The organism is Phytoamicus setariae (assembly GCF_016722925.1).
GTDB classification, from domain to species: domain Bacteria; phylum Pseudomonadota; class Alphaproteobacteria; order Rhizobiales; family Rhizobiaceae; genus Rhizobium_E; species Rhizobium_E setariae.
In genome coordinates this window covers 57,672-170,899 of the sequence record NZ_JAEQNC010000007.1, presented here as the reverse complement: position 1 = coordinate 170,899, position 113,228 = coordinate 57,672, and the positions used below count along the sequence as shown (strand labels likewise).

Annotated in this window: 106 protein-coding genes and 1 riboswitch (2 of these 107 cut by a window edge); of the genes, 58 read left to right on the top strand and 48 right to left on the bottom strand. The window is 58.7% G+C overall.

Features of this window, described 5'->3' with window-relative positions:
* The 3 genes in view from JJB09_RS14415 to JJB09_RS14405 are tightly spaced (at most 15 nt apart) and all read left to right on the top strand, a layout consistent with a single transcriptional unit that may run on beyond the window.
* Positions 1–389, top strand: the 3' portion of a protein-coding gene (locus JJB09_RS14415) for an ABC transporter ATP-binding protein (RefSeq protein WP_201659332.1). The gene continues 328 nt to the left of window position 1, outside the view; 389 of the gene's 717 nt are visible here — the last part of the coding sequence; the start codon falls outside the window, past its left edge; the stop codon is at positions 387–389.
* On the top strand, positions 386–1,096 hold the full coding sequence (locus JJB09_RS14410; protein WP_201659328.1) for an ABC transporter ATP-binding protein: 711 nt from the start codon (positions 386–388) through the stop codon (positions 1,094–1,096). Before JJB09_RS14415 ends, JJB09_RS14410 begins: the two co-directional genes overlap by 4 nt.
* A gap of 15 nt (positions 1,097–1,111) precedes the next feature.
* Positions 1,112–2,038, top strand: a complete 927-nt coding sequence (locus JJB09_RS14405; RefSeq protein ID WP_343229034.1) for a helix-turn-helix domain-containing protein — start codon at positions 1,112–1,114, stop codon at positions 2,036–2,038.
* Positions 2,039–2,196: 158 nt separating this feature from the next.
* On the opposite strand, the gene JJB09_RS14400 is transcribed toward JJB09_RS14405, so the two are convergent.
* The 9 genes from JJB09_RS14400 to JJB09_RS14360 form a co-directional block, all read right to left on the bottom strand.
* A complete protein-coding gene (locus JJB09_RS14400; protein WP_201659322.1) occupies positions 2,197–2,586 on the bottom strand; it encodes a nuclear transport factor 2 family protein in 390 nt (129 codons plus the stop codon).
* 197 nt (positions 2,587–2,783) lie between these two features.
* Positions 2,784–3,560: a MoaF C-terminal domain-containing protein gene (locus JJB09_RS14395; RefSeq protein ID WP_201659319.1), complete on the bottom strand. Its 777-nt coding sequence runs from the start codon at positions 3,558–3,560 to the stop codon at positions 2,784–2,786.
* A gap of 17 nt (positions 3,561–3,577) precedes the next feature.
* On the bottom strand, positions 3,578–4,366 hold the full coding sequence (locus JJB09_RS14390) for an SDR family NAD(P)-dependent oxidoreductase (protein ID WP_201659316.1): 789 nt from the start codon (positions 4,364–4,366) through the stop codon (positions 3,578–3,580).
* 217 nt (positions 4,367–4,583) lie between these two features.
* Positions 4,584–4,739, bottom strand: coding sequence for a cbb3-type cytochrome oxidase assembly protein CcoS (ccoS, locus tag JJB09_RS14385; RefSeq protein WP_201659314.1), 156 nt, complete (start codon positions 4,737–4,739; stop codon positions 4,584–4,586).
* Positions 4,736–7,027, bottom strand: coding sequence for a cation-translocating P-type ATPase (locus JJB09_RS14380; protein ID WP_201659312.1), 2,292 nt, complete (start codon positions 7,025–7,027; stop codon positions 4,736–4,738). Before JJB09_RS14380 ends, ccoS begins: the two co-directional genes overlap by 4 nt.
* Entirely contained in the window at positions 7,024–7,518 is a 495-nt protein-coding gene (locus JJB09_RS14375) for a FixH family protein (RefSeq protein ID WP_201659310.1), read from the bottom strand. Before JJB09_RS14375 ends, JJB09_RS14380 begins: the two co-directional genes overlap by 4 nt.
* Positions 7,515–9,098 carry a cytochrome c oxidase accessory protein CcoG gene (ccoG, locus tag JJB09_RS14370; protein WP_201659307.1) on the bottom strand — a complete coding sequence of 528 codons (1,584 nt, stop codon included), beginning with the start codon at positions 9,096–9,098 and terminating at the stop codon, positions 7,515–7,517. The genes JJB09_RS14375 and ccoG overlap by 4 nt, the downstream gene beginning before the upstream one ends.
* 393 nt (positions 9,099–9,491) lie before the next feature.
* Positions 9,492–10,256, bottom strand: coding sequence for a sulfotransferase domain-containing protein (locus JJB09_RS14365; protein ID WP_201659306.1), 765 nt, complete (start codon positions 10,254–10,256; stop codon positions 9,492–9,494).
* 41 nt (positions 10,257–10,297) lie between these two features.
* Positions 10,298–11,338 carry a glycosyltransferase family 2 protein gene (locus JJB09_RS14360; protein ID WP_201659304.1) on the bottom strand — a complete coding sequence of 347 codons (1,041 nt, stop codon included), beginning with the start codon at positions 11,336–11,338 and terminating at the stop codon, positions 10,298–10,300.
* 265 nt (positions 11,339–11,603) lie between these two features.
* Between JJB09_RS14360 and JJB09_RS14355 the strand changes: the two genes are divergently transcribed.
* Positions 11,604–12,662, top strand: a complete 1,059-nt coding sequence (locus JJB09_RS14355; RefSeq protein WP_201659301.1) for a hypothetical protein — start codon at positions 11,604–11,606, stop codon at positions 12,660–12,662.
* 110 nt (positions 12,663–12,772) lie between these two features.
* Positions 12,773–13,975 carry a GSCFA domain-containing protein gene (locus JJB09_RS14350; protein WP_201659299.1) on the top strand — a complete coding sequence of 401 codons (1,203 nt, stop codon included), beginning with the start codon at positions 12,773–12,775 and terminating at the stop codon, positions 13,973–13,975.
* An 84-nt stretch (positions 13,976–14,059) separates the two neighbouring features.
* On the opposite strand, the gene JJB09_RS14345 is transcribed toward JJB09_RS14350, so the two are convergent.
* The 5 genes from JJB09_RS14345 to ccoN form a co-directional block, all read right to left on the bottom strand.
* Positions 14,060–14,920, bottom strand: coding sequence for a sulfotransferase (locus JJB09_RS14345; RefSeq protein ID WP_201659296.1), 861 nt, complete (start codon positions 14,918–14,920; stop codon positions 14,060–14,062).
* A gap of 474 nt (positions 14,921–15,394) precedes the next feature.
* Positions 15,395–16,255 carry a cytochrome-c oxidase, cbb3-type subunit III gene (gene ccoP / locus JJB09_RS14340; protein WP_201659293.1) on the bottom strand — a complete coding sequence of 287 codons (861 nt, stop codon included), beginning with the start codon at positions 16,253–16,255 and terminating at the stop codon, positions 15,395–15,397.
* A 2-nt stretch (positions 16,256–16,257) separates the two neighbouring features.
* Positions 16,258–16,410, bottom strand: coding sequence for a cbb3-type cytochrome c oxidase subunit 3 (locus tag JJB09_RS14335; protein ID WP_201659290.1), 153 nt, complete (start codon positions 16,408–16,410; stop codon positions 16,258–16,260).
* A gap of 10 nt (positions 16,411–16,420) precedes the next feature.
* Entirely contained in the window at positions 16,421–17,158 is a 738-nt protein-coding gene (gene ccoO, locus JJB09_RS14330) for a cytochrome-c oxidase, cbb3-type subunit II (protein ID WP_201659287.1), read from the bottom strand.
* An 11-nt stretch (positions 17,159–17,169) separates the two neighbouring features.
* The gene (gene ccoN / locus JJB09_RS14325; protein WP_201659284.1) at positions 17,170–18,789 is read right to left on the bottom strand and encodes a cytochrome-c oxidase, cbb3-type subunit I; all 1,620 of its coding nucleotides are present in this window, start codon (positions 18,787–18,789) and stop codon (positions 17,170–17,172) included.
* 188 nt (positions 18,790–18,977) lie between these two features.
* Here ccoN and JJB09_RS14320 point away from each other — a divergent pair, with 188 nt between their 5' ends.
* Positions 18,978–19,496 carry a hemerythrin domain-containing protein gene (locus tag JJB09_RS14320; RefSeq protein ID WP_201659281.1) on the top strand — a complete coding sequence of 173 codons (519 nt, stop codon included), beginning with the start codon at positions 18,978–18,980 and terminating at the stop codon, positions 19,494–19,496.
* Here the strand turns inward: JJB09_RS14320 and hemN are convergent.
* Positions 19,482–20,822 (bottom strand): oxygen-independent coproporphyrinogen III oxidase, encoded by a 1,341-nt coding sequence (gene hemN, locus JJB09_RS14315; RefSeq protein WP_201659278.1) that lies wholly within the window; start codon positions 20,820–20,822, stop codon positions 19,482–19,484. The two genes, JJB09_RS14320 and hemN, sit on opposite strands and share 15 nt — an antisense overlap.
* Positions 20,823–21,014: 192 nt before the next feature.
* On the opposite strand from hemN, the gene JJB09_RS14310 reads away from it, so the two are divergent.
* Entirely contained in the window at positions 21,015–21,740 is a 726-nt protein-coding gene (locus JJB09_RS14310; protein ID WP_201659275.1) for a Crp/Fnr family transcriptional regulator, read from the top strand.
* A 35-nt stretch (positions 21,741–21,775) separates the two neighbouring features.
* Here the strand turns inward: JJB09_RS14310 and JJB09_RS14305 are convergent, their stop codons facing one another.
* Entirely contained in the window at positions 21,776–22,273 is a 498-nt protein-coding gene (locus JJB09_RS14305; protein WP_201659272.1) for a BON domain-containing protein, read from the bottom strand.
* A gap of 169 nt (positions 22,274–22,442) precedes the next feature.
* Positions 22,443–22,691 (bottom strand): hypothetical protein, encoded by a 249-nt coding sequence (locus tag JJB09_RS14300; protein WP_201659269.1) that lies wholly within the window; start codon positions 22,689–22,691, stop codon positions 22,443–22,445.
* Between the two features lie 173 nt (positions 22,692–22,864).
* Between JJB09_RS14300 and JJB09_RS14295 the strand changes: the two genes are divergently transcribed.
* Positions 22,865–24,106 (top strand): SAM-dependent methyltransferase, encoded by a 1,242-nt coding sequence (locus JJB09_RS14295; RefSeq protein WP_201659266.1) that lies wholly within the window; start codon positions 22,865–22,867, stop codon positions 24,104–24,106.
* A gap of 25 nt (positions 24,107–24,131) precedes the next feature.
* Here JJB09_RS14295 and JJB09_RS14290 read toward each other — a convergent pair whose 3' ends face one another.
* Positions 24,132–24,392, bottom strand: a complete 261-nt coding sequence (locus JJB09_RS14290) for a DUF2171 domain-containing protein (RefSeq protein WP_201659263.1) — start codon at positions 24,390–24,392, stop codon at positions 24,132–24,134.
* An 83-nt stretch (positions 24,393–24,475) separates the two neighbouring features.
* Complete coding sequence (locus JJB09_RS14285) at positions 24,476–25,306, bottom strand: AraC family transcriptional regulator (RefSeq protein WP_201659260.1); 831 nt, start codon at positions 25,304–25,306, stop codon at positions 24,476–24,478.
* A 118-nt stretch (positions 25,307–25,424) separates the two neighbouring features.
* Between JJB09_RS14285 and JJB09_RS14280 the strand changes: the two genes are divergently transcribed.
* Positions 25,425–26,624, top strand: coding sequence for an MFS transporter (locus tag JJB09_RS14280; protein WP_201659668.1), 1,200 nt, complete (start codon positions 25,425–25,427; stop codon positions 26,622–26,624).
* A 4-nt stretch (positions 26,625–26,628) separates the two neighbouring features.
* On the opposite strand, the gene JJB09_RS14275 is transcribed toward JJB09_RS14280, so the two are convergent.
* The gene (locus tag JJB09_RS14275; protein WP_201659257.1) at positions 26,629–27,054 is read right to left on the bottom strand and encodes a cupin domain-containing protein; all 426 of its coding nucleotides are present in this window, start codon (positions 27,052–27,054) and stop codon (positions 26,629–26,631) included.
* Positions 27,055–27,081: 27 nt separating this feature from the next.
* Positions 27,082–28,413: a M10 family metallopeptidase C-terminal domain-containing protein gene (locus JJB09_RS26515; protein ID WP_210341741.1), complete on the bottom strand. Its 1,332-nt coding sequence runs from the start codon at positions 28,411–28,413 to the stop codon at positions 27,082–27,084.
* Between the two features lie 216 nt (positions 28,414–28,629).
* Here JJB09_RS26515 and JJB09_RS14265 point away from each other — a divergent pair, with 216 nt between their 5' ends.
* Entirely contained in the window at positions 28,630–31,227 is a 2,598-nt protein-coding gene (locus JJB09_RS14265) for a mechanosensitive ion channel domain-containing protein (RefSeq protein WP_201659254.1), read from the top strand.
* 21 nt (positions 31,228–31,248) lie between these two features.
* Here JJB09_RS14265 and JJB09_RS14260 read toward each other — a convergent pair whose 3' ends face one another.
* Positions 31,249–32,013, bottom strand: a complete 765-nt coding sequence (locus JJB09_RS14260) for a class I SAM-dependent methyltransferase (protein WP_201659251.1) — start codon at positions 32,011–32,013, stop codon at positions 31,249–31,251.
* Between the two features lie 121 nt (positions 32,014–32,134).
* Between JJB09_RS14260 and JJB09_RS14255 the strand changes: the two genes are divergently transcribed.
* The 4 genes from JJB09_RS14255 (at position 32,135) to JJB09_RS14240 (ending at position 38,276) form a co-directional block, all read left to right on the top strand.
* Positions 32,135–32,866, top strand: coding sequence for a helix-turn-helix transcriptional regulator (locus tag JJB09_RS14255; protein WP_343229029.1), 732 nt, complete (start codon positions 32,135–32,137; stop codon positions 32,864–32,866).
* Between the two features lie 203 nt (positions 32,867–33,069).
* Positions 33,070–35,631: a GcvT family protein gene (locus JJB09_RS14250; RefSeq protein WP_201659245.1), complete on the top strand. Its 2,562-nt coding sequence runs from the start codon at positions 33,070–33,072 to the stop codon at positions 35,629–35,631.
* Positions 35,632–35,838: 207 nt separating this feature from the next.
* A complete protein-coding gene (locus JJB09_RS14245; RefSeq protein WP_201659242.1) occupies positions 35,839–36,672 on the top strand; it encodes a response regulator in 834 nt (277 codons plus the stop codon).
* Positions 36,673–36,983: 311 nt separating this feature from the next.
* A complete protein-coding gene (locus JJB09_RS14240; protein WP_201659239.1) occupies positions 36,984–38,276 on the top strand; it encodes a GGDEF domain-containing response regulator in 1,293 nt (430 codons plus the stop codon).
* A 17-nt stretch (positions 38,277–38,293) separates the two neighbouring features.
* Here JJB09_RS14240 and JJB09_RS14235 read toward each other — a convergent pair whose 3' ends face one another.
* Together JJB09_RS14235 and JJB09_RS14230 are read right to left on the bottom strand one after the other, a co-directional pair.
* Complete coding sequence (locus JJB09_RS14235) at positions 38,294–39,256, bottom strand: GlxA family transcriptional regulator (RefSeq protein ID WP_425523732.1); 963 nt, start codon at positions 39,254–39,256, stop codon at positions 38,294–38,296.
* Between the two features lie 363 nt (positions 39,257–39,619).
* The gene (locus JJB09_RS14230; protein ID WP_201659235.1) at positions 39,620–39,805 is read right to left on the bottom strand and encodes a hypothetical protein; all 186 of its coding nucleotides are present in this window, start codon (positions 39,803–39,805) and stop codon (positions 39,620–39,622) included.
* Between the two features lie 402 nt (positions 39,806–40,207).
* On the opposite strand from JJB09_RS14230, the gene JJB09_RS14225 reads away from it, so the two are divergent.
* On the top strand, positions 40,208–41,119 hold the full coding sequence (locus JJB09_RS14225) for a LysR family transcriptional regulator (protein ID WP_201659233.1): 912 nt from the start codon (positions 40,208–40,210) through the stop codon (positions 41,117–41,119).
* Between the two features lie 72 nt (positions 41,120–41,191).
* Here the strand turns inward: JJB09_RS14225 and JJB09_RS14220 are convergent, their stop codons facing one another.
* The 7 genes from JJB09_RS14220 to JJB09_RS14190 form a co-directional block, all read right to left on the bottom strand.
* Complete coding sequence (locus tag JJB09_RS14220; RefSeq protein ID WP_425523731.1) at positions 41,192–43,234, bottom strand: ASKHA domain-containing protein; 2,043 nt, start codon at positions 43,232–43,234, stop codon at positions 41,192–41,194.
* A gap of 182 nt (positions 43,235–43,416) precedes the next feature.
* On the bottom strand, positions 43,417–44,382 hold the full coding sequence (locus JJB09_RS14215; RefSeq protein ID WP_201659229.1) for a methyltetrahydrofolate cobalamin methyltransferase: 966 nt from the start codon (positions 44,380–44,382) through the stop codon (positions 43,417–43,419).
* 104 nt (positions 44,383–44,486) lie between these two features.
* Positions 44,487–45,539 carry a methylenetetrahydrofolate reductase gene (locus JJB09_RS14210; RefSeq protein WP_425523730.1) on the bottom strand — a complete coding sequence of 351 codons (1,053 nt, stop codon included), beginning with the start codon at positions 45,537–45,539 and terminating at the stop codon, positions 44,487–44,489.
* Positions 45,540–45,547: 8 nt separating this feature from the next.
* The gene (locus tag JJB09_RS14205) at positions 45,548–46,102 is read right to left on the bottom strand and encodes a methylenetetrahydrofolate reductase C-terminal domain-containing protein (protein ID WP_201659227.1); all 555 of its coding nucleotides are present in this window, start codon (positions 46,100–46,102) and stop codon (positions 45,548–45,550) included.
* Positions 46,095–46,397, bottom strand: a complete 303-nt coding sequence (locus JJB09_RS14200; RefSeq protein WP_201659224.1) for a virulence factor — start codon at positions 46,395–46,397, stop codon at positions 46,095–46,097. Before JJB09_RS14200 ends, JJB09_RS14205 begins: the two co-directional genes overlap by 8 nt.
* A 119-nt stretch (positions 46,398–46,516) precedes the next feature.
* Positions 46,517–47,188, bottom strand: coding sequence for an exopolysaccharide biosynthesis protein (locus tag JJB09_RS14195; RefSeq protein ID WP_201659221.1), 672 nt, complete (start codon positions 47,186–47,188; stop codon positions 46,517–46,519).
* A gap of 192 nt (positions 47,189–47,380) precedes the next feature.
* Entirely contained in the window at positions 47,381–47,992 is a 612-nt protein-coding gene (locus JJB09_RS14190; RefSeq protein WP_201659219.1) for a DUF1638 domain-containing protein, read from the bottom strand.
* Between the two features lie 287 nt (positions 47,993–48,279).
* On the opposite strand from JJB09_RS14190, the gene JJB09_RS14185 reads away from it, so the two are divergent.
* Complete coding sequence (locus JJB09_RS14185; protein WP_201659216.1) at positions 48,280–48,426, top strand: entericidin domain-containing protein; 147 nt, start codon at positions 48,280–48,282, stop codon at positions 48,424–48,426.
* Positions 48,427–48,451: 25 nt separating this feature from the next.
* Positions 48,452–48,586: a hypothetical protein gene (locus JJB09_RS26930; protein ID WP_281431832.1), complete on the top strand. Its 135-nt coding sequence runs from the start codon at positions 48,452–48,454 to the stop codon at positions 48,584–48,586.
* A 60-nt stretch (positions 48,587–48,646) separates the two neighbouring features.
* Here JJB09_RS26930 and JJB09_RS14180 read toward each other — a convergent pair whose 3' ends face one another.
* On the bottom strand, positions 48,647–49,345 hold the full coding sequence (locus JJB09_RS14180) for a corrinoid protein (RefSeq protein WP_201659213.1): 699 nt from the start codon (positions 49,343–49,345) through the stop codon (positions 48,647–48,649).
* A 421-nt stretch (positions 49,346–49,766) separates the two neighbouring features.
* Here JJB09_RS14180 and JJB09_RS14175 point away from each other — a divergent pair, with 421 nt between their 5' ends.
* Both JJB09_RS14175 and JJB09_RS14170 read left to right on the top strand, forming a co-directional pair.
* Positions 49,767–51,323: a trimethylamine methyltransferase family protein gene (locus tag JJB09_RS14175; RefSeq protein WP_201659210.1), complete on the top strand. Its 1,557-nt coding sequence runs from the start codon at positions 49,767–49,769 to the stop codon at positions 51,321–51,323.
* Between the two features lie 101 nt (positions 51,324–51,424).
* Entirely contained in the window at positions 51,425–52,102 is a 678-nt protein-coding gene (locus tag JJB09_RS14170; RefSeq protein ID WP_201659208.1) for a 4Fe-4S dicluster domain-containing protein, read from the top strand.
* Here the strand turns inward: JJB09_RS14170 and JJB09_RS14165 are convergent.
* On the bottom strand, positions 52,081–52,953 hold the full coding sequence (locus tag JJB09_RS14165; RefSeq protein WP_201659206.1) for a DMT family transporter: 873 nt from the start codon (positions 52,951–52,953) through the stop codon (positions 52,081–52,083). The two genes, JJB09_RS14170 and JJB09_RS14165, sit on opposite strands and share 22 nt — an antisense overlap.
* A gap of 9 nt (positions 52,954–52,962) precedes the next feature.
* On the bottom strand, positions 52,963–53,841 hold the full coding sequence (locus tag JJB09_RS14160; protein ID WP_201659204.1) for a DMT family transporter: 879 nt from the start codon (positions 53,839–53,841) through the stop codon (positions 52,963–52,965).
* A gap of 182 nt (positions 53,842–54,023) precedes the next feature.
* On the opposite strand from JJB09_RS14160, the gene JJB09_RS14155 reads away from it, so the two are divergent.
* Positions 54,024–54,545 (top strand): RNA polymerase sigma factor, encoded by a 522-nt coding sequence (locus tag JJB09_RS14155; RefSeq protein ID WP_201659203.1) that lies wholly within the window; start codon positions 54,024–54,026, stop codon positions 54,543–54,545.
* Complete coding sequence (locus JJB09_RS14150; protein WP_246748724.1) at positions 54,542–56,686, top strand: vWA domain-containing protein; 2,145 nt, start codon at positions 54,542–54,544, stop codon at positions 56,684–56,686. Before JJB09_RS14155 ends, JJB09_RS14150 begins: the two co-directional genes overlap by 4 nt.
* Before the next feature lie 77 nt (positions 56,687–56,763).
* Here JJB09_RS14150 and JJB09_RS14145 read toward each other — a convergent pair whose 3' ends face one another.
* Both JJB09_RS14145 and bmt read right to left on the bottom strand, forming a co-directional pair.
* Entirely contained in the window at positions 56,764–57,105 is a 342-nt protein-coding gene (locus tag JJB09_RS14145) for a hypothetical protein (RefSeq protein WP_201659201.1), read from the bottom strand.
* A gap of 172 nt (positions 57,106–57,277) precedes the next feature.
* On the bottom strand, positions 57,278–58,288 hold the full coding sequence (gene bmt / locus JJB09_RS14140) for a betaine--homocysteine S-methyltransferase (RefSeq protein WP_201659199.1): 1,011 nt from the start codon (positions 58,286–58,288) through the stop codon (positions 57,278–57,280).
* A 166-nt stretch (positions 58,289–58,454) separates the two neighbouring features.
* Here bmt and JJB09_RS14135 point away from each other — a divergent pair, with 166 nt between their 5' ends.
* Positions 58,455–59,606: an Acg family FMN-binding oxidoreductase gene (locus JJB09_RS14135; protein ID WP_201659197.1), complete on the top strand. Its 1,152-nt coding sequence runs from the start codon at positions 58,455–58,457 to the stop codon at positions 59,604–59,606.
* Positions 59,603–60,055 carry a MarR family winged helix-turn-helix transcriptional regulator gene (locus JJB09_RS14130; RefSeq protein WP_201659195.1) on the top strand — a complete coding sequence of 151 codons (453 nt, stop codon included), beginning with the start codon at positions 59,603–59,605 and terminating at the stop codon, positions 60,053–60,055. Before JJB09_RS14135 ends, JJB09_RS14130 begins: the two co-directional genes overlap by 4 nt.
* 3 nt (positions 60,056–60,058) lie before the next feature.
* Here the strand turns inward: JJB09_RS14130 and JJB09_RS14125 are convergent, their stop codons facing one another.
* The 8 genes from JJB09_RS14125 to JJB09_RS14090 form a co-directional block, all read right to left on the bottom strand.
* Positions 60,059–61,045, bottom strand: a complete 987-nt coding sequence (locus tag JJB09_RS14125; RefSeq protein WP_201659192.1) for an aldo/keto reductase — start codon at positions 61,043–61,045, stop codon at positions 60,059–60,061.
* A 62-nt stretch (positions 61,046–61,107) separates the two neighbouring features.
* Positions 61,108–61,428: an MmcQ/YjbR family DNA-binding protein gene (locus JJB09_RS14120; RefSeq protein ID WP_201659189.1), complete on the bottom strand. Its 321-nt coding sequence runs from the start codon at positions 61,426–61,428 to the stop codon at positions 61,108–61,110.
* A gap of 72 nt (positions 61,429–61,500) precedes the next feature.
* The gene (locus JJB09_RS14115; protein ID WP_201659186.1) at positions 61,501–63,111 is read right to left on the bottom strand and encodes an ABC transporter ATP-binding protein; all 1,611 of its coding nucleotides are present in this window, start codon (positions 63,109–63,111) and stop codon (positions 61,501–61,503) included.
* Positions 63,112–63,115: 4 nt separating this feature from the next.
* On the bottom strand, positions 63,116–63,958 hold the full coding sequence (locus JJB09_RS14110) for an ABC transporter permease (protein WP_201659184.1): 843 nt from the start codon (positions 63,956–63,958) through the stop codon (positions 63,116–63,118).
* 13 nt (positions 63,959–63,971) lie between these two features.
* Positions 63,972–64,919 carry an ABC transporter permease gene (locus tag JJB09_RS14105; RefSeq protein WP_201659181.1) on the bottom strand — a complete coding sequence of 316 codons (948 nt, stop codon included), beginning with the start codon at positions 64,917–64,919 and terminating at the stop codon, positions 63,972–63,974.
* A 156-nt stretch (positions 64,920–65,075) separates the two neighbouring features.
* Entirely contained in the window at positions 65,076–66,674 is a 1,599-nt protein-coding gene (locus JJB09_RS14100; RefSeq protein WP_201659178.1) for an ABC transporter substrate-binding protein, read from the bottom strand.
* Between the two features lie 953 nt (positions 66,675–67,627).
* Positions 67,628–67,978 (bottom strand): ArsR/SmtB family transcription factor, encoded by a 351-nt coding sequence (locus JJB09_RS14095; protein ID WP_201659175.1) that lies wholly within the window; start codon positions 67,976–67,978, stop codon positions 67,628–67,630.
* Positions 67,965–68,411 carry an SRPBCC family protein gene (locus JJB09_RS14090; RefSeq protein WP_201659172.1) on the bottom strand — a complete coding sequence of 149 codons (447 nt, stop codon included), beginning with the start codon at positions 68,409–68,411 and terminating at the stop codon, positions 67,965–67,967. The genes JJB09_RS14095 and JJB09_RS14090 overlap by 14 nt, the downstream gene beginning before the upstream one ends.
* 163 nt (positions 68,412–68,574) lie before the next feature.
* Here JJB09_RS14090 and JJB09_RS14085 point away from each other — a divergent pair, with 163 nt between their 5' ends.
* From JJB09_RS14085 to JJB09_RS14045, 9 genes are all read left to right on the top strand, one after another.
* Positions 68,575–70,026 (top strand): cobyric acid synthase, encoded by a 1,452-nt coding sequence (locus JJB09_RS14085; protein ID WP_201659169.1) that lies wholly within the window; start codon positions 68,575–68,577, stop codon positions 70,024–70,026.
* Between the two features lie 197 nt (positions 70,027–70,223).
* Entirely contained in the window at positions 70,224–71,828 is a 1,605-nt protein-coding gene (locus JJB09_RS14080; RefSeq protein WP_201659166.1) for a peptidoglycan-binding protein, read from the top strand.
* Between the two features lie 99 nt (positions 71,829–71,927).
* Positions 71,928–72,299, top strand: a riboswitch (cobalamin riboswitch).
* Positions 72,300–72,340: 41 nt separating this feature from the next.
* The gene (locus JJB09_RS14075; RefSeq protein ID WP_201659163.1) at positions 72,341–72,520 is read left to right on the top strand and encodes a CbtB domain-containing protein; all 180 of its coding nucleotides are present in this window, start codon (positions 72,341–72,343) and stop codon (positions 72,518–72,520) included.
* A 12-nt stretch (positions 72,521–72,532) separates the two neighbouring features.
* Positions 72,533–73,261, top strand: a complete 729-nt coding sequence (locus JJB09_RS14070; RefSeq protein ID WP_201659160.1) for a CbtA family protein — start codon at positions 72,533–72,535, stop codon at positions 73,259–73,261.
* Complete coding sequence (gene cobU, locus JJB09_RS14065; RefSeq protein ID WP_201659157.1) at positions 73,261–73,779, top strand: bifunctional adenosylcobinamide kinase/adenosylcobinamide-phosphate guanylyltransferase; 519 nt, start codon at positions 73,261–73,263, stop codon at positions 73,777–73,779. Before JJB09_RS14070 ends, cobU begins: the two co-directional genes overlap by 1 nt.
* A gap of 3 nt (positions 73,780–73,782) precedes the next feature.
* Positions 73,783–74,832, top strand: a complete 1,050-nt coding sequence (gene cobW, locus JJB09_RS14060) for a cobalamin biosynthesis protein CobW (protein ID WP_201659154.1) — start codon at positions 73,783–73,785, stop codon at positions 74,830–74,832.
* A 92-nt stretch (positions 74,833–74,924) separates the two neighbouring features.
* On the top strand, positions 74,925–78,818 hold the full coding sequence (cobN, locus tag JJB09_RS14055; protein WP_201659152.1) for a cobaltochelatase subunit CobN: 3,894 nt from the start codon (positions 74,925–74,927) through the stop codon (positions 78,816–78,818).
* Positions 78,811–79,434 (top strand): cob(I)yrinic acid a,c-diamide adenosyltransferase, encoded by a 624-nt coding sequence (gene cobO / locus JJB09_RS14050; RefSeq protein ID WP_201659149.1) that lies wholly within the window; start codon positions 78,811–78,813, stop codon positions 79,432–79,434. The genes cobN and cobO overlap by 8 nt, the downstream gene beginning before the upstream one ends.
* Positions 79,435–79,610: 176 nt before the next feature.
* Positions 79,611–80,525 carry a class I SAM-dependent methyltransferase gene (locus tag JJB09_RS14045; RefSeq protein ID WP_201659146.1) on the top strand — a complete coding sequence of 305 codons (915 nt, stop codon included), beginning with the start codon at positions 79,611–79,613 and terminating at the stop codon, positions 80,523–80,525.
* Between the two features lie 54 nt (positions 80,526–80,579).
* Here JJB09_RS14045 and JJB09_RS14040 read toward each other — a convergent pair whose 3' ends face one another.
* Positions 80,580–81,365, bottom strand: coding sequence for a TSUP family transporter (locus JJB09_RS14040; protein ID WP_201659144.1), 786 nt, complete (start codon positions 81,363–81,365; stop codon positions 80,580–80,582).
* A 149-nt stretch (positions 81,366–81,514) separates the two neighbouring features.
* Here JJB09_RS14040 and JJB09_RS14035 point away from each other — a divergent pair, with 149 nt between their 5' ends.
* The 13 genes from JJB09_RS14035 to JJB09_RS13975 all read left to right on the top strand — a co-directional run bounded on the left by JJB09_RS14035 (position 81,515) and on the right by JJB09_RS13975 (position 94,211).
* Positions 81,515–82,423: a hypothetical protein gene (locus tag JJB09_RS14035; RefSeq protein ID WP_201659141.1), complete on the top strand. Its 909-nt coding sequence runs from the start codon at positions 81,515–81,517 to the stop codon at positions 82,421–82,423.
* A 10-nt stretch (positions 82,424–82,433) separates the two neighbouring features.
* On the top strand, positions 82,434–82,826 hold the full coding sequence (locus JJB09_RS14030; protein ID WP_201659139.1) for a cobalamin biosynthesis protein: 393 nt from the start codon (positions 82,434–82,436) through the stop codon (positions 82,824–82,826).
* A gap of 93 nt (positions 82,827–82,919) precedes the next feature.
* Positions 82,920–83,870 carry a nucleoside hydrolase gene (locus JJB09_RS14025; RefSeq protein ID WP_201659137.1) on the top strand — a complete coding sequence of 317 codons (951 nt, stop codon included), beginning with the start codon at positions 82,920–82,922 and terminating at the stop codon, positions 83,868–83,870.
* A 327-nt stretch (positions 83,871–84,197) separates the two neighbouring features.
* Positions 84,198–85,037, top strand: a complete 840-nt coding sequence (cobA, locus tag JJB09_RS14020; protein ID WP_201659135.1) for a uroporphyrinogen-III C-methyltransferase — start codon at positions 84,198–84,200, stop codon at positions 85,035–85,037.
* The gene (locus JJB09_RS14015) at positions 85,034–86,326 is read left to right on the top strand and encodes a cobyrinic acid a,c-diamide synthase CobB (RefSeq protein WP_201659133.1); all 1,293 of its coding nucleotides are present in this window, start codon (positions 85,034–85,036) and stop codon (positions 86,324–86,326) included. The genes cobA and JJB09_RS14015 overlap by 4 nt, the downstream gene beginning before the upstream one ends.
* Positions 86,323–87,369, top strand: coding sequence for a threonine-phosphate decarboxylase CobD (gene cobD, locus JJB09_RS14010; RefSeq protein WP_201659656.1), 1,047 nt, complete (start codon positions 86,323–86,325; stop codon positions 87,367–87,369). Before JJB09_RS14015 ends, cobD begins: the two co-directional genes overlap by 4 nt.
* Positions 87,354–88,334: an adenosylcobinamide-phosphate synthase CbiB gene (cbiB, locus tag JJB09_RS14005; protein WP_201659131.1), complete on the top strand. Its 981-nt coding sequence runs from the start codon at positions 87,354–87,356 to the stop codon at positions 88,332–88,334. The genes cobD and cbiB overlap by 16 nt, the downstream gene beginning before the upstream one ends.
* A gap of 367 nt (positions 88,335–88,701) precedes the next feature.
* Complete coding sequence (locus JJB09_RS14000; protein ID WP_201659129.1) at positions 88,702–89,400, top strand: PAS domain-containing protein; 699 nt, start codon at positions 88,702–88,704, stop codon at positions 89,398–89,400.
* Positions 89,401–89,506: 106 nt separating this feature from the next.
* Entirely contained in the window at positions 89,507–90,433 is a 927-nt protein-coding gene (locus JJB09_RS13995; protein WP_201659654.1) for a glutaminase, read from the top strand.
* Positions 90,434–90,616: 183 nt separating this feature from the next.
* The gene (locus JJB09_RS13990; protein WP_201659126.1) at positions 90,617–90,985 is read left to right on the top strand and encodes a hypothetical protein; all 369 of its coding nucleotides are present in this window, start codon (positions 90,617–90,619) and stop codon (positions 90,983–90,985) included.
* A 182-nt stretch (positions 90,986–91,167) separates the two neighbouring features.
* Positions 91,168–92,601 carry an NADP-dependent phosphogluconate dehydrogenase gene (gndA, locus tag JJB09_RS13985; RefSeq protein WP_201659123.1) on the top strand — a complete coding sequence of 478 codons (1,434 nt, stop codon included), beginning with the start codon at positions 91,168–91,170 and terminating at the stop codon, positions 92,599–92,601.
* Positions 92,602–92,777: 176 nt separating this feature from the next.
* Positions 92,778–93,317 carry a YbhB/YbcL family Raf kinase inhibitor-like protein gene (locus tag JJB09_RS13980; protein WP_201659122.1) on the top strand — a complete coding sequence of 180 codons (540 nt, stop codon included), beginning with the start codon at positions 92,778–92,780 and terminating at the stop codon, positions 93,315–93,317.
* Between the two features lie 66 nt (positions 93,318–93,383).
* On the top strand, positions 93,384–94,211 hold the full coding sequence (locus JJB09_RS13975; protein WP_246748734.1) for a helix-turn-helix transcriptional regulator: 828 nt from the start codon (positions 93,384–93,386) through the stop codon (positions 94,209–94,211).
* Here the strand turns inward: JJB09_RS13975 and JJB09_RS13970 are convergent.
* On the bottom strand, positions 94,174–95,214 hold the full coding sequence (locus tag JJB09_RS13970) for a LacI family transcriptional regulator (RefSeq protein WP_246748723.1): 1,041 nt from the start codon (positions 95,212–95,214) through the stop codon (positions 94,174–94,176). The genes JJB09_RS13975 and JJB09_RS13970 overlap by 38 nt on opposite strands.
* 431 nt (positions 95,215–95,645) lie before the next feature.
* On the opposite strand from JJB09_RS13970, the gene JJB09_RS13965 reads away from it, so the two are divergent.
* From JJB09_RS13965 to JJB09_RS13925, 9 genes are all read left to right on the top strand, one after another.
* Positions 95,646–96,881 (top strand): ABC transporter substrate-binding protein, encoded by a 1,236-nt coding sequence (locus JJB09_RS13965; RefSeq protein WP_201659112.1) that lies wholly within the window; start codon positions 95,646–95,648, stop codon positions 96,879–96,881.
* 109 nt (positions 96,882–96,990) lie between these two features.
* Positions 96,991–97,884 (top strand): carbohydrate ABC transporter permease, encoded by an 894-nt coding sequence (locus JJB09_RS13960; RefSeq protein WP_201659109.1) that lies wholly within the window; start codon positions 96,991–96,993, stop codon positions 97,882–97,884.
* Positions 97,885–97,886: 2 nt separating this feature from the next.
* A complete protein-coding gene (locus JJB09_RS13955) occupies positions 97,887–98,783 on the top strand; it encodes a carbohydrate ABC transporter permease (RefSeq protein WP_201659106.1) in 897 nt (298 codons plus the stop codon).
* Between the two features lie 5 nt (positions 98,784–98,788).
* On the top strand, positions 98,789–99,874 hold the full coding sequence (locus JJB09_RS13950; RefSeq protein ID WP_201659103.1) for an ABC transporter ATP-binding protein: 1,086 nt from the start codon (positions 98,789–98,791) through the stop codon (positions 99,872–99,874).
* Positions 99,875–99,887: 13 nt separating this feature from the next.
* Positions 99,888–102,338 carry a beta-mannosidase gene (locus JJB09_RS13945; protein WP_201659100.1) on the top strand — a complete coding sequence of 817 codons (2,451 nt, stop codon included), beginning with the start codon at positions 99,888–99,890 and terminating at the stop codon, positions 102,336–102,338.
* A 97-nt stretch (positions 102,339–102,435) separates the two neighbouring features.
* The gene (locus tag JJB09_RS13940; RefSeq protein WP_201659097.1) at positions 102,436–103,197 is read left to right on the top strand and encodes a sugar phosphate isomerase/epimerase family protein; all 762 of its coding nucleotides are present in this window, start codon (positions 102,436–102,438) and stop codon (positions 103,195–103,197) included.
* A gap of 10 nt (positions 103,198–103,207) precedes the next feature.
* A complete protein-coding gene (locus JJB09_RS13935; RefSeq protein WP_201659094.1) occupies positions 103,208–104,341 on the top strand; it encodes a Gfo/Idh/MocA family protein in 1,134 nt (377 codons plus the stop codon).
* A 181-nt stretch (positions 104,342–104,522) separates the two neighbouring features.
* On the top strand, positions 104,523–105,575 hold the full coding sequence (gene mgrA / locus JJB09_RS13930; protein WP_201659091.1) for an L-glyceraldehyde 3-phosphate reductase: 1,053 nt from the start codon (positions 104,523–104,525) through the stop codon (positions 105,573–105,575).
* A 211-nt stretch (positions 105,576–105,786) separates the two neighbouring features.
* Positions 105,787–107,397, top strand: coding sequence for a glycoside hydrolase family 43 protein (locus tag JJB09_RS13925; RefSeq protein ID WP_201659088.1), 1,611 nt, complete (start codon positions 105,787–105,789; stop codon positions 107,395–107,397).
* Between the two features lie 55 nt (positions 107,398–107,452).
* On the opposite strand, the gene JJB09_RS13920 is transcribed toward JJB09_RS13925, so the two are convergent.
* Both JJB09_RS13920 and JJB09_RS13915 read right to left on the bottom strand, forming a co-directional pair.
* Positions 107,453–107,692, bottom strand: a complete 240-nt coding sequence (locus tag JJB09_RS13920) for a hypothetical protein (protein ID WP_246748722.1) — start codon at positions 107,690–107,692, stop codon at positions 107,453–107,455.
* 144 nt (positions 107,693–107,836) lie between these two features.
* On the bottom strand, positions 107,837–108,790 hold the full coding sequence (locus JJB09_RS13915) for a zinc ABC transporter substrate-binding protein (protein WP_246748721.1): 954 nt from the start codon (positions 108,788–108,790) through the stop codon (positions 107,837–107,839).
* Positions 108,791–108,904: 114 nt separating this feature from the next.
* On the opposite strand from JJB09_RS13915, the gene JJB09_RS13910 reads away from it, so the two are divergent.
* From JJB09_RS13910 to JJB09_RS13895, 4 genes are all read left to right on the top strand, one after another.
* Positions 108,905–109,807, top strand: coding sequence for an ATP-binding cassette domain-containing protein (locus JJB09_RS13910; protein WP_201659085.1), 903 nt, complete (start codon positions 108,905–108,907; stop codon positions 109,805–109,807).
* Positions 109,800–110,612, top strand: coding sequence for an iron chelate uptake ABC transporter family permease subunit (locus JJB09_RS13905; RefSeq protein ID WP_201659081.1), 813 nt, complete (start codon positions 109,800–109,802; stop codon positions 110,610–110,612). Before JJB09_RS13910 ends, JJB09_RS13905 begins: the two co-directional genes overlap by 8 nt.
* A gap of 5 nt (positions 110,613–110,617) precedes the next feature.
* Positions 110,618–111,016, top strand: coding sequence for a Fur family transcriptional regulator (locus tag JJB09_RS13900; RefSeq protein ID WP_343229033.1), 399 nt, complete (start codon positions 110,618–110,620; stop codon positions 111,014–111,016).
* Positions 111,017–111,120: 104 nt separating this feature from the next.
* Positions 111,121–113,228: the 5' portion of a heavy metal translocating P-type ATPase gene (locus JJB09_RS13895; RefSeq protein ID WP_201659078.1), read on the top strand. It continues 253 nt past the right edge of the window; 2,108 of the gene's 2,361 nt are visible here — the first part of the coding sequence; it begins with the start codon at positions 111,121–111,123; the stop codon falls past the right edge of the window.

The window sequence follows — 113,228 nt, the reverse complement described above, 5'->3', positions numbered from 1 at the left end:
GGGAGCGGCATCTGTCCGCCGCGCTGGAATTCACCGGTCTGTCGGCAGTCAGGCGTGCCAAGGCAGCGGGTCTGAACGCTTTCCAGCGCCGCATGACCGAGATCGCCCGATGTTCTGCAGGGAAACCCAAGGTGCTGATGCTCGACGAGCCGGGCGCCGGCCTGTCACAGAATGAAGTTGAAATCCTGCGTCGGACCATCTCCGATATTCATGCCTTCAATGGTGCGATGACGCTGTTGATCGACCACGACGTCGACCTTATTCAGGCGGTCTGTTCGTCGACCATGGTGCTCGATTTCGGTTCGCTCGTCACATCGGGGCCGACGCGCGAGGTGCTCAGCGATCCGCGCGTCCGGGCCGTCTATCTCGGCGTGGAGGAACTGGCATGAGCCGTGTTGTCATCAACAATCTCTCCGTCCGTCGCGGCAACAAGCTGGCGGTCGACAATCTGTCGCTGACGCTGGAGGCCGGCAAGATCACGGCACTGCTCGGACCGAACGGCGCCGGCAAGAGTTCGCTGGTTCTGGCGCTGGCCGGGGTTTTGCCGGTCGAGGGCGGCACCGTCGAGATCGACGGCCAGTTGGTCAGCGCCAAGGCGCCCGAGGTGATCCGCGCCGCCGGCCTCGCCGCCGTGCCGGAGGGGCATAGGGTGCTGGCCGGGCTTTCCGTTCACGACAACCTGCTTGCCGCCGGTTTTGGTCACAAGGCTTCTGTTGCGGAAGAGGCGGTCGCAGATGTCTACGGCATCTTTCCGGAGCTTGCAGAACGCAAGGCGCAGAAGGCCGGTTCGATGTCCGGCGGCCAGCAACAGATGCTGGCGCTCGGCCAGGCGCTGGTGGCGCGGCCGAAATTCATCCTTGCCGACGAGATGTCGCTGGGCCTTTCGCCGCTGATCGTCAAGCGACTGATGGGTGTGGTGGTCAAACTTGCGGAGCAGGGCACGGGCATCCTGCTGATCGAGCAATTTACCCATATTGCGCTGAAGCTCGCTGATGAGGCCAACGTGATGTCGCGCGGACGCCTGACGTTTTCTGGCGCTCCCGGCAAGCTGATCGACGAGCCCGACATTCTGCATCGGGCCTATCTGGCACAGTAGGAGACGGTCTTGGGTGTGGCAGTGGAAATCGCCGATGGACCGGATTTTCCGGTTCTGGCCCAGAAGCTGTTCGGCAATGTGCGGCTGCATTTTCCGCAGGCGCCTGCTCATGCCCGGCGTCTGACCTCGGCTGTGCTGGGCGAAGCCCGGGTCTCGGAACTCGAAGCCGGGTCGCACGCTGTGTTCGGGGAGCGGGTGGTGCGCGCCAGTCACGACCCAGATTCGCTGAAACTGCTGATCCAGGCGGAGGGATCGTCGTTGATCACCCAGGGCGGCCGCACCGTCGACTTCGGTGACGGCATGCCCGTGCTCTACGACCCGACGCAAGCCTATACGCTGATCAATCGCACGCATGTGCGGCTGATGATGCTGCAGGTGCCACGCCATGCATTTTCTCGCGTCGCGTTGGCGTCGCTGCTGACGCCGAGGTTGCCGCACGGGGCGCTGGGTGGTCTCTGGCATGTCCTCCTGTCGACCATGCAATCGAGCCTGCGCGAAGCGGGCCGGCTGGATGAGGCGAGCCGCGTCAATCTCGGCCGGACATTGGTGGAAATGGTTCGCCCGATCGTCGAGGCTGAAACACCGGGACAGGTGCGGGCGAAGTCGCTGGACGTGCTGCTTACAAGGACAAAGGTGTTCATAGAAACGCATCTGGAACAGCCGGATCTTTCGGTGGAAAAGATTGCGGCGCGCATGGGCTGCACGCCGCGTTACATCTTCCGCGCCTTCGAGACGCAAGGTGTCACGCCATCGCAGTTCATCTGGGAAGCCCGGTTGAAGCGGGCGAGGGCCGATCTGGGCTCGGCGGGATGCGCGGCACGCTCGATTTCTGCCATCGCCTTTTCACTCGGCTTTTCCTCCAGCGCACATTTTTCCCGTGCCTTCCGGCAGCGCTTCGAGATATCGCCGCGCGATTTTCGCCGTAGCGCAGGGGTTGGCTAAGATTATCAATCCTGTCCTCTTGCCCTCACCCTGCCCCTCTCCCCGTAAGGACGGGGAGAGGGGACGCTGGGAGCACCAGCAGCGCCACAAGTCCCTTCTCCCCGCAGGCGGGGAGAAGGTGGCGGCAGCCGGATGAGGGGCGACCGCTGTAGACAGCGTTACTTCATGGCTTCAGCGACACGCAGCGTATCGGTAAAATGCTCGAAGCGACGGATCTTGCCGTCGGATGCGCCCCAGACGTGCACGACGCGGACATTCATCGCCTTGCCCGTCGCCTTATGGGTTGCGGTGTAATTGCCGACAGCAACGGCAGCATCGCCAGCATCCAGCAGGCGCTCCAGCGTGAAGGTGTAGTTGTCGAAGGCGGCCCCGAGCGGCATGAAGACATGCTCCACGATCGCTTCCGGACCGACATAGGTTCCGGCGCAAGGAAAACCGTCCATCTCCGTCCAGCGGCAATCCGGCGCGATATCGGCCAGCATGCCCTCGAGATCCTTGCGGTCATTGGCTGCGTAGTGATCGCGGACGAGTTCATAGGTTGTACGCACAAATAGATCCTTTCTTGTAACTTGGCTTTGAAGGGACGACCCTTCCCAAACCCTCCCCACAAGGGGGAGGGCTTAATCCGCAGCCCCTCAATGCCATGCACCGTTATCCCTGACCTTCACCGGGGCAGGTCGCGTCCGACAAGTTAAGCCCTCCCACTCGTGGGGAGGGTTTGGGAGGGGTTTTCAATAGCGTTGACTCAGACCGGTTCCTGACCCGGCAGGTAATAGGTCATCGACACCTTGCGGATATGTGCGCCGGCGGGATTGTTCTGGATCGAGCCGTCGCCGGCAATGCCAAGGAATTTTCCGGTCGAACGCATATCCCTGAAATTATAGAAGAAGGTCGAGGCGACCGGGATCTTGAACTCCCGGAACGTGAAGATGTACTGATCCTCATCGAACTTGTAGGTGGTGGCAAGGTCGACGTCGCCATGACCGCGCTGCACGCCCACCAGGCATTGCCAGGCATAGCGCTGCGTGGACAGGTAGGTGTGCTCGTAGGTGTGGTTGGGGCTGTAGGTGAAATGCGCCCTGAGCCCGATCAGGTCGCGGGTTTCGACCGGCTTGAAGCCTTCTGCCTGGCCTGTTGTGCCGGCCCGGAAGATCTGCGCCACCTGCGGCTCGCCGATCGACTGTTCCCTTTCACGCACGATGGAATAGATCGACAGCGCCCGACCGGTCTTGACGTTGAGGATCAGCGTTTCGGATTCCTTGGGGCGTGAGGTGAAGACGATCTCGATGAAATAGGTATCGGGTGCGACCTCGATCACTTCCGACTTGTCGACGCCGCCGCCTGCGCCATCCGACCACTTGACCTGGCCGGAGGAAAGAGCGAGGTCCAGCTTGCGGCCATCTTCGAAGGTTACCGCGTGTGACGTGCCGGTGAGCGCCTCGGTGGGCGGCAGGCGATTGGTGTCGATGCCGTAGGCAAACTGGTCGTAGGTCTTCCAGTCCTTGGGGTTCTGCTGGTTCATGAATTCCTCCTTATTGCTTATTCGACAAAGGCCAGCGTCGGCAGGTCGACCGTGCCTGCGCCGCCATCGACGGTCAGGACGGCGCCGTTGATCATCGAGGCTTCGTTGGACGCCAGGAAGCAGACAGCATTGGAAACATCCTCGGCTGTGGCAGGGCGACCGAGCGGTACATCCTTCGTTACCAGCGCATAGGCCTCTTCGATCGACTTCAGACCATGTTTTTCGACCAGCATTTCCATCTGCTCGTCGGCCATCGCCGTCGTCACCCAGCCGGGGCAGACCGTGTTGGTGCGAACGCCCTTGCGGCCATAGTCGCGGGCCAGCGATTTCGCCAGGCCGATGCAGGCATGCTTCATGGTCACATAGCCAGCCGCATCCGGACCTGCAAACAGGCCGGCGATTGAGGCGAGTACAACGATGTTGCCCTTGCGCTCGATGAGCTGCGGCAGGCATTCGCGCGCGCTGACGAAGGCTGTATTGAGGTTGAGGCGAACAGAAAGATCCCACGTCTCGTCCGACATGGAAATGGTCGGTCCCACGCCATGGCCGCCAGCATTGGCGATTAGGATGTCGACGCCGCCGAAACGTTCGGCAATGCCAGCAACCGCTGCCTTCATCGAAGGCGTATCGGCGGCATCCGCCTGAAAGATCGCCGCGCCAATCTCTTCCGCCACCGCCTGCAAGGGTTCCTTTCGGCGGCCAACGAGCGCGACATTGCCTCCCTCGCTTTTGATACGGCGCGCCACCGCAGCGCCGATACCCGTTCCGCCGCCGGTGATAACGGCTGTCTTTCCACTAAATCGCATGCTGATGTCCTCCAGTCAGGGCACCAGAATGAACCCGAACGTCTGATCTGTCGCGTCCCGGAGTGAAATCAGACTTGACTGAGAGCGAACAAAAGCGGGGAGGGATCGGGATGTTTCCTGAAACTCCGCGCTCTATATAGTGAGAGATTGTTGAATCTCTTGAATCGCTTGCCGCCGGATGTTGCCGGATTGGATCAGCTGCGGCTCGGAATCAGATTCAGGTACCAGGCGGCGTCTGGTCGTCTTCGAGAATGCGCCATGAGGCTCCCTCGAGGTCTTCGTACTGGCCTGACTTGAGCGACCAGAGAAAGGCGACGAGACCCAGCCCGCCTAGTCCCAGCGCGATTGGTATCAGAAAAACCAGGGCGTTCATGTTGCGAGCACTCCACCTGTTTCGGCCTGCGCCTGACGATCCGTGCGCGGCGCATCCCCGTGCGAAAGGCGATTGAGCCTGAGAGAATTGACGACGACGATGATCGATGAGGTCGACATGGCGATGGCTGCAATCAGCGGCGTTGCGTAGCCGAGGATCGCGATCGGTACGGCGATGACATTGTAGCCGATGGCAAGAGCGAAGTTTTCCCGGATCAATTTTCCGGCGCGTTTGGAGATGTCGATCGACAACGTCACGGCACTCAGGCCTTCGCGCATGAAGACGAAATCGGCGGCCTGCCGGCCGACATCGGCGGCAGTGGAGGGCGCCATCGAGACGTGGGCCGTCCGGAGCGCCGGCGCATCGTTGATGCCGTCGCCGACCATCAGCACCTTTGCGCCACCTTCGCTGGCCTTGCGGATCGCATCGACCTTGCCTTGCGGGTCGAGGCCAGCGGTCCAGTTGTTGATGCCGAGGCTGCGGGCAAGCCGGGCAACGACAGCTTCGCGGTCGCCGGACAGCACGGCCGTTTCGAACCGGTCGGCCTTGAGCTGCGTGATGGTATCTGCGCCTTCAGGTCTTGTCGCATCTTCGAGGTTAAAGGCGGCTACTGGCTGAAAGTCGCGGGACAGGATGACTTCCGAAAAAGCCCCGCCGTGCTCATCGGCCTGAGTATCGCCCAATGCAAAGCGGCGGTTTCCAAGCCTCCAGATGCCATCGACGGCAGTTGCCTGCAGCCCGCCGCCAGCGATTTCCTGAACATTGTCGAACGCCTGGGCATCAACCGGGCAGGCAGAGGCCAGCGCGCGCGACAGCGGATGACGCGAATGGGCAGCCAGCCCGGCTGCGATCGCAAAGCTTGCCGTATCGATTTCCGCGGCATTGCGCAGCCGGGGCCGGCCAAGCGTCAGCGTGCCAGTCTTGTCGAAGAAAATCGTGTTTGTCTCGGCAAGCCGCTCCATAGCAGAGCCATCCTTGACCATGATGCCGCTCTTGAACAGCCGGCCGGCGGCAATGACCTGGACAACCGGTACTGCAAGCCCCAGCGCGCAGGGGCAGGTGATGATGAGCACGGCCACAGCAACCAGCATTGCGTGCTTCCAGTCGCCGTTGGCCAAGCCCCAGCCAATGAAGGACAGAGCCGCTAACAAGTGCACGACCGGCGAGTAGAGTTGTGCGGCTCGATCGGCGATCCGGCGGTAACGTGCCTTGCCGCCTTCTGCGGCCTCCATCAGTGAAATAATCTCTGCGAGGAATGAGTTTCTGGCCTCGGCGGCAGCTTCGATGGTGAGCGAGCCTGTGAGGTTGAGTGTGCCGGCCAGCAGCTTGTCACCAGTTTTCGCCGCGACGGGCGTGCTTTCGCCGTTGACGATCGACCAGTCGATGTCGCTCGTACCTGATATTACAGTGCCATCGACGGCGATGCGCTCTCCGGCTGAGATAAGCAGGCGGACTCCGGGACGGATTTCATTGACGGGGCGATACTCGCGTGCGCCGTCGGTCGAGACGACCATCGCCCCGCGCGGCGACAGCCGCGCCAAGCCAACCACCGCCGAACGGGCGCGATCACGCATCAGGTGGTCGAGGGTGCGGCCGATCAGCAGGAAGAACAGCAGCGAGACGGTGGCATCGAACCAGGCGTGTTCGCCGTGGTTCATCGTCTCGTAGAGCGAGACACCATAGGAGAGGATAACCGCCAGCGAAATCGGCACGTCCATGTTGGTGTGGCCGTGCCTGAGTGCGGTCCAGGCGGAGCGGAAAAAGAACCGGCCGGAATAGACAAGGGCAGGGGCGGCGATCATCGCCGAAATCCAGTGAAAGAGATCGCGTGTCGCGGCATCCGCGCCAGACCAGACCGAGACGGAAAGCAGCATAATGTTGGTTGCGGCAAATCCCGCTACCGCCACGGCGCGCAGCAACTGGTTGCGCAATGCATCGCCCTGTTCGGCAAGATCCTGGAAAAGGTGGGCGCTATAGCCCGTCGATGCGATGGCGGTCGCGATGACGCTCGGGTCCGATGGCTGATCTCCCGTGACCTCCCGCCAGACGATTGAAACACGCTTGGTCGACAGGTTCACGCGGGCGCGGTCGACTTCGGGGAGCTTGCGCAACGCACTTTCAATCGTGGTGATGCAGGTGCCGCAATGGACCTCGGGGACGCCGAGATCCAGTTGGCGAAGGCCGTTGCCGAGGTCGCGCGAAGAAAGCCACAGTTCTTCGCCGCTCGGGAGATTTGCCGATCCGTCTCGTTGCAACGCACCTTCGGTGCCGGGCGCGCAGCAGCTCATGGCGATGTGTCCGAAATGGTGATCCGGGTTGCCTGGTGGTAAATCGTCTTGCCATGCTCGACAGAGGCCAGGTCGACGATCCACTGGCCGGACGCCAACGCGTGCTCGGCTGTAAAGATGCCGTTTGCATCTTTCTTCAGCTCAAGTTCGAAATCCTGCCGGTAGCCGACCGGGCGGTGAAACAGCGCGGTCACCGACTTGAGGGCGTCGATTTCCGCAGCCGGGCCTTCAAGCTGGTAGCGCACCGATTCGGCATCGACTTCGAGCCTGCCCTTGAAGCCACGGCTTGCCCACTCGCGGGCTTCCTCCGCCTTCAGGTTGAAGTCCTGGCTGGCGACGTATGTGTTCTTGGCCAGAAGGCCGCTCCAGCTGGCGCTGGCATAATAGGCCATGAGGCTGTTGACCGCGATGATCGTGCCGAAAAACGCAATCATGATGGCGAACATGTGCCAGCCGGTGAAGGTGCCCTTGGCGGCGGCTTTCTGGTTCATCTCTTTTTCTCCGGTACAATGAAGCTCGACTTGTATTTGTGAGACTCCCCTGTTTGCGGATATTCGACATGGAAGGTGAATTCGCGGTTTGCGGCGGGCAATTCAGCCTTCGGAACGGTAACATAGATCTTCATTGTTTTCACAGCATCGGCCTCGACATCGACGCCGAAAAAGCGGCCCTGGGACCAGGTCTCGCCGGCAATCGTCATGGTGGCGCCCGGCAGGTCACGTACAGACAGCACGAACCGGCGCGGCTCCGGCCGCATGTTGAGGATCTTGATCGTGTAACCATTGCGGATAGAGCCGTCCGACTCCATCACAAACTGGGGATTTCGATCGTGCAGGACGTCAAGCTGCAGGCGATCACGGATTCCGAGTGCGACCAGCAGGCCGATGCCGACCAGCGACCACAGAACCGTATAGAGGATGATGCGCGGCCGGAAAATGACCTGCCAACGGAAGTGTCTGACGTTCTTGTCGAATCCGCCATCGGTGCCGCGCACAAGTGCCGGATTGATCGGAACGGTATAGTCCGCCGTCGCAAGCAGCATGTTGTGGGTATAGTCGGACAGGGTCGAGTAGCCGATCAACCCCTTTTCGTGCCCCACTTTATCCATCACCCCGTCGCAGGCATCGATACAGAGCGCGCAGGTGATGCATTCCATCTGCAAGCCGTCGCGAATGTCGATGCCCATGGGACAAACGGCGACGCAGGCGTTGCAATCGACGCAATCGCCCACGGTTTCTCCTGCCGCAGCCACCTTCTTGGCGTGGCGCGAGCGTGGTTCGCCCCGCCAGTCGTTATAGGTAACGACAAGCGAATTTTCGTCGAGCATCGCTCCCTGAATGCGCGGCCAGGGGCACATGTAGGTACAGACCTGTTCACGCATCAGCCCACCGAACACATAGGTGGTGGCGGTCAGGATGGCGACAGTCAGGTAAGCGATCGCCGGTGCGTGGAAGGTTACCAGATCATGCAGAAGCGTCGGCGCGTCGGCAAAGTAGAAGATCCAGGCGCCGCCGGTGAGGACGCCGATCAATAGCCATATCGCGTGTTTGGATACCCGCTTGACGATCTTGTCCGGTGTCCATGGCGTGGAATCGAGTTTGATGCGGGCATTCCGGTCACCCTCGATTGCTCGTTCGACGACGAGGAACAGGTCCACCCAGACTGTCTGGGGACAGGTGTAGCCGCACCATGCTCGGCCGACCGCGGACGTGACGAGAAAGAGCCCGAGCCCAGCCATGATCAGTAAGCCGGCGACGAAATAGAATTCCTGCGGCCAGATTTCGATGAAGAAGAAATAGAAGCGCCGATCGGCAACATCGAGCAGGATGGCCTGGTTCGGGACATGATCGCCGCGGTCCCAGCGAATCCACGGGGCGAGATAGTAGATACCGAGTGTGATCGCCATCACGATCCATTTGAACTGGCGGAATTTGCCTTCTGCCCGTTTCGGATGGATTTTCTTGCGCGGCGCATAAAGCGGCTGGCGCACTTTGGCCGAGTTGACGGGAGAGGCATCCAGCCGCTCTATGTCAGAACCATCTGTTTTGGCGAGGTTTTCGTGGAGACCCATTACATCGACCCTTCTGCATTGGGCCTGTCTTAACGGTGGCAGGGCAATGTGCCTTGATCTAAGTCAACGTGCGGCACACCTTAAAGCATGCTGTCATTTTGTGAAACGAAATCGCTGAAACAAATGCCCTTCGGAACCGGACGAATGATCGATTGTATCTCTTCTGGCCCGGTTCGTGTACTCCGTCCCTCAGTGCAGGCCCGACCTGTTTTGGTCACCTGAGCGCATTCGAAACCCCGGGCGCTTGTCTGCGCGTGAAGGCCATATCAAGCGCTGATATTGTCTATGAGGTGCTATTACACCCGTGCAATTGCGTCAGCTCGAGAAAACCGAGCGAGCAAGATCATACGGACGCCACCCTCCATTTCCATGGGAGTGGCGTCTGAGCTTCAGTCAGCCAAGCTCTGCGAACTTGAGGCCGAATTCCCGTTCCGAATATTCCTTGTGGGGACGAAGAACGGTATTCAAATAGTCATAAACCTGAGGGGCGACGAAATATTTCTTCGTTTCCCAGACTTTCGTCACGAGTTTCTTTCCGAAGAGGTCTTCCTTTTCGTCATCAAGTTCTGCCCACTCAAGGCCGATCTTACCCCAAACGTCGAGGATGAACTTCTTGGGATCAGACAGTGTGTCCTCGTAGTTCAGAATATGCATATTCGGGTAGAACTCGCGCCATAGCGAAGCGGCTGCGACGTAGCCGGAAAAGTTCATGATCCTTGCTTCCTGAAATATTTTCAGGAACTTGTCATCGAATAGAATCTCGACGACGCTGTCTTCTGCCGACTCCTGCCAGAGATAGTGCATGCGCAGTGCACTTACAGCCCGGGCAACAGGATCGCGAAGGATATAGAAGACTTTTGCAGACGGGCTCAGGCTCCGGCAAAGCTTGATATGTCCGCGTGTCAGCAGGGAATATTCCGGCGTAAAGTCCATGCTCAACTTGTCCGGGCCGCCTGGCGTCAGCAGTTCACGATACCAGTCGACACCCTTGTATGGATTCCAGTCGAAGAAGTGGGCTTCCTTGTTCGTGCTCGTTATGGGACGACGATTTGGAAACGAGTAAGTCTTGGGGTGAATGTTGCACATCGTATGCAACCAGCTCGTTCCGGCTTTCTGTGTGCCGACACACAAGATATCGGCTACATTCTCTCGCGCCATTTCCATGCTCCAGTTGTTCTATTTTAGTGATTACCGCGGGTTCAGGAGTTGAAATACAGAACGAGAGCGGTACCGATTGCAGAATAGGTGATCATGGACAATACGAAAACAAGCCAGACGACGAAACTGGTTAGCTTGTTACGACGGATGAGTCTCCACAGGTTTTGCCACAGGGAATCGAATTCCTGTCGCCGCATTTTGGTGCTCGTGAGATCCCATTTCAGGTCGAGAAGCGCATCCCTTACAAAGGCAAATTGAAAAGTTTCGGCTTGCTGCTTGTCGTAATATCCGCTCGTATAGAACTCAGCGAACTTGCGCCCCCAATTGTAGCTCATGTTGTCGTGCATCGAATTGGAATGCGCGTCACCATTCTTGGACACCCGGGTGTGATGGTTAGCAAGAACCTCATCATGTACGGCGACCCTATGGGTCGAAAGGATCTTGTTATAAACCGGGCGATCCTCGAGAACATCGTTCTTTTCGGAGAAACCGCCAAATTCCATCAAGACAGACCGCCGAAACAAAGTCTGGACCGGCAGGAAATTTTCTCTCCCAACATAGTAGAAGTAGGGGGAAATGTAGGTGTTGGCACTGTTGTACTCGTGCAGGACCTCGGTTTTCACCTGCTTTATGCCGGTGTTTTCATGGAGATAGTTGCGCCCGCCCGAGTCCTGAAGCTCCTCGTAGACCTCCAAACAGCGGCAGATAAGGCCAGCAGTCGATCGGTCATGCCTAATCTCATGCTGAAGCCAGTAGGCCATATTTTCAATGAACTTGGGTTCGTATGTGTCATCGTCATCCAGGCATGCGACGAACTCACCCCTTGCCATGCGCAGCGCCTGGTTGAACGCTTTTGCTCGGCCGATGCTCTCGTCATTGCTGGTCAACAGATATTCCGGCAGGCGAACACCTGCGAGGATGTTCTCTACAACGGAGGCGTCGCCGCCGTCGTTGATGATGATAACCTCGAATTTTCGCGACGTTTGCGCCGCTAGAGATTTTAGCGCACGCCCCAGCAGAACCGGTCTATCCTTGGTCCTGACGATCACGCTTACATCAACTGGAGCTGTGTTTTCACTCATGTCCTGCTCGCTCTTAATCTATGCCCCTGGCAGGGTCGTGAGGAGCGGCTTTACAGGAGAGAAACGCTGAATTCAAGCTGGAACGCCTTTGTATACGGATTCGCTGGTGTAGCAGTTTCATTCGGGCCGAAGACTGTGGATTGGCGGCTTTGTGGCTACACTTGTGGTGGGTTCGCCTATGCGCTAATCCCCAAGATGAGGGCGTCCAGCTGGCGAAAATGCAGGGGCCGGAACTCAACTGTTGAAGCAATCGAGGGAAGCGTCGGTGAAGACCCTTTACATGCATATCGGATGGCGCAAGACGGGCAGCAGCGCAATTCAGTCGCTCGTTACGCAAACCATGCGTCAAGGCATATTCGGCAACATTGTTTTTCTGCCGGTTGGCCTTGAGCGCCAGAAGCTCGTTTCAGGCGATGCGCCGCTAGCGCATCATCCCCTTGCAAATTATAAACATTCCGAGCGCTGGGGACAGCTTTGGCAGGACGTTGCTCAGTTCGTGAAAAACTCTCATCACGAAAAGTTCCTCATCTCCTCGGAGCTCTTTAGTCTAAATTTTTCTCGCAGCCCCGAGATGCTCGATGAAATGTGCCCGGTGCTGGATCTGTTCGATGAGGTAAGGTTTCTGTCCTGGATACGCCGCCAGGACCAATATATGGCATCGATCAGGGTTCAGAATGTTAAGCATGGCGCCAAAGCCGTTCCCAAAAAAGAAATGGTTCGACGATACCCTCCGGACGCGAACTATCATCAGATGGCTTTGCTGCTGAATGAGAAGTTCCCGAGGGCAACATTCGTGCCGCACCTCTACGAGCGATCCAAAGGTGTGTTGAAGCAGTTTCTTCTGGCAACGGATCTCGATTCGCACCTTGCCGAAGACCTTCCCGGTCACTTCGTGAACAGCAGTGTATCTGCCGAGATGTACAAGTTTCAGACACGATTGAATGCGCTGGCGGAACCATCCAAGCTTCGTACGGATCCGCTTCACGCGATCTTGTTGAAAGCATGGGAAGCCCTTCCTGCCGATATGCGAGGGCAGCCCGCCATGCCGATGACCCGGGCAGAGCGGAGGATTATTCTTGAGCATTTCCAGGACTCGAACTTCAAGCTTGCCGAGCAGTTTGGGTTTGATCCGGCCTTTTTCAACCCTCGGTCTGATTTGATCGAAGCCGAGCCCGACTACAATATTCCCGCGGAGGTGACAGGCGCCTTTCGAAAGGCAATTGCAAATTCAGTTCTTTCAATCCGACCACAGGCCGAGCAGGGCGACTTCGAGATGCTTTGGCGTCTGATGCAAGATGAAGCGAAGGCTTCGGAAGGCGGTTAGCTCGGCAGAACACACGCAGTACTTCTTGTTTGGATGAAAAGTATTAGCAATTGTTGAGCCAATACCACTCTGGTATAGACGTCTTACAAGGGTCTATGGGGAATGGGATCATGCAAAAAAAGCTAGTACGACTTGATATGGATGGTCAGGGCGAGAAGCAGATCAAATTCGAAATTGACGGCCATAAGCAGGCGGGAAGCCATACGTGGTTCAGAGGCGAGAATAGCAACTTCAATCCCAAGCTTGCCAATTTGCGCGGCGCTGATTCTGCTTTGAAATTTGTCGTCAAGGGTTGGGAGCCGCAGGATGCTTTCATCAAGAAAGAGACCAAAGTGGTCGCCTTTGGCAGTTGTTTCGCCTCCAATATAACGCGTTGGCTCGCCAAACGAAATTACAGCGTGCTGACCGATAGGGAGGAGAGCAAATCCTCCTCCTACGTGGTGCGCTTTGGCGAAGGAATGGTGAACACCTTCGTAATTCGTCAGCAGTTCGAATGGGCCTTCGAAGGCAAGAGGTTCGAGGAGGCGCTGTGGCACGGATATGATGCGCAGGAGTTTGGATACAGCGAAGACGTGAGGCAGGAAACCGCCAATCTCTTCAACTCTGCCGACCTTTTTATAATTACGCTTGGTTTGTCCGAAATTTGGTATGACGAAGTTACCGGAGGCGTTTTCTGGCGCGCGGTCCCGTTAAGCAAATATGATGCGTCACGCCATAAATTTCGGGTCAGCTCGGTAGAAGAAAATAAGAATAATATTCGCGCAATTATAGATATAATAAAGAAATACAAGCCAAATGCAAAGGTAATATTCACACTTTCACCAATTCCGCTCGTGGCAACGTTTCGACCGAACTCGTGCATGACTGCGAATTCGGTCTCGAAGTCTATATTGCGCGCAGCACTCGATGAAGTTCTCCGCGAACGCAGCGAAGAGGAGTTTGCTTATTATTGGCCTTCTTATGAGATAGTCTTGGACCTGTTTGAAAATGTGTGGCTGGAGGACCGGCGTCATGTCAAGAAGGAGGTACTGGACTTCGTCATGACGTTGTTTGAAAGCGTTTGGTGCAAGAATTCAACTCTGCAAATGTCGTTGAACCGTGCTTGGTTCCTGGCCCTTTCGGCAACAGGTGCGTTGCCGAACAACCTTCTCCAGGCCCTCAAGCAAAACGACTTCGATAAAGCTGTCAGGATTATCGAACGACACAAGAAGAAGAGTGACGACGCAGACCTCGAACTAATTAAGGGCGTGATGGCCGAAATGGCTGAAGAGGCGCCTAACGGTATTGCCAACAAGGTGCTGGCAGCGATCTGATCAGGGCGTCAGGCTCTCCCGCCAAGTCAAATTTCCAGTTCTTGGACTTGGCGGGCTTGCTACCTGGATCATGCGCCGTCGGTACTATTTCGTTTTTTCGTAGAATTCATTGCCGAACGTATTAATCAGGAACCGCCGCTGGGGCTGAATGTCGGCTTCCACCTTTTTGGTCACCCACTCAGGAATTGCGATCTTTTTCGTAGTATGCACCTGTTCGTCGATTTCTTTATAGCCGTCGTAGTGCGACGCGCCGATAAAATCCTCGACGGCTCCCAGGAGTTCCTGGGGGCGATCCCGAACGTCGGAGAACGGCAGATAAAGTATTCTGTGCTTTCCGGCCTTGGTGTTCCACATGGGAATGCTTTTCATATAGTTCCCGCGCGTCACCTTCGTCAGATGATCGATGAAGACCTGCCAATCCTGTTCAGTTGCTGGAGTGACCTTCTTTGTTTCGGCCCACATCCGAATTTGAGACAGCGCTCTGGCGAGCGGTTCTCTAACAATCGCAATAAACTTCGTCTCCTTTGGAAGAAAGTCCATTGCGTAGGCTAACTTCTTTTTCCTCATGTCTAGATAAGCAGGCGTAATCTCACCTGTAATTTTCGACGATGCTCCGGGGTAATCAAAAATTCTTTTGTACCAGGTCTCCGTTAGCATGTCTTCGGCGGCGATAGAATCAAGATAGGTCCAATATGGCTTTGCTTGATCAAAACTTTGGTCAGCTCTGGAAAGGTACTTGCGCTTGGCCTTGGCTACCAACTTGCGGACCACCTCTTTCGAACTTTCGCTTGCCGCGTTTCGATCAAAAAAATGTAGTTCTTTCAGGGGGGGTAGCCAGAGATCGGGGTGTTGAATGAGCATCTGGTAGAGCCAGCTCGTCCCCGCTTTCTGGGCGCCAATGCAAATAAAGTTAGGCAATGCCATGCCATTCACCTCGCTCGTCATGGTCTGTGACCAGAATACCATCTGTATATTTCGATCCTCCCTTTAATGGGAGGCGTCAGCACAATCAAGTCGGAAAGCCCTGCAGCGCAGGCGTTTGACCCATAGGCCCAGCGTCGGGTAGGCCGACATTTGACTGCTGAGTTTTGCGTCACAGCTTTCCAACAAGCAAAAAAATGCCGGGCACTATCTGTCCGGCACTTCTGACTGCTGGCAAACTCCGTCATTTTTTAGGCGGGGTTTTACGTTTTTGGATGATGGGTGTTTTGTGTGAGTTTTTATGCTGGTGCTCAGGGGAAGCCGCCTAGGGGGCCCTTGGTGATGGCCTTGCTGCCATGACGATGGCGATCTTCTCGATAGTCTGGCGGCGTCGTACGCGCACTTAGGGGGGCTGTTGACCAAGCCAGGGGTTTGTCAGCAGCCTGAAGTGCCGGGCATTATCTGCCCGGCACTTCAATTCATCAATTCGTCGAGCACTCACTCGCCGCCGCCGAGTGAGTGAATGTAGACGGCTAGCTGCTTGATGGTGGCATCGTTAAGGCGATGTCCCCAGGCTGGCATGACGCCGTGACGCGGTGTGCTGACCTGACGGATGATGGCGTCCTCGCCTTCGCCCTTGAGCCAGATGGCGTCGGCCAGGCTGGGCGCGCCGAACTCGCGTTTGCCTTCGGCCTTGTCGCCGTGGCACGAGGCGCAATTGTCCGCGTAGATCTTCTTGCCGGGCTCGATCATGCTCGCATCCGCGGGCGTTCCGGTAAGGCTCACGACATAGGCCGCAACCTGCCTGGTCTGGGCCGGGTCGAGAATGTCGGCGAAAGCAGGCATTTCCGAGAACCGGGTATCCGGATCGTCGCTGCGAATCCCATGGACGATCGTCTTGTAGATATCGTCGATGCTACCGCCCCAAAGCCATTCGTTGTCGTTGAGGTTGGGATACCCCGCCATGCCAGCAGCGCCTGTGCCGTGACAGGTGCTGCAATTGACTTTGAAAGCCGCCTCACCACCGTTCACGGCGAATTCGGCAAGTTGCGGGTCCTTGGCGACGTCGCTGACCGGCATGGCGGCGATCTTGTCGACATAAACCTTCTGTGCGTCGATTGCCGCCTGCATGTCGGTTTTCAGTTCTTGGCGGCTGGTGAAGCCGAGCATGCCTTTGGTTGCTTCGCTGACCAGCGGCCACGCCGGGTAGGCGATCGTGTAGCCTATCGACCAGACGATCGTCGCATAAAGCGTCCACAGCCACCAGCGCGGCATCGGATTGTTGAGTTCCTTGATGCCGTCCCATTCATGACCGGTGGTTTCCACCCCAGAGAGTTCATCGATTTGTTTTTCTGACATTTTCAGTCCTCCCTGAACGGGATCTGTGCAGCCTCATCGGCCCGTTTCTTCGCACCCGGCACGAACATGAAGGCGACGCAGCCTGCAAAGAAGATCAGCATGGCCAGCATTCCCCAACTGTCGGCGAAATGGCGCATGGTTTCGTATGTGCTCATCGCGCCCTCCTTACCGGTAACCGGATGCGTCATTGTAGGTCGAGAAGTCGACCAAACTGCCGAGCATCTGCAGATAGGCGACCAGCGCATCCATCTCCGTCAACTTCTTCGGGTTGCCGTCGAAGTCGCCCACCTTGGCCTTGGGATAGCGCGCGAGCAGGCCTGCCGTGTCGGCATTCGGATCGGCCTGCGCCTTGAAGTCGGCTTCTGCGTTGGCCAGCATGTCGTCGGTGTAGGGTACGCCCACTGCCTTGTTGGCTTTGAGGTTGCCGGCGACGTTGAAGGTCGACAGATCAAGCTCCGTGTTCTTCAGGAACGAGTAGCTTGGCATGATGGATTCAGGCACGACATCGCGTGGCTCGACCAGATGCTGCACATGCCACTCATTCGAGTAACGGCCGCCGACGCGTGCCAGATCTGGCCCCGTGCGCTTGGAACCCCACTGGAACGGATGGTCGTACATCGATTCCGCCGCAAGCGAGTAGTGGCCGTAGCGTTCGACCTCGTCTCGGAACGGACGGATCATCTGGCTATGGCAGACATAACAGCCTTCGCGGATGTAGATGTTGCGACCCTCCAGCTCCAGAGGCGAGTATGGGCGCATCCCTTCCACCTTCTCGATGGTGTTCTGAAGGTAGAAGAGGGGTGCGATTTCCACGATGCCGCCGATGGTGACCACCAGAAGGGAGCCGACCAGCAGAAGCGTCGCATTGCGTTCGAAAACTACGTGTTTATCGAGTATGGACATGGTCCGCCTCCTTATTCGGCCGGCACGGCAGCGGGAGCAGCGCCCGTGAGGGGCGCCTCATCGCGCTGGTAACCGTAGATCGTCATCAGAATGTTGTAGGCCATCAGCAGTGCCCCACCGAGGAAGAGGACCCCAGCCAGAATGCGAAGCACGTAGTAGGGGAACATCGCGGCGACGGATTCGGCGAAGGAATAGACCAGGAAGCCCTGACTATTGTATTCGCGCCACATCAGGCCCTGCGTGATCCCGGCAACCCAGAAAGCAGCCGCGTAGATGACGATGGCGATCGTTGCCAGCCAGAAGTGCCAGTTGATCATGCGGATGCTGTAGAGGCGTTCGCGGTTCCACAGCTTTGGCACGAGATAGTAGAGTGCGCCGAATGTGATCAGGCCGTTCCAGCCGAGTGCACCGGAATGTACGTGACCGATGGTCCATTCCGTATAGTGGCTGAGCGAATTGACCGTCTTGATCGACATCATCGGGCCTTCGAACGTCGACATGCCATAGAAGGCGATCGCCATGACCATCATGCGGATGATCGGATCGGTGCGGACCTTGTCCCAGGCGCCGGAAAGCGTCATCAGACCGTTGATCATGCCACCCCAGGACGGCATCCAGAGCATCACCGAGAACACCATGCCGAGCGTCTGGGCCCAATCGGGCAGCGCCGTGTAGTGCAGATGGTGCGGACCGGCCCAGATGTACATGAAGATCAGCGACCAGAAGTGGATGATCGACAGGCGGTAGGAATAGACAGGGCGATTGGCCTGCTTGGGGACGAAATAGTACATCATTCCCAGGAAGCCGGCGGTCAGGAAGAAGCCCACCGCATTATGCCCATACCACCATTGCGTCAGAGCATCCTGTACGCCCGAAAACAGCGAATAGGATTTCACGCCCAGGAACGATACCGGCACCGCAAGATTGTTCACCACATGCAGCATCGCAATCGTGACGATGAACGAGAGGTAGAACCAGTTCGCCACATAGATATGTGGTTCCTTGCGGGTGATCAGCGTGCCCAAAAAGACGATGAGGTAGGCGACCCAGACGATGGTCAGGAACAGGTCGACATACCATTCCGGCTCGGCATATTCACGGCTCTGGGTAATGCCCAGCAGATAGCCGGTCGCCGCCATGATGATGAACAGCTGGTAGCCCCAGAAGACGAACCAGGCAAGGTCGCCGCCGAACAGCCGCACCCGGTTGGTGCGCTGTACCACATAGAAGGATGTGGCGATCAGGGCGTTGCCGCCGAAGGCAAAAATGACCGCAGACGTGTGCAGCGGGCGCAGACGCCCGAAGTTCAGCCACGGTTCGATATTGAGATCGGGAAATGCAAGCTGCAGCGCGGCGACCACGCCGACGAGAAAGCCGACAATTCCCCAGAATGTCGTGGCGATCACGCCGTAACGAACGACCTCATCCATGTAGCCGGATTTGGACTCTTCCTTTTTTGTCGCGCTTGCGGAGAAATCCACCCGGCGCAGCATCAGGATCGTGCCGATCGCGAGGCAGAGGAAAGCGATACCCATGTGGGCCCTGAAAAGGCTGTCCTGGGCGAAGCCGGCTGCCAGCAGCGCGAGGAATGTCCCCACAGCCAGCCCACCGGTCTTGAGCGTGTTATCCATTGTTGGCATCCCCCAACGTCAATGTTTGTCTGCCGGGACAATACCTCGCGCAACCGCCGGTTCGCGGGCATCGTCTTCCGGTGATGCAGCAATCCCAAGACGGGGTGCAGTCGGCCTTGATCCAGATCAACGCGCGTCCTCCTTTATTGCAAAACATAGGGAGAAATGATCCGACCGAGGAACGGCCCATGGATGCGCATGCCCTGAATAAGATCGACCGGCTGTCGAAGCCGGAAAATTCATCGTCGACCTGGTGGCGCGATGCCCATGGGCTGCAACTCAAGATGTGCGACGCCCTGGAGGAAATCGCCGATTCGCTGCCTGCCAACATCGATCGCCAGATGTGCATCGTCACAGCCAAATGCATGGCATCGCTGATGCGAGAGGCCCACAAGATGGAAGAGACGGTTCTGTTTTCCCAGCTGGAGGCGCTGCCTGATCGACCGGTTGAATTTTCAGCAACGGTGGAGCGGCTGAAATTCGAGCATTTCGCCGATGAATGCTATGCGGAGGAGATTGCCGAAAGGCTGCTTTATCTCGGTGCGGGCGGGACCGACGTCAATATGGAAGCGACCGGCTACATGCTGCGCGGGTTCTTCGAGGCGCTGAGGCGGCACATCGCCTTCGAGCAGGAACATCTGGTCAGGTTGCTGGCAGCAACCGAGGAGGCTGCTGCCAGCAATTCCGCGGCGTCAGACCGCCATTGAGTGGCGGCCGGCGCCCGACGCCAGGTAGGCGTCAAACTTCGCGGCGATGGAGCGAGCGAACGGGCGGGCTTCGGGCGCAATCTCGAAGCGGTCGCCCTTGATGCTGATCAACTGGTCATCAGTGCACAGGGCCTGGCACTCAGCCAGGATCGTTGATGCGCCGATTCCGAATTCGTGGCCAAGTTCCCGGAATGAAAAGGAAAAGTCGCACATGATGCGCTCGATGACCCATCGACGCATCCGGTCTGTGTCGTCGACCTCGATGCCCCGAACAGCTGCCAGTTCTCCAGACAGGACCTTCTTCTCGTATTGGCCCGTGGCGGGAATATTCTGGATGTAACCCTGTCGGAAGCTGCCGATAGAGGATGCTCCGAGCCCGATGATCGTTGTCGCTTCATCGTCGGTATAGCCCTGAAAGTTGCGCTTGAGATGACCGTTGTTGGCGGCAATGGCGAGACTGTCGCCAGGCAGGGCAAAGTGGTCGATGCCGATTGCCAGATAGCCGGTATCGACAAGCATGCGCGAGGCAACCGTCATTAGCTCGAAACGCATTGCTGCATCGGGCAGGGTGCTGTCATCGATCATCGTCTGGTGCTTTTTCATCCATGGCACATGCGCATAACCGAATAGTGCGATGCGATCGGGCGCGAGCGACACGATGTGCTCGACAGTCCGAACCAGGCTGTCCATGGTTTGGTGCGGCAGCCCGTAGACAATGTCGCAGTTGACCGATCGCACGCCTCGGAGCCGGACCTCATCCACCACAGACTTCGTCTGTTCGAATGTCTGGATGCGGTTGATCGTCTGCTGTACCCTGGGATCGAAGTCCTGCACGCCGAGACTGGCGCGGCTCATCCCGATTGCGGCCAGCGCGTCATAGCGGCTGGCATCCATATCGTTCGGGTCCATTTCGACGCTGATCTCGACTTCGTCGGCAAAATCAAAGTTCTGGGCCAGAGTTCTGTGAAGTTGAATCACATCATCGGCTTCGAGCAAGGTCGGTGAGCCGCCCCCGAGATGAATCGCCGTCACCTTCGCAGACCGGCTGACATGACGGCCAACTGTCCGGATTTCCGCCTCAAGTGCGGCCAAGTAGGCGCGAACCGGGGCGTATTGCCGGGTCTGCTTGGTGTGGCAGGCACAGAACCAACAGAGACGATCGCAGTAGGGGATGTGCAGATAAAGCGAGAGCCGGTCGGTCTCGTTCAGGTCGCCCAGCCATCTTATGTATTCGTTGTTGCCGATGCCGGCATGATAGTGGGGGGCTGTGGGATAGGACGTATAGCGCGGAACATTGCCGGCGTATTTCTCGATCAATTGGGTCATCGCGTGTTTCTCCGTGACGACCTATTTCCGTTGGTTGTTCGCTTTGGTCTTGATCGAGATCAAATCGCTACACGTTGTCGCACGCCCAAGATGGATAAATTGTCGCGATGCACGCCTTATTTGAACCCGGTAGTTTTATTGTCATGAAATTAGGGCTATTCATATATTGAATTTGTGTGTGGAAGGGCAGTGATGGATAAGCGGTTGAACGATGGTCAGGATCTCCGCGTTCCAGCGATCTGTCGCGCCTGCGATGCTCGCCATCGCGGTATCTGCGGGGCAATGACTGCAGAACAGCTTGCGGAGTTCAGCCGCTTCACGACGCGCAAGAAGATCGGCGCCGGCACGGAATTGCACGGGCAGGGCGAGCGCGTCATCTCCTATGCCAATGTGCTCAGGGGTGTCGTCAAGCTGACGAAGGTGATGCAGGATGGACGCCAGCAGATCGTCGGCCTGCAATTTGCCCCGGATTTCATCGGGCGGCCTTTTGCCAGCGAGAGCACGCTTACCGCAGAGGCGGCGACCGACGCGGAAATCTGCGCTGTCTCCAAGGGCGCACTGGATCGGATGGTGGCCACTGCGCCCGATCTGGAGCACAAGCTCTATCATCAGGCTCTTCTCGAGCTTGACGAGGCGCGCGACTGGATGCTGACGCTGGGGCGCAAGACGGCGCGCGAGAAGGTCGCAAGCTTCCTGCATCTGATTGCCGCTCATTACGATCCTGAATGCAACGAAACGGTTGCATTCGACCTGCCCCTGTCCCGTCAGGATATCGGCGATTTTCTCGGGCTGACCATCGAAACGGTCAGCCGCCAGATGACAAAGCTCAGGCAGGAGGAAGTCATCATTGTCGAAAACAATCGGCACGTGATCGTTTCCGACATGGAGCGACTGGCAAGGATCGCCGGGATCGATTGAAATCCGCACTTCAGGCGCAGCTTTGCGGGCGCTTGCTAATTCGTTGCGTCGGAAGGGATATTTCCGTCGAGGCCGATCAGCATGATGTTGTTGACGGTCCTGCGGATTCCATCCATTTCCATCACCAGCCGGGCGACATACTGCCGTTCGTGCTCGGTTTCCACGAAACCTGAAATGTGGGCGATGTCGCCATGCACCATCACGGTAACCTGGCTAACGTCGACATGGTTCTGTAGCGCGAGCTGATCTGCGATGCGCTCCTCCAGGCCGTCGTCCTCAATCGAATGGTGGGTGTTTTCCGGCCGGGCGGTTGGGCCGCCCCTGCTGCCGGGGGAGGTTCCGGAAAAGATCTCGACGCCGCTATTGCCGTCGCTTTCGAAGTTGGACGGCATTTGACCATAGCCGGCGTTGCGCTTTTTGGCGCTTGAATCGTCATCGGAATAGGGCCAGCCTTCATCGATGTCGCGAGCCTCGAAGTCGCGGTAGTCCTCCTCGCGCGGAGTTTCGGGCGGCTGCTTCTGGACTGGGCTCATGCGCATTCTCCTTCATGCAAACGTCAGGAGATGGGTCATGCCGTTGCGAATTGATCGCACCCATTTGCCGGCGATCATGGCCTCTATCGTGTTGTTTTGCAAGCGGTAAGCGCAGCCGGGCATTTGGTCGGAACGTCGCCCGTTGGGGTTGTTTTCGCGCCGTCGTGCACTAACGAAATCGCGCGCGCTCGCGGGCGGTGTCGACCAGCGATCGGATTTCGGCGGCGGCTGCCGCATCGACAGCAAATCCTTCGCTGGGCACGATACCGGGATCTTCTTCGCCGTCCATGAACATGCCATCAGCCTCCAGTTCATCAAACAGGGCAGTGTATCTTTCGTCTTTCACGAGCACCGAGAGCAGGCCGATAAGCACGCCACGATAGGCGTTGATCTTCGCTTCCATCATTTCTGGCGTCATCGGATCTCCTCCCGGCTGACCATATTTCATCCTCGCACTCGACGAACACAAAGGCGAGCGGTTTTGCGGGCGCGCGCGGTTTCCGAGCTTGATGAATTTGGAGTTGACGAGGTGGTTCCCACTTCCCTCATATCGATATATCAATGCTTGCGTGCTCAACCTCTGAGGTGCCCATGTTTCCACTCGCCCACATGATGAAGGCCTTCATCCGCAAAGGCTGCCTGACGGTCATCGACGCTTCCGGCAAGCGTCATGTTTTCCAGGGGGAACCCGGTCTTTCCGTAACGATGCGGCTGACAGATCCGAAGCTTTACAGAACGCTGGTTTTCAACTCGGAATTGGCGGCGGGCGAGGCCTACATGGACGGCACGATGCGGTTTGAGGAAGGCTCGACGCTGCGTGATTTCCTGCAACTGTTCTCCATCAACAGGCTGTCGCTCGGCTCGTATCCGATCCAGAAAATGCTTCGGGCCGTCAGGATGCGGTTTCGCAAGCGCCAGCAGTCGAACCGCAAGGGCCAGGCCCAACAGAATGTCGCCCACCACTACGATCTGGGCAACGATTTCTACAAGCTCTTCCTCGATCGCAACATGCTCTATTCCTGCGCCTATTTCCGTGAGCCCGAAGAAACGCTCGAGGATGCGCAACGCAACAAGCTCCGGCTTCTTGCCAGCAAGCTTGGCCTGAAGCCCGGCATGAAGGTGCTGGACATCGGCTGCGGCTGGGGAGATCTGGCGCTCTATCTCGCTGCGCTGGAAAATGTCGAGGTTCTGGGCGTGACTCTTTCGAAGGAGCAGCAGGCTCTCGCCTCTGAGCGTGCGCAGAAGATGGGTATGGCCGATCGGGTCAAGTTCGAGCTCAAGGACTATCGCGACGTGACCGGTCCGTTCGATCGGATCGTTTCGGTCGGCATGTTCGAGCATGTGGGCGTCCACCACTACGACGAGTTCTTCAAGAAGGTGAATTCCCTGATGCCGGACGATGGGGTGATGGTGCTCCATTCCATCGGTCATATGAGCCCGCCCGGAATGGCGAGCGCCTGGTTGAGGAAATATATTTTTCCCGGCGCCTATTCGCCGGCGCTTTCCGAAGTGTTTGACGTGGTCGAGCAGAACAAGCTTTGGGTGACCGATCTCGAGTTCCTTCGCGTGCATTACGCAACGACGCTCAAGCACTGGGGTGAGCGCTTCGATGCCAACCGCGACAAGGTCGTAGGGATGTATGACGAGCGGTTCGCGCGGATGTGGGAATTTTACCTGATCAGCGCCGAAATGATGTTCCGGACCGGCAGCCAGCTGGTCTTTCACATGCAACTGTCTCGAACACGCGATGCCGCGCCGATCGTCAGGGACTACATTACCGATACCCAGCGACGATACATGGAGAAGGAAAAGTCACTGCAGCTGCCGTTCTGACACTTCCTGTCCGTTCAAGGTCAGCTTACTCCTGCGCTGCGCCGCCATCCTGCTCCTGAACGAGCCGGAGGGCGTCGTGGATGCTGATCGACAGGCGTACGCGATTTCCGTGCGCGGACTCGACCAGGCTGAGGTCGATAAAATGGTGGTGGTCTGCATGACCCGGTAAACTGTCGTGCTTGGTCAGTTTGATGCGGTTGCCTTCCACACGGTCGACCATTCCAATATGCTGGCCATCGGCGGTGATGACTTCCGCGTGCTCTCGGATATGCGAAGCATCTATCATGGGATATCTCCTCTTGGTCGTTTTACCACGGTGAAACGCCAAGGAGAACGATTTGTGCCGCGAAAAATCTGCCGAGCGGCAGATCAATCCTGATCGAAGGCGTTGCGTTGGGCCATGTAGCCGCGGGGCGATCTGCCGAGCATGCGACGAAACATGGTGGTGAAGGCCGCTACGCTCTCATAGCCCGCTTCCAGTGCGACATGTGTGACGGGAACGCCTTCGGCAAGACGCGGAAGACAGGCGAACACGCTCGCCTGCTGGCGCCAGGTAACGAAGCTGATGCCGGTTTCCTTTCGGAAGAACCGTGTGAAGGTGCGGCGGCTCATCGCGAGCCGGGTCGCCCAATCGTCCAGCCTGGCATTGGGCGAGGGATTGTTCATATAGCCAAGGCACAGTTCAGCAAGCCTGCGGTCGGCCGGGAAGGGCAGGCTGAGTGGCCTTACCTCGAGCGTGGCGATCTCCTCGAGGAGCAGCTGTAAAACCAGATCGGCCTTACGGCCGTTGGCTTCCGCCTGGCTTAGCCGCACGGCTTCGAGAACGAGACTGCGCGCGAGCTCCGTCACCTCGAGAACTTCGGGTGCTGGAAGGGCTGCGTCTCCAGCCCTGGGAAACATATAGACCGATTTCATGCTGACTTCGCTGAGCATTTCGACCGAATGGGCGAGATAGGCGGGGATCAGCAGGGCGTGACCCGCCGGTATCATCCATCGACCTTTCTCGGTCGTTACCAGCACGACCCCGGCAAACACGCACAGCAGCTGGACGCGCCGGTGATGGTGAAACGGCACGGTATAGCCGCCAGGATCTTCGGAACTGTGAACGAGCACATCGGCATTCGAACGCTCGATCCAGTCGAGGTTGCGAATGTGCGTGTCGTGCAGAGCTTCAAGCAGTTGTGACGGCAGTTTCTTCATTTTGGCCCAGTCGCGAAAGATTTGGACCAAATCACAAAAGAAGGTCACGCACAATCGCTCTATAAAGCTTGCGAGTGCGTGGCGAAGAAGACCGCGCCCGGAGGAATTTCCTATGACGATGGCAATACCCGGTGCATCGGCCCGGTTCGAGAAGACGACGTTATCCATTCTGTTCGCGGTGAGCTTCTGTCACATGTTGAACGACATCATGCAGTCACTGCTTGCGTCGCTCTATCCGCTGTTCAAGACCAACTACAATCTGGATTTCGTGCAGATTGGCCTGTTGACCGCGACTTTCCAGATCACCGCGTCGCTTCTCCAGCCTGTCATAGGCATGGTCACGGATCGTTGGCCTTTGCCCTATTCGCTGCCTGTCGGCATGGCGAGCACCTTCTTCGGACTTATCCTGCTGGGCAATGCGCACAGCTATCCCATGTTGCTGGTCGCCTCCAGCCTGGTCGGTTTCGGCTCGGCCGTCTTCCATCCGGAATCCTCGCGCGTGGCGCGGCTCGCTTCCGGTGGCCGTCACGGCTTTGCACAGTCGCTGTTTCAGGTCGGCGGCAATTTCGGCTCGGCGTTAGGGCCTTTGCTTGCAGCTTTCATCGTGCTGCCATTCGGCCAGGGCAGCGTCGCATGGTTCGCTGTGATTGCCATGGTCGGGATGGTAATCCTGACCTGGGTTGGCCGCTGGTATCTGCATCACCGGATTCAGAACGCCGGCAAGGCTGCCCCCAGCCGCAAGCTGCCGCTGGCGCAGAACCGGGTCGCCATGGCCTTCCTGATCCTGGTGCTGCTGACAGCGACGAAAAATGTCTACATGGCCAGCATCTCCAGCTATTTCACCTTCTACGTCATCGACAACTTCCAGCTCGGTGTCCGCGATGCGCAGTTGATGCTGTTCCTGTTCCTGGGGTCGGTGGCCGTCGGCACCTTCCTTGGCGGGCCGATTGGCGACCGCTTCGGCGCGCGTTTCGTGATCTGGTTCTCGATCCTCGGGGTCATTCCGTTCGCGTTGATGCTGCCCTATGCCAACCTGTTCTGGACCTGTGTTCTCAGCGTCGTGATCGGTCTGATCTTCGCCTCGGCGTTTTCGGCAATCGTGGTCTTTGCCCAGGAACTGGTGCCCGGGCGGGTCGGCATGATTGCCGGCATCTTCTTCGGCTTTGCCTTTGGGGCAGGCGGGCTGGGGGCTGCGGTCCTCGGAGCCTTTGCCGATACGCACGGCATCAACTTCGTCTACCAGCTGTGCTCCTACCTCCCATTGCTGGGCCTGCTGACCGTCTTCCTGCCGCGCATCCCCAAACAGGCGCATGCCTGAGGGATTAGGCCCCCGGCTTCCAGGCCGGGGGCGCCATGACAAAGCCTGAAAAGTCGAAGCCCGGTGCGACCGTGCAGCCGACCAGCGTCCAGTCTCCCAGGCTCCTTGCGCATTGCCATTCGCCCTCACGCACGATTGCCTGTGGCGTTTGGCCGGCCAGGATGTCCGGACCGAGTGTGACGCTGCGGGCCTCGGTGCCATCGGCTGACAGGCTGAGTTCGAGCGCCGCCCCAGCATAGTGGTGCCAGATCTCCACCGCATCGACCTTGTGCCAGTGAGAGCGTTCTCCGGCTTCGAGCAGGTAGAAAATCGCTGTCGAGCGTGCCCGGCCATTGAACGTAGCCTCATCCTTGAATGTCTGGACATACCAGCCACCTTCGGGATGGCGATCGAGTTTGAGGGCGGCGATCAGGTCTGCTGCGGTGGTCATGATTTCTCCCGGATTGGCGACGCTGAACTATAGGAGAAAATCGCGATCGCTCAAGGTGAGCCGGCCATCGAGGGTAATGCCCAAATCGGCCACGCCGTCACCATTCATGTCGATTTCGATTTTTGTTTCTGTGCGCGTCTGGGTCCAGCGGATTTCTCCGGCGATGCTGTGGAATGCTTCGCCCTTGTCCAGCAGATCCGGAGCCAGCCCGTCCATCAGTTTGGAAAGTACAATCTTGTCGGTGCCCGGTCTGAAGTCGGCAATCCGGTCTTGCGCGCCCATGCGGCTGTCGCTGGCTTTGGAGAATACGAACCAGTCCGCGCCTGAGTCGCCCGTCAGGACGTCCCGGCCACCCTGACCGATGACAACATCGCGACCAGCGCCGCCCATAAGCGCGTCGGCGCCGGAGGAACCGAGAATGAGGTCATCATCGTTCCGGCTGTTGTCATTCGCGGTCCCATCGCCCTTGACCGTCGTCATGCCGCTGCCTGCTGCCAGCAGTTCCTCGACAGGCCTGCCAGCCGGCAGTCCGAACTTCACGAGCACTGCCCTGATTGCGGGCTGCAGCTCGGCGTGTATCGTGCCGATTGTCTCCACCCCCTTGATATCAGCCGCGTAATCTGGGTCGTAGCTGGCTTCATAGCCGAGCACCTTGTCATGATGCGCGGCGAGCATTTGGCCGGTCTGCACCGCCTGGGCATAGCTGGCCTTTCCGGCCGTGTCGTAAAGCCCGAACATATCCGCCTCGACATAACGCCGGTTGGCGATGCCCGGCTTGGCATCCTCGGGAAGGCTGCTCCAGAACGAATTGTAGCGGATTTCGTACCAGGCTTCAGCGCGATTGCCGCCATCAATGGCGGCTTTGAGTTTCGGTCCGAGCATCGCGGGACCATTCCAGCAGAGAGAAAACAGTGCCGCGCGCTCATTCGATTCCGGTATGGATGCGATCCAGCTGTTTATCCGGCCGTCGTAATAGTCGTCCATTGTCTCGAGCGCGCGGATGATCTGCGCATCGCTCTTGAAGCTGAATGTCGCGGGAACGGCGCTGTCGCGACTGTTGTGCCAGTTGGCCATGATCCGGTTGAGATTGGCCACAAGCAAGCTGTCCTGGCTGCTTGAGTAGCTCTTGTCGATTTCGGCGGCGAGCCGATTTTGCAGCGTCCCGTTCCAGTGATTGGCGCCGACCATTGCCTTCAGCACCGGCTCCAAATTGGCCCGCAGGTTAAAGCCAATGCCGATCGTCGGCACACCGACAGAATCGACATAGGGTGCACTTGTCGACCCCTCGAGCAGTACCAGCAGATCGAAGCGTTCCTGAGTGTAGGACTTGTGGTTTGTGGACAGATTCCACTTCAGCATGGGCGGCCTTTCATCGTTTGAAAGGCATTCTAGAACCCAAGGGTAAACAGGAATTGCCGCTTTCTGGCACAAATAGTTGCCGTCATCATGGTTTTGCCCATCTCATCGACCACATACGCCCAACTTGTCACTAAAGGACTTTTCGCTTGCCGGAAATCGGCTTTTCTTTCATGTACGGTTCGTTTTGCCGGCAATATATCGTTGAGGATAAGATACGTGCGCAGATTGATCGTCCGGTGTAGGGCAGCTGCCGTTTGCGGCGCCCTTGCAATTCTTCTGGCGCTTCCGTTCGTCGCCACGACGGCGCATGCGCAGGCGGACGCCACCAAGAGCGCAGTCGCCGCGACGGTAGAAGCCCTTCAGGAGCAGGTGAAGAGCGAACTTCAGAAGGCTGCGGCTGCTCTCGAGCAACTGAAGAAAAAGGCCGAGAATGTGGCGACAGACGACGCCCAGCTTGCGCACCTCAAGATCAATTCGGATGAGCTCTCCAAGCAGATTACATCGGCGATGGAGCCTCTTGAAAGCCGCTATAGTCTCGTCACCAAACGGCTGGAGGAAATCGGTGCGCCGCCGGCTGACGGCAAGGCCCCTGAAGACCCTGATCTGACGAGCGATCGCCAGCGCCTGCAGGGCGAAAAGACCGAGATGAACACGATCAGGTCTGATGCGGAGGTCCTAACCGAGGAGGCGGCGAAACTGGCGTCGCAAATTTCCGAGCAGCGTCGGAAACTGTTCGCCGAGACATTGCTTCGACGCACCGAGATTACGCCGGAAATTCTGGAGGAGACCGCCAAGGCGGCGCACAACGAAGGCGGGGAATTCCTGTCCAAGACCCGCTCTTCGCTCGAATTCATGTGGAATTTCAAGCGAACGGGGTTCTTTGCGGCGCTGTTTTTTTCGTTTGTTGCCGCAGCGTTCTTCATGTTCCTGGTGCGCTGGGCATTTGCTCCCATTATTCGCAGGGAAAACGGGGACGAGAATCCCGCCTACATAACAAGGCTGTCCCGGGCTTTCTGGTCTACCCTGGTCCCGACACTTGCGGTCGCCGCCTTTGCTGTGACGTGCATGTTTCTGCTGCACTATTTCAAGGTGCTGCGCGAGGATATCGCCCAGATATTCTATGCCTTCCTTTGGGTCCTGGCGGGTGTGTACTTCGTCTTCAGGCTTTCGCTATCGATCGTCACGCCTGGCAAGCCGGCATGGCGGCTGATCAATGTTTCCGATCGTGGTGCTCGCAGGTTGATCACATTTACGGTGCTGATGGCTGTCGTCAATGGCATCGGGTACCTCGTCGGCCAAGCGACGGCGGTGCTGGATTCGCCAATAGTGTTGTCTGTGGCGCGAGGCTTCTTTTCATCGGTCGTCATCGGCATGCTGGTATTCGTGCTGGCCTTCATCCATCCGATGAAGGCTCCGGACGGTGGACCCGATCGGCCCTGGCCACGGTTCATCCGCATGACCCTGATGCTGATGGGCATTGGACTGATCCTCATGTCGGTGATCGGCTATATCGGCCTGGCACAGTTTGCCGCCACGCAGATCGTCATTTCCGGCGCGATTCTGATCACGATGTATATCGGCTTTCTCACGGGGCACGCGATTTCAAGGACCCATGTCTTCGGCAAGACGTCCATCGGGATGTATCTGGGCGAACGTTTCAAGCTGAGTGAAATCCAACTCGACCAATTGGGTTTGGTGCTCGGACTGGCTGTCTACGTACTCGTGGCGATGATCGGCATTCCTTCCATCATGCTGCAGTGGGGCTTCAGGGGGGCGGACGTCTGGGCGATTTCCATCCGGCTGTTTACCGAGATCAAGATAGGCAACATCACGATCTCCCTGCTGGGGATTCTGGTTGGTGCGTTGCTGTTTGGGGCCGGCCTTTTTGTCACGAAATGGTTCCAGCGTTGGCTCGACCGAAACGTCATGGTTCGTTCGCAAGTCGATGTTGGTGTCAGGAATTCCGTCAACACCGCACTCGGTTACGCCGGTGTCGCGATTGCCGGCCTCATCGGCATCTCTGCGGCGGGTATCAATCTTTCGAGCCTGGCGCTGGTGGCCGGTGCTCTGTCTCTGGGTATCGGTTTCGGTCTGCAGACCATAGTGCAGAATTTCGTCTCCGGTCTGATCCTGCTTGCCGAGCGGCCGTTCAAGGTGGGCGACTGGGTGGTGGCTGGACCGACAGAGGGCTTCGTCCGGCGTATTTCGGTGCGTGCGACCGAAATCGAGACGTTCCAGAACCAGTCGATCATCGTGCCGAATTCGCAGCTCATCAATGCCGCGGTCGGAAACTGGACATTGCGCAATTCACTGGCTCGTAGCGAGGTTGCCGTTTCCGTCGGCTATGACAGCGACCCGCGCAAGGTGATGGACATACTTCTGGAAATTGCCAGGGCGCAGCCGACGATCCTGACCGTGCCGGAGCCGAATGTCAGTTTTCTGCGTTTCGGCGAATTCTCGCTCGATTTCGAATTGCGGTTCTATCTCGCCGATATCCTGAGCGGCGGCCCCGTGCGCAACGATGTCCGGATATCGATCCTCGAACGCTTCCGCGAGGAAGGAATCGAAATGCCGTTCCCGAAGCGGGATATCGACATTCACGTCAATCAACAGCCCACAGGCTTAATGGCAACGATCGACGGAGCGCAGCCCGAGGTCGACAAGCTGGCCCGGCAGCAGATCGATCGCCGCCGCAAGGCCGCAGAAGCGCGGGCTGATGAGCTGGACCGGACTGACGACAACTACGACGACGATGGCGACAACACGCCGGACAACGGTTCCAGAGACGATGCGGACGGGGAGGACGCCCGCTAGGGCGTCCTCGAACGCGCTGCATTATGCCGCGATCGCCTCGACCATCAGCATGTCGAGCATGAAAGAGCCGTCGGCCTCGATGCCGAAATGCTCGCGCACTTCCCCCGGGGCGGCATCCTGTAGTGCGCGGATAGCCGCGACATAAACGGGCTTGGTCGCCATCCTGGTGATCCAGGTGTCGAAATGCATTCGCACCTGGCGGGTTCTTGTCGCTTCGATCGTAAAGCCGGCATGGGCGAGCATGTCGGTCCATTCCGCCGCTGAATAGTTGCGGACATGCGAGGTGTCGCGCAGCAGCTCGATTGCCTGAAGGTGGGTGTCCAGCAACGGCCGGCCCGGCGAATAGACGTCGATGAAGATGGCAGGGGCGCCCTTTTTCAGGACGCGACGTGCCTCGCGCAGCCCTTGTTCGACATCGAACCAATGATGCGCTGAATAGCGACAGCCGAGGAAGTCGAAGGTGGAGTCGTTGAAAGGCAGGTTCAGGGCAGATGCCTCGACCGTCTCGATGTTCTCCAAACCTCTGGATCTGGCTGTTGTCGTCACCGCCGCCAGCATGTCGCCGGAAAGGTCAGTCGCCGTCACCTGTCGCGCATGGCGGGCCATCGTGTAGGCGACATGTCCGCCGCCGCAACCCAAGTCGATAGCGTGGTGGGGCGCCGCCTTCGCGACAATGATTTCGAGCGCGTCGAGATCCTCGCCCTGGGAATGGACCGCGCTTTCCACATAGGCGGTGGCACGGGGGCCGAATTGTTTCTGGACGTTCTTGTCGTGGGCTGGCTGCATGATGCTCTCCTTTGATGGATGGCAGAATGAACCAAAATTATTCTGTTACAAGATGAGAGTTTATCCTGTTATATCGTCTTCCATGCTGGATGACGATCAAAGAAGACTGCTGGGGGAGTTCGTGAGGGCGCATCGCGAACGCCTTGCGCCTGAGCAGCCTGCCGGACGCAGGCGAACGCCGGGCCTGCGGCGCGAGGAGCTTGCCGCAAGCGCCGGCATCAGCGCGACGTGGTGCGCCTGGATCGAGCAGGGGCGGGAAGTGCAGGCGTCACCCCATGCGCTCGCCCGCCTGTCGGTTGCTTTGCATCTGACACGGGCAGAACGCGCCTATCTGTTCGAGCTTGCCGGCCGCCGCGACCCCGATGTCGAGCTTCCGGCATCGGTCGCAGAGGCACCCCGGTCTTTGACCGCAATCGTCGATGCGCTGCCTCATCCCGCCTACGGGCTAGACCGCTTCTGGAATGCCTGCTGCTGGAATGACGCGGCAGAGCAACTGTTCTATGGTTGGCTGAGTGAAGGCTGCCAGCGCAATCTGCTCCGCTTCATCTTTCTCGACCCGCGCGGCAAGAACCTGATCCCGGGTTGGGAGGATAGGGCCCGGCGCGTGCTGGCCGAGTTTCGTGCCGACTTCAGCCATAGCCTGCACGACCCGGAGATGAACGTCTTGCTCGAAGCATTGCATCGCGGAAGCCCGTTTTTCGCCAAAACCTGGAAGGAACATGGTGTGCTGGAGCGGGAGGGCGGCTTGCGCACATTCTCGCATCCGGAGTGGGGCGTTCTGTCGTTCGAGCAGCACACCTTCCGGCCTTCGGACAGGCCGGATCACAAGCTCGTCATGCTGGTGCCCGCCTAGGGCCTGTGGACCGATATCGAAATTGCGGCAGGATTCCGTTTTTTTCAGGCAAGTCGTCGCAGTCAATGCCCATGTCGCAAACGAGCGGCAAGCCTGCTTGCGACTTCATCATAGTCCGGTACATTCGATTTTAGGGAATGCGGCCAACGTCAACGTCACCGCCGGCCGAAAAATCCGTTCAACATCAATCAGGGTTGCATGCAATGGCAGAGTTTCCACAAAAGGCGAAGGTTGTCATCATCGGGTTGGGTGGAATTGTGGGCGCGTCAATCGCCCATCACCTGATCGAGAGGGGATGGGACGATATCGTCGGCATCGACAAATCGGGCATCCCGACCGATATCGGCTCGACGGCGCATGCGTCAGACTTCTGCTACACGACCAGTCACGACTACCTCTCGGTCTGGACGACACAATATTCCATCGATTTCTATGAGAAGATGGGACACTACGCCCGCATCGGCGGCCTTGAAGTGGCCCGCACCGGCGACGATGCCTGGATGGAAGAGATCAAACGCAAACTGAGCTCGGCCAAGGCCTTCGGCACCCGCGCCCACTATGTCAGCCCGGCCGAAATCAAGGCGAAGTTCCCGCTGATCGAGGAAGATCAGGTCATGGGCGGAATGTTTGACCCGGATGCCGGCCTCGTCATCCCGCGCTCGCAGACTGTTGCAGGCAAGCTTGTCGATGCCGCCGAGAAGTCCGGTAAGCTGACAATGTTCGGCAATACGCCGGCCAAGTCGCTGATCGTCGAGAATGGCCGCATCAAGGGTGTCGTCACCCATCGCGGCACGATCATGGCGGACCACGTCATCGTCTGCGCCGGTATCTGGGGTCGCCTGATCGCCGAAATGGTTGGCGAAGACCTGCCCATCATGCCGGTCGATCATCCGCTGACCTTTTTCGGCCCCTACAACGAGTTCGAAGGCACGGGCAAGGAGATCGGCTTCCCGCTGCTGCGCGACCAGGGCAACTCCGCTTATATGCGCGATACGGGCGATCCCAAGACCACCGAAGGCGGCCAGCTCGAATGGGGGTATTATGAAACCACCAATCCGCGCCTCTGCCATCCGCGCGATATCCTCGAAAAGCAGGAAGCGCGACTTTCACCCTCGCAGCGCGACCTCGACATGGAACAGATCCTCGAGCCGCTCGAGAAGGCCATCGAACTGACGCCGATCCTCGGCGAAATCGGCTACAATGAAGGTCACTCCTTCAACGGTCTCCTGCAGGTTTCCGCCGCCGGCGGCCCATCCTGCGGCGAAAGCCAGAAGGTACGCGGCCTCTGGTATTGCGTCGCCATCTGGGTCAAGGACGGTCCGGGCTATGGCAAGCTGATCGCCGACTGGATGACCGACGGCCGCACCGAGATCGACCACAATTCGATCGATTACGCCCGTTTCTACCCGCATCAGCTGGAAGAGAAGTTCATCGAAGGCCGCTGCTACGAGGCTGCCCAGAAGATTTACTTCCCGGCCGTGCACACCCGCGAGCCCTACGCTTCGGGTCGCGGCGTCAAACGCTCGCCCTTCCATGAGCGCGAAAAGGAACTCGGCGGATATTTCATGGAGCTCGGCGGCTGGGAGCGCGCCCATGGCTACAAGGCCAACGAGCACCTGCTGGAAAAGTATGGCGACCGCGTTCCGGTACGTGAAAACGAGTGGGACAACCGCCATTTCTGGCGCGTTTCGAATGCCGAGCATCTCGCCATGAGCGAGGATTGCGGCATCGTCAATCTTTCGCATTTCCATATGGTGGATATCGAAGGACCTGACCATGTCGAACTGCTCGAATGGCTCTGCGCCGCCAAGATCGGCGGTGACGGCAATATCGGCAAGGGCATCTACACCCACTTCCTCGACGACGAGGGGATGGTGCGCGCCGACTTCACCGTCATTCGCATGGCCGACCGCTGCCGCCTGATCAACGGTGCCGATGCCGGCCCGCGCGACTTCCATTACATGAAGCGCGTGGCGGAAGATCGTGGCCTTGATGTCACCATTACCGATGTGACCGAAAAGTTCATCACCATCGGTATCTGGGGCCCGAATGCCCGTGCAACGCTGAAGACAGTCGTTGCCGATCCGACTGGCCTCGATCCGGAGAATTTCGCCTTTGCCGCGATCAAGCAGATCGAGATATCAGGCAAGCCAGTGACCGCTTTCCGTATTTCCTATGTCGGCGAGCAGGGCTGGGAGCTGCATATGAAGTACGAAGACGGCCTTGCCGTCTGGGATGCGCTGCGTGCCACCGGTGTCATGGCCTTCGGCGTCGAGACTTATGCAAACTCGCGCCGCATGGAAAAGAGCCTGCGCTTGCAGAACGCAGACCTTCTCACCCAGTACAACCTGATCGAAGCGGATCTCGCCCGTCCGAAGGTCAAGGAGTCCGATTTCCGCGGCAAGGCCAAGCATCTGGAATACAAGGCTCGCGAACACCAGCCAGCAATGCTTTGCACGCTGATCATGACCGAGAACACCGACAAGAACGGTGTCAAGCGCTATCCGGTCGGCTCGCTGCCGGTCATGGACCCTGAATCCGGCGAGGTGCTGATCGACGAACTTGGTCGCCGTTCGTACACGACTTCGATCGCCTTCGGCCCGACGGTCGGAAAGAACATCGCTCTTGCATATCTGCCCTGGTCGCATTGCCAGGTCGGCCGCAAGCTCAACGTCGAGTACTTTGCCGAGACCTATCCGGTCGAGGTGGTCGGCGTTGGCTACAAGCCGATCTACGACCCGGAGAACCTCAAGCCCAAGTCATAAGTCGGCTTTTTCGCCATTCGTTGAATGGCGAAGCACGCCGCATCCGAGCAGCGAGCGGCGCACGACCAGAAGAAAAACCCGCGGCCCCCAAAAGGGGCCGTTTTTCATTGCCTTATCTGCTTTTTTTCGCTGTCTGCCCTTAACCAATTCTCAAAGCCTGTCGCATAGCGTCCGGCTTTAGCAAAATCCGTTTTATGAAAGCAAATCATGGATTTCTTGGGAGTTTCCGGAATGCACTATTCCGGGGTGTCGTTGAAGGGCAACCGCATTATCGTTGCTGAGGATTCCAACGTCTTCACATCGATGATCAGTCAGCGGATCAAGGAGCTTCTCGAAATCGACGTCGAGATCTGCCGTGATTTCGAGGAATTGCAGAAGGCCAACGAAAAGTCCGACGAGCCGATCCGGCTTGCGATTTCCAACATCAATCTGCCGGGTGCGGAGCAGGGCGAAGCCCTGGACTACCTTGTCGATGTCGGAATTCCGACCATCGTGTTCACAGGTACATTGCAGGATACGACCCGCGACAAGCTGCTGTCGAACCAGATTGTCGATTACATCATCAAGGACAGCGTTTTTGCCGTCGATATGCTGGTGGAAGCAGTTTGTCGGTTCCTGACCAACCACAATCACCATGTGTTGATCGTCGACGACAGTCAGACCGCGCGCGCCCTGCTGACGACTCGACTGAAGCGTTACAACTTCAAGGTCAGCGCGGCGGAGAACGGCCACAAGGCTTTCGAGATCCTCAAGGCGAACCGCGACATTTCGTTGATGATCACCGACTACAACATGCCTGACATCGATGGCTTCGAACTGACGCGCCGAATTCGAGCGCATATCGGTTCGCACCAGTTGCGGATCATCGGGGTGTCATCGTCGACGGACCGTCTGCTCTCGGCACGATTCCTGAAGGCCGGCGGTAACGATTTCATGATGCGGCCATTTATCGATGAAGAGTTCTACTGTCGCGTCAATCAGAATCTGGACACTCTGTCCCAAATGAGAGTCTTGCTGGGGCGACAGAAAAAAGCCGGGTGAACGCCGAAGTTTATATTTCGGTTATACGCTTCAATAGATAGATTCGCTGAAAGTTATTTGGGTTTTCCAGCGAAGTTTTGTTTGTTGTCTCGAAGTAAATCACATTTGCTGCTGCCTTAACGAATTTGAAAGCTTGGCCGGAATAACCTCTGAACACGACGAAAAGCTGCTGTGCGCCACTCGAAAACGGGGATACTCCGGTTCCGAGTGCGCTTGGGCGCATGCTGTCTGAACGACGTCTGAGTTCGGGGTTTCTTGTTCAAAAGGAAGCGTACAACGTGGCTTTTCGCAACGCGTTCGGAAGACCGTCCATGCCTCGGAAGCACGAAGGGCGGCAGATTCTGCTGGTTGAGGACACACGCTTCTATTCGATCGCCATTCGCGAGCGGCTCGAGGCTCTCTTCGGACTGAAGGTAACGCATTGCGCCACGTTTTCCGGTCTTCGGCATGAACTCAACCAGTCGCCAGATGCCTATGGGCTTGCGATTGTCGATCTTTTCCAAACGGATGCACCCAACGGCGAGGCAGTAGATTTCATCCTGTCTCAAAACCTGCCGCTGATCGTATTTTCAGGGATCAGCAGCGATCAGATGCGCGAGCAGATCATCGCCAAGAAGGCGGTCGACTATGTCGCAAAGAGTTCGGAACATTCCATCGACCGGCTCGCAGCGGCGGTGGACCGCTGCCTGACGGCCAGCATGGCTGAAATCCTGGTCATTGACAGCGTCGGCAAGACGACAATGCCCGACAGCTTGCGCCGCTGCGGATTTTCCCCTGTCGTTGCATCGAACGATGCGGAAGCGCTGGCAGTGCTCGACAAGGCCCGGAACATCGAACTCGTTCTGGTGCGCGCCGATCTCGCCGCAAAGCGCAATTTTGCACTCGTGCAGACGCTACGCTCGCGCTATGGCGAGGACGCGATCCGCATCGTCGGTTATTCCGAAGTGACGGGGCACGACGATGTCGCCCGGTTCCTCGGCGGTGGAGGGGATGAGTTCATTCATCTTCCGGTCAGTGCCGAAGATCTGGCAGGGCGCCTCAGCCACGTGCTTGGCATCCATCGGCGGATCAGGGTTCTGCAGCGGATGGCATCGCGCGATTTTTTGACAGACCTGTTCAATCGTCGCTACTTTTTCGATCTTGGGCCGAAGCTGGTGGAGATGAGCTTGCGCCAATCCCAGCCGGTATCAATGGCGCTTCTGGATATCGATCACTTCAAGCGGCTCAACGACACCTATGGTCACGAGATCGGCGATCTCGTGCTGAAGGCGGTGTCGAAGAAACTGATCTCGCTAGTCGGAGAAAGCCAGCACCTGGTCGCGCGCCTCGGCGGCGAGGAGTTCGGCATCCTGTTTACGGGCCTCGACATAGAGGGTGCCTACGATTATTGCGAACTGGTTCGCAAGGAGATCTCGCGTGTGCGTGTCGTCGTCGACGAGGAAGACCTCTCCGTGACGATATCCATGGGGCTTGCGAATATCAGCGCGTCCGAAACGTTCGACAATTACCTCAACGCGGCTGACCAATATCTCTACATGGCCAAGCACTCCGGCCGAAACCGGGTTTTTTCCGATTACCAGGTGTCGCGGATAATGGCGTCCTGAGCGGACGCCATCGGTGCTTACATCACCGCGCCGTTGACGCTGGGCATGGTCGCCAGTTGCTTGCGGTCCGCGCGCTCCTGCTGAGGGGAACGACCATAGAGTTCGCGGTAGCACTTCGAAAAGTGCGACGCCGAGACGAAACCGCAGGCGACAGCCACTTCCACGACAGGCATGGAGGACTGGACCAGCAGGTGCCGTGCCCGATCGAGCCGGATTTCCAGATAATAGCGGGCAGGGGAACGACCCATTTCCTGGCGGAACAGGCGCTCGATCTGGCGACGCGAAAGCCCCGCCTTGTCGGCGATGTCGACCAGCGACAAGGGTTCAGCCAGGTTGTTCTCCATGATCTCGATGATCGACAGCACCTTGGAATTCTGGACGCCCAGCCGCGCGCGCAGCGGTAGCCGCTGGCGATCGTTGGCCGAGCGGACGCGATCGGTGAGGTGCTGCTCGCAGACGCGATTGACGAGGTTTTCGCCGAAATCCTGGCGGATAAAGTAGAGCACCATGTCGAGCGACGCCGTGCCGCCTGCACAGGTGTAAATGTTGCCGTCGATCTCGAAGAGGTCGGCATGCACATCGGCTTGCGGGAATGCTTCGGAGAAGCCCGGCAGGTTCTCCCAATGGATGGCGCAGCGCTTGCCATTCAACAGTCCCGCCTGTGCGAGAACATGGGCTCCGGTACAGAGGCTGCCGACGGCGATGCCGCGATTATAGACTTCGCGGAGGTAAGCGTTGACCGACTTGTTGCGGAATTCCTCCACATAGATGCCGGAACAGATCAGCACCATGTTGGGTCGCAATTCGCCAGTCAGGTTCTTGCGTTCGTCCATGAGCGACGTCTTGGCCTCAAGACCAATACCGGAAGACGAATAGACTTTCTGGCCGTCCGCCGAGGCTATCCGCCACTGATAGGCTTCGTATCCCAGCATGCGGTTGGCAATGCGCAAGGTCTCGATTGCGGCCGAAAACGGCAGCATGGTGAAGTTCGGGACAAGGAAGAAGACGATCGTACGCTTCACTTGGGGCTTTTTGGACACGGGGTAATTCTCAGGCCGCATATTAACACCTTACATGTCGCTCCAAGCAAAATCGCCTATGTCGCGCATGTACAAATTGGTCTGAATGCGCCACAAAAGAATTGCGTCATGGCGACGGATTCTGGCCTTTTTGCGACGTGATGCAAGAGCTGAAGCAATGTCGGAAAATTGAGCTCTGAGGGGAAATCTAATATAGGAGCAGGAATAATAGCTTAGCTGGAGTGTCGGAGAAAATATGGCTGACGTCGTTCCGGAATTTAGGGCAGGGAAAGCGAAAAATTCCGGAACGTCCGTCGTCTATGGTTACTTTTCATTCGTGGAATCCGGCGCGCGGAAGCCGACATCCTTCATGACGTCGAAGGGTACGGATTCAATTTCGCGCATCATGCGGTAATCGCTCCAGCGCTTGCGCAGCGAAGCAATGAAGCCCGGATGTTCGTTGCCGCGGGCGCTGTGGCCGTAGTGGGGGTCGTAAGCAAGTATTGACATGGTCGTGTTCCTTTTGGATGCGTGCTTGGGAGGCGGTTGCATTCATGTAGTATCTATTCGCTTGACTTATTAGACAAACGAATATGTTTTATCTCAATCATCAATATAATTGACGAAACGATCGTAGTTGGGGCCGGCGCCAATGTCTTTTGCGACATAGGATGGCAGGCGCGACAATTCACGGGCGAGCAAAGCTCTTCGCCGAGCAGCGCGTGCTGATCTCATTCTGCCTTCGACATGGTGCAGGATCGCGACGGAGGTATTCGTTAGAAAGTTTGTCATTGTCCTATCCCTTCATCATAGGGTCCGATCTGCTTGACGACTTGACTATGCGCGCGACCTGATGTTCAATCAAACGAATTGGAATGAAGCTATCTTTCAATAAAATTGAAGGCACTTGTCATGGCCAACACCGTTCCCTCAGCACTGCCGGTTCTCGAACTGGACATCATGAAGACGTTTATCGCGATCGCCGAAACCGGCAATTTCACGACGGCCGCGGAGGTCGTTTTCCGGACACCGTCGGCGGTGTCCATGCAAATCAAGAAACTCGAGGACATGCTTCGCGTCAGTCTGTTCCGACGCGATGCCCGCTCCGTTTGCCTGACGCACCACGGGGAACTCCTGCTGAGTTACGCCAAGCGTATGGTTGCGCTCAACAATGAGGCGGTCTCGCGGTTTGTCGTGCCTGAAATGAACGGCATCGTGCGGCTGGGTGCGCCAGACGACATCGGAGAGCTGATGTTGCCTGGGATTCTCAGGCACCTGTCGGAGACCTGGCCGAATCTGGCCATAGATGTGACGATAGAATCCTCCGTCAATCTGCACCGCGCCGTCGAGGATGGACGCCTCGATCTGACGCTCTACAACTTCCTCAATGCCGTCCGGGCCGATCCCGCCGAGAAGGTGATGACCGAGCAACTGGTATGGGTCGGAAAGAGGCACGGTCAGGCGCATCTCAAGACGCCGTTGCCGATATCGGTCTGGGACAGTGGATGCAGTTGGAGGACGCGCGCCCTTGAGGAATTGACGAAATCGCAGATCGAGTTCCGCATCGCCTATTATTGTGGAAGCCACATGGGACAGACGGCGGCAATTCGCGCAGACATCGCGATTGCGCCACTGGCGCGGTTCCTCGTGCGTGACGATATGGTCGAGTTGGACGACAGGGACGGGCTGCCCGATCTCGGAAGCTACGATATCGGTCTTGCAGTAAGGCAGGGCGCGTCTCAGCCTGCGCTGGCAGTGGCCGACTACATCCGCGCGGCGCTTGGCGACAGAAGCTTCAAGCAACTGACCGCAGTGGCTGCGTAACGCTCGGCACGCGCCTTACCGTTTCGGTTTGTTTTCAGCTCCGCAGTCATCGATTTGCGGAGCTGGTTTGTATCAGCCACGCTCGCGGCGTCTGCGACGACCACCGCCATCCTCGCCGCCAGCGGTGATCACCTTGCGCTCCGGCAGTGCAACGATCTTGGCGAGCTCGGGGAAGGGGTCGACCTTGTTGGGCAAAGCCATGGCGTCGATGAACAACTGCTGGAAGTTGCCTTCGAGCGCGGTCTCGATCTTCTCGATCTTCTTGACCATCTGCTCGATTTCGCGGCGGTGGCCGCGATTGAGCAGGGCCATCAGCGCGCCGGTACCGGCGGCATTGCCAACGGCCTTGACTTCGCTGAGATCGCAATCCGGGATCAGGCCCAGCACCATCGCATATTTCGGATCGATGAACGAACCGAAAGCGCCGGCAAAACGGATCGCATCGACCTTCTCGACGCCCTGCTTCTCCATCAGGAGCTTGATGCCGGCATAGAGCGCGGCCTTGGCGAGCTGAATGGCACGAACGTCGTTCTGGGTCACGGTGATGCGCTGTTCGCCATCGCCGCGCAGCAGATAGGAGAAGGTGCGGCCGTTCGGAATGATGCGGTGACTGCGTTCCGCCAGCGAGCCGTCAACGACGCCGTCTTCGGAAATGATGCCGGAGAGGTACATCTCGGCAACGACCTCGATGATCGCCGAACCGCAGATGCCGGTCACGCCGACAGATGCCGCCGCCTCCTCGAAGCCTTCCTCGTCTGACCACAAGTCGACGCCAATCACCCGGAACTTGGGCTCCAGCGTCACGGGATCGATGCGGATGCGTTCGATCGCGCCTGGTGCGGCACGCTGGCCGGAGGAAATCTCTGCACCCTCGAAAGCAGGTCCGGTCGGGGACGATGCTGCCACCACCCGTTCGCGGTTGCCGAGGATGATCTCGGCATTGGTGCCGACATCGACCAGCAACATCATCTTGTCCTGGCGATAAGGCCCTTCGGACAGCGTTGCACCCGCTGCATCGGCGCCGACATGTCCGGCGATGCAGGGCAGCATGTAGACGCGTGTGCCGCGGTTGACGTCGATATCGATCTCGTGGGCCCAATATTGCAACGCGCCGGAGACGGCGAGCGCAAACGGCGCCTGACCGAGTTCTGTCGGGTCGATGCCGAGGAACAGGTGGTGCATGATGGGGTTGGCAACGAACACCATGTCGAGGATGTCCTCGCGATGCACACCGCCTTCTTCGCAGACCTTGCCGATCAGGCCGTTGAGCGCTTCGCGCACGGCCTTGGTCATGGCTTCGCGGCCGTCCGGATTCATCATCACGTAGGAGACACGGCTCATCAGATCTTCGCCGAAGCGAATCTGCGGGTTGGAGGTGCCGGACGAGCCGACGATGCGGCCCGACAGCAGCGACACCAGATGCATGGCAATGGTGGTCGAACCGATGTCGCAGGCAATCCCGTAGGCCTCGTTCTTCAGGTCCGGCCACAGCCCGACGATGAACGGACGCGAAGAATCCATGTCGCGATGGATTGCGGCGGTGACGCCCCAGTTGCCCTTGCGCAGGATCGACTGCACCTGCGGAATGAGATGTGGGGCGATCAGCAGGTCCTTCCAGCCCCAGTCCTTTTCCAGCACGGCCTTCAGCCGGTCGAGATCGCCGAGCGGCTTGTGCATATCGGGTTCTTCTACTTCGACATAGCAAAGCTGGACGGCGGCGTTGCGCTCGATGACCCGGTCTGTCGCGGCCTTGCGGACGACCTGGGCGTTGACGACGGTATCCTGCGGGACGTCGATGACGAGGTCCCCGAGAATCTCGGCCGAACAGGAGAGGCGGCGTCCTTCCGGCAGGCCGCGAACGCGGTCATAGCGCTCTTCCTTGGGGCCACGAGCAGAAATATGGTCGTTGGAGGAGACGATCTTGTGCTTGGCGAAGTTGCCTTCCTGCACTTCGACCTGGCAGCGGCCGCAAGTGGCCCGGCCGCCACAGACGCTTTCGACATAGACACCCAGCTTGCGGGCCGCTTCGAGCACCGGCGTGCCGATAGGGAAGCGACCGCGCTTGCCCGAGGGCATGAAGAGTACGAGCGGATCCTTGCTTACGCCTTCGGCCATTGCGGACTCATTTCCCGACGTGTCGTCGTAACGCATTTCAATTCTCTCTCTACGATCAGACCCTTATCAGACTGCACCTTATGCATCCGAAATAGTATCCAGATCCCGACATGCAAAGATCACCCTGCAGCATTTCAGCAGGGTGATCTCAATTCAGGCGCTCACATATGAGCGAAATTGCTTCAAGCCGAAGCTGCGCCGTTGCCCGTCCGAGCCGCACGTCCGCCGCGGCGGCCGCCGGCCGGTGCGCCGGATGCTGCAGCCGGAGCAGCAATCGCGCCCTCGGCAGGCTTGTGGTCGCGGTAGGTCGTGATCCAGTTGGTGCAGTTGGGGTCGGTACCGTTGAGCACGTTGGCGGCGCGCACGGCTTCCATTTCCTGCGGGCGGCAGGGGTTCATGATCGCCGAGGTCATGCCGGCGCCGATGACCATCGGGATGAAGCCGGCATTGATACCGTGGCGGTGCGGCAGGCCGAAGGAGATGTTGGAAAGGCCGCAGGTGGTGTTGACCTTGAGCTCGTTGCGCAGGCGGTGTAGCAGCGCGAAAACCTGACGGCCGGCATCGCCGAGTGCGCCGATCGGCATGACCAGCGGATCGACGACAATGTCATGCGGCTTGATACCGTAGTCCATGGCGCGTTCCACGATCTTCTTGGCGACGGCAAAGCGCACGTCCGGATCCATGGAAATGCCTGTTTCGTCGTTGGAGATCGCCACTACCGGAACATCGTACTTCTTGCAGAGCGGCAGGATAGCTTCGAGCTTTTCTTCTTCGCCGGTGACCGAATTGACCAGCGGACGGCCCTTGGCGACCTTCAGCGCTGCCTCGATGGCAGCGGTTACCGAACTGTCGATGGACAGCGGTACATCCACGAGGCCCTGGACGATTTCCATGGTCTTGACGAGCAGGCCCGGCTCGGTCTCGTTCGGATTTACCGAGGTGACGCCCGCATTTACGTCAAGCATGGTGGCGCCGGCGGCGACCTGCTCGAGCGCATCCTTGATAACGGTATCGAAATTGCCTTCGATCATCTCGGCGGCCAGCTTCTTGCGGCCGGTCGGATTGATGCGCTCGCCGATGACGCAGAACGGCTGGTCGAAGCCGATGATGATTTCGCGGGTGGCGGATGCGACGATGGTGCGGGTCATGAACTCTTCCTTGAGGGCTCGAATGATATAAAGATTTCTTTATATGCGTATTGGTTGGGTGGCAAGCCGAGGCTATCGACCGTGCCGGATGCTGGCCTGGGTGTTCATCTCAGCGATTGGTCGACCAGGCCGTTTGCTGTTTCTTCCAGATATTCGTGCATCTCGGATCGAGGCGTGCGCTTCCACGGGGTGCGGCCCTTGAGGACGCCGGATTCGTGGACGATCTCGGAGACATATTCTTCCTGGCGGTAGGCCATGACATGGACGCCACTGACGCCCGGAATTTCCTTCACCTCGTTGATGATGTCGATGCAGAGTTGCTTGCCTTCCTTCTTCTGATCCTGTGCTCCTTCGAGCCGCTTGATGACGGCGTCCGGGATATGGATGCCCGGGACATTGGAGCGAATCCACTTGGCGGTCTTGGCAGACGCCATTGGGCCGACACCGGCGAGAATGAAGCACTGCTCGGCATAGCCGAGGTCAACAACCTTCTTCATGTATTCCTTGAACATCGGCACGTCGAAGCAATACTGGCTCTGGACGAACTGTGCACCGGCTTCGATCTTCTTGCCCAGGCGATAGGGGCGGAAATCGTAGGGCGGCGCAAAGGGATTGATCGCCGCGCCGAGGAAGACCTGCGGCGCTTTGGTGATCTTGCGGCCGGAAAGAAACTTCGACTGGTCGCGCATCGTGCGGACGGTTTCGAGCAGCGACATGCAGTCCAGGTCGAAGACCGGCTTGGCGCCCGGCTGGTCGCCGGCCTGCACGCCGTCGCCCGTCAGGCACATGATGTTGGCCACACCCATGGCCGCCGCGCCCAGCACGTCGCCCTGGATGGCGATGCGGTTCTTGTCACGGCAGGCGATCTGCATGATCGGCGCATAGCCCATGCGGGTCAGCAGCGCGCAGATGCCGACGGACGACATGTGGCAGTTGGCACCGGAGGCATCGACGGCATTGATGCCGTCGACCCAGCCTTCGAAGATCGCTGCGCGGTCGTAGACCTCCTGCGGGTCGGCGCTGTCGGGCGGGTTCAGTTCGGCTGTGACGGCGAATTCGCCGCGACGCAGCACGCGCTCCAACCGGCCGAGCGAGGAGTGGCCGGGCAGGGGATCCAGCGGCAGGTGCGGGCCGAGTGGATTTTCATCGATATGCACCATGCGGCTCACGCGTCCTTCTTCATTGGTTCTTTTTCGGCAGCCGATTGAGCAGTGACGCGCAGCCAGGCCGAGGTTTCGCGCAGCGACTGATCGACAGGCTTCTGCACGTTCATGATCTTGTCGCCGTGCACCATGTTGCGCGAGCCTTCCCAGGCCTTGACCCAGACGCAGGGCATATCTGGCTCGACCTCGCAATTGCCATTGGCGCGAACGCCGCCGCAGGGGCCGTTGCGAAGCTGCTTGGGACAGTTCATCGGGCAGCTCATGCCAGTCGACGAGAGCACGCACTGGCCGCACATGCGACAGTCGAACATCAGGCCCTTGACGTGCTTCTCGACGAATTTGACCGGTCTTTCGACGCGTGCGTAGCCGAGCTTGTTCCACACGGGGTGCAACAACAAAAAGAGCTTGGCGAACTTGTCGTAAACCCATTCAAGCTGCTTGGAATGGCGGATCGACCAGAGGCGGATCGTGTAGCTCCGCTTCTGACGTCCGACAGCGGATACGCCGGAAGGCACATAGGCCGTCGCCGGTTTCTTGTGGATCTTCAACTCAACCATTTTCGCGGCCGCCGCTTTTTACAAGCGCGACGAGCCTTTCGCGGTCGTAGGTCGCTTCAAGCTCTGCCGCCATCTTGTCGGCCTCGGCTTCGAGATCGTCGGACACAGGCACAGGATCGGCCTTGCGCCAGTCGGCCAGATAGTCGCCGCTTTCTGCCGCGCCGGTACGCATGGCACACATGTCGATCGCCTCGGTGAAGCGCAGCGACAGCTCGCGCTTGGCGTTCGTTCTACCCTTTTTGATGATTACCTGCGCTGGAATATCACGCCAGTAAACGATGATGCGGTCAGCCATCCCCAAACTCCTCTTTCGCCTAGAATGGAACAGGAGCAGGCTGCGCCGCCCGGCTAGGCACGACGTCGCATTGGCCTTATTGCGACAAGTGAAAAATCCCGGTCGCTTCCGGGCGGCCGTTACGAAAAGAACTGCAGGAAAGTGGTCCAGTAAAGGGGGATCTGGTGAAGGAAATGGGGGACAAGTTTGACAAGTTCGTAGCCGATGTAACCGATCACCACCGAGAAAACGATGCCGATGACAGCGCCGACAGCCAGAACCAGGCCGTCGCGTTCGGTCAGGCCAAGGCCCATCAGCGCCAGCGCGTAGGCTGGCCCCATGTTGCCGAGCGGTATCGGCAGGAAGATGACGAGTGCCAGCAAGAGGGAAAACAGGCCGATGATCCGTTCGTAGAACCGGCTGTTGGCTGGCCAGAAGCGCGGCTTGATCAGTTTTTCGGCTTTTTGCATCCAGGGCACGAACTTGTCGAGAACCGCAGAAAAACCCTTGTTGTCAAATGCATAGTAATGCAGCCGCTTGGGCAGCCAGATTGTGTCGAGGCGAGAAAATGCCATCTGAAAAGCGATGAATACCAGTGGCAGCCCGAGAACGAAGGTGGCGCCCGGCGGCAGAGGAATGAGATTGGGAAGACAGAAGACGACGAGAAAAGCGCCGAAGGAACGATCGGCCATCGCATCGGCGATTTCGCCCAGAGTGACCTTTTCACCGGCATTATCCGAAACATGACGAAGCAGCTCGGAAAGCTTCTCGGGCTTTTCCTTGATCTTCATTTCGTTGACGATCATTTCCATGCTGATATCCGACACGTGGCACCTATGCACTGCTTGGCGCGAAACACACGACAATGCTGGATAGTTCAGTCCAACACCATCCCGCCGTGGTAGCTTAGGGCCTGTTCCTTAAAGTGCGATTATCATGCAATTAAGACCACGGATCAGGCGCGAAAAATATTTTTCATTGCCTCTTTGTGCAGTACCGAAGACTTAAGCCGACATGATCGCTGCTTCAAGGTCGCCGTACCCGGTAAAGCGGTATTCATAATCCAGCTTCAGGTAGTCAGCCGCCCACCGAGCCTTTTTCTGCAGCTCAGGATCTTCTGTTTGTGCGAGATAGACGATCTTGGTGTAGTTGCCGAATACCATATCACGCAGTTCCGGGTGCTTGTCGAGTTTGAGCGGTTCGATGACGAATGCCTCGAACTGGCGGGCGATGAGATCTGTCAGGTAAAATGCTGAAATCTCATTGTCGCATTCGGCGAGGAATTTTTCCGTGCCGGTATAGAAGGCATAGCAATGCGGCCCCGCGATCCGTTCGATGCCTTCTTCTTCACAAATCTTGTCGATCTGTCCCTGGGTGCCGCATTCGGCGTAACCAATATAGATCCGGCGAAACCCTTCGGCGCGCGCCTCGGCAATCTTTTCTCGCAGGGCCGGCGCGATCTTTGTGGGATAGACGTGCCAGATCGCAGGAAGACACTGCAGGTCGATATGTTCGAGACCATTGGCTGCCTTGAGTGCGATGATCTCGCGCGCGATCGCGCCACAGGCGATAACGCGGACGGGTTCGGGTGCAGTATCGGAGGGTGAGGCGTTCATGGGTGGGTCCAGCAGCTATACTGTTATCAATATAGTCTAATTCAATCTTGATGAAATGCCGGCTGCGGCAAAAGCTGGCGCGCGCAAACTTCAATCGGGCCGCGGAACATTTGGCTGTGCTCCACCGGTTTTGTGGATTTCTCGCGAATTCTTGCGTGACGGTTGAACAAATCCGCGTTTCGCGCGTTAAAATGCCGAGCGGCTCGGCTGGCAAACAGAGGCAGGAGTCGCTTTGATGCGCATGAGGCGGGCCGCCTCGTCATTCCATTGCGATTTGGAGAGCCAAGATGTCGAACATTTCCGCGAAGATTGTCATTGCCCTAACCGCCGCAATTTTCCTCACCTCGTGCGCCAATACGATCCGTGGTGCCGGCCGCGATGTGTCGAACACCGCCAATGCGACCGAGCGCGCCGCCAAGGACATCGCAAACTAACCACATCAGACAAGGAGAAATTGAAATGTCCAGGCTAACGACTTCAATTGTCCTTGCCTTGATTGCGGCACTTGCGCTGTCGTCTTGCGCAAACACCATCCGGGGAGCCGGACGGGATGTGTCCAACACGAAGGATGCCGTCAAGGACGCCGCGAACTGATCTCAGGAACGCAACAGGCCGCGCATTGCTGCGCGGCCTGCCAAGTTCCGGAACTGTCTATCAACCAGCTGCGAGCATGTTGTGCTTGCGCTTGATATATTCCTTTGCGGTCTCTACGGCGACGGCGGCATCACGGCAATAGGCGTCGGCGCCCACAGCCTTGCCGAATTCCTCGTTGAGCGGGGCACCGCCGACGAGGACGATATAGTCGTCGCGAATGCCCTTTTCCTTCATCGTGTCGATGACGACCTTCATGTAGGGCATGGTGGTGGTCAAAAGCGCCGACATACCGAGAATGTCCGGCTGTTCGCGCTCGATCGCATCGAGGTAGTTCTCGACCGGGTTGTTGATGCCGAGGTCGATGACATCGAAACCGGCACCTTCCATCATCATGCCGACGAGGTTCTTGCCGATGTCGTGGATATCGCCCTTGACGGTGCCGATGACCATCTTGCCCTGCTTCGGAGCGCCTGTGGCGGCGAGCAGCGGGCGCAGGATGAACATGCCGGCCTTCATCGCGTTGGCCGACAACAGAACTTCCGGCACGAACAGGATGCCGTCGCGGAAGTCGATGCCGACGATACGCATGCCTTCGACGAGCGCTTGCGTCAGGACGTCGTAGGGTGCCCAGCCACGCCCGAGGAGGATGTTGGTGCCTTCCTCGATTTCTTCCTTCAGGCCATCATAGAGATCGTCGTGCATCTGCTGCACGAGTTCTTCGTCCGAGAGCTCGGAAAGAATGATTTCATCGTCTGCCATTGCGATCCTCGTGAATTGAATTTTAAAGCCGGTAGTTCGGCCAAATCGGCTGTATGCCACTATAGTTAGCGTTCGCCATTTGCAAAGCGTTTTCGAAAACGACGTGCTCGGGGACGAAAAACGACGAAGGCCATACAAGTTGGCGCAATGGAGGTGAGTTCTCTTCCCGCTGGGTGGCCGAAAATTGCACTGTATCCCGTATTATCCAAAAAAAGCAGCAATTTCCGGGGTAAACGCCTGCGGCTTGCTCGAGCAGATCCAGCGCATGCCTGAATTTTTCCGATCTGAATCGTGGCACATCTTCGTTACTTCGTTTCCAGCGCACACATTGGCGCTTTCTGGAATGTTCCTTTTGCGGCATTGTTTAGGATCGGTGGAAACATTGAGCCGTGCATAACGGATTTTCGCAGAGGAAACGACAATGGACCAGACAAACGAACAGGCAGAAGGCGGCGGGCGGCGCGGACGTGGAGCGGCCGCACGGCGTGCATCGCGTACGGGTGGCGGTCCGGGTGCGTCTCTTCCCTATATCACCCGCAAGATTCGCGAGTATGAGGTGCTTGACGAAGAAGGGCTGCAGCTGATCGAGCGCAATGCCGACTTGATCCTCGAGGAAATCGGCATCGAGTTCCGTGACGATGCCGAAGCGCTGGCGCTGTGGAAGGAAGCCGGCGCCGACGTGCGCGGCGAGCGGGTACATTTTCCCAAAGGGCTGTGCCGTGAACTGTTGAAAACGGCACCGTCGAACTTTACCTGGCATGCCCGCAATCCGGAGCGCAGCGTCCATATCGGCGGCAAAGCGACTGTGTTTGCCCCCGTCTACGGACCTCCCTTCGTGCGCGATCTCGAAGGCGTCCGCCGCTATGCGACGATCGAGGACTTCAACAATTTCGTCAAGCTCGCCTATATGGCACCGTCGATGCATTCGTCGGGCGGAACGGTGTGCGAACCGGTCGATATCCCGGTCAACAAGCGCCATCTCGACATGGTCTACAGCCATATCAAATATTCCGACAAGCCTTTCATGGGCTCGGTCACCGCTCCTGAGCGCGCCGAGGACACGATCGCCATGGCAAAGCTGGTGTTCGGTGACGATTTCGTCGAGAACAATTGCGTTACCCTCAACCTCATCAATGCAAACTCGCCGATGGTTTTCGACGAGACCATGGTGGGAGCGCTGAAGGTTTATGCCCGACACAATCAGGCAACGGTCATCTCGCCGTTCATCCTGTCCGGTGCCATGAGCCCGGTGACAGTCACCGGTACGCTGACCCAGATCCTTGCCGAAGTCCTGGCGGGTGCGGCGTTCACCCAGCTGATCCGCAAGGGCGCTCCGGTGCTGTTTGGTACGTTCGCTGCGTCGATCTCCATGCAGTCGGGTGCGCCGACCTTCGGCACGCCAGAGCCGTCGCTGGTATCGTATGGTGCGGCCCAGTTGGCGCGCCGTCTCGGATTGCCGTTCCGTACCGGTGGCTCGCTTTGCGGTTCGAAGGTTCCCGATGCCCAGGCAGCCCACGAGTCGGCCAACACGATCAATATGACGCTGCTTGCCGGCACCAATTTCGTGCTGCACGCGGCTGGCTGGCTCGAAGGCGGCCTGGTCTCGTCCTACGAGAAGTTCATGATCGACCAGGACCAGCTCGGCATGATGCAGAAGATGGCCGAAGGCGTGGATCTTTCCGAAAACGCGCAGGCGCTCGACGCTATCCGCGAAGTCGGCCCGGGCAGCCATTATCTGGGTTGCGCCCATACGCAGGCCAATTTCCAGACCGCTTTCTACCGCTCGGCACTCGCCGACAACAATTCCTACGAACAGTGGGAAGTGGAAGGCGCCAAGCGCATCGAACAGCGCGCCAATGCGCTTTGCCGCTCCTGGCTCGATCAGTATGAAGCGCCCGCGCTCGATCCGGCGATCGACGAAGCCCTTCTCGCCTATATCAAGCAGAAGAAGGATTCGATGCCCGACGCCTTTACCTGAAAGGGTCCCGAAGCCAGGGAGAGTGGCGGACGGTTTCAGGTTGCCGACTGGATACAGCGGGACGTTTGGCGTCCGCACTACAGACCGCCTGGCCGGACATAATGGGTAGCGATCAAGACATCATCGAAGACATCCGTGCGGGGCTTTCCCCGCACGGAATTTTTTTGCGCGGGATGATCCACTTTGATGACGATGGACCGGAACTGGCAACGGGTGGGACGGCGCGCACCGTCATTCTGTTGGGCAATATCGGCGGCTCGATCTGGCCGGCCTTCGAGGCCTGGTTCTCAACGCATCTCGACGTCGCCGATCCCCTGGATACCTGGTCCCAGGAGGTGATCCGGCCAACGGCTGAAGAAATCGGCGCAACGTCATGGTTTCCCTCGGAAAAACCCTGGCAGCCTTTCCAACAATGGGCGATGCGGGCGGAAGGGCTGAAGCCGTCACCGCTTGGAATTCTCGTCCACCCCGAATACGGACTATGGCACGGGTATCGCGGGGCGCTGGGATTTGGCGAGAAGATCGGAAAAGTCAGCCAGCCGCAGCGCATCCATCCATGCGACCATTGCACCGCCAAGCCTTGCCTCACATATTGTCCCGTCGATGCGATCAAACCGGCATCATTCGACGTCGCCGCCTGCCGGTTGCATCTACTTTCGCCGGCGGGCCGGCATGGCTGCCTGGCGTCCGGCTGCCTGGCGCGCAATGCCTGTCCTGTCGGTGCTGAATATCGCTATCCGGACGAACAGTTGCGGTTTCATATGGCGGCTCTCGCCTGACGTCGTTGGCTGATGACGACGTGCATGACCACTGCACCCAGCACGATGCCGCCGCCGACCAGCGTTTGCGGTCCGGCGGTTTCACCGAAGGCGAGCCACACCCAGAGTGGCGAAAGCGGCGTGTCGAGCGTCGAGATCAACGCGGTTTCAACCGCCGGCAGGCGGCGCGAACCGAGTGAGAACAGCGTCAGGCCGGCCGCCGAGTTCAGCAAGCCGAACAGCACGAGATAACCGAAATGCGTCGGCGTCACCGCCGAGAGGTCGGCAAATGGCAGGCAGACCAGGCCGCTGACGAGTGAGCCGACGCAGGCGCATGCGGTGATCGCGATCGTCGGGTTCAGGCGGATGATGATGATCGACAGCGCCATGCAGAGCGTGGCGACGAACGAGAGAATATCGCCGGACAGGCCGCCATCGAAACCGAAACCCATCATGATGGCAACGCCGAGAATCGCTACGGCCGAGGCCACGAGCACGGTTTGCGAAGGGATTTCGCGGAGGAAGAACCAGCCCAGGAACGCCGAAATCAGCGGAATTGTGGCAAAGATCACGGCATTGTGGGCGACCGAGGTCAGCCCCAGCGAGCCGATGAAGGCGATCATGCCAAGAACGACGAGGGCGATGTAAATCGCTTCGTTGCGTCCCATGGTGATGAAAAGGCGAGGCCATTTTCGCCCGTTCATGATGACAATGACGATGAACAGCCCCAACGCGCCAAAAATGCCGCGGCCGGCAATCATCGTCGGGTAGTCCAGGTCGATCAGGCGGGTGAAAAATCCGGCGGAACTCCAGGTTATGGCGGCCGCCATGACAAAGAAAAGACCGAGTTGGTAGTCGCGGCGAGGGTCCATGTATATTCCTTAGCCAGCTGCTTGCGGCAGCGGCGATGCCTTCTGGCTTACAATGATGTGGCCAATGACTGCGGCGAGGACGATGCCTCCGCCGATGATCGTGTTGATTCCGGGAGTCTCGCTGAAGGCGATCCAGACCCAAAGCGGCGCAAGCGGCGTATCGAGTGCGCCAATCAGCGCTGTCTCCACCGCCGGCAGTTTTTTCGATCCCAGGGCGAAGAATGCCAGGCCGATGGCTGAATTGACGACGCCGAGCAAGGCGAGATGGCAGAGTTGCAGGCTGGTGACGTCCAGCGGCGCACCAAGGGGCCAACAGATGAACACGCTGATGATCGCGCCGATGCAGGCCGATGGCAGGACCGACATCGTGGGGTTTTTCCGGATGACGATAATCGAGGCGGCCATACTCAGGGTCATGCCGAATGACAGGATGTCACCGAACAGACCACCATCTCCACCGAAGCCGACCATCAGCAGCACCCCGACCAACGCTACGCCACTCGAAACGATTGAGCTGCGGGTCGGATACTCGCGCAGGAAATACCAGCCCAGGAAGCCGGCGAGAAACGGAATCGTTGCGTAAATGACGGCGTTGTGGGCAACAGACGTGTGGCGGAGCGATGTGATGAACATCATCATGCCCGACACCGTCAATGCGATGTAGATCAGTTCCACCCTGCCGATGCGGGTAAACTCGCGGACCCATCCTTTGGGGTTGCTGAGGATGATCACCAGCAACACGCTGACGCTTCCGAAAATGCCTCGCCAAGCCAGCAGGGTAAAGCTGTCGAGCGGTATCAGTCGGGTAAAGAACCCAGTCGTGCTCCATGCAATCGCTGATATGGTCACAAAAAGCAGACCAAGCTGGTAGTCGCGGCGGGAAGACATTGCGTGCCTTTGGGAAACTGAGTTTTTTATACCGGAATCAATAATCGGCCAGCGTTAGAACAAGGTGCTTGCTGTGTACACCGGTTCCAACTGGCGGACGGACAAAATAATCCGGGCCTACCCAAGGAATTGGCAGTGGCAAACGTCTTACCCTCATATGGCAGTTGAGAGGGCGAACCGAATTGGAACCGGAACTAATCAGGCGTGCATCTCATGGGGATCGGTTGGCCTTCGGGCAACTCGTGGAGATGCACTATGATTTTATTCATGCGGCGGCCTGGAAATGGACGCGCAACAGAGCGGATGCAGAGGATGTCGCACAGGATGTCTGCGTGAGGCTGGCCAATGCGATCCGCGGCTTCCGGGGAGAGGGACGCTTCCGCACATGGCTCTACACGCTGGTGCTGAACGCGGTGCGCGATCTGGCGCGGAAATCGCAGCGGGATCGGCGCAATGCGGCGGAATGGAGCCTCGACCCCTCAATGCACTCGGAACCCATGCACGAGGAAGACATGCAGGAACTCTGGACAGCCGTGCAGACATTGTCGCCAAAACAGCGCGATGCCGTGATGCTTGTCTATGCCGAAGGGCTCGGCCATGGCGAGGCGGCCGATGTGCTGGGTTGTTCGGAAAGCACCGTCTCGTGGCATCTCCACGAGGCGCGCAAGCGGTTGAGGACTATCCTCGGCCGGGAAGTGGCATGAAGGAGCGTATGATGGAAAACGAACTCGACAAACTCGGCCGCATGACGTCTCCCCAGCCATCGGATGCAGCCCGTCAGCGTGCCCTTGCTGCCGCCATGTCGGCATTCGACGCTGAAGAAAAAGTTTCCCTCCATACCAAAGGAACGCAAGAGATCCGTCGTCAAAGCTCCATACTAACCCAGATGTGGAGCTCCATCATGAACAAGAGATTGCTGGCCGGATCGGCCCTCGCCACGCTTATCGTCCTGCCCGCTGCCGGCTACATCACCATCGGAATGCTCCATGACAGGAGCTTCCAACTCGGTGAAATGCCTGTTTTAGCCGACAAGGATGCCGGGCTGGAATCGGGCAATGTGGGAAAAAAGCCGGAACCTGCTACCCAAAAGATGGAAGAGCTGGCCGGGGCCGGTGACGCGAGCAAGGCAGTTCCCACTGCCGCCGGTCAAGGCCGGAGCGACGTGCAGCAACCGGTTGTCGACAGCACCCAGAACCAGGCTGTTGCTGAACTGCCGAAGCCGGCGCCCGCTGCAGACGCCAGCGACTTGACCGCCGAGACCGAGACTGCGCCGGTCGATGCCCTTTCGGTCGCCCGTCCAATGACGGTGCAGCCAACCGGTGCAATGCGCAAGAAAATGTCGATCGGCACGAGTATGGAAAGCCAGGGCGTCGTCGCGCCATCGCCGACAATCCTGCAGAAAGATGCCGGGGACCGGTTCACCTCCAAAGAAATCAACCCGGTACATTCCGTTGCCACCGACCCGGTCTCTACGTTCTCGATCGATGTCGATACGGCGTCCTATGCCTATACCAGGCAGGCGATCATGAGCGGCCATCTGCCGGAGCCGGACAGCGTACGCGTCGAGGAGATGATCAACTACTTCCCCTACGACTGGAAGCCGCCGCAAAGTGCCGATCAGGCTTTCAATGCCAACATCACCGTCATGCCGACGCCGTGGAACACCCACACCCAGCTGATGCACATCGGCATCAAGGGCTATGAGATCCAACAGCAGGAGCAGCGGCCGGCAAACCTCGTTTTCCTGATCGATGTTTCCGGTTCGATGGACGATCCCAATAAGCTGCCTTTGCTGAAAAGCGCGTTCCGCCTGCTGGTGGGCAAGCTCAAGCCCGATGATACCGTGTCGATCGTCGTCTATGCCGGCAATTCCGGCGTGGTGCTGGAGCCGACCAAGGCAGCCGACAAATCCAAGATCCTTGCTGCAATCGACAATCTTCAGCCTGGTGGTTCGACCGCCGGTGCCGAGGGCATCGAGGCAGCTTACCGGCTGGCGGAGAAGGCGTTTGTCAAGAATGGGGTCAACCGCATCTTCCTCGCCACTGATGGCGATTTCAATGTCGGTCCGTCCAGCGACGAAGACTTGAAGAAGATGATCGAGGCCAAGCGCAAAACGGGCATTTTTCTTTCCGTTCTCGGCTTCGGCACCGGCAACTATAACGATGGCCTGATGCAGACGCTGGCGCAGAACGGCAATGGCGTCGCCGCCTATATCGACACGTTGTCGGAAGCGCAGAAGACGCTGGTGCAGGAGGCAACGGCCTCGCTGTTTCCGATCGCCAAGGATGTGAAGATCCAGGTGGAGTTCAACCCGGAGAAAATCGCCGAGTACCGTCTCATCGGTTACGAGACCCGTGCGTTGAAGCGTGAGGATTTCAACAACGACAAGATCGATGCCGGCGAGATTGGCTCGGGCCACCGGGTGACGGCGATCTATGAGGTCACTCCGAAGGGCAGCCCGGCAGTCCTGAACGACGATCTGCGCTACGCGGAGAAGAAGCAGGACAGCACACTCGCCACCGATGTGAAGGTGGCGGCCTCCGATGAGCTCGCCTTCGTCAAGATCCGCTACAAGAAGCCTGATGAGGACAAAAGCAACCTGATCACCATGCCGGTCAGGGCCGGCGAGGCCAAGGCAGGGGTGGATGACGCAGCTGGCGATGTCCGCTTTTCGGTGGCGGTCGCCGCCTTCGGGCAGAAGCTGAAGGGCGAGAACCAGCTGTCCGACTACAGCTGGGACAGTATCCTCAAGCTCGGCACTGACTCCAGGGGGATGGACCCGTTCGGCTATCGGGCGGAATTCCTCAAGCTCGTGGAACTATCAAAGAGTTTGAAAGGCGAATAACCCGTTCACCATTCGCCTTTCAACGGAGCCTGCCCGGCTCCAAGCCCTCTCCCTGTGCCCTCGGGGGGAGGGCTAAATCATGCTTTGGGAAAGGCCTTCTCCAAGCCCTTCGACTGCGTCAATCCTTCGCGAAACGCTAGGTAAGCTGCGTGCTGGGAGGCGCGGGCGAGTTCCATCAACCGTATCTGCAAGCGCGCCGGTGCATTGCTGCCCAGCCACTCGCCGGCCTTCGACAGTCTCAGCGCATTGAGGAACCGCGCCTCAGTTGCGCGATTGAGCCAGAGCGTCAGGCCGTCGAGCAGATTGTCATCCTGGACCGGATTTTCCATCAGCAAGGTCAGGTAAGCCTGATCGGTTTCGGCGAAGGCGTTCAGGCGGTCGGCGACTGTATCGCGGTCGGGGAAGGGAGCTGCATTCATCTGTCATATCCTGGAATCGTTATGCTGATTGCACATTACAGTTCTGACCGTCGATTTCGTCAGCGGTGGGGCACGGCGACAAGGTGCTCCACAGGCAATTGCCGGCTGGAATGGAAAAGCCCGGTCTCGCAAGCGCGACCGGGCTTTCCGTCAAGCGGCGATATCTGGCTGATCAGCTGCGGCGGCTGCGGCGCTCGCGCGGAGCAGCTTGCTCTTCGGCAGTCTTGTTGCGCAGCGGCCCGATCTTTTCGACGATTACATCGAGCGTCGGGCGCGCTCCGGCAACATGATTGTCCACGGCCACGCGGATTGCCGCCAGATGCTCGCAGGAGGTGCCGCAGCAGCCGCCGATGATTTTTGCACCGGCATCCATTGCCAAACGCGCATATTCCGCCATCAGAGGCGGTGTGCCGGAATAGTAGATCTTCTCGCCGCGGAATTCCGGAATGCCGCAGTTGCCCTTGATGACAATGGTCGCATCAGGTGCCGCTTCAGACATGGAAAGCAACGTGGCCAGGATGTCGGATGCGCCGACGCCGCAATTGGCACCGACTGCGATGGGGCCGTCGCCAATATCGGGCGCGACGCCGTGGATGTCCTTGGGCGCAAGCCCCATCATTGTCTTGCCGGCGGTGTCGAAGGAGCCGGTGTAGACGTAGGGCATGCCAACCTTGACGGCAGCTTCGGCGGCAGCGCGGATTTCATCGGGCGCCGACATGGTTTCTATCCAGGCGACATCGGCGCCGCCAGCCTTCAGGCCTTCGATCTGCTCGGCAAAGGCCGAAACAGCGTCTTCATAGGTCATTGCGCCGAGCGGGATCAGCAGCTCGCCAGTGGGGCCGACGGAGCCAGCCACGATCACCTTCTTCGGAGCCTTGTCGGCCACCGCGCGGGCGATTTCAGCCGCGACCTTGTTCAACTCATGAACGCGGTCTTGAGCATGATGCAGCTTCAGCCGGTGGCGCGTGCCGCCGAAGGTATTGGTGAGGATGATATCGGCGCCGGCATCGACGAAATCCTGATGCAGCTTGGTGATGTTTTCCGGCTTCTGGGTGTTCCAGAGTTCCGGCGCTTCGCCGGCCTCGAGGCCCATGGCAAACAGCGATGTCCCGGTGGCGCCATCAGCGAGCAACACGCCCTTTTCGGCAAGGAGATCGGAAAGGGGATTGGAAGAGGCGGTCATATTTTGGTTTCCCGGGTTTACGATTTGAACAAAGATATAAAGATATCTTTATGTGAAGTCCAGAGACACGAGCGGCGCTCGACCCGAAAATCTGGTCGACCGACCTTGAATATAGTTTGATGTCATACTAAATAGTTTGAAGGCAAACCAGATAGGGTGATACGATATGACTGGCAGGCGCAAATTTCTGACGATTCTGGGCGGTGGTACCATTCTTGCGGCCGGCGCCTTCGGGGGGTGGGTGGTCACGCGCGATCCCTCGGCCGCCCGGCAGCCCTGGGTGCAGGCGGGCCGCGAGACGGACGATGTCAGGTACAAGCTACTGTCCTATGCTATCCTGGCACCCAATCCGCACAACCGCCAGCCGTGGCTGGTTGATCTGTCTGTCAAGGACGAGATCACGCTCTATTGCCAGGCCGACAGGCGGCTGCCGCACACCGATCCGCATGATCGGCAAATCACTATTGGCCTCGGATGCTTCATCGAGCTGTTCTCGCTTGCCGCCTCACATGCGGGGATTTCGACCGACATAGTGCTGTTTCCCGAGGGAGAGGCATTTCCGCGACTGGATGACCGGCCGGTGGCGCATATCCGTCTTTCCAGGGCCGCGGCGGCTGCTGCGCCTGATCCGCTTTTCGCACAGGTTCTGCATCGGCGAACCAACCGTGCGCCGTTCGATGAGGCACGCCCGGTCGACGCCGCCGTTTTGGCTGGCATAGCCGCAGCAGCGATTTCGAGCACCACGGGTTTGGCTTTCGAACGGGCAGAGGTTGAGCGCTTGAGGCAACTCGCCTGGCACGCGATGCTGACGGAAACAACGACCTATGAGGCCGCAAAGGAAAGTGTCGATCTGCTTCGGATCGGCCGTGCCGAGATCGAGGCAAATCCCGATGGTATTTCCCTGGCCGGGCCGCTTCTCGAGGGACTGTCGATGACCGGCCTGCTCGACCGGTATGAAATGCTCGACACGAAATCCAGCGTCTTCGAACAGCAACTTGCGGCCCTCAAGATACCCTTCGACACGGCCATGGCATTCCTATGGGTTACGACGAAAGGAAACAGCCGCGCCGACCAGATCCGCGCGGGGCGCGACTATATCCGCATCAATCTCGCCGCCACGGCGGCCGGGGTCGGCATGCAGCCCTTCAGTCAGGCGCTGCAGGAATTTCCGGAGATGAAGCCCCATTATGCCGCAATGCGTGAGGCCCTGTCGATCGGAGATGGCGAGACGCTGCAAATGTTTGTAAGGCTTGGCTATGGCGAACCCCCGCGGCCAAGCCCACGCTGGCCCTATGAGACACGGATTCGGAAAGCATGACGAAAAAGGCCGATGATGTCGAAACTCTCTTTCGGTACTTTACCGAAATCGCCATCACGGCCCAGCTTTCGGGGCGCCTCTTCGAAAAGGTCATGCCTGATGGCATGACCATGGCGCAGTTCGGCATTCTCAATCACCTCAGCCGCGTCGGCAATGGCCAGACCCCGGTCGAAATCGCCCGCGCCATGCAGGTTACCAAGGGTACGATGACCAGCACGCTCGGGACGCTGGAGCGTGCCGGCTTCATCGAAACGAGGCCCGACGCTAGGGATGGACGCTCCAAGCGCATCGAGATTTCAAGTGCTGGCCGAGAGGCGGTGCGGGCGGCAATCGCTGCCGTCGAGCCGGAAGTCGCGTTTCTGGCGCGACAGGTCAATATCGACGATGTCGATGCCAGCCTGCCAATCGTCGAGAAACTGCGGAAGCTTCTCGACGAACGTCGGAACTGAAGCCTACCACCGCTGGTGAACGTGCGGCTTGACCTTGGCTTCGTAGATTTTGCGGATTTCGGCCATGACGTCGGCAGACAGGGGTGCCAGTACGGATGCTGCGGCATTGTCCTCAGCTTGCGTCTTGTTCTTGGCGCCGGGGATCGTCACGGTTACGGCATCCTGCATCAGGATCCAGCGCAGCGCGAACTGCGCCATGGTCGCACCACCAGGTACCAGCGGACGCAGCAGTTCCACCGCTTCGAGGCCGACCTCGTAGGGTACGCCCGAAAAAGTCTCGCCCATGTCGAAGGCTTCGCCGTGGCGGTTGAAGGCCCTGTGGTCGTCGGCGGCGAACTGGCTTTTGGCACTCATCTTGCCGGTCAGCATGCCGGAGGAGAGGGGCACGCGGATGATCGTTGCGACATTCTTCGCCTTGGCTTCGCGAAAGAACAGGTCGGCCGGGCGCTGGCGGAAGATGTTGTAGATGATCTGCACCGAGACGACGCCGGGAAACTCGAGCGCCTTCAGGCCTTCCTCGACCTTCTCGACCGAAACGCCGTAATAGCGGATCTTGCCTTTGGCGGTCAGGTCATCGAGGATGCCGAACACGTCGGGCCTATAATAGACTTCCGTCGGAGGGCAATGGAGCTGGACCAGGTCGAGCGTCTCGACGCCGAGATTGGTCAGCGAGCGGTCGATCCAGCTCTCGAGATTTTCCCTGGTGTAACCCTCCACCACCTGCGCAGGCAGGCGGCGGCCGGCCTTGGTGGCAACCATCGGGCGCATGCCGCTGCGTTCCTTCAGCACGTCGCGGATAATCTTTTCAGAGCGGCCGTCGCCATAGACGTCAGCCGTGTCGATGAATGTCATGCCGGCATCGAGCGCCTGGTGCACCGCGTTCTTCGCATCCGTTTCGGAGACATCGCCCCATGCGCCGCCGATGGCCCATGCGCCGAAACCGATTTCGGAAACCGCCCAAGGGGTGCGGCTGAATTGACGTAATTTCATCGCGGAATCTCCTGAATTTGTCGTCGCGAGAAATCTCAGGCACGCGTGTGAGTGTCAACGCTTCATCTATGCTTTTTGGGGAGAATTTCCCGATAAGTGCGCTCGAGCATTGTCGTGATTGTTTCCTGATCTGCCAGCGACAAGCGGATCAGCACCATCGGATAATCGCGATAGTGGTCGGTGTAGTAGTAAAGCTCGGGGCAGGCTTGGCAGAGCATCTCGCGTTCTTCGGGCGGCACACTCTTGATCAACAGGGAATCGCCGTCTTCCCGGAGGCGCGTCAGCAGCTTGCCATTCACCTTGAAGGAAGGCGTGCCATAGGAGGTCGATGCCTCGACATGCGGCCAGGACAAAAGCAGCGCGGAGAGTTCATCGAAGGTCATAGGCGCTTATAGCAGGGATCTGCCTCTCACCCTAGCCCTCTCCCCGTTCTGCGGCGAGAGGGCCTCGATGCCTCACAGCACCTTGCGCTTATCGAGCACCTCATCCAACCAGTCCGTGCGCATTTCCGGCACGGAGGAAATGAGCTTTTCCGTGTAGGGATGGAAAGGAGGTGCAAAAATGCTGGCAGTCGGGCCGTCGGCCACGACCTCGCCACGCAGCATAACCGTTGTTCGGTGGGCGATACGGCGGACGATGCCGAGATCGTGGGTGATAAACAGATAGGCAATACCAAGCTCATCCTGCAGCTTCTTCAGGAGCTTCAGGATATCTTCTGCCACAAGCTGGTCGAGCGCGGAGGTCGGCTCGTCGCAGATGATCAGCTCCGGATTGGCGGCAAGCGCGCGCGCGATGCAGATTCTCTGTTTCTGTCCGCCCGAAAGCGCCGTCGACAGTCGTCCGGCATAATCGACCGGCAGCCCCACTTGGGTCAGGAGCTCGGCAACGCGGGCCTTCACCTCCGCACCAGTCTTGTTAAAATAGAAGGCGTAGGGCCGGCCGATGATTTCTCCTATCGTCTGGCGCGGATTGAGCGCCACGTCAGGGAGCTGGTAGATCAACTGGATCTTGCGCAGTTCCTCCTTCGACCGGCTCTTGTAGGCCGGGCTCATTTCCTTGCCGCCAAATTTGACCGAGCCAGATGTGCGAGGCAGCAAGCCGACGATCAACCGGGCCAGCGAGCTCTTGCCCGAGCCGGATTCGCCGACGACCGCTACGGTTTCGCCCTTGGAGACATCGATCGAGACGTTCTTGAGGACGGTGAAGTCGCCGTATTTTCCAACGACATCATCAACCTTGAGCACGGTTGGGCCGCGCACCGGCTCTTCCGTGTCCTCGTCGATTTTGTCGGCAGCCTTGCGCTCGGACACCAGCGCCTTGGTGTAGTCGTTGGCCGGACGGATCAGGATCTGTTCGGTTCCCCCGAGTTCGATCATCTTGCCGCCGCGCAGCACCATGATGCGGTCGGCGACCTGCGCCACCACGGCTAGGTCGTGAGTAATATAGAGTGCGGCGGTGTTCAGTTCCTGGATCAGCTTCTTGATCAACGCCAGCACTTCGATCTGGGTTGTGACGTCGAGCGCGGTGGTCGGCTCGTCGAACACAAGAATGTCCGGGCGGCAGGAAATTGCCATGGCGGCCATCGCCCGCTGCAACTGCCCACCGGAAACCTGGTGTGGATACCGCTTGCCGAAGGTTTCCGGATTCGGCAGGCCGAGCGAGCGGAAAAGCTCGACTGCGGCCTTTTCTGCCTCGTCCTTTTTCATCAGCCCATGCTGGATCGGCATTTCGCAAACCTGCTCCATGATCGTATGGGCCGGGTTGAACGACGCCGCCGCCGACTGGGCGATGTAGGCGATGCGCTGGCCACGCATGTCGCGCCGGCCATCGGGCGAAAGATCGCGGACGGAGACGCCGTCGATTTCCACCGTGCCGCCGGTGATCTTGCAGCCGGCGCGGGCATAGACCATGGAAGACAGGCCAATCGTCGATTTTCCGGCGCCGCTCTCGCCGATGAGGCCGAGGACCTCACCGCGCTTTAGTTCTAGCGAGACGTTGTCGACGAGGACCAGGCCGTTGATGGATTCAACGCGCAGGTTGGTGATTTTCAGAATCGGTTGCGTCATTGGATCACATCTCCGCCGAGGCGCCCGACGGACGGGCATTGATGGACAGAATCCAGTCGACGACGAGATTGACGCCGATGGTCATCAGGGCGATCATCGACGCCGGCCAGAGCGGTGTCAGCTTGGGATCGAACGGGCTCATGATCGGCCTTGCATTGTCGCGCACCATGCTGCCCCAGTCCGCTTCCGGCGGCTGGATGCCGAGGCCGAGGAAGGAGAGCCCCGCGAGGAAGAGGAAGTTGAAGCAGAAGCGCAGGCCGAACTCCGAGATCATCGGCGGCAGCACATTGGGCAAAATCTCCCGGCGCATGATCCACCAGTTGCCTTCGCCGCGCAAACGCGCAGCCTCGACATATTCGAGAACGGCAACGTTCATCGATACTGCGCGGGCAAGTCGGAAGACGCGTGTGGAGTCAAGGACGGCAATGGTGACGATGATGGTGAACATCGACGAGCCGAACATCGACAGGATAATCAGCGCGAAGACCAACATCGGTATCGACAGCATGATGTCGACGAAGCGCGACAGGATGGTATCGACGGCAGGCCCGCCGATCGAGGCGAAGAGGCCGGCGCATGTGCCGATCAGAAAGGAGAGGATTGTCGCCAATAGTGCAACGCTAATCGTCGTCCGAGCGCCGTATATAATGCGGGAGAGCAAGTCACGGCCGATGTTGTCGGTACCGAGCCAGAACTGCATCGAGGGCGAAGCCCAGGTGTCGCCGACAACCTCGGCTTCGCTATAGGGGGCGATCCAGGGTGCGAAGAGTGCCATGATGATGAAGACGGCGACGATGGTCATGCCGATCCAGGCGGAGATCGTGGGTTTGCGTCCAAAGATTTTCATCTCTTGATCATCCTCACTTCGGTTGGCGCAGGCGCGGATTGACGAGAATGCTCAGGACGTCCGCAAGTGTATTGAGAAGAATGAAGGCCGAGGCGAATACCAGGCCGCAGGCCTGCACGACGGGCAGGTCGCGCTTGGTCACGCCATCGACCATGTATTGGCCGACACCCGGATAGACGAACACGACTTCGATGACGACGACGCCGACAATGAGGTAGGCGAGGTTGAGCGCGATGACGGCGATGATCGGCGCCGCAGCGTTCGGCAACGCGTGGTGGACGATGACCCGCGAGCGCGGTAGTCCCTTGAGGAAGGCCATTTCTATATAGGGTTGCGACATGATCGAGAGGACCGACGAGCGGGTCATTCGCAACATGTGGGCCGCGACCAGCATGGTCAGCGTCACGGCGGGGAGGGCCGCAACGTAGAGCCGCTGACCGAAGCTCATTGTCTGATAGACTGTCGCAAGCGACGGGAACCACTGGAGTATCACGGCGAAAATCAGGATCAGGATATAGGCGACAAAGAATTCCGGCACCGAGATGAAGGCCAGCGACATGATGTTGGAGACCTTGTCGGACCATCTTCCTTCGTTGATCGCGGAGAGAATGCCGAGGCCTACCGAAAGCGGCACGGCGATCGCCGCGGCAAAGCCCGCGAGGAACAGCGTGTTCTGGAACTTCGGCACAATTGTCTTGAGAATATCACGCTTGTTGGTGAGCGAATGGCCCAGATCACCATGCAGGACACCCCAGGCCCAGTCGAGGTATCGCAGGTAGGCCGGCCTATCCAGGCCCAGCTCGAGACGGAAAGCGGCTAGCGTTTCCGGGGTGGCACCCTGGCCGAGCACCGCGCTTGCCACGTCGCCTGGCAGGATTTCCGTGGCGGCGAAGATCAGCACGCTCACGGCGACGAGTGTTAACAATCCCAGGATAATCCGGGACACCAGCAGACGAAGCATCGAGCCGCCCCCTATTGTTATTGTTGGGCCATACCGAGTTGCCCCGATCCCGTTTCATGCGGCACGAGTAAACATCTTCCCCCTCGATTGCCGTATGGATGCCGAATTGAGGCTGGAAGGGCCGGCTTCATGCCGGCCCTTCCTTCTTGACGTGGATCAGGCGAACCAGGCCTTTTCGGCGAGGCGGTTGTCGTCGAGGTCGTAGCGCGCATGCGGCTTGACGCCCTGAACCTTCGGCGAATAGCCGTCGAGATAGTCGGTGATCGCAAAGCAGATCTGACCGCCGTCATCGGCAATCATTTCCTGGCACTTGAAGTAGATTTCCTTGCGCTTGGAGTCATCGAGTTCGACGCGGGCTTCCTTGACCAGCGCATCGAATTCCGGAACCCTCCAGTCGGAGTCGTTCCAGGACGAATCCGAACCGAACACTTCGGTGAAGTAGACGTCGGCGGTCAGGCGGCGGCCCCAATAAACCGCGCAGAAAGGAACCTTGAGCCAGACATTGTCCCAGTAGCCGTCGGCCGACACCTTGTTGACCGTAAGGTCAACGCCGGCTGCCTTGATGGATTCCTGGTAGATCTGGGCGCAGTCGACGGCTGAACCCCAGGCGCCTTCCGATGTCTGCAGTTCGATCTTGGTGCCAGGGGCGAGGCCGGCCTTCTTGAAGTGGAAGGCTGCCTTGTCGGGATCATAGGTCCGCTGCGGCATTTGTGTATTGTAATATGGGTTCAGCGGATCGAGCGTGTGGTCGTTACCCGGCGTCGCATAGCCGTTATAGACCTGCTTGATGATCTTTTCGCGGTCGATGCCCCACTTGAGTGCAAGACGCAGATCCTTGTTTGTGAACGGATCCATCGTCACGCGGGAAACGAAGCAGAAGCGGTTGCCGGTGCCCTTGGTACGGACGACGGCGAGGTTCGGGTCCTTCATCAGGACATCGACCGTGCGGGCGTCGAGGCGATTGACGGCATCGACCTGGCCGGACTGCAGAGCAGCCGTACGGGCGGCCGGGTCCTGGATGTTGAGGATTTCGACGCTGTCGAAGTTACCGCGGCCTGGCTTCCAGTAGTCACCACGGTTCTTGAAGACCAGACGGACGCCCGGCTCGAAGCTTTCCAGCGTGTAGGCTCCGGTGCCGATCGGCATTTCCCAGTCGGTGAAGTCCTTCGGCACGATGACGATATGGTAATCGCCGAGGATCGCCGGGAAGTCGGCGTTGCCGGACTTGAGCACGATGCTCACCTGGGTCGGCGAAAGCGCCTTGAGCTCGGCGATCTGCTCGAGGTTGCCCTTGGCAGGAGATTTCGTCTTGTCGCCACGATGCAGATTGATGGAGTAGATGACGTCGTCGGCGTCGAGTGTCTTGCCGTTGGAGAACTTGATGCCCTGGCGGACGTTGAACACCCAATCCTGGGCACCCGGCTGTACATCCCAGGTTTCGAACAGTTCGCCGGTCGGGTTGCCGTCGGCGTCGAACTCGACGAGATTGTTCATGATGCAGAGCGATGAGGCGATCATGACTGAATCGGAATAGGTGGTCGGGTCAAGCGAATCCGAAGCCGAGCCGCCTTCCATGCCGATGCGAAGCGTGCCGCCCTTCTTGGGTTCCGCAGCCTGGGCTTTTGAGAACATCGAGGATGCTGCAGGAATTGCAATACCGGTCGCGATGGCCAACTGCATAAAGTCGCGTCGCGACAGGCTGCCCTTGCGGGCAAGCTGTTCAGCTGCCTTCAGTTTGCTTTCAAACTCACTCATTGTAGTCTCCCTTGTTTTATTGCTTTGTTCCGCATGCCCAAGTTTTATTGTTCCCCAGGGCGTTTATTGGAAGATTTCACTTTCCGGACTCAGCGTCAACACTGCGAACATTACAAATGACTGCGCGCTTCGACGGCTAAATGCCGGCACGAACTCAGGAAGTCTGGCTGTAGGGGATGACGTGGCGACAGTCTGCGAAAAGGACGGCAGTTGATTGCAAATCACGCACTTGCTCGTGTCTCCCAGCTTGCGGGCGCTGCTTGGGCGCCGCCAAAGTCCTGTGCGCTCGTTTACCGCCCAGGTACCGCATGACTGATGTCGCGGATCCAGGGTCTATTAAACGGAGGCACTCAACAATTACTTCCCCGTGCCAAGGTGTTTTTTGTAATGCCCCAATTGAGGAACCCTGTCTCCATCAGCGGCGTCGAACCTTGTACGGCGCAAATCTACGAGTTCCGTCAAAGAAATCAACAGCCCAAAATGAGCAATAGCTAAATCAATGGGCATTTGACGCGAATTTGCTGATTTGGATGCGCGATTGCTGCCTATCGAGGGTAGATTTAATCAAATTTATGTTATTCATGATTGCAAACATCCGGGCCGTTTCAAACATATTTGCCAAAGTCAGGCACGAGTTGAGACCTTTTCTATCGCACCTGCGTCTTTGCGCCGTTTCCGGGCCAGCCATAAAAATAATTTGGATTTGCGATAAAAAAATCGAAATTCACTTCTGCTTAAGCTCTCGCTAACGGTCCGGTAAGATTGTGACGCTAATGGTTGACCTGCGGCGGGTGTTGAACCTGCAACTCCGGATCAGGTAATGCGTACCGGGGTGTGCGCATCGTCAGCGTTTCGACGATGCGGCCAGGCGTATTTGGCGAACCGTGCTATGCCCGGAGAGGGGCGGCACGGTTTTCGTCGTTTTTGGCGTTGAAGCAGACTCCGAAATCCAGTTACTCCTCCACGAAGGCCAGCAAGCGCACCCGCGCATCGCCCCACAGTTGCGCTACCTCTTCGAGGTAGCAACGGGCTGCGGCAATCGCCTTTGGTTGCAGAGTATACTGGCTCTCCCTGCCGATGCGGCTAACTGCCACCAGACCGGCATCTTCCAGCACCTTCAGGTGCTTGGTCACCGCCTGCCGAGTCAGGTTGGAGTCGACTGAAAGCCGTGCAATCGACTGACTGTCGCCGCCACTCAGTTTCCTCAGGAGCGACAGGCGGGTGCGATCTCCCAGCGCCGAGAAAACAAGCGCCGGATTGGGGGAGGAAACGGAGGCAAATGAATTCGTCTCAGGATTCGACATGTTTCTTGATGTTCTCGACCTGTATCGCCCAGCCTCCTTCGTTCATCCGGAATGCTTCGGGCATGCGATGGGCAGGGATGGCGTCGAAACCGGTTTCGGTGACTGTCAGTTTTGTGCCGGATGGGATGGGCTGCAGACGGAATTCCACCAGGGTGGGGATCTCGGTTGAATAGTCCACATGCGGATCGATGGCGTAGGGATGCCAGGTGAAGGAAAACAGCGTCGGCTCTTGCATCTCCTTGATCAGGACGCTCATCATCACATGTTCATAACCGGGATGGAGGATATAGCCGCGGGCGGGCCTGCCTTCTTCGAACGGTGTGGCGATGGCGACGCGGAACCACTCGCCGAATTCGCGGTGATCAGTCAGTGCCCGCCAGACGCGCTCGACGGGCGCTTTCAGATCGATGCTCTTTTCGATGGAGTTGGGCATATCCGCAACCTCCTCGGTTCATTTTTTTGTCGCATATCTGGCCCAAATCGCCAACCAGAAAGTTGCGGATCTATTTTGCGTCAGTGAACGGCGGCGCCAATGCTTGCTTCCAGCCTTGGCTAATGGCATGGGCTTGAAAATGTTTCGATGCGGAGGCGTGCGAGTGGCCAGGGCGATTATGCTGCAGGGAACCGGTTCGGATGTCGGCAAAACGGTGCTGGTCGCCGGTTTGTGCCGGCTTGCGGCCAATCGCGGACTGAAAGTCCGGCCATTCAAGCCGCAGAACATGTCCAACAATGCTGCAGTCAGCGATGATGGAGGCGAAATTGGCCGCGCCCAATGGCTGCAGGCGCTTGCAGCCCGCGTGCCGTCTTCCGTGCACATGAACCCGGTGCTGCTGAAGCCGCAGACGGACAATGGCAGCCAGATCGTTGTGCAAGGCAAAGTCTATGGGCAGGCCAAGGCGCGGGATTACCAGCGCCTTAAGCCGGAACTGATGGATCGGGTGCTGGAGAGCTTTGCAATCGTCAGCGACGGAGCCGATCTGGTTATCGTGGAGGGGGCCGGATCCCCCGGTGAGATCAATCTGCGCAAGGGCGACATCGCCAATATGGGGTTTGCGCGGGCGGCCAATGTGCCGGTCGTACTGGTCGGCGATATCGACAGGGGAGGTGTCATCGCTTCAGTTGCCGGCACACATCTGATCCTGCCGCCCGAAGACCGGGCGATGGTGACCGGATATATCATCAACAAGTTCCGCGGCGACGTTTCGCTGTTCGATGACGGTATTGCTGCCATCGGTGGCTTTACCGGCTGGCCCTGTTTCGGGGTTGTTCCCTGGCTTCGGGATGTCGCGCGTTTGCCTGCTGAGGATTCGGTTACTCTAGAGAAGTTCGCAAAAGGCGTGGCCGGCGCCTTGAAGGTCGCCGTCCCAGTAACGCCGCGCATCGCAAATTTTGACGATTTTGATGCCCTCGGCGCCGAGCCCGCCGTCGAGTTGGTTTTCGTTCGACCAGGCGAGCGGCTGCCGGTTGATGCCGGGCTGATTGTACTTGCCGGTTCGAAAGCGACGATTTCGGACCTGATGGCATTCCGGGAGCAGGGATGGGACCGCGATATCGCTGCACATGTGCGCAGGGGTGGGCAGGTCATCGGTATCTGTGGAGGCTACCAGATGCTCGGCAGGAAGATTTACGATCCGGATGGTCTTGAGGGCAGTGTTCGGGAAGCCGACGGGCTCGGCTTGCTCGATGTATCAACCTCCATGGCGCCGGAAAAAAGGCTTGCCAACTGCCCGGCGCATTCCATTCTCTATGATGTGCCGCTTGCCGGCTACGAGATCCATCTCGGCGAGACGGTCGGCATCGATTGCGCGCGCCCATACCTGACCATCGATGGAAGAGCGGATGGTGCGGTGTCGCCGGATGGGAAAATTGCCGGCACGTATCTCCATCGTTTGTTCGACAGCGACGCGTTCCGGCGTGCCTTGCTCGCCTCCTTTGGGATCGCCGGCGGCGACTTCGATTACCTTGCTGCGGTGGATCAGGCACTGGACGGAGTGGCGCAGGAACTCGAAGGGGTGCTGGACCCTGCGTGGCTAAACGGCTGCATGTGAGCTGCCGCAGTTATTGCTGCGTAACGCGGACGCGAAAGTCGATCCGTCGTCGAATAAAAAAGAAATCATATCCGTATTCTTTGACGAAAGCAGTAGAGGCTCAATTCGTGGAGCTTCTTATTTCAGCTAAAGTATGCACATTTGAATTCACGACATCTGTTCTGAAATGAATATTTCAGGCCAAACAGGGGAAAGAAATGAAACTGTCCAGGCATTTTAATACCTTGATGGCGTCTGCCGTCAGCCTTTCACTCGCGGCCTCGCCACTTGGCGTTACTGCCTCCTACGCCCAGACCGTGCGGGCTGCCGAGGCCCCGGGCGACACCGGCTGGCAGAAGGAATTCCAGATGTGGCGCGCCGCCTCCAAGGCTGGCACGGCTGCTGACTACGAGGCCTATATCAAGGCCTATCCGTCGGGCAAATTCGCCAGCGTTGCCCAAAAGCGCATCGACGATCTCAATGGCGTGAAGAGTGCCGGCGTTGAACAGTCCGACGCGACGGCGACCCAGTCCGTTGAGGCCGGCGATGCGGAAGCCGAGAAAATTCGCGATCTTGAAATGTGGCGTCAGGTCTCCAAGACCGGAACCAAGGCCGACTATGAGAAGTACCTGAAGGCGTTCCCCAAAGGAAAATTCGCGAAGGTTGCGAAGACCCGCATCGATACGATGATCGCCAAAGCTGAAGCCCCTGAGGTCAAGCCGCAGGTGGCTGACGCCCAGCAGGATGTAGTTGAGGATGATGCCGCTGATCAGCAGGCAACCTCAGTGCAGCCTGACGACACCGATGCGCAAATGGCGGATCAGGCCGGTCCGTCTGACGACGCGGCTGCGCAGGCCGCAGATGCAGCCCAGGCTGGAAACGTGCAGCAGGCTGGCAAGGCACAGACGCCCGCAGCCGGCAACTGGGAACAGGAATATGCGCTGTGGAAAGCTGCCTCTGACGGCAACACCGTCAAGGAATACGAAGCCTATCTCGGCATGTATCCCAACGGCAAGTTTTCAGCCATCGCCCAGGCGCGCATCGTCCAGCTCGCTGCTGCAGAGCAGCCGGTGGCCGATGTGGCGGAAGGCGACGAACAGCCTGCCGATCAGAACCAGCGTCTCAACCAGGTCGCTGAACAGCCCGAAGACCAGAACCGCATGGATCAGGCCCAGAGCGAACCGGTGGACCAGAATCAGGCCGCGCAGGACCAGTCCGATCAGATGGATGAGCCCACGGAAGGCCAGCAAATGGCGGCCAACCAGAGCGATGCTCAGGGCCAGGACGATATGGGGCAAAATACTCAGGCCCGAGACAACATTCAGTTCACCGAGGGGACGCCCGAAGCCGAGGAACAGTTGCTCGATCGCGAGCAGCGCCATGAAATCCAGGGGCGGCTGACGTCGCTTGGTTACGACACATTCGGTAGCGACGGGTCGTTCGGCCCAAACACCCGCACGGCGATCAGCAACTGGCAGCAGGAGAACGGCGCGCCAGTGAGCGGTTACCTCTCCGATGATCAGGTCGCGCAGATCCGTAAATTGTCCGAGGTAGCCTATGCCGAGTGGCTGAGCGCCCAGCCGCGCGTTGTCGAGCAGCCGGTGGTCGTTCGTCCACGCCGCGAGAAAGTCGTCGTGGTGGAGGAGCGTGATCCAGCTCTCGATGCGGCCATAGCCGTCGGCGTGCTCGGCGCTGTGGTCGGTGCCCACAAGTTCGGCAAGTTCAAGGTCGGCAAGGTCCGTCCCGGCAAGGTCAAGGTCATCGGAAAGTTCAACTTCGGCAAGGTGAAGAACGTCAATTGCCGCAAGAAGCGCCGCTGCTGATTGCGCGAGCTGATACAGCACCAGAAAACGGACCGCGATGCGGTCCGTTTTCGCATGTGGAGTGTCGCAAACGAGATTGACTTGCCATAGGGGAAAAACTAGACTCATCACATGTTTGGTTCCCAGCGGGCGCAAAGCCCAAGGGATCAAAAGGGAACGGGACGAATGGACCCATCTAGGGCATTCTTATCCCGGCCGACCCCGCGACTGTAGAGCGGAAGAGGCGATTCCGGGGACTGCGAGAAGGGTTTGCGAGCAAAGAGCATGGTGCTTTCGGCGCAAAGACTTCAAACGGTTTCAAAGCCACTGGAACGGCATTGCGGCAACACGGGCGGGACGCCTCCTTCTACGAATCGTCCCTTCGCGCAAAGCCGGAAGTTCCGGGAAGGCGAGGGGTCGCCGTCGCGGCGTAGCGAAAGCTGCGCTGCGGGAACCGTGAGCCAGGAGATCTGCCAGACAAAACCCGACGCGATTTGCGTCACTTTTTGTATTTTGCCAGCACGGAGGTTGTCATGGCTCAGGCTTCTATTTCTTCTACCAAGATCGTTTCGGTATCCGATCGTTTCACCGCAGGCATTCTTGCTCTGCTCGTCGGCTCGTTCCTGATCTTCGGTGCCGGTTTTGCGCATTCGAACGTGCTGCACGACACCGCGCATGACGTTCGTCACGCAAATGGCTTCCCCTGCCACTAAGGGGGTATCTCCATGGTTGTCAAATATCTCTTGGCTGCTTTGGTAGCCGGGCTGATTTCTGGTGGACTGGTGACAGTCGCCCAGCAGGCAAGAGTCGTTCCGCTCATTCTCGAAGCCGAGAAATACGAGAACGCGCCGGCAGAGGTTCATGAACACACATCCGGCCTGAATATCTCCTTTGCAACGAAGGCGATGGCGCACGAGACCTCCGCAGAGGCGGGCGCCGAGGACGAGGGCGGAATGCTGTTCGGCGTCAACCGCCTGACCGGCACCATCATGGCCAATGTCGTGACAGGATGCGGTTTTGCGCTCATTCTGCTCGCTGCGAGCCTGTTTACCGGCACTGCAGTGACCGTGGCAAACGGCGCGCTCTGGGGCGCGGCCGCGTGGCTGGCATTCCAGTTGCTGCCGTCCGTCGGCCTGCCGCCGGAACTGCCGGGCTTTCCGGCCGCCGAATTGTTCGACCGTCAGGTCTGGTGGTTCGGAACGGTGATTGCAACGGCAATCGGGCTCTACCTCATGGTTCTTCGTCCAGAAATATGGGCCAAGATCGGAGGTCTTGTTCTGATGCTCGTGCCACATGCGATCGGCGCGCCGCAACCGGCTGACATCACCAGCAACGTGCCTGCGGTGCTTGCCGCGGAATATGCTGTGGCAGCTCTCGCCACCGGCCTGTTCTTCTGGGTGGCGCTGGGCCTGCTGCTCGGCACGTTCAACGCCCGGTTTGCGAAGATGGCCTGATGACATCGCTGGGCGCAGTGCTCGTCCTAGGCGGGGCGCGCTCGGGGAAGTCTGCTTTTGCCGAGAGGCTGGTCACGGAGACTGGCCTCTCGCGTCATTACATTGCCACCGGCCGCGCATGGGATGAGGAGATGCAGGAACGCATCGCACATCATCGCGAGGATCGGGGCGATAGCTGGGTTACGCACGAGGAACCGCTCGATCTCATCTCGTGTTTGCAGGCGCTGGACAGCGAGAGCAATGCCGTCCTTGTCGATTGCCTGACGCTCTGGGTTACGAACCTGATGATGGACGACCGGGATGTTGCCACGGAGGCAAACCGGCTGGTCGATTGCGTCGGTAGCCTGAAGGCGCGCGTCGTTTTCGTTTCCAATGAAGTGGGCCTCGGCATCGTGCCGGAAAACAGGATGGCCCGCGAGTTTCGCGATCATGCCGGCCGCCTTCACCAGAAGGTTGCTGCGGTCGCGAACGAAGTTTATTTCATAGCGGCCGGGTTGCCGCTGAAGATGAAGGGTTAAAAAATGCAGAAGATTCCGGCCACCGTGATCACCGGCTTTCTCGGCGCGGGCAAGACGACGATGATCCGCAACATGCTGATGAACGCCGACGGCCGCAAGATCGCGCTGATCATCAACGAGTTCGGCGATCTTGGCGTCGATGGCGACGTGCTCAAGGGGTGCGGTGCCGAAGCCTGCACCGAAGACGATATTATCGAGCTCAACAACGGCTGCATCTGCTGCACGGTGGCCGACGATTTCATTCCGACGATGGAAAAGCTGCTGGCGCGCAAGGACCGTCCGGATCACATCATCATCGAGACGTCAGGCCTTGCCCTGCCGCAGCCGCTGGTCGCCGCCTTCAACTGGCCGGGCATCAAGACTGCGGTGACCGTCGATGGCGTGGTGACGGTTGTCGATAGCGCCGCCGTCGCTGCTGGCCGCTTCGCCGACGACCACGACGCGCTGCATGCCCAGCGCGCCGAAGACGAAGGCCTCGATCACGAAAGCCCGATCGAGGAATTGTTCGAGGATCAGCTGACCGCTGCCGACCTGATCGTGCTCAACAAAGCTGATCTGATCGACGAAGCGGCGCTGAAGTCGGTTCGCGAAATCGTCGCTGCCGCGACGGCCCGCAAGCCGCGGATGATTGAGGCGCGCAACGGCGATATCCCTGCGTCCGTGCTGCTCGGCCTTGGCGTCGGCACCGAAAGCGATATCGAGAACCGCAAGTCTCACCACGAACTCGAGCATGAGGGCGCCCCCCACGATCACGACCATGACGAATTCGAGAGCTTCGTGGTCGAGCTCGGGGCGCTGGCTGACGGCGCGGCCTTCATGGAAAGCCTGAAGCCGGTGATCGACAAGCACGATATCCTGCGTCTGAAGGGCTTTGCCGAGGTCAAGGGCAAGCCGATGCGTCTGGTAATCCAGGCTGTCGGCTCGCGCATCGATAGCTACTACGATCGCCCGTGGGCGGCAGGCGAGGCGCGTGGTACAAAGCTTGTGGTCATCGGCCTGCATGACGAGATGGACGACCAGGCGATCACCAGCGAGATCAAGGCACTCGGCTGAGCGGCTTGAATTGTGGTGTGTCCGGGGTCGCCATGGCATATTTCCGCGTGAGCTACATGGCTGATCGAGAACTTTAGACCGGACACATCCTAATGCATCTTCTCCTCGCCCAGAAAGGCACGATTTCCGACGGTGACGAGGCATTCGACCTCGGCCAGACGCCCGGCGACATTCTGTTTCTGTCGGCGGCCGATACGGAAATCGCCAGCATTGCCGTAGCCGCAAACAAGGCTGCTGCGTCGTGGCGCCTCGTCAATCTGGCGAGCATCAAGCATCCGATGTCGGTCGATATGTGGATCGACAAAACGGCCCGGCACGCTAAACTGGTCGTGCTCAGGGCACTTGGTGGCTACAGCTATTTTTCCTATCTCGTCGAGGCATTGAAAGCCGCAAGCGCTGCGCATGGTTTCAAGCTAGCGGTGCTGCCCGGTGACGACCGTCCCGACGCCGGACTTGAGCCCTGGTCGACACTCCCGGCGGACGATTGCACGGCGCTCTGGTCCTATCTGGTCGAGGGCGGCAGTGACAACGCGGCGCGCTTCGTTTCCTGCGGTGAAGCCTTGCTTTCCGGTGGAGCGAGACCCGAACCGGCCCAGAAGCTCGCCAAGGCGGGAATCTGGTGGCCGGGCAGGGGTGTGATATCGGAAGAGCAGTGGTTGTCGATTGCACCCCCCTCTGTCCCGCCGGACATCTCCCCCTCAAGGGGGGAGATCGACATGCTGCATGCTCTCGGTCCCAATCAGGCGGTGCAGGATCCCCCTCTTGCAGGGATGTTGTCGACGGTAGTCCCACATCCGTTCTCCCCCCTTGAGGGGGAAATGTCCGGCAGGACAGAGGGGGGTAAGCAACATGCGCTGGCCGTCATCACCTTCTATCGCGCGCTGGTTCAAAGTGGCCAGACGGAGCCTGTCGAAGCGCTGGTTCGCGCTCTGGAGAAGCAGGGCCTTCGAGTACTGCCGATCTTCGTCTCCAGTCTGAAGGATACCTACTCCGCCGATCTCGTTCGGGGGCTGTTTGCGGCGCATGCGCCCGATGTCGTCCTCAACACCACCAGTTTCGCCGTGGTGTCGCCCGGTGCGGAAAAGACCGGCACCGTGCTCGATGAGACGGGCGCGCAGGTGCTGCAGGTGGTGCTGTCCAGCGCCACGCGCGAAAGCTGGCTGGGATCTTCCATGGGGCTGTCGTCCCGCGATCTCGCCATGAATGTCGCACTGCCAGAAGTGGATGGCCGGGTTCTGTCGCGCGCCATATCGTTCAAGCGCGCAGCGGTGTTCGACGAACGCGCAGAGGTCAATATCGTTGCACCCGTGGCCGAGCTGGACAGGATCGAGTTTGTCGCAGATCTTGCCGCCCGCTGGGCCCGGCTGCGGCATCTCGAAAACAAGGACAAGCACGTTGCGCTGATCCTCGCCAACTATCCGAACCGCGATGGACGGCTTGGAAACGGCGTCGGCCTCGATACGCCGGCGGGTTCGCTGGAAGTGTTGAAGGCAATGCGCGCGGCCGGTTATGTCACCGGCGATCTGCCCGCCGATGGCGACGGCCTGATCAACCACCTGATGGCAGGGCCGACCAACGCGGCAACGGATGGCCGCGTCATTCGCGAGCGACTTTCGCTCAATCATTACAAGGCTTTCTTCGCAAAGCTTCCCATTCAGATTCAGGAAGAGGTGACCGCGCGCTGGGGCCTTCCCGAAAGCGACCCGTTCTTTATCGATGATGCGTTTGCGTTGCCGCTTGCCCGTTTCGGCAATGTGCTGACCGGAATTCAGCCGGCGCGCGGCTACAATATCGATCCCAAGGAAACCTATCATTCGCCGGATCTGGTGCCGCCGCATGGCTATTTCGCCTTCTACGCGTTCATCCGCGAGGCCTTCGGCGCCGATGCGGTGATCCACATGGGCAAGCACGGCAATATGGAATGGCTGCCGGGCAAGGCCATGGCGCTGTCAGCCGAATGCTACCCCGAGGCCGTGTTCGGGCCAATGCCGCATCTCTATCCGTTCATCGTCAACGATCCGGGTGAGGGCACTCAGGCCAAGCGCCGGTCGTCCGCCGTCATTATCGATCACCTGACGCCACCGCTGACGCGTGCCGAAAGCTACGGCTATCTCAGGGATCTGGAAACACTGGTGGACGAATACTATCAGGCCCAGGGCACCGATCCACGGCGGCTGGTGCTGCTCAAGAAGCAGATCCTCGAACTTGCCGGTGATTCCGGCCTGCGCCATGATGCAGGGCTTGAAGGTCTCGACGAAGACATGGCGCTGCAGAAGCTCGATGCCTGGCTTTGCGACCTCAAGGAAATGCAGATCCGCGACGGGCTGCATGTCTTCGGTGTCTCTCCCGAAGGCCGGCTGCTGACCGACCTGACGGTTGCGCTGGCGCGTGTTCCGCGCGGCACCGGCGAGGGCGGCGGGCAGAGCTTGCAGCGGGCGATTGCCAAGGATCTGCTACTCGCTCAGGATTTCGACCCGCTCGATTGCGACATGGCTGCGGCGTGGCAGGGATTGAAACCGGAGATCCTCTCCCGAGTCTCCGATGCTGCCTGGCGTACGAACGGCGATGCGGTCGAGCGCATAGAACTGCTGGCGTCGATGCTGGTGTCCGACGAGACCGCCTGTTCAGAGGATTGGCTTGAAACGCGCGCCGTCATGCATGCGGTCGAAACCCGGCTGAAACCCTCCATCACGGCCTGCGGAAATGCTGAAATCTCGGCATTGCTCACCGGTCTGTCTGGGCGGTTCGTAGCACCGGCTCCTTCGGGGGCGCCGACGCGAGGGCGGCCTGACGTGCTGCCCACAGGCAAGAATTTCTACTCGGTCGATACGCGCTCGGTGCCGACGCCGACGGCCTGGGAACTGGGTAAAAAGTCCGCGGAGTTGCTGGTCACGCGCTATGTACAGGATCACGGTGACTGGCCGACCTCTTTCGGCATCACCGCTTGGGGCACATCGAACATGCGCACCGGCGGCGACGACATCGCCCAGGCGCTGGCGCTGATTGGTGCCAAGCCGGTCTGGGACATGAGCTCTGCCCGCGTCACCGGTTACGAAATCATACCGATGGCGACGCTCGGAAGGCCAAGGGTCGATGTGACGCTGAGGATTTCCGGCTTTTTCCGAGATGCCTTTCCCGAACAGATTGCCCTGTTCGACCGGGCGGCAAGAGCTATCGGCGCGCTTGAAGAAGACGAGGCCGACAATCCGATTGCAGCGCGGATGAAGCGCGAAGCGATGTTGCTGGCGGCCGAAGGCGCTGCGGACGGGAAGGCAGCCCAGCGTGCGGGGCACCGCGTTTTCGGCTCGAAGCCTGGTTCCTATGGCGCAGGCCTGCAGGCGCTGATGGATGAAGGCGGTTGGGAAGACAAAGCTGCTCTCGCGGAGAGCTTTATGGAGTGGGGCAGCTACGCCTATGGAGCGGATGCGGACGGCGAGGAAGACAAGGAACTGTTCGCCAAGCGTTTGAAGTCGCTGCAGGCCGTCATTCAGAACCAGGACAACCGCGAGCACGACCTGCTCGATTCCGATGACTACTATCAGTTCGAGGGCGGCATGGCCGCAGCCGTGAGCCATCTCAAGGGTAGCCAGCCCTCGATCTATCACAATGATCATTCCCGGCCGGAAAAGCCGGTCATCCGTTCGCTTGAAGAGGAAATCTCGCGCGTCGTGCGCGGCCGGGTGGTCAACCCGAAGTGGATAGAGGGTGCCATGCGCCATGGCTACAAGGGAGCGGCCGAGATTGCCGCCACGGTCGATTTCATGTTCGCCTTTGCCGCGACGACCGGAACGGTGAAGGACCATCATTTCGAAGCGGCCTATCAGGCCTACCTCGTCGATGCGCGTGTCCGCGACTTTCTCGCGGAAAAGAACCCGGCTGCATTGAAAGAGCTTTCGGCGAAGCTGCTGGACGCGATCGACAGGACATTATGGGCGCCGAAGTCCAATTCGGCGCGGTATGAATTGGAGGAAATACGAAATGGCTGAAGAACAGACCGTTGCTCACGATGACGCTCGCCATGCCGAAAAGATGGCCAAGAAAAAGGCGGCGCGTGACAAGATCATGGCCACCAAAACAGGGGAAAAAGGCCTGATCATCATCCATACCGGCAAGGGCAAGGGCAAGTCGACGGCTGGCTTCGGGATGATTTTCCGCCACATCGCCCATGGAATGCCTTGCGCGGTCGTACAGTTCATCAAGGGTGCCATGGTGACCGGCGAACGGGAGCTGATCGAGAAGCATTTCTCCGATATCTGCGAATTCCACACGATGGGTGAGGGCTTCACCTGGGAAACCCAGGATCGTGCCCGGGATGTAGCAACCGCGCAGGCGGCCTGGGAAAAGGCCAAGGAACTGATTGTTTCGGGCAGGTCAATGGTTCTGCTCGACGAGATAAACATTGCACTGCGCTACGATTACCTGGACGTCAACGAAGTGATCGCGTTTCTCCAGGAGGAGAAGCCGCCAATGACGCATGTCGTCATGACAGGCAGGAACGCCAAGGACGAACTGATCGAGATCGCCGATCTTGTGACGGAGATGGAACTGATCAAGCACCCGTTTCGTTCCGGTATCAAAGGCCAGCAGGGCGTCGAGTTCTAGCATCTAGCAGAGTGAGCAAACAGGCTCGCCCGACCGTACACTTTATTGTAAGCTCCCTAAGCGCCTACCAGCAGTAGCTGAATCGTGGCGTCGGGGAGCGACATGCGTTTTCCGCATTTTGCACCCTGAAACGAATTAACCGGGTACGGGTTGCACCGAGCAAAGTGGATGGCGGAATGCAAAAAGTGCAATTCAATTTCCATACCGAGATGTTTCGACAGACAGAGCAGTTGGCAGTTGCTCGGGTGCGCCTTCAACAGACCATGCCCGATCGTCGGCTCAAGATCCTGTCGTTCGGAAGCTCGATTGGCGAGGAAATTGCAACACTTCGATTCATGTTCCCGGACCATGATGTCTACGGTTGCGAAATAGACGATCGGCTTCTGGATATCTGCCGCCGGTCGGTCGGAGCGCTTGCCACCATATTCAAGTCTTCCGTGGAGAACATTGCAGCACACGGCCCCTTCGATCTGATTGTCGCATCGGCGGTCTTGTGCCTCAACCCTACGCCATTGAATGCGGTGGAGCTCTTTCCGGTTTCCAGATTCGATGAACTGGTGGCAATGCTCGACGAAAGCCTGGTTCCCGGCGGCATATTTGTGATTACCAACGCTGCCTATCGCTTCACCGAAAGCCCGGTAGGCAAGAACTACGATACGGTTCGTGCCGATATTGTCAGCACGGCCGGCCATGTCGATGTGTTCACCCGGGCGGCGACACCATACCTGACGCAGATCACCTCGACAGGCAGCGTCGTCTATCAGAGGCATGGTGACTTCGTTCCGCGAGATGATGAGGATCTTGCCGACAGCGTCTTTGAAAAGCGGCTACCAAACGCGAAACCAGCCATTCGTGAACTGCGCCTGAGGCCGCCGCCGCAGGGATTGACTGTAATTACGCATCACAAGCGGCTGAATATCGACTGGGCCAAACGAAGAGTTCCCGACCGGTGTGTGGTCATCGAGTTCGACTACCAATTCTGCCGACTCGATAGAACGGGAGAATTCGGCTACGTGCAAACGATCAGCTGGACGTCGTTGGTCGGGGAGGGCGTTCACCGCCGCTTACCGACATGGCACCTGGTTCCATAAACGATGTGCCGCACCACGCGTCAGGCAGTCAACGTCCCGGCGATGCAGTCTGCTCTATAGACCGAACCACACACGGACCGGATTGGCGGGGTCCGAAAGCAGTTTTATCGCCAGAACGATACAACTGATCACGAGCAGCGGGCGGATCAGTCTCGCGCCTTTCTTCATGGCGAAGAGCGATCCGGCCTGCGCGCCGAGAAACTGGCCAGCGCCCATGATCAGGCCGATTTTCCAGTAGATTGCGCCGGAAAACGCAAAGACAGCGAAGGCGCCGATATTGGATGCGAAATTCAGCATTTTGGTGTGGGCCGTGGCCTTGAGCATGCCGTAGCCAGCCAGCGTGACAAAGGCGAGCATGAAGAAGGAGCCGGTTCCAGGACCGAACATTCCGTCATAAAAGCCGATGGCCGGCACCAGGGTCAGTCCGAACAGGAAGGGCGTCATTCTACGGTGCCGGTCGCTGTCGCTGAAGCTGGGTTTGAAGCCGAAATAGAGGGCAATGGCGATCAGCAGCAGGGGGAGCATGCCCTTGAGCACGTCGCCCGGAAGCCACGTCGTCATAGCCGCGCCTAAGGCGGCGCCGATCGCTGATGTGGCTGCCATCGGCAATTGGCTTTTGAGCGACACATGACCGCCGCGCGCATAGGCCAATGTCGCCGAGCCCGATCCGAACAGCGCCTGCAATTTGTTGGTCCCCAGGGTCTCTATCGGCGAAAAACCAGCCAGAAGCATTGCCGGCACTGTGATCATGCCGCCTCCGCCCGCAATCGAGTCGATGAAGCCGGCGGCGAATGCAGCAAAAAACAGAAGGGCGACAAGCTGGAAGGTGATGTCTGGCAAGGAGGGCTCGATTCAGTCTTGGTGCGATTATTGCAGACACTTGGTTGCCCTTCAAGGGTACGCAGGCGCCTTTGCTGACGCCGATCACCGCTTGACCCTTTTGAGCCCGAATGCGAAAGGTCGCCAACCAACGTAGAGTTCACGAACGCATGACGCGGAAAATCATTCTCCATTGCGGCGCGCCGAAAACCGGTTCGACCAGTTTCCAGCATCTCCTGTATGGCAATCACGACGCATTGATTGCGGCCGGCTTTTACTGCCCGGCCGTGTCGCGCAAGAAGCGGCCGGAGGACGACATTCGCTTGCTGCTTGGCGAGATCCTGCGGTCGGGCAACAGTAGCCCGGCCTTTATCGACCGGATCAGGACGGTGATCGAACGCCTCTACGCTGAAAGCGGGGCTCACACGCTGATCATTTCCAATGAGGGAATGCTCGGAAAGCCGTTCGCCAAAAAGTATCCGAAATTCTACCAGCGCGCCGAGGCACATGCCGAACGGATCTCCCATGCCTTGCGGGGTTACGATGTGGAGGCCCGTTTTGTCATTCGCGATTATTCCGGTTTTCTTCCGTCCTGGTTCGTTCAGCAGATCCGGATGGGCGCGAAATTTACAATGGAAGAGTTCCTTGAGGAGTATGATTTCTCAAGCATGACCTGGACGACTGCGGCCGATGCATTGCGTCGCAATTTCGATCCTGAAAAAGTCGGCATATACGATCATGCCGATCTGGTGAAGGATCCCTATGGCTTCCTTTGCGCGGTCTTTCCGGATGTTATGCAGGCGCTTGGTGAGAATGGACGCAAGCTGCCGAACAAGAACACATCCATAGGCGAAGGCATGGTGGATATGTACCGCCGCTGGAACCGTCTCGCGCATAAGATTACCTGGAATTATCGGTCCTGGCGGACGGTGCAGCACATCGGGCGCCGGTATGGGCTGTTGCCGTTCGAGAGGTTTTCAAATTCAGAGAAAGTACGATTGCCGAAGGACGTGGCCGCCGAATTGAAAGCGCGGTACGCAGCCGATCTCGAGGTCATACAGCCGCGCAGGGTCGGGTAGGACGACGCCCATGGCGCAGGGCCGTGCAACGTTCCATCTGGGTGTCGGGCTTTCCGAACGGGCGGATGCGGACGGCCTGATAGCCGGCGTCGAGCAGATGCTCGAAGCGGCCGGCATCACTGCGGCAGGACTGAAACTCGCGACCATCGAAACCCGCAAGGGGCACCCGGCGCTTGAAGCGCTTGCGGACCACTTCGGCACCTCGCCAGCCTACTTTTCTCCACAGGCGTTGGACGCCCAAACGTCACGACTTTTGAACCCGTCGGAAGAACTGTTCCTGCGTATCGGGTGCCATGGCGTGGCGGAAGCGGCCGCACTTGCATCCGCAGGGCGCCATGGTGTGCTTGTCGTCGGCAAGACGAAATGCGGCGGCGCAACGATTGCGCTGGCAAAATCCGAATGATTTTTTGACTGTCTGGTAAAAAGAGGTGGATATTTTTCTGCGGCTTTGCCAAACCTCGCCCTCGACCATCAGGGTCAGGTGAGGGAGCAAGGAATGCACAAGGTAATTTTTGACACCGATCCAGGCGTTGACGATGCCATGGCACTGCTGTTTCTGGTGCGCCATCCGGAGATCGATCTCGTTGGCATCACCACGACATTCGGCAATGCCTCCATCGAAACCACGACCCGCAATGCGCTTTACCTGAAGCAGCAGTGGGAGATCGATGCACCCGTCTCCAAGGGCTCGGGCGACAAGTATGCGGCCGGCGAAGAGATCCATCCATTTCCGAATCATATCCACGGGGATGACGGGCTGGGCAATATCGGCGTTCCCGACGTCGTCGACGTGCCGCTCGATCCGCGCACGGCACAGCAGTTCATCATCGAGACGGTCAAGGCCCATCCGGGTGAGATCACTCTCGTTGCCGTGGGGCGGATGACCAATCTCGCCAACGCCTTGAAGGAGGCGCCGGAGATTGCCGGTCTGGTCAAGGAAGTCGTCATCATGGGAGGGGCTTTCGACGTGCCGGGCAATGTGACGCCTGCCGCGGAAGCCAACATACACGGCGATGCGGCCGCAGCCGATGCGGTGATGACTGCGCCGTGGAAGGTGGTTGTCGTCGGTCTTGATGTCACGCTCAAGACGGCGATGTCTCGCGCCACGCTGGCAGCCCTCGCCGCAAAGGGCGGAGCGGCAATGCAGCTGCTCGACCGCGTTTCGCAATTCTATATCGACTTTTATGACGATGAGGTGACCGACAGCATGGTCGTCCACGACACATGCGCGTGTGTTTATGTGGTCGCGCGCGAGCTCTTCACCACCCGTTCCGGCTCGATCCGGGTGATGACCGACAGCGTCGGCGAGGGTAAGACCCTGCAGAAGCCGGACGGTATGCGCTTCGGCCCCAGCGTCTGGGACGGATTGCCGAGCCAGTTGGCTTGCGTCGATGTCGATGCGGAAAATGTCATGAAGCTGGTCGAGGAGACCTTGATCCGTCACTGACGGGATTGCCAACCTCGCTATTTGCATGTCGGCCGACCTGAAAAGGGTCGGCCGAAGCCGTTTTATGGTGGAGGAAATAACCTTCTGTCTTTCAATTGTTTAGCTTGATATCCTTTGGAAATGAATCCGCATGTTCGCGTTGTGGTTAACTGCGCCGGGCGCTCGGCTTTCGTCAGTGGATCAGTCAATGCCGTTTTGAGGCGATTTCGCCGGCAGCGCGCGGTTTAGCCTCTTTGGGAAACATGAAGCATGGCGATTGCGCCAGCTGGCCAGAATGCAGTGACGGGCATGATTGCTTTTCCGTTTTTGGCGGCATAGGAAACTGGAATGGATGACATTTTTTCCGATCTGCCGGATTTAGAGCCGGGAACCGTTTGGCTGACCGGCGCAGGCCCGGGCGATCCCGGACTTCTGACTCTGCTGGCGCTCAAGGGGCTCCGGCAGGCCGATGTCATCGTCTATGATGCGCTCGTCGACGAAACCTGCCTGAAGCGGGCGCGGCCCGGCGTTGTGCTGGAATATGCAGGCAAGCGCGGCGGCAAGCCGTCTTCCAGGCAGCGGGATATTTCTCTGCGGTTGGTCGAACTGGCCCGCGCGGGCAAGCGCGTGCTGCGACTGAAGGGCGGCGACCCGCTGGTTTTCGGGCGCGGCGGCGAAGAAGCGCTGACGCTTGTCGATCACGACATTCCGTTCCGCATCGTCCCCGGCATTACCGCCGGCATCGGTGGCCTGGCCTATGCTGGTATTCCCGTAACGCACAGGGAGATCAATCATACCGTCACGTTCCTGACCGGCCATGATTCTTCCGGTCTGATCCCGGATCGGATCGATTGGCAGGCCGTGTCACGCGGCTCTCCGGTCATCGTGATGTACATGGCCATGAAGCATATGGGCGAAATCACCCGTCAGCTGATCGATGCCGGGCGTGCGCCTGCCGAGCCAGTGGCATTCGTCTGCAACGCCGCAACCGCTTCCCAGGCGGTGGTCGTGACGACACTCCAACATGCCGAGCGGGATGTTGCACAGGCCGGCCTCGAGCCGCCAGCGATCGTTGTCGTGGGTGAGGTCGTCAGGCTGCGCGAAGGGCTCGATTGGCTCGGCGCTCTGTCGGGCAAGGTGCTTGTCGCCGATCCGATCGGTTCGCGCTCCCTGAAGGATCCGGCATGAGCGGCCTGCTGATTGCTGCGCCGAATTCCGGCTCGGGCAAGACGACGATCACGCTCGGGCTGCTGCGCGCCCTGAGAAATCGTGGCATTGCGGTCAAGCCCGGCAAGGCGGGGCCGGACTACATCGACCCGGCGTTCCATCAGATCGCGTGTGGTGTCGAATGCGTCAATTTCGATCCCTGGGCCATGCGGCCGGAATTGCTGCTCCGTCAGGCTGCCAACGACAAGCCGCTGATCATCGAGGCGATGATGGGACTGCACGATGCGGCAGCCGACCATACCGGCTCACCGGCAAGCCTTGCGAGGTTGCTGGATCTTACGGTCGTTCTGGTGGTCGATTGCGCACGCATGTCGCATTCGGTGGGTGCTGTCGTGGCTGGATATGCGGCCTACGATCCCGAGGTGCGGATTGCCGGTCTGATCCTCAATCGTGTCGGCAGTGCTCGCCATGAGGCGATGCTGCGCGCGGGGCTGGCGAGAACCAATGTTCCGATCCTCGGCGTGATCATGCAGGATAAGCAGCTAGCATTGCCGGAGCGGCATCTTGGTCTGGTCCAGGCTGGAGAAATCCACGGCATTGATGCTTTCATAGAGCATGCGGCCGAGACGGTTGCCACGTGTTGCGACATGGATGTTCTGGTGTCGCTTGCACAGCGAAGTGCTACCGGCACTCCCGCGCAGATAGAGCGCATACCGGCGCCGGGGGCGCGTATTGCGATCGCCCGTGACGAAGCGTTTGCCTTCATCTATCCGCATCTGATGGATGGCTGGCGGGAGCAGGGTGCTGAGATTTCCCATTTCTCGCCGCTGGCGGACGAAGGGCCGGAAGAAGCTGCCGATGCTGTGTTCCTGCCGGGCGGCTACCCCGAACTGCATGCCGGACGGCTGGCTGCTGCAGGTAATTTCAAGCGCGCGATGCAGGCACATGCCGAGCGGGGCAGCGAGATCTACGGCGAATGTGGTGGCTACATGACGCTCGGCGAAACCTTGGTAGATGCGTCTGGCGTGGAACACCCGATGCTTGGCTTGCTGCCGCTGGCGACTTCGTTTGCGGCACGCAGGCGACATCTCGGATATCGGCGCGTCAGGGCGCTCTCGGGCTGCTTTGCGGGGCGGGATTTTACTGCCCATGAATTTCACTATTCGACCGTCGTTCGCGAGGGGCAGGCAGAACGATTGTTCGAGGCGATCGATGCCGCAGGAGAGGTCGTTGGTCCGGCGGGGCTGAGCCGTGGCAACGTGTCCGGTTCCTACATGCACCTGATCGATCTTGCCGGGACCAGGGGCTGATGGCCGGCATTCATCATGGTGGCGGGCTAACAGCCGCGGTCGCGCGCTATGGCGGACGCGCCGAGGATTGGCTCGATCTTTCCACCGGCATCAATCCCAATGCGGTGGCGCTTCCCGATATTCCCATTTCTATCTGGAACCGGTTACCAGACCGGGAACTGATCGACGATGCGCGCCGCGCGGCGGCAGACTGGTACCTCGCAGGTTCGTCGACGGCTGCAGGTCCTGCGGGCTCAATCGCGCATCCGCTTCCGGTTCCTGGCACACAGGCCTTCATTCAAATTTTGCCGAAGCTTGTGCCGCAGGACAGGCCCGTCGCTATCCTGTCGCCGACCTATGGCGAGTATGCCCATTGCCTCGGCAAAGCCGGCCTTGCGGTCGAGCAGATTGCCGGGATTGGCGCGTTGCGAGAGGATCATGGCGCGCTGATTGTCGTCAATCCCAACAACCCGGATGGACGAATCCTGCAACCTTCCGAGTTGGTGGAGCTGGCTGCCACCATGCGGGCGCGGGGTGGCCATCTGCATGTCGACGAGGCATTCGGCGATGGCCGTCCGGAACTCAGCGTCGCCGCGATCGCGACAGAAGCACGGGGCGTAACGGTCAGCCGCTCGTTCGGCAAGTTCTTCGGGCTCGCCGGTGTCCGTCTCGGATTCGTCTTTGCTGATCCCGAGACGCTGGATTTCATCGAGTTCGAGCTTGGGCCCTGGGCGGTCTCGGGACCGGCTCTACATATCGCCCGCGTGCTGTTGCGCCGCGACCGATCTGCGCTTGTGCGCGTGATCGGCGAACGCCGAGCGGGCCTGCAAGGTGCGTTGCAGGCTGCGGGAATGAAGGTTGCTGGCGGGACAGATCTGTTTGCGCTTGTCGATCACGAAAATGCTGCAGGCCTCTTTGAACATCTTGCGGCCTCTCATATACTCGTGCGCAAATTCGACTATGCACCCCACTGGTTGAGAATAGGGCTTGCAGCGGATCAGCGCGGCGACCGGCGACTGACCGATGTGCTCGCATCATTTGAGAGTTCATGCTTACGCTCCTGATCCTTACGATCGCTCTGCTGATCGACCGCGTTGTAGGCGACCCTGAAAAGCTGTGGGCGAAGGTGCCGCATCCGGTGGTGCTGTTCGGCAAGGCTATTTCGTTCTTCGAAAAGCAATTTAATGGCAAGGGGCTCGGGGATCGGGATCGCCGGGCCTATGGCATCATGTCGATAATTGCCCTGTTGATCGCCAGTATCATTGTGGGGGTGCTTGTGAACCGGTTGCTGCTGCAAATCGGTTTGCTGGGCATTTTCATCGAGATCCTGATCGTTGCTGTGCTTCTGGCGCAGAAAAGCCTGGCGGATCATGTCGTCGCCGTCGCGTCAGGCTTTCGTGATGGTGGCCTGCAGGGTGGGCGACGGGCTGTATCGATGGTGGTTGGCCGCGACCCCGATACTCTCGATGGACCAGGAGTTTGCCGAGCGGCTATCGAAACGCTGGCCGAGAACTTCTCCGATGGCGTGGTGGCGCCGGCGCTTTATTATGCTCTGTTCGGTTTGCCCGGCTTGTTTGCCTACAAGATGCTGAACACGGCAGACTCGATGATTGGCCACAAATCGTCACGCTATCTGCATTTCGGCTGGGCTTCGGCGCGACTTGACGATCTTGCCAACTGGCCGGCTGCAAGGCTGTCGGCGCTGGTCATAGCGGCCGGCGCGCTCGCCCAAAGCGGCAAGATTGCCGCCCGGCGTTCACTTGAAACTGCATTGACCGATCATGGGCTGCACCGGTCGCCGAATTCCGGTTGGCCGGAATCGGCAATGGCTGGGGCGCTGGATATTGCCCTTGCGGGACCGCGGATCTATGCCGGGGAACGGGTGCAGGAACCGATGCAGAATGCTGCTGGTCGGCGCGCCATTGGGCCGTCGGATGTCGACGCCGCGATTGCGGTGTTCTGGAGGGCTTGCACGGTATTCAACCTGCTGGTCCCAATTACACTGGTCGTTTCCGTCATGATATGCTGATCCCAGCGTTCAGTGGCCGTTCCGAGGCGTGCAGGTGCTGATCATCAACGATGCTGAATATATGCAAATCTCTTTTTTCTTATATATCGCCAAGTAGTGTGTACGTTAGCGTACGTAAAGTGTGTGCGAATATTGGTTTTCTACGAAGTAGACTGGTCAAGTATGTGATGTTTGCGTTGTTTTAATCATGAAATATATGTCTCGACTAGGGATTTACTGAGTTTCTTTGGATAAAGTCCAGAAATTACGAATTCTCTCCTTGGGGTGAACTTTACATCATCCGGCGCGGAAACTAATCCTGCTGTTGTGCGCGGTGATTTGGCACCGCGAACGCGGGTTGATCTCGATTCGCCGAAAGCAGGCTGATTTGAATACGTTGATCGAAAGCTTAAGAGCCAAGTTCTCGCAACTGAAATTTGCAGTGGCGGATGGCGAAGACCAGCTTGTCCGTATCATAGATCGCGAGATCGAACCACTCGTGGCTCGTCTTTACGATGCGCAGCCGGTTACGCCACGCGAACTCTATCTTCAGGTTCGATACTTCTGCGAATTGACACGCGACAACGCCAGGGACCCCGCAATGGTCCGACGCAACATGTCGGCAATGATAGATCTTCTGGACCGCAGTTTCCGCAAACCGGGGTCGCAATTCGTGCGGCGACTGATGCCGGTGCTCAGGAAACCGGTACAGCGCGAACAGGAAGACGACATCCACCTTTACCAAGGGATGCTCGACGTCTTGCCGGACCAGGTTTTGCTGGTCGGGCGGGAAAGGCGCGTGCTATTTGCGAATCGGACATTCTGCGAGCAGCATCGATGCCGACCGCATGACTGCATCGGCCGGCAACTCGACGAATACGAATTCGGCAATGCTGTTCCTGATGATTTTGACATCAAGCTGGAGGCATGCCTGGCGGACCGGGACCCTGTCACGCCAGCGACAACAGCGGCCCTGCCGCCGACCCCACTGCTTGAACGCATCATCTTGCGGCCATTTCGAGTCGGCACAGGTCTTCCCATAGCCGTTGTTGTGATTATCAGAAGCGGCACGTTGCTGTTGCTCTGAAATCTTGCGGCTTTTTGTCGAAACGATTTTCGTTTACGGAGTATTCGGAGCTGCCGAGGCTCTGTCCCCGGGCAGCCGCGTCGGGGAGATGGCAACGCGGAGACTGATATTGGAGTGGGAACAACTGCTTGCATCCGTTTATTCGGATGTCGCGCCGTATATCGGCGAAGGCAAGGTCGCAAACTATATTCCGGCTCTCGCCAAGGTCGATCCTGAAAAGTTCGGGATGGCGATTGTTACGCTGGACGGAAGCGTCCACCAGATCGGTGATGCCAACGAATCCTTTTCGATCCAGAGTGTCTCCAAGGTATTCACCCTGACGTTGGCGCTCGGCCGCGTCGGCGAGAGCCTGTGGAAACGGGTGGGACGCGAGCCTTCCGGCACCCCGTTCAATTCCATCGTCCAGCTCGAGTCGGAGCATGGCATTCCAAGAAATCCATTCATCAATGCGGGTGCCATCGTCGTGGCCGATACGCTTTTGTCCGGGCACCAGCCGAAGGAAACGCTGGGCGAAATCCTCAGTTTTGTTCGTTACCTGGCTGACGATGACGGGATTCTGATCGATGCGGAAGTAGCCCGCTCCGAACAGCATACCGGCTTTCGCAACGCTGCATTGGCCAACTACATGCACGCCTTCGGCAATATCCACAACCCGGTCGAAAAGACGCTTGGTGTCTATTATCACCAGTGCGCATTGTCGATGAACTGCGTCCAACTGGCCAAGGCGGGGCTTTTCCTGGCGAACAATGGCCGGCTGGCGAATGAGGGGCACCACGCGATCTCGGCGGAACGCGCTCGCCGGATCAATGCGTTGATGCTGACCTGCGGCCACTACGACGCGTCGGGGGACTTTGCATTTCGTGTTGGGTTGCCGGGCAAAAGCGGCGTGGGTGGTGGAATTCTCTGCATCGCGCCGCGCAAGGCGGCGATCGCGGTGTGGTCGCCCGGTCTGAATGCCAACGGCAATTCCGCCGCCGGCACGCGCGCGCTCGAAATCCTGGCCAAGAGGACGGGCTGGTCGATTTTCGGTTGACACAACCTGAGAATACTCCCGCGACGTGGTGGCGACCCAGGGTGCTGTGGTCAATGCGATGCGTGCAACAAGCGGCTTCTCAAAATTGTGAATTGAAGCCGGCCGGCCAGAGCGCTACTTATCGGCTGGGTGAACGGTGAATGCTCTCGATTGTCAAAGCCTTGCAAACAACTGGAGTTCATCATGAGCCGCATCTTTGTCGGGCTTTCGGTAATCGCGTTTGTCGGGCTTGCAACCGGTCAGTCCTTCGCTGGCGATCACAAGCTCTCCTCAGCAGCACAAGCAAACGCGTTCCGCTTCGAGCGCACCGCTACCTATGGATATGATCGCAAGAAAAGCGCGAGCGGCATCAAGATCATCTATGTCAGTTCGCTGAGCGATGGGAACCGCGCGCGGATCGAAAACGCGTTGACGCCGCAGAAGCTCGCAACTATTCGCGCATCCATAGATGGTGGCGTTGCCGCTCAACTTCGTGCGAAAGGCGTCAATCCCAACAATGTGGTGGAGATTTCCAGGCCTTTCAGCGGTCGCACTATTTACTATGTCAGGTGAAAAGAGCCGATGGCCAGATTGGCCGTGGCGCGGCGCATAAGGCGGCCCGACGTCGCGTCTCTTCGCGTGCGGGCGGTGCAGCATTGATACGACAAAATGCCGCGGTCAGCCTTGCCTGTCTACACTCGCCGCGCCTATAGTCCCGCAAAAATCATCCTAATGAAATCTCACGGGAGACCGGCATGGAAAAGGCTGAAATCGGACTGATCGGACTGGCGGTGATGGGCTCGAATCTCGCACTCAACATCGCGGAGAAAGGCAACAGGATCGCCGTTTTCAACCGCACACCGGAGAAAACCGATACATTCGTCGTCGAAGCCGGGGCGCTCCGGGAACACATCGTTCCGACGAAAAGCCTTGAAGAGTTCGTTGCTGCAATCCGCCCGCCGCGCCCGGTTATCATCATGGTCAAGGCGGGCGAGCCAGTCGACGAACTGATCGCCACGCTGCGCAATCATCTCTCGGCTGGCGATATCATCATTGATGCCGGCAACGCCAATTTTCGCGACACGATCCGCCGCTTTGAAGGCCTCAAGGATTCTGGTCTGACCTTTATCGGCATGGGCGTTTCCGGTGGCGAAGAGGGTGCTCGCCACGGCCCTTCGATCATGGTCGGCGGCACCGAGGCTTCCTACAAGCGCGTCGAAAAGGTGCTGACGTCGATTTCGGCCAAGTTCAAGGGCGAGGATTGCTGTGCCTGGCTCGGTGAAAATGGTGCAGGCCATTTCGTCAAGACCATCCATAACGGCATCGAATATGCCGACATGCAGATGATTGCCGAAATCTACGGCATCCTGCGCGATGGCCTCGGCCTGTCGGCCAAGGAATGCAGCGATATCTTCGGCAAGTGGAACAAGAGCCGGCTGGAATCCTATCTCATCGAGATTTCTGCAGCTGTGCTCAAGGCGAGTGATCCCATCACGGGCAAGCCGATGGTCGACTTGATCGTCGATCGCGCCGGCCAGAAGGGGACCGGCAAGTGGTCCGCCATCGAGGCGCAGAACATGGGTGTTCCGGCGACTGCGATTGAAGCGGCCGTTGCCGCGCGCAGCCTGTCGTCCTTCAAGATCCAGCGCGAAGCCGCCGAGAAAATTCTTGGCCTTCCGGGTGAGGGTGCGATCAAGCCGGCTTCCCGCGATGCCTTCATCGCCGATCTCGAGATGGCATTGCTTGCCGGCAAGATCGGCGCCTATGCTCAGGGCTTTGCTGTCATGGCCGAGGCATCGAAAGAATTCGGCTGGTCGTTGCCGATGCCTGATATCGCCAAGATCTGGCGGGCGGGCTGCATCATCCGTTCGCAGTTCCTCGACGATATCACCTCTGCGTTTCGGGCAATGCCGGATGCGAGCAACCTGATCATCACGCCGGCCTTTTCCGCCATGGTCAAGGAAACCGACGGAGCGCTCCGGCGCGTGGTCGCCGCAGCGGTCACGGCCGGCCTTCCGGTTCCCGCTCTGGCATCGGCGCTCGGCTACTTCGATTCCTATCGTCGTGGTCGCGGCACCGCCAATCTTATCCAGGCGCAGCGCGATTTCTTTGGCGCGCATGGTTTTGATCGTATCGATGGCGTCGACAAGCATCACGGCCCCTGGGGCAGCGGTCTGGCGGATTTCTGAGTTCGGGACCAGACGTGCCTTTCATGCTATCGGGGGTTGATTGCGCCTGCTCGCACAAGGCAAACATCTAGGCAGCAGGTGAGCGTTTCGGCACCAAAATTGACTTGAGCGGGCGTATCTGTCCGCTCCGGGTCTTTGTAGTTTCCTTGCATCGGGACAGATGAAAGGACGACAGCATGAAACGGTATCTTATCGCGGCTGCGATGATCGCGCTGGCCGGAGCCGCTGAAGCCGGCGATTTCCAGGTTACAAGTCCGGAGTTTGCTTCCGGTACTCTGCCACAGGCTCAGTTCGCTGATAAAATGGGATGCACGGGCGGTAATGTTTCGCCAGAAATACGCTGGTCTGGCGCGCCCGAAGGAACGAAGAGCTTTGTTGTAACCATGTACGACAAGGACGCGCCGACCGGGTCGGGCTGGTGGCATTGGGTGGTGGTCGACATTCCCGCGGATGCGACATCCATTCCGGCCGGTGCTGGTACCGATGCTGCAAAACTGCCGAAGGGAGCGCATATGACGGAGACCGACATGCGTGAGGTTGCGTATCTTGGTGCCTGTCCGCCGGCTGGGCCAGCGCACGAATATAAGATCACGGTCAAGGCGCTGAAGGTTGAAAAGCTAGAGATCCCCGAGAACGCTTCACCTGCGCTGGTCGGCTTCATGTCCAACATGAACAAGCTCGCCGAGGCGACGATTGTCGCCAAAGGCGGTCGTTGATAAAATTGCGGCCACGCCGGGATGTTTCCCGGTGTGGCTATTCCGGTGGAGATACGCTTGAGACTTATGATCGCCGAAAAACCCGGCATCGGCGCTACGGGGCTTGTCACCCAGGCGACGCGGTTGAACTTTACGTCGCTTACCACGATAGTGCCAATGATCATCGTCGTGCGACGTGGCCGCAAGGTGATCCAGTCACCGGGCCACGAATTCGTGATGGAGAGCGGTGAGGCGATTGCCATCGCCCAAGGGCAAGTGTTCGATTTCGAAAATATTCCGGCCGATGATGGCGATTACGAAGCCCGGTGGCTCACCATTGAGCCCTCCGTCATCGAGGCTTTTGGCGATCCTGGTGACACATTGCCCGTGATGCACGCGCGCCAACTCGGCACGATGGGCGAGGGCTTGACCCACGCCTTCGAACAGGCGGTGGAAGCGTTGCTGGATGACGGTTCGTTGCCCGATGTGGTGATACGCCATCGCGTGATGGAACTGCTTGCCTGGCTGAGTTCGGAAGGTTTGCGCTTCTCGCTTCATCAGCCGACGAGCTTTACCGCGCGCATCCGGCGTCTTGTTGGCCACCGGCCGGAGCATCCCTGGTCGAGCGGCGAGATTTCTCGAGCGCTTGGCGTCAGCGATGCGACGTTGCGGCGGCGGCTGCACGACGAGAGCAGCAATCTGCGTGGCGTGCTGACCGACATCCGCATGACGCATGCGATGAGCTTGCTGCAATCATCTGAAATGCCGGTATCGCTGATCGCCGCAAGCGCAGGTTTCGAATCCCAAAGTCGCTTCGCAATTCGCTTCAGGCACCGCTTCGGCTTTTCGCCGAGCGCGATTCGGGGACACAATCGCCTTAGCCCGGATAGACAAGGCGCCCGTCCGGCAGGCTGACGCTACGCAACTGATCTGCTGGAACGCCTTCGATGCGCGCCAGCACGGCCTTGGCGAGTTCTCGGCCGGCAAGCCGGATGTCCTCATCGACTGTCATGATTTCCGGCCGCATGAAGTGAAGCAGGTTGGCCGGTTGCTTGGATACCATATCGATATCGCCGCCGAGCCGCCGCCCGCTCTTTTCGATGGCCGAGGCGATGGCCACAGCTCCGGCGCTCGATCCCGCGACGATGCCATCGAGTTCGTTGGCTTCCTTCAGCAGATGCATTGTCGCCTGATGGATGTCGTTCATCGTGTCATGGATAGTGGATTCGCCGAAGGGAATTTCGATGGCGCCGAAGTCCCGCAGGCCACGATGAAAGCCCGCATTCATGTGCTGGTAGAAGGTGTATTGGGGAGAGGGCTCCAGGATTGCCAGCCGACGCCGGCCCTTTTCCACCAAACGGCGGACCGCTTCGTAGGCATAGGCCTCGTTGTCGAAATCGTGATACGGGTGGATCAGCCCCAGATTGGTACGTCCGTGGGTCGAGAATGGCAGGTTGCGCTCGAGCAGCAGCCTGACACGTGGATCGTCAGGTTGTGTCGAAGACAGGATGACGCCATCGGCTGAGCCAGTGTCGAGGATGTAGCGCACCGGATCCATCGGATCCTTGAGCCTCGAATATGGCGTGACGATCAGGTGATAATTGGTGGCCGAAAGCACTTCGGAAATGCCATAGACGATATGCGAAGTCAGCCCCATAAGCTCTTCGTCGATGTTCAGGATGAGGCTGATGACGTTTGTCTTGCCGGTTCTGAGGCGTACACCTGCTCGATTCGGATGGTAACCAATCTGGGTGGCGACGAGACGAACGCGCTCCTTGGTTTCCTGTCCGATATCCGGAGCATCCTTCAGCGCCCTCGAGACGGTGGTGACGCCGAGCCCAGTCATGAACGCGATTGTCTTGAGCGTCGGGCGCTCGCCCGCCGCAAGTCCTTGACCCACTTGTATTATGCCCTTCATCGATTCCATCCCAAATGCAGCGTGACGATCTAGTCCATATCGGGAAGGAGCGCCATGTCTCACTCGCTGCGCGTCTAAATCTGTAACGTTACAGTAAATTTGTCGAGCGTTCTTTTCTGTTTGACCCCGGAGGAACAATTCCTGAGTGAATCAAGCCTGTTTGTGAAGAAATATTGCACGCGCGAAGGGCAGGGTAATTCACGCGTTCTGAAGAAAGTCGTTAAAAAGTAACATTTACATCAATTTATGGATGGATTTCGTGACTGCAGTATCGGGTGACATCCAAACAGGGTGGTGTGAAAAATGTCGAATATATCTATTAAAGGTTGTATTTATTCGAGCTTCGAAAAATTTTTCCTGCTGCCCTGTTGCGGCCTTTCGGCAATTCGCATAGGTTTTTACGGTAACGTTTCAGTGAGGGAGGAAAACTCATGAGGGTTCGTTTATTTGCTGCTGCGCTTGCGGCTTCCGCAGCGCTGTCTTGTGGCGCGGCCAACGCGACAGACCTTGAAGTCACCCATTGGTGGACGTCCGGCGGGGAGGCCGCGGCGGTCGCCGAATTCGCCAAGGCATTCGATGCGACGGGCAATCATTGGGTTGACGGCGCCATTGCCGGCGCCGGCGATACTGCGCGTCCGATCATGATCAGCCGCATTACCGGCGGCGATCCCATGGGCGCGACGCAGTTCAACCACGGCCGTCAGGCTGAGGAGCTTGTCGAATCCGGATTGATGCGTGACCTGACCGACGTCGCCACGAAGGAAAAGTGGAAAGATGTCATCCGTCCGGCGAGCCTGCTCGATGAATGCACGGTGGATGGCAAGGTCTATTGCATCCCCGTCAACATTCATTCCTGGCAGTGGCTGTGGCTTTCCAACAAGGCTTTCGAAAAGGCCGGCGTTGCGGTTCCGACGAACTGGGATGAATTCGTGGCTGCAGCACCGGCGCTTGAAAAGGCCGGGATCATTCCGCTGGCGGTTGGCAAGGAATCCTGGCAGACCTCGGGCGCATTCAACGTCCTGATCCCCGCGATTGCAGGCAAGGACATCTATCTTAAAGTTTACAAGGACAAGGACGCAACCGTTGCGGCCGGCCCGGAGATCGCCAAAGTATTCAAGGCCGCCGATGACGCCCGCAAAATGTCGGCCAAGTCGAACGTGCAGAGTTGGAACCAGGCGACCAATCTCGTGATCACGGGCGCCGCTGGCGGCCAGATCATGGGTGACTGGGCGCAGGGTGAGTTTCAGGTTGCTGGCCAGGTGGCGGGCAAGGACTACACCTGCCTTCCGGGTCTCGGCGTCAATGCTTTGATCTCGACCGGCGGCGACTCGTTCTACTTCCCCAAGCTCAAGGATCCGGAAAAGAGCAAGGCGCAGGAAGTGCTGGCCTCGGTCATGCTGTCGCCGGCGACCCAGGTTGCCTTCAACCTGAAGAAAGGCTCGGTGCCCGTGCGCGGCGATGTCGATCTCGCGGCTGCCAATGACTGCATGAAGAAGGGTCTCGAAATCCTCGACAAGGGCAATACCATCCCTGAGACCAACCAGTTGATGACCGAAGACTCCAATACGCAGATTAATGACCTGTTTGCGGAGTTCTTCGCGACGCCGTCCATGACGCCGGAAGACGCGCAGAAGCGCTACGTCGACATCATCGCTTCGGCTCAGTAACCGATCGTCGAACCAGTCCCGGTGGCGGCTCTGCAGCCGCCGGGAGCTTTGGACGCGAGATGGTTTCCGTCTCGACTATCACCGGACATGCCCTCCGGAGGCAAAGATCATGGCCGAACTATCGACCGGACGCCCCAACCAGTTCTTGCGCAACATCAGCGCCAAGATAGCAGCAATCCCGCTCATCCTGACCGCGCTCGTGGTCTTCGTCGGTGGTACTGGCTGGACCGTTCTTTATTCCTTCACCGATTCCAAGCTGCTTCCGAGACTGCGTTTCGTCGGGCTTGACCAGTATTATCGCCTTTGGAACACGCCGCGCTGGCTGGTAGCGGTTGAGAACCTGTTCATCTATGGCATCTGCATGCTGGTGTTTTCACTGGTTATCGGCTTCCTGCTGGCAACGCTGCTCGACCAGAAAATCCGCTTCGAGAACACGTTTCGTTCCATCCTGCTCTATCCCTTTGCGCTGTCCTTCATTGTCACCGGGTTGGTCTGGCAGTGGATACTCAATCCGGATCTGGGCGTTCAGCATGTTGTCCGTTCGCTGGGCTGGACGAGCTTTTCGTTCGACCCGCTCTACACCTCCAGCATCGTCATCTATGGTGTGCTCGTGGCAGCGCTCTGGCAGGGGACGGGGTTGGTCATGTGCCTGATGCTCGCGGGATTGCGCGGCATCGACGAGGATATCTGGAAGGCATCCCGCGTCGATGGCATCCCGGCATGGCGCACCTACATTTCCATCATCCTTCCGATGATGCGGCCTGTACTGGTCACCACGCTGGTGATCATCGCCGCCGGCATCGTCAAGGTCTACGACCTGGTTGTCGCCCAGACTTCGGGCGGGCCGGGGATCTCGTCGGAAGTGCCGGCAAAATATGTCTATGAATACATGTTCCGGGCACAGAACCTCGGTCAGGGGTTTGCGGCGTCGACCATGATGCTCCTGTCGGTCGCTATCATCATCGTCCCGTGGGCCTACTTCGAATTCGGAAGGCGGAAATAGACATGGCGAATGCAAGACTTTCCGGCCCAAGTGGCGCCAAGCCGCGTCCGATTTTCTCGGCGGCCAACATTTTCGTCTATGGCACGCTGATCCTGGTGTCGCTCTACTACCTGCTGCCGCTCTATGTCATGCTCGTGACGTCGTTCAAGACAATGCCGGAGATCAGGCTCGGCAGCATCTTCTCGCCTCCGGTGGAATTCACCTTCGAGCCGTGGGTTAAGGCTTGGTCGAGCGCATGCACCGGCCTCGATTGCACCGGCTTGAGCAAAGGCTTCTGGAACTCCGTTCGCATCACGGTTCCGTCGGTGATCCTGTCGATCGCAATTGCCTCGGTCAATGGCTATATGCTGGCCAACTGGCGCTTCAAGGGTGCTGACATCTTCTTCACAATCCTGCTTGTCGGGGCCTTCATTCCCTACCAGGTGATGCTCTATCCGATCGTCATCATCCTGCGCGAACTCGGGCTCTACGGCTCGCTGGCAGGCCTGATCCTCGTGCATACGATATTCGGCATGCCGATCAATACCCTGCTATTCCGCAACTATTTCTCCGGTCTGCCACCAGAACTGTTCAAGGCAGCCCGCGTCGACGGGGCCGGGTTCTGGGGGATCTATTTCCGGATCATGTTGCCGATGTCGATCCCGATCTTCGTCGTTTCGATGATCATCCAGATCACCGGCATCTGGAACGACTTCTTGTTCGGCGTTGTCTATACGCGCCCCGACACCTATCCGATGACCGTCCAGCTCAACAACATCGTCAACTCGGTGCAGGGCGTCAAGGAATACAACGTCAACATGGCCGCCACGCTCCTCACGGGCGCGGTGCCGCTTGTCATTTACTTCTTGTCCGGACGGCTTTTCGTTCGCGGCATCGCCGCTGGCGCAGTGAAAGGTTGATCCGCATGGCCACCAGTGTTTCCATCAAGGACCTCTCGTTGAATTTCGGTGCGGTCAGCGTTCTCAAGGACCTCGATCTCGACATCGATGATGGCGAGTTCCTGGTGTTGCTCGGCTCTTCCGGCTGCGGCAAGTCCACGCTTCTCAATTGCATTGCGGGCCTTCTGGACGTCTCGGAGGGGCAGATCTTCATCAAGGGCAAGAACGTCACCTGGGAGGAGCCCAAGGACCGTGGTATCGGCATGGTGTTTCAGTCCTACGCGCTCTATCCGCAGATGACTGTACGCAAGAACCTTGCCTTTGGGCTCAAGATTGCCGGTCTGCCACAACCGGAGATCGACAAGCGTATCGCGCGTGCGGCAGAAATCCTGCAGATCCAGCCACTGCTTAACCGCAAGCCGGCGGAGCTTTCCGGCGGGCAGCGCCAGCGCGTGGCAATCGGCCGGGCGCTGGTGCGCGATGTCGATGTTTTCCTGTTTGATGAACCGCTGTCGAACCTCGATGCCAAATTGCGGTCAGAACTGCGTGTCGAGATCAAGCGTTTGCACCAGTCGCTGAAGAACACGATGATCTATGTCACGCATGACCAGATCGAGGCGTTGACGCTGGCTGACCGTATCGCCATCATGAAGAGCGGCCTGATCCAGCAGCTCGACGATCCGATGACCATCTACAACAGGCCGAAGAACCTGTTCGTCGCTGGCTTCATAGGTTCACCCGCGATGAATTTCCTCAAGGGGGAGATTGTCGCCGATGGCGATGGGCTCTCGGTTGCAACAGACGGCCTGCGGATTCCTCTCGATGGCTATGTGTCGGACGGCGGCCTTGCAACTGGCGGCAAAGTGGTGCTGGGTCTGCGGCCGGAGCACATCCATGTCGACGATCCCTCGGCGAGCCGGAGTTACGATGCCGTCGTGGATATCGAGGAACCGATGGGCGCGGACAATCTCCTGTGGTTGAAATTCGCCGGCCAGAGCACATCCGTGCGGATTGCCGGAGCGCGACGCTATGCGCCGGGCTCGCATCTCAAGCTTTCATTCAATATGGCTCTGGCTTCGGTGTTCGACGCTGAAACCGAGCTCAGGATCTGACGGGAACAAGGCCATGAGTGGCATGAATGCCCATATCGATCTGGCTGGCGTCTGGGCGTTGGCATCCGAAGACCAGAAGGCAGATCTGACGATATCTCTGCCCGGTGACGTGCATTCGGCGCTGCAGGCGCAGGCGGTCATTCCCGATCCCTATTTCGGCAGCAACGAAGCCGATGTGCAGTGGGTTGCCGATCAGGACTGGGTGGTTTCGCGCGCCTTCACCATCGGGGCGGACGAACTGGCGGGGCACTGGTATCTCGATCTCGATTTCGTCGACACTGTTGCGACAATCCGGATCAACGGTACCGTGGTACTAGAGGCTGACAATTGCTTCCGACGCTATCGTCCGGATGTTTCCAGAGCCGTGCAGGCGGGCGAGAACCGCATCGAGATCACGCTGCATTCGCCGGTCGCCGAGGGTAAGAAGGTCTATGACCGGCTACCTTTCGAGGTGCCATGGCTGGCGATGAACTGCCCGATCCCCTACGGCAACATGCTGCGCAAGCCCCAGTGCCATTTCGGCTGGGACTGGAACATTGCGCTGGCGCCGCTCGGGCTCTACGGCACACTCTCGCTGCGGAAACTCGAACCGGCGCGTATCGAGCATCTGACGACGCGACAGGTCCACCGAGGCGATGGATCGATCGAGTTGCATGTCGCGCTGGCAATCCACGCGGCAGAGCAGGCAATTATGCCGATCCATCTCGACTTCGAGGGCGACCAGGTACGCCTGGAGCAGGCAGTCTATCCCGGCGACAATGTCGTGCGACATGTCTTCGTGGTCGAGAAGCCCCATCTTTGGTGGCCGGCAGGCAGCGGCGAGCAACATCTCTACAGCCTGAAGGCCGGGATTCCCGGCGAGACGGCGGAACGACGCATCGGACTCCGGTCCATCGAGCTCCTGACCGACAAGGACGAGGCGGGGAGCCGGTTTGCCTTCCGGGTGAACGGGCAGGAGATCTTCTGCCGCGGCGCCAACTGGATTCCGGCGGACGCGCTGTTCTCGCGCACGAGCCCGGCAAAGACCGAGGCGCTGCTGCAGTCGGCCGTCGATGCCAACATGAACATGATCCGCATCTGGGGCGGCGGGTTCTACGAACACGACTGGTTCTACGATATCTGCGACCGGCTGGGGCTCCTGGTGTGGCAGGACTTCATGTTTGCCTGCAACCTCTATCCGTCGACACCGGAATTCCTCGACAATGTCGCCCACGAAGTTGATTATCAGGTCAAGCGCCTCTCGCACCATGCCTGCCTGGCGCTGTGGTGCGGGGACAACGAGCTGGTGGGCGCACTCAACTGGTTCGAAGTGTCGCGCAAGGATCGCGACCGTTACCTCGTCTCCTACGACCGCCTGAACAGGACGATCGAGAGCGGCTTGAAGCGCGCCGATCCTAACGCGATCTGGTGGCCGTCGAGCCCATCTGTCGGGCCGCTGGATTTCGGCGATGCCTGGCACAAGGACGGTTCGGGCGACATGCATTTCTGGTCGGTCTGGCATGAGAACAAGTCGTTCGACCACTATCGGACGGTAAAGCCGCGCTTCTGTTCAGAATTCGGATTCCAGTCTTATACTTCTAACCTGCTGATCGGCCAGTTCGCGGACAAGAAGGACATCAACATCGCGTCCCCCGTGATGGAGGTCCACCAGAAGAATCCCGGCGGCAACGAGCGGATCGCGGGCACGATGTTCCGCTATTTCCGCTTTCCCAAGGATTTTTCCAATTTCGTCTATCTCAGCCAGATCCAGCAGGGGTTGGCGATCAAGACGGCGGTAGAATACTGGCGCTCGCTCAAACCGCATTGCATGGGCACGATCATCTGGCAGCTGAACGACACCTGGCCGGTGGCCTCGTGGGCAAGCCTCGACTACGGCGGCAACTGGAAAGCCATGCACTACCAGGCGCGTCGCTTCTTTGCGCCGGTTGCGCTGTTTGCCATTCCGACAGCGGACGGCAAGGCTATCGAGATGACCATGGTCAATGACCTCGCCGACAACATCGAGGTTTCCGCAGACATCTACATGGTCGGGCTCGACGATCACAGGACGCTGCTGAAGTCTGCGCGGGCAACCTGCCGACCCGACAAGGCAATGGTGCTTGCGACAATCGGGGCGACCGAAATTGCGGCTGATAGCATCCTGTTCTGGGACTTCCATACATCGGCCGGTACGTCCGGCAGGGGTCACCATGTAGCGACAACCTACAAGGCGCTGGATCTGGAGCCTGCCGGGCTTGGTCACACGGTATCTGCGGAGCCGGATGGCACCTTCGTGATCACACTCTCGGCGAAAGCCCTTGCGCTCTTCGTTGTCATCGAGGCGGATTGTCCCGGCCGTTTTTCGGACAACGCCTTCGACATGCTCGCCGGCGAAAGCCGGACGATCACGTTTACGCCCGAAGAGAAGGAGGCCACATCCGCCTTCGTCGTGCGCGATCTTCATTCCTGTCAGGCGACGGAATAGGAGCAGGCGCCGGGTGGTTTAGGAGTGCCCCTCAGACGAGGGGCAGATTAAGACGAACAAGGCCGAGGATGGCCAAAACTCGAGAAGGACTAGGTTAATGACAGCTGTCTCTTTCCAGCTTTACAGCGCCCGCAACTATCCCCCGCTTTCCGATGTTCTGAGGATGCTTGGCACGCTCGGCTACAGGGAAGTCGAAGGTTTCGGCGGCATCTATGGTCCGATGGATGACAATGCCGTGAAACAGCTGAAAGCTGATCTCGACGCCAATGGACTTCGAATGGCAACCGGACATTTCGGTATCGACCAACTCGAGGACGAGCCAACCCGGATGTTGTCGATTGCCCGCACGCTGGGCATGGATTCGATCTATTGCCCATTCCTGATGCCGGATGACCGGCCGAAGGACGCCGAGGGTTGGAAGGCGTTCGGCGCGCGCCTGGAGAAGGCATCCAAGCCCTTCAAGGATGCCGGGTTGGAATTCGGCTGGCATAACCACGATTTCGAATTCGCCGTGCTTTCCGACGGGTCGCTACCCCATGATCGGATCTTCGAAGCCGGCCCTGGCCTTTCCTGGGAAATGGATGTGGCATGGGTCGTGCGCGGCGGCGCCGATCCCTTCAAGTTCATCGATCTCTACAAGGACCGGATCACTTCGGTACACGTCAAGGACATCGCACCCGCCGGCCAGAACGAGGACGAATGGGGCTGGGCTGATGTCGGCCATGGCATCGTGCAGTGGCCCAAGATCTGGGAAGCACTGAAAGCCACCAAGGCAAGGCATTTCGTCGTGGAGCACGACAACCCGTCCGATCTCGAGCGCTGCGCTCGCCGTTCGATCGAAACCATCAAGACTTTCTGAGGATATGGACATGACGAAGGAATTTGGCGTCGGTATTATCGGCTGCGGCAACATTTCGAGCGCTTACTTCAAGCTGATCCCGCTCTACAAGAACCTGAAAGTGATCGCTTGCGCCGATATCAACATGGCCGCTGCAAAGGCTCGTGCCGATGAATTCGGCGTTGAGGCGCAAGACATAGACACCCTGCTCGCCAACCCGGCGGTCGACGTAGTGGTCAACCTGACGATCCCCGAAGCGCATTACCCCGTTTCCAAGAAGGCGCTTGAAGCAGGCAAGCACGTCTATTCGGAAAAGCCGTTCGTGCTTTCGATTGACCAGGGTGAGGATCTGAGGGCGGTCGCCAATGCAAGGGGCCTTCGTGTCGGCTCGGCGCCCGACACTTATCTTGGTGGCGCCCACCAGTTTGCCCGCCATCTGATCGATTCCGGCCGGGTCGGCAAGATCATGTCGGGCACGGCGCATGTGCTCGGGCCGGGCATGGAAATGTGGCATCCCAACCCGGACTTCTTCTTCCAGCCGGGCGGCGGGCCGGTGCTCGACATGGGGCCTTATTATGTCAACAACCTCGTCAACCTGATCGGGCCGGTCAAGCGCGTCGTCGCCATGGCCAACAAGGCCAAGCAGGAGCGCACCATCACCAACGGACCGCGCAACGGCGAAAAGGTGCCGGTCATTGTGATGACCAATGTGCATGCCGTGCTGGAATTCGCATCAGGTGCACAGGTGTCATTGATGGCAAGCTGGGATGTCTGGGCAAACCGTCACCAGAACATGGAACTCTATGGCACCGATGGCGCGATCTTCGTACCCGATCCTAACTTCTTTGGAGGCAAGGTCGAGGTTGCAGGTACCGATCGCGAGGTGAAGGAGGTCGAAATCTGGGATCATCCACTCACGAAGCAGAACTACAAGTTCGATTGGGGCATGCAGGCCAATTATCGCGGTGTGGGCCTGTCGGATATGATGGTTGGTGTAGAAACCGGCCGCGATCACCGTTGCTCTCTCGATCGATCGTTGCACACGATCGACGTGCTGACATCTATTCTGCGCTCGGCAGATGAGGGCAGGGCGATCGAGATCGTAACCACCTGCACCCAACCACAGGCCCTCGGGATCGAGGAAGCCAGGTCGCTGCTCAGGTAAGGCACGCGGCAATCTCCGCGTTTCGCTGCGTCACCTATGGGTCAAGCCCGAGGGTGACGCAGCAGTTAGGGTATTGTGGGCCGCAAACAAAACTGCGGAGTGCCGTGGACCGAGCTTGCGCCCCTGGAGACGTGCGGAGTAAGACGTCTCATACAAATCATACTTTTGGGAGAGATACGCCATGGCCTGGCAACCAGCCGAAAATCGCTACGAGAAAATGAAATACAACCGGCTGGGCAAGAGTGGCCTGAAATTGCCGGCCATTTCGCTCGGCCTCTGGCACAATTTCGGCGGCGACACACGCCACGAACTGAAGCGCGAGATCTGCCGCACTGCGTTTGATCTGGGCGTCACCCATTTCGACCTTGCCAACAATTATGGCCCGCCTGCCGGCAGCGCCGAGACGGCATTCGGCGAAATCCTGCGCACCGATTTTCGTGACTATCGTGACGAGCTGATCATTTCCTCCAAAGCCGGTTACGATATGTGGCCGGGCCCGTATGGCGAATGGGGCAGCCGCAAATATCTCATCGCCTCCTGTGATCAGAGCCTGAAGCGCATGGGTCTCGACTATGTCGATATCTTTTACTCCCACCGCTTCGATCCGGATACGCCGCTCGAGGAAACCATGGGAGCCCTTGATCACATTGTGCGCTCGGGCAGGGCACTTTATGTCGGAATATCCTCCTACAACGCCAAGCGCACACGCGAGGCCTACAAGATCCTGAAAGACCTCGGCACGCCTTTCGTCATCCACCAGCCAAGCTATTCGATGATCAACCGCTGGATCGAGGAAGATGGGCTGGTCGATACACTCGAAGACCTCGGCCTCGGTTCGATCGTGTTTTCGCCGTTGGCGCAGGGTATGCTGACTTCGAAGTATCTCGGCGGCATTCCGGAAGGCAGCCGCGCGGTGCAGGACAAGTCGCTCAACCCGGCTTTCCTCAACGACAAGAATGTCGAGAATATCCGCGCACTCAATGCGATTGCTGAAAAGCGTGGCCAGACGCTGGCGCAGATGGCGCTCGCCTGGGTGCTACGCGGCGGTCGCATCACGTCCGCGCTGATCGGTGCCTCGAAGCCCAGCCAGGTGGTCGATTGCGTCGCCGCGATCGACAATCTCGATTTCTCCAAGAGCGAGCTGGCCGAAATCGACAAGTACGCCAAGGAAGCCGATATCAACCTCTGGGCAAAATCGTCCGAACGCGAAGGCCCGGCACGCAAGAAGAAGTAGTCTACGTATCTTCTGCGGACCCGCCCACTCATCCAGCCTGCGGCTACCTTCTCCCCGATGGGGAGAAGAAAGAGCTGTTTCGACTTCCTCACAAGCAGGGACGTTTGAGAGGGTGGATGATGGAGCCGAAATTTCCTTCTCCCCATCGGGGAGAAGGTGGCCAAAAGCCGGATGAGGGGGAGTCTGCCGGCCGTATTGAGTGGGAGATTTCATGATCAAGAACCCGATCCTGCCAGGTTTCAATCCTGATCCGTCAATAGTGCGGGTCGGCGAGGACTACTACATCGCCACGTCGACTTTCGAGTGGTATCCGGGCGTTCAGATTCATCATTCACGCGATCTGGCCAACTGGACGCTGCTCACACGGCCGCTCAGCCGCGAAAGCCAGCTGGATATGCGTGGCAACCCCGACAGTTGCGGTGTCTGGGCCCCTTGCCTGTCTTATGCAGACGGATTGTTCTGGCTGGTCTACACCGACGTCAAGCGGTTCGACGGTTCCTTCAAGGATGCGCATAACTATATCGTGACTGCGGAAAAGATCGAAGGACCGTGGTCCGATCCGATCTATGTCAACTCCGCCGGCTTCGATCCGTCGCTGTTTCACGATGACGATGGCCGCAAGTGGTTCATTCAGATGCAATGGAATCACCGGCCGGAGGCGCACAACACCAATGGCTGGCACACGGCGTTCGACGGCATTCTGTGCCAGGAATGGGACCCGGTCGACAAAAAGCTGATCGGGCCGCGCTTCAATATTTTCGGCGGCACGGATCTCGGGCTGGTCGAAGGTGCCCATATCTTCAGGAAAAACGGCTGGTACTACATATGCGCGGCGGAAGGTGGAACCGGCTATGAACACGCCATCACCATGGGGCGTTCGCGTTCGGTTCTAGGGCCCTATGAACTGCATCCGGACAAATGGCTGGTAACGTCGAAGGATGCACCGGACGCGGCGCTCCAGCGGGCTGGCCATGGACAGTATGTCGAAACGCCGGATGGACAAGCCTACCATACCATCCTTTGTGGGCGGCCATTGCCACCTCTCAAGCGCTGTACCCTCGGGCGCGAGACAGCCATCCAGAAATGCGTATGGGGCGAGGACGGTTGGTTGAGGCTCGAGCAGGGTGGGCTCGTTCCTGTCATAAACGTGCCGTCTCCGACCGGTGCGTCGACACAGTCGCCGCCAAGCCAGGTCTCGACGGATTTCGACAGTGAACAGCTTCCGATCGAGTTCCAGTGGTTGAGAACTCCCCGACCGGAACGACTTTTCTCGCTGAGCGAACGGGCAGGGCACCTTCGTCTGCATGGGCGGGAAAGCATTGGCTCCTGGTTCGAGTTTTCGCTTGTCGCACGCCGGCAGGAGGATCATTCGTTCCGCGCCGAAACCGTTGTCGAGTTTGATCCGGACACATATCAGCAGGCGGCAGGGCTGACCCACTACTATAACCGCTACAAGTTCCATGCTCTGGCTGTGTCATGGCACGAAACGTTGGGAAGGGTGCTCGTCATCCAGTCTTGCCCAGGTGACTATCCGTCGGGAAATCTCACCTTCCCGATTGGCAGCGGCATTTCATTGCCGGCCGGACGGATCCACCTTGCTGTCGAAGTGCGTGACAACGACCTGCAGTTCTTCTGGCATGCAGACGGAGAAGCAGAATGGCAGCAGATCGGCCCGATCCTTGACGGCGGCGTAGTGTCGGATGAAGGCGGGGTTGGCGAACACGGTTCCTTTACGGGAGCCTTTGTCGGCATGTTTGCCTATGACATCAGTGGGCGCGTGCAAGCCGCTGATTTCGATCATTTCTCTTATACGAGACTTTAACGACAAAACCCGGCGGATTGATCCGCCGGGTTTTGCAAATGGATGCAGCCGGAAATTAGTTTGCGTAGCGCATGCCGGCGCGAACTTCCTTGATTGCAAGGCTGATCAGCGAACGGGCCTTGGCCTTGTGGCCGCCCTTGTTGTCGGTGGCGCGTGCGAGGAAAGTATCTGCAGCGACCAGATGATCGAGAGCGGACTTCATGTTCGGTTGAGCAGCAATGGCGGTAACGCCTGCGCCGCCAACGATGCCGATTGCCATGGAGATAGCGACGATTGCAGGGGTCTTGATCTTCATATGTGGTTCCTTTCCTGATTCGATTTTCATCCGAACGTAGAATTGTGACCGAAGCTTCGTCAACTGATGTTTGCCGTAGCCCTATATAATGCCCCCGCTACGAGCGAGCCGCGTCCTTCTCCCGTCGCTGCCAAGAGCGTTGAATCAGCTGGTTTCGAGGCAGTCCCGGAGTGACTTGGCGATCCCAAGCATCATCTCGCCATAGAGGCCTTCGCCAGCTTTCAGCGATCCGGCTTCCGGGTCGAGCGTGCCGGTCTTCGCATCGGTGCCTTCGAGAACCACTGCAATCAGCTTCGGCTCGAATTGCGGTTCAGCAAAGACGCAGGTGGTTTTCAGCGCCTTGACCTTGTCGTGGATTTCACTGATCCGGGCAGCACCCGGCATGGCTTCCGGCGACACGGTGATAGATCCCGCCACCGCCACGCCGAATTCCTTCTCGAAATACTGGTACGCATCGTGGAAGACAATAAACGGCTTGTCCTTTACCGGAGCGATAGTGCCGGCGATTTCCGTGGCGAGGGCGTCGAGACTGTTGTTCAGATTTTCAAGATTCTTGGCGTAATGCTGGGTGTTGCCGGGATCGATGTCGATCAAGGCCTTTTCTATTTCGGCGGCTATTGCCTTGGCGTTGGTTGTGCTCAACCAGAAGTGCAGATCGACCTCTTCACCATGATCATGTGCGTCGGCTTCGTGGCCGCCGGTTGCATGGTCTTCGTCGGCGTGGGGTTCGAAGGTTCCGCTTTCGCGGGTCGGCAGTTTAACAAGGCCCGGTGCGTCGTCGAGTTCGACAATCTTTGCCTTGCTTCCGAGTGATTCCAGTGGCTTTTCGAGGAACTTTTCCAGATCGTGGCCAACCCAGAAAACGATGTCGGCGCCCTGCAATCTGCCCGCATCGGACGGTTTCATCTGGTAGGTGTGCGGTGAAGCCACGCCATCGACGATCAGGCCCGGTTCGCCCACGCCTTTCATGATCGATGCGACCAGCGAATGGATCGGTTTGATCGACACGATCACATCCGGCGCCGCATATGCGGCTGCGGTCTGCGCTGCAGCCAGCAGTGCGGTCGCAAACAGTGTCTTCAACATTCTGGACGGCATGAGCATGATCCTTGTTGTCTTTTGGGATACTTGATGTGTAATGTTATTACATTCATTGCGTTATGCTATAACGTACGCTATATCCACTGCCAAGCCCCGAATATGGAAAAATTCATGCTCAAGCGCACAGAGGAAAAAGAACGACTCGTCGGTCTCGACAATGCCGGCTCCAACAGGCAAGGCCGGTGGCTGGTGCGTGGCGTGTCCTTCGAGATCAAACGCGGCGAGATCGTCACCCTGATCGGCCCGAACGGTTCTGGAAAGTCGACATCGGCGCGGATGGCGCTGGGACTGGTGCGACCCGACGAAGGTCTGGTGACGACAAGATCCGACCTGCGTGTCGGCTATGTCCCGCAGAAGATGTCCATCGACCGCACCATGCCGTTGACGGTCGAGCGACTGATGACGTTGACGGGTTCGCCGAGCCGCAAGGAAGTCGCCGATGCCCTCGCTGAAACAGGAATTGCCCATCTCGCCAAGGCTGAAGTTCAGCATCTCTCCGGCGGAGAGTTCCAGCGTGCGCTCTTGGCGCGCGCGATTGCCCGCAAGCCGGACCTGCTGGTGCTGGACGAACCAGTCCAGGGCGTCGATTACAACGGCGAGATCGCGCTATACGAACTGATAGGTGAAATCCGCGATCGATCCGGCTGCGGCGTTCTGCTGATTTCGCATGATCTGCATGTGGTGATGGCGGCGACCGATACCGTCGTGTGCCTCAACGGCCATGTCTGTTGCACCGGCACGCCGGAAATGGTTTCCCAGAGTGCGGAGTACCAGCGTCTGTTTGGCGTCCGTGGTTCGGGTGCGCTTGCCATCTACACCCATCACCACGATCACACCCATCTGCCTGACGGACGAGTGCTGCACCAGGACGGTTCCGTGACTGATAGCTGCCATCCGGACGATGGCCATCACCACGGACACGATCATCAGCATGGAGCCGACTGCTCCTGCGGTCACGACCATAGCCGTCTCGTTCTGCCCAAGACCATTTCGAAAGATGCCAACGATGCTTGATGACTTCTTCACCCGCGCCATTGTTGCAGGTGTTGGTATTGCGCTGACAACCGGCCCCCTCGGCTGTTTCATCGTCTGGCGGCGTATGGCCTATTTTGGTGACACAATGGCCCATTCGGCACTGCTCGGCGTGGCGTTGTCGCTGTTGCTCAACCTCAACATCATGATCGCCGTCTTCGTGGTGGCGACCTGCGTGTCGTTGCTGCTGCTGCTGTTGCAGAAGGCCGGTACACTGTCGGCGGATGCGCTGCTTGGCATACTCTCGCATGCGTCCCTGTCAGTCGGGTTGGTTATTCTCGCCTTCATGACGTGGGTCCGTGTCGACCTCGTCAGTTTCCTGTTCGGCGACATTCTCGCCGTCAGCGAAGCTGACATCGATATCATCTGGGGCGGAGGGATTCTCGTCTTGCTGGCGCTTGTCTATCTCTGGAAGCCGCTGATTGCCGCAACAGTTTCCGAAGACCTCGCTGAGGCAGAAGGCATGAAGCCGAAGCAGGCACGGCTGATCTTCATGCTGCTTCTGGCGCTGGTGATTGCCATCGCCATGAAGATTGTCGGCATCCTGCTCATCACGTCGCTGCTGATCATTCCGGCCGCCGCCGCTCGTCGTTTTTCGACCTCGCCCGAGATCATGGCAGTTCTCGCCGCCGTGATTGGCGCCGTGGCTGTGGTTGGCGGCCTCTATGGCTCACTGACGTTCGATACGCCCTCCGGTCCGTCGATCGTGGTGGCAGCGCTTGCCCTTTTCGTACTCAGTCTGATGCCTGTTCCCAGCAGGCGACATGCCGGCCAGGAAGGACGTTGACGATGATCGCGCAACCAGAACTTACCCGGAATCAGTCGTTGGTATTGTCGGCGCTCAGCGGCACCGGTGGCCCGCAAAGCGCCTATGATATTCTCGACCGGCTAAGGAGCGACGGTTTTCGTGCTCCCTTGCAGGTCTATCGCGCCCTCGACAAGCTGATGGAGTTCGGACTTGTTCATCGGCTGGAAAGTTTGAATGCTTTCGTTGCCTGCTCCGATCCCCATGACCATGCTGCGCATGCGCACGGGGTCACCGCCTTCGCCATCTGTGAAAGCTGCGGGCAGGTCACCGAGTTTCATGATCACACCATCGAAAATCGACTGAAGGAATGGCAGGCTGCCACGCATTTCAAGCCCGAAAAGACGACGATCGAAATACGAGGCGCTTGCAAGGCGTGTGCTTGATATGGAGCAAGCTATCCTAACCTAAATGGGTTGGGTACGAGCATCGCCACGCCGCCTGAAATTTAGGGGTGTGGAATGCTGCGGTTTCTTGCTAGGTAATACCCATGAAAACGCACGACAACCACTCCACGGACGGCCTATTCGAAATGCCGTCCACAAGTCCGGATGCAGCGACAACAGTCGATCCGGTCTGCGGCATGACGGTAAAACTTGGTGTCGGCAAGCCAAGTCTGAAGCATGAAGGGGTCGAATACCATTTCTGCAGCGAGCGTTGCCACACGCGTTTCGCCGCCGATCCATGGTTCTATGTCTCCGGCCATTCGAAGAACAAGCCCAAACAGGCCAAGGTGGCACAGCAATATACGTGCCCCATGGATCCCGAAATCATTCGTTCGGAACCGGGAACCTGCCCTATCTGCGGCATGGCACTTGAGCCGATGAACCCTGCCGAGATCGACGGCCCCAATCCGGAGCTCGTCGACTTCACGAGACGGTTCATCGTCAGCGCCGCTTGCTCCATCCCGCTGCTCGTCCTTTCCATGGGGCCCATGATCGGCCTGCCTGTCCGCGACTGGATCGGCCACGAACTGGCTCCCTTCGTCGAGCTTCTGCTGACTGCACCGGTCGTGCTCTGGGCGGCATTGCCTTTCTTCGAGCGTGGCTGGGTTTCGATCCGTACCGGTCACCTCAATATGTGGACGCTGATCACGCTCGGCGTGATCGCAGCGTTCGGCTATAGCGTCGTGGCGACGCTTGCGCCGCAACTTTTCCCGCATGATTTTGCCGGACACATGGGCGAGGTGCCCGTGTATTACGAGGCAGCTGCGGTCATCGTCACGTTGGTGTTCCTCGGGCAGATCCTTGAACTCAGGGCTCGGGCACAGACGGGAGAGGCGATCCGGGCGCTGTCCCGGCTTGCGCCGGATACCGCCAGGCGCATTCAGCCCGACGGGACAGAATTCGATGCGCCACTTGAGAACATCCTTCCAGGCGATCTCCTGCGAGTTCGTCCGGGGGAGGCTGTGCCTGTCGATGGTGATGTCACCGAAGGTCGCTCCACCGTCGATGAAAGCATGATCACCGGCGAGCCGGTGCCGGTCGAAAAGGAAGTGGGCTCACCTGTCACCGGCGGCACGATGAACCGTGCCGGCCAGTTCGTCATGCGGGCCGGGCACGTCGGCTCAGATACCCTGCTTGCTCGTATCGTCGGCATGGTCGCCGAGGCGCAGCGGTCTCGCGCGCCGATCCAGAAGCTGGCCGACCGCGTATCTGCCTGGTTCGTGCCCACGGTGGTGATGGTCGCCATTGCCGCATTCGGGCTCTGGTTCGTCTACGGGCCGGAACCATCGGCGATCTATGGCCTTGTCGCGGCCGTCTCTGTGCTGATCATCGCCTGCCCATGTGCGCTCGGGCTTGCCACACCCGTTTCAGTGATGACGGCAACAGGCAGGGGGGCTGGTGCTGGGGTCCTCGTGCGCGATGCCGCAAGCCTGGAGAGGTTAGCGGCGGCAGATACCCTGATCATCGACAAGACCGGTACGCTTACACTTGGACGACCCACTCTCGGCTCGGTTATTCCGGTGTCGGGCATGGATGCCAAAACAATCCTGGCATACGCAGCGTCACTCGAAAGCGGCTCTGAACATCCGATCGGCGAAGCGATTGTCGAAGGCGCCAAAGAGAAGGGCTTGCAGATCTCCCGCGTCGACGATTTCGAGGCGATCAACGGTAAGGGCATTTCAGGTACGGTTGGGGGCACGCGCCTGCTGCTCGGTAACGAGACGCTAATGCGGGATAATGGTCTCGACCTTGCAGACACGCTGGAAATGGCCGACACGATGCGGGACCTGGGCCAGACAGTGTTCTTTTGTGCGGTCGATGGCGAGGTTGCCGCGTTACTGTCGGTCACCGACCCGGTCAAGCCGGATGCCAAGGCCATGGTTGCCTCGCTGACAGCGGCCGGTATGCGGGTCATCATGGCCACCGGCGACAGCGCCGTCACGGCCTGGCACGTGGCGCGAGAACTCGGCATTGCCGAGGTGCATGCCAGCCAGTCTCTCGAGGACAAGAAGGTGCTTGTCGACGGGTTGAAGGCAGGAGGACGGATCGTCGCCATGGCTGGCGACGGTATTAACGATGCGCCTGCACTTGCGTCGGCCGATATCGGCATTGCCATGGGCACCGGCGCAGATGTCGCGCTCAAGAGCGCCGG

What these genes read in the sequence shown, in the direction of transcription:
- JJB09_RS14135 (WP_201659197.1), top strand. Translation starts at nt 58,455, where the DNA reads ATGACTGGCAGGCGCAAATTTCTGACGATTCTGGGCGGTGGTACCATT.
- ccoP (WP_201659293.1), bottom strand. Translation starts at nt 16,255, where the DNA reads ATGTCAGAAAAACAAATCGATGAACTCTCTGGGGTGGAAACCACCGGT.
- JJB09_RS13920 (WP_246748722.1), bottom strand. Translation starts at nt 107,692, where the DNA reads ATGAAGATCAAGACCCCTGCAATCGTCGCTATCTCCATGGCAATCGGC.
- JJB09_RS26930 (WP_281431832.1), top strand. Translation starts at nt 48,452, where the DNA reads ATGTCCAGGCTAACGACTTCAATTGTCCTTGCCTTGATTGCGGCACTT.
- JJB09_RS13915 (WP_246748721.1), bottom strand. Translation starts at nt 108,790, where the DNA reads ATGCCGTCCAGAATGTTGAAGACACTGTTTGCGACCGCACTGCTGGCT.
- mgrA (WP_201659091.1), top strand. Translation starts at nt 104,523, where the DNA reads ATGGCCTGGCAACCAGCCGAAAATCGCTACGAGAAAATGAAATACAAC.
- ccoS (WP_201659314.1), bottom strand. Translation starts at nt 4,739, where the DNA reads ATGAACGCCCTGGTTTTTCTGATACCAATCGCGCTGGGACTAGGCGGG.
- JJB09_RS13990 (WP_201659126.1), top strand. Translation starts at nt 90,617, where the DNA reads ATGAGCCGCATCTTTGTCGGGCTTTCGGTAATCGCGTTTGTCGGGCTT.
- JJB09_RS13960 (WP_201659109.1), top strand. Translation starts at nt 96,991, where the DNA reads ATGGCCGAACTATCGACCGGACGCCCCAACCAGTTCTTGCGCAACATC.
- JJB09_RS14035 (WP_201659141.1), top strand. Translation starts at nt 81,515, where the DNA reads ATGACGCGGAAAATCATTCTCCATTGCGGCGCGCCGAAAACCGGTTCG.
- JJB09_RS14195 (WP_201659221.1), bottom strand. Translation starts at nt 47,188, where the DNA reads ATGGAAATGATCGTCAACGAAATGAAGATCAAGGAAAAGCCCGAGAAG.
- JJB09_RS14175 (WP_201659210.1), top strand. Translation starts at nt 49,767, where the DNA reads ATGGACCAGACAAACGAACAGGCAGAAGGCGGCGGGCGGCGCGGACGT.
- JJB09_RS14095 (WP_201659175.1), bottom strand. Translation starts at nt 67,978, where the DNA reads ATGTCGAATCCTGAGACGAATTCATTTGCCTCCGTTTCCTCCCCCAAT.
- JJB09_RS14380 (WP_201659312.1), bottom strand. Translation starts at nt 7,027, where the DNA reads ATGAGCTGCTGCGCGCCCGGCACCGAAGGTGCGTTGCAACGAGACGGA.
- JJB09_RS14360 (WP_201659304.1), bottom strand. Translation starts at nt 11,338, where the DNA reads ATGAGTGAAAACACAGCTCCAGTTGATGTAAGCGTGATCGTCAGGACC.
- JJB09_RS13945 (WP_201659100.1), top strand. Translation starts at nt 99,888, where the DNA reads ATGAGTGGCATGAATGCCCATATCGATCTGGCTGGCGTCTGGGCGTTG.
- JJB09_RS14090 (WP_201659172.1), bottom strand. Translation starts at nt 68,411, where the DNA reads ATGCCCAACTCCATCGAAAAGAGCATCGATCTGAAAGCGCCCGTCGAG.
- JJB09_RS14300 (WP_201659269.1), bottom strand. Translation starts at nt 22,691, where the DNA reads ATGACGCCAGAAATGATGGAAGCGAAGATCAACGCCTATCGTGGCGTG.
- JJB09_RS14235 (WP_425523732.1), bottom strand. Translation starts at nt 39,256, where the DNA reads ATGCTGCCGTTTTCGGCCGCAATCGAGACCTTGCGCATTGCCAACCGC.
- JJB09_RS14320 (WP_201659281.1), top strand. Translation starts at nt 18,978, where the DNA reads ATGGATGCGCATGCCCTGAATAAGATCGACCGGCTGTCGAAGCCGGAA.
- JJB09_RS14130 (WP_201659195.1), top strand. Translation starts at nt 59,603, where the DNA reads ATGACGAAAAAGGCCGATGATGTCGAAACTCTCTTTCGGTACTTTACC.
- JJB09_RS14215 (WP_201659229.1), bottom strand. Translation starts at nt 44,382, where the DNA reads ATGACCCGCACCATCGTCGCATCCGCCACCCGCGAAATCATCATCGGC.
- cobW (WP_201659154.1), top strand. Translation starts at nt 73,783, where the DNA reads ATGCAGAAGATTCCGGCCACCGTGATCACCGGCTTTCTCGGCGCGGGC.
- JJB09_RS14395 (WP_201659319.1), bottom strand. Translation starts at nt 3,560, where the DNA reads ATGAACCAGCAGAACCCCAAGGACTGGAAGACCTACGACCAGTTTGCC.
- cbiB (WP_201659131.1), top strand. Translation starts at nt 87,354, where the DNA reads ATGCTTACGCTCCTGATCCTTACGATCGCTCTGCTGATCGACCGCGTT.
- JJB09_RS14240 (WP_201659239.1), top strand. Translation starts at nt 36,984, where the DNA reads ATGCCTCGGAAGCACGAAGGGCGGCAGATTCTGCTGGTTGAGGACACA.
- JJB09_RS13965 (WP_201659112.1), top strand. Translation starts at nt 95,646, where the DNA reads ATGAGGGTTCGTTTATTTGCTGCTGCGCTTGCGGCTTCCGCAGCGCTG.
- JJB09_RS14280 (WP_201659668.1), top strand. Translation starts at nt 25,425, where the DNA reads ATGGCAATACCCGGTGCATCGGCCCGGTTCGAGAAGACGACGTTATCC.
- JJB09_RS13940 (WP_201659097.1), top strand. Translation starts at nt 102,436, where the DNA reads ATGACAGCTGTCTCTTTCCAGCTTTACAGCGCCCGCAACTATCCCCCG.
- JJB09_RS14100 (WP_201659178.1), bottom strand. Translation starts at nt 66,674, where the DNA reads ATGAGTGAGTTTGAAAGCAAACTGAAGGCAGCTGAACAGCTTGCCCGC.
- JJB09_RS13905 (WP_201659081.1), top strand. Translation starts at nt 109,800, where the DNA reads ATGCTTGATGACTTCTTCACCCGCGCCATTGTTGCAGGTGTTGGTATT.
- JJB09_RS14160 (WP_201659204.1), bottom strand. Translation starts at nt 53,841, where the DNA reads ATGTCTTCCCGCCGCGACTACCAGCTTGGTCTGCTTTTTGTGACCATA.
- JJB09_RS13950 (WP_201659103.1), top strand. Translation starts at nt 98,789, where the DNA reads ATGGCCACCAGTGTTTCCATCAAGGACCTCTCGTTGAATTTCGGTGCG.
- JJB09_RS13980 (WP_201659122.1), top strand. Translation starts at nt 92,778, where the DNA reads ATGAAACGGTATCTTATCGCGGCTGCGATGATCGCGCTGGCCGGAGCC.
- JJB09_RS14410 (WP_201659328.1), top strand. Translation starts at nt 386, where the DNA reads ATGAGCCGTGTTGTCATCAACAATCTCTCCGTCCGTCGCGGCAACAAG.
- JJB09_RS13975 (WP_246748734.1), top strand. Translation starts at nt 93,384, where the DNA reads ATGATCGCCGAAAAACCCGGCATCGGCGCTACGGGGCTTGTCACCCAG.
- JJB09_RS14145 (WP_201659201.1), bottom strand. Translation starts at nt 57,105, where the DNA reads ATGAATGCAGCTCCCTTCCCCGACCGCGATACAGTCGCCGACCGCCTG.
- JJB09_RS14310 (WP_201659275.1), top strand. Translation starts at nt 21,015, where the DNA reads ATGGATAAGCGGTTGAACGATGGTCAGGATCTCCGCGTTCCAGCGATC.
- JJB09_RS14165 (WP_201659206.1), bottom strand. Translation starts at nt 52,953, where the DNA reads ATGGACCCTCGCCGCGACTACCAACTCGGTCTTTTCTTTGTCATGGCG.
- JJB09_RS13910 (WP_201659085.1), top strand. Translation starts at nt 108,905, where the DNA reads ATGCTCAAGCGCACAGAGGAAAAAGAACGACTCGTCGGTCTCGACAAT.
- JJB09_RS14180 (WP_201659213.1), bottom strand. Translation starts at nt 49,345, where the DNA reads ATGGCAGACGATGAAATCATTCTTTCCGAGCTCTCGGACGAAGAACTC.
- JJB09_RS14150 (WP_246748724.1), top strand. Translation starts at nt 54,542, where the DNA reads ATGAAGGAGCGTATGATGGAAAACGAACTCGACAAACTCGGCCGCATG.
- JJB09_RS14025 (WP_201659137.1), top strand. Translation starts at nt 82,920, where the DNA reads ATGCACAAGGTAATTTTTGACACCGATCCAGGCGTTGACGATGCCATG.
- JJB09_RS14120 (WP_201659189.1), bottom strand. Translation starts at nt 61,428, where the DNA reads ATGACCTTCGATGAACTCTCCGCGCTGCTTTTGTCCTGGCCGCATGTC.
- JJB09_RS14350 (WP_201659299.1), top strand. Translation starts at nt 12,773, where the DNA reads ATGCAAAAAAAGCTAGTACGACTTGATATGGATGGTCAGGGCGAGAAG.
- JJB09_RS14070 (WP_201659160.1), top strand. Translation starts at nt 72,533, where the DNA reads ATGGTTGTCAAATATCTCTTGGCTGCTTTGGTAGCCGGGCTGATTTCT.
- JJB09_RS13955 (WP_201659106.1), top strand. Translation starts at nt 97,887, where the DNA reads ATGGCGAATGCAAGACTTTCCGGCCCAAGTGGCGCCAAGCCGCGTCCG.
- JJB09_RS14245 (WP_201659242.1), top strand. Translation starts at nt 35,839, where the DNA reads ATGGATTTCTTGGGAGTTTCCGGAATGCACTATTCCGGGGTGTCGTTG.
- JJB09_RS14250 (WP_201659245.1), top strand. Translation starts at nt 33,070, where the DNA reads ATGGCAGAGTTTCCACAAAAGGCGAAGGTTGTCATCATCGGGTTGGGT.
- JJB09_RS14045 (WP_201659146.1), top strand. Translation starts at nt 79,611, where the DNA reads ATGCAAAAAGTGCAATTCAATTTCCATACCGAGATGTTTCGACAGACA.
- JJB09_RS13970 (WP_246748723.1), bottom strand. Translation starts at nt 95,214, where the DNA reads ATGAAGGGCATAATACAAGTGGGTCAAGGACTTGCGGCGGGCGAGCGC.
- JJB09_RS14075 (WP_201659163.1), top strand. Translation starts at nt 72,341, where the DNA reads ATGGCTCAGGCTTCTATTTCTTCTACCAAGATCGTTTCGGTATCCGAT.
- cobO (WP_201659149.1), top strand. Translation starts at nt 78,811, where the DNA reads ATGGCTGAAGAACAGACCGTTGCTCACGATGACGCTCGCCATGCCGAA.
- JJB09_RS14305 (WP_201659272.1), bottom strand. Translation starts at nt 22,273, where the DNA reads ATGAGCCCAGTCCAGAAGCAGCCGCCCGAAACTCCGCGCGAGGAGGAC.
- JJB09_RS14390 (WP_201659316.1), bottom strand. Translation starts at nt 4,366, where the DNA reads ATGCGATTTAGTGGAAAGACAGCCGTTATCACCGGCGGCGGAACGGGT.
- JJB09_RS14080 (WP_201659166.1), top strand. Translation starts at nt 70,224, where the DNA reads ATGAAACTGTCCAGGCATTTTAATACCTTGATGGCGTCTGCCGTCAGC.
- JJB09_RS14125 (WP_201659192.1), bottom strand. Translation starts at nt 61,045, where the DNA reads ATGAAATTACGTCAATTCAGCCGCACCCCTTGGGCGGTTTCCGAAATC.
- JJB09_RS14115 (WP_201659186.1), bottom strand. Translation starts at nt 63,111, where the DNA reads ATGACGCAACCGATTCTGAAAATCACCAACCTGCGCGTTGAATCCATC.
- JJB09_RS14205 (WP_201659227.1), bottom strand. Translation starts at nt 46,102, where the DNA reads ATGGTTGAGTTGAAGATCCACAAGAAACCGGCGACGGCCTATGTGCCT.
- JJB09_RS14345 (WP_201659296.1), bottom strand. Translation starts at nt 14,920, where the DNA reads ATGACGAGCGAGGTGAATGGCATGGCATTGCCTAACTTTATTTGCATT.
- ccoN (WP_201659284.1), bottom strand. Translation starts at nt 18,789, where the DNA reads ATGGATAACACGCTCAAGACCGGTGGGCTGGCTGTGGGGACATTCCTC.
- JJB09_RS14170 (WP_201659208.1), top strand. Translation starts at nt 51,425, where the DNA reads ATGGGTAGCGATCAAGACATCATCGAAGACATCCGTGCGGGGCTTTCC.
- ccoO (WP_201659287.1), bottom strand. Translation starts at nt 17,158, where the DNA reads ATGTCCATACTCGATAAACACGTAGTTTTCGAACGCAATGCGACGCTT.
- JJB09_RS14335 (WP_201659290.1), bottom strand. Translation starts at nt 16,410, where the DNA reads ATGAGCACATACGAAACCATGCGCCATTTCGCCGACAGTTGGGGAATG.
- JJB09_RS14110 (WP_201659184.1), bottom strand. Translation starts at nt 63,958, where the DNA reads ATGAAAATCTTTGGACGCAAACCCACGATCTCCGCCTGGATCGGCATG.
- cobU (WP_201659157.1), top strand. Translation starts at nt 73,261, where the DNA reads ATGACATCGCTGGGCGCAGTGCTCGTCCTAGGCGGGGCGCGCTCGGGG.
- JJB09_RS26515 (WP_210341741.1), bottom strand. Translation starts at nt 28,413, where the DNA reads ATGCTGAAGTGGAATCTGTCCACAAACCACAAGTCCTACACTCAGGAA.
- JJB09_RS14295 (WP_201659266.1), top strand. Translation starts at nt 22,865, where the DNA reads ATGTTTCCACTCGCCCACATGATGAAGGCCTTCATCCGCAAAGGCTGC.
- bmt (WP_201659199.1), bottom strand. Translation starts at nt 58,288, where the DNA reads ATGACCGCCTCTTCCAATCCCCTTTCCGATCTCCTTGCCGAAAAGGGC.
- ccoG (WP_201659307.1), bottom strand. Translation starts at nt 9,098, where the DNA reads ATGGGTCTCCACGAAAACCTCGCCAAAACAGATGGTTCTGACATAGAG.
- JJB09_RS14030 (WP_201659139.1), top strand. Translation starts at nt 82,434, where the DNA reads ATGGCGCAGGGCCGTGCAACGTTCCATCTGGGTGTCGGGCTTTCCGAA.
- JJB09_RS14220 (WP_425523731.1), bottom strand. Translation starts at nt 43,234, where the DNA reads ATGGCCGAAGGCGTAAGCAAGGATCCGCTCGTACTCTTCATGCCCTCG.
- cobA (WP_201659135.1), top strand. Translation starts at nt 84,198, where the DNA reads ATGGATGACATTTTTTCCGATCTGCCGGATTTAGAGCCGGGAACCGTT.
- JJB09_RS14375 (WP_201659310.1), bottom strand. Translation starts at nt 7,518, where the DNA reads ATGAACCAGAAAGCCGCCGCCAAGGGCACCTTCACCGGCTGGCACATG.
- JJB09_RS14015 (WP_201659133.1), top strand. Translation starts at nt 85,034, where the DNA reads ATGAGCGGCCTGCTGATTGCTGCGCCGAATTCCGGCTCGGGCAAGACG.
- JJB09_RS14260 (WP_201659251.1), bottom strand. Translation starts at nt 32,013, where the DNA reads ATGCAGCCAGCCCACGACAAGAACGTCCAGAAACAATTCGGCCCCCGT.
- JJB09_RS14285 (WP_201659260.1), bottom strand. Translation starts at nt 25,306, where the DNA reads ATGAAGAAACTGCCGTCACAACTGCTTGAAGCTCTGCACGACACGCAC.
- JJB09_RS14190 (WP_201659219.1), bottom strand. Translation starts at nt 47,992, where the DNA reads ATGAACGCCTCACCCTCCGATACTGCACCCGAACCCGTCCGCGTTATC.
- gndA (WP_201659123.1), top strand. Translation starts at nt 91,168, where the DNA reads ATGGAAAAGGCTGAAATCGGACTGATCGGACTGGCGGTGATGGGCTCG.
- JJB09_RS14365 (WP_201659306.1), bottom strand. Translation starts at nt 10,256, where the DNA reads ATGGCGCGAGAGAATGTAGCCGATATCTTGTGTGTCGGCACACAGAAA.
- JJB09_RS13935 (WP_201659094.1), top strand. Translation starts at nt 103,208, where the DNA reads ATGACGAAGGAATTTGGCGTCGGTATTATCGGCTGCGGCAACATTTCG.
- JJB09_RS14200 (WP_201659224.1), bottom strand. Translation starts at nt 46,397, where the DNA reads ATGGCTGACCGCATCATCGTTTACTGGCGTGATATTCCAGCGCAGGTA.
- JJB09_RS14230 (WP_201659235.1), bottom strand. Translation starts at nt 39,805, where the DNA reads ATGTCAATACTTGCTTACGACCCCCACTACGGCCACAGCGCCCGCGGC.
- JJB09_RS14275 (WP_201659257.1), bottom strand. Translation starts at nt 27,054, where the DNA reads ATGACCACCGCAGCAGACCTGATCGCCGCCCTCAAACTCGATCGCCAT.
- JJB09_RS14185 (WP_201659216.1), top strand. Translation starts at nt 48,280, where the DNA reads ATGTCGAACATTTCCGCGAAGATTGTCATTGCCCTAACCGCCGCAATT.
- JJB09_RS14105 (WP_201659181.1), bottom strand. Translation starts at nt 64,919, where the DNA reads ATGCTTCGTCTGCTGGTGTCCCGGATTATCCTGGGATTGTTAACACTC.
- cobN (WP_201659152.1), top strand. Translation starts at nt 74,925, where the DNA reads ATGCATCTTCTCCTCGCCCAGAAAGGCACGATTTCCGACGGTGACGAG.
- JJB09_RS13925 (WP_201659088.1), top strand. Translation starts at nt 105,787, where the DNA reads ATGATCAAGAACCCGATCCTGCCAGGTTTCAATCCTGATCCGTCAATA.
- JJB09_RS14225 (WP_201659233.1), top strand. Translation starts at nt 40,208, where the DNA reads ATGGCCAACACCGTTCCCTCAGCACTGCCGGTTCTCGAACTGGACATC.
- JJB09_RS14290 (WP_201659263.1), bottom strand. Translation starts at nt 24,392, where the DNA reads ATGATAGATGCTTCGCATATCCGAGAGCACGCGGAAGTCATCACCGCC.
- hemN (WP_201659278.1), bottom strand. Translation starts at nt 20,822, where the DNA reads ATGACCCAATTGATCGAGAAATACGCCGGCAATGTTCCGCGCTATACG.